Source organism: Faecalicatena contorta, assembly GCF_001404335.1.
Taxonomy (GTDB): Bacteria; Bacillota; Clostridia; order Lachnospirales; family Lachnospiraceae; genus Faecalicatena; species Faecalicatena contortus_B.
The window spans coordinates 114,689-212,275 of the sequence record NZ_CYZU01000001.1 but is presented as its reverse complement, the minus strand read 5'-3'; the positions used below and the strand labels follow the sequence as shown (position 1 = coordinate 212,275).

92 protein-coding genes, 7 tRNA genes and 6 pseudogenes (1 of these 105 running past the window's edge) are annotated in these 97,587 nt (G+C 46.6%); 43 read left to right on the top strand and 62 right to left on the bottom strand.

Annotated features, from left to right (window positions below; genetic code table 11):
* Nucleotides 1–205: 205 nt before the first annotated feature.
* The 3 genes from aph(2'')-IIa to ARB69_RS01100 all read left to right on the top strand — a co-directional run bounded on the left by aph(2'')-IIa (nt 206) and on the right by ARB69_RS01100 (nt 2,254).
* On the top strand, nt 206–1,105 hold the full coding sequence (gene aph(2'')-IIa, locus ARB69_RS01110; RefSeq protein WP_002592615.1) for an aminoglycoside O-phosphotransferase APH(2'')-IIa: 900 nt from the start codon (nt 206–208) through the stop codon (nt 1,103–1,105).
* A 43-nt stretch (nt 1,106–1,148) separates the two neighbouring features.
* Complete coding sequence (aac(6')-Im, locus tag ARB69_RS01105; RefSeq protein ID WP_002592614.1) at nt 1,149–1,685, top strand: aminoglycoside N-acetyltransferase AAC(6')-Im; 537 nt, start codon at nt 1,149–1,151, stop codon at nt 1,683–1,685.
* 131 nt (nt 1,686–1,816) lie between these two features.
* Complete coding sequence (locus ARB69_RS01100) at nt 1,817–2,254, top strand: bis(5'-nucleosyl)-tetraphosphatase (RefSeq protein ID WP_002592613.1); 438 nt, start codon at nt 1,817–1,819, stop codon at nt 2,252–2,254.
* A 199-nt stretch (nt 2,255–2,453) separates the two neighbouring features.
* Here ARB69_RS01100 and ARB69_RS01095 read toward each other — a convergent pair whose 3' ends face one another.
* A complete protein-coding gene (locus tag ARB69_RS01095) occupies nt 2,454–3,644 on the bottom strand; it encodes an IS256 family transposase (RefSeq protein ID WP_055150080.1) in 1,191 nt (396 codons plus the stop codon).
* Nucleotides 3,645–3,785: 141 nt separating this feature from the next.
* On the opposite strand from ARB69_RS01095, the pseudogene ARB69_RS01090 reads away from it, so the two are divergent.
* From ARB69_RS01090 to ARB69_RS00990, 20 genes and pseudogenes are all read left to right on the top strand, one after another.
* Nucleotides 3,786–4,664: pseudogene (locus tag ARB69_RS01090) on the top strand (VirD4-like conjugal transfer protein, CD1115 family); the annotation flags it as partial.
* A gap of 89 nt (nt 4,665–4,753) precedes the next feature.
* Nucleotides 4,754–4,969: a Maff2 family mobile element protein gene (locus tag ARB69_RS01085; protein WP_016306504.1), complete on the top strand. Its 216-nt coding sequence runs from the start codon at nt 4,754–4,756 to the stop codon at nt 4,967–4,969.
* A gap of 41 nt (nt 4,970–5,010) precedes the next feature.
* Nucleotides 5,011–5,877, top strand: a complete 867-nt coding sequence (locus ARB69_RS01080; RefSeq protein ID WP_005927637.1) for a VirB6/TrbL-like conjugal transfer protein, CD1112 family — start codon at nt 5,011–5,013, stop codon at nt 5,875–5,877.
* A gap of 41 nt (nt 5,878–5,918) precedes the next feature.
* Nucleotides 5,919–6,458, top strand: coding sequence for an MT-A70 family methyltransferase (locus ARB69_RS01075; RefSeq protein WP_023042361.1), 540 nt, complete (start codon nt 5,919–5,921; stop codon nt 6,456–6,458).
* 42 nt (nt 6,459–6,500) lie between these two features.
* The gene (locus tag ARB69_RS01070; protein ID WP_009901638.1) at nt 6,501–6,923 is read left to right on the top strand and encodes a SpoVG family protein; all 423 of its coding nucleotides are present in this window, start codon (nt 6,501–6,503) and stop codon (nt 6,921–6,923) included.
* 9 nt (nt 6,924–6,932) lie between these two features.
* Nucleotides 6,933–7,586 carry a DUF7007 domain-containing protein gene (locus tag ARB69_RS01065; RefSeq protein WP_055150069.1) on the top strand — a complete coding sequence of 218 codons (654 nt, stop codon included), beginning with the start codon at nt 6,933–6,935 and terminating at the stop codon, nt 7,584–7,586.
* Nucleotides 7,587–7,630: 44 nt separating this feature from the next.
* Nucleotides 7,631–8,017: a PrgI family protein gene (locus ARB69_RS01060; protein ID WP_023042364.1), complete on the top strand. Its 387-nt coding sequence runs from the start codon at nt 7,631–7,633 to the stop codon at nt 8,015–8,017.
* Nucleotides 7,935–10,364: a VirB4-like conjugal transfer ATPase, CD1110 family gene (locus ARB69_RS01055; RefSeq protein ID WP_412217347.1), complete on the top strand. Its 2,430-nt coding sequence runs from the start codon at nt 7,935–7,937 to the stop codon at nt 10,362–10,364. The genes ARB69_RS01060 and ARB69_RS01055 overlap by 83 nt, the downstream gene beginning before the upstream one ends.
* A 279-nt stretch (nt 10,365–10,643) precedes the next feature.
* Nucleotides 10,644–12,332: a C40 family peptidase gene (locus ARB69_RS01045; protein ID WP_055150062.1), complete on the top strand. Its 1,689-nt coding sequence runs from the start codon at nt 10,644–10,646 to the stop codon at nt 12,330–12,332.
* A 22-nt stretch (nt 12,333–12,354) separates the two neighbouring features.
* Nucleotides 12,355–12,621 (top strand): DUF4315 family protein, encoded by a 267-nt coding sequence (locus tag ARB69_RS01040; RefSeq protein WP_055150059.1) that lies wholly within the window; start codon nt 12,355–12,357, stop codon nt 12,619–12,621.
* Nucleotides 12,608–13,255, top strand: coding sequence for a DUF4366 domain-containing protein (locus ARB69_RS01035; protein WP_055150056.1), 648 nt, complete (start codon nt 12,608–12,610; stop codon nt 13,253–13,255). Before ARB69_RS01040 ends, ARB69_RS01035 begins: the two co-directional genes overlap by 14 nt.
* A complete protein-coding gene (locus ARB69_RS01030) occupies nt 13,252–13,449 on the top strand; it encodes a hypothetical protein (protein ID WP_005927616.1) in 198 nt (65 codons plus the stop codon). The genes ARB69_RS01035 and ARB69_RS01030 overlap by 4 nt, the downstream gene beginning before the upstream one ends.
* Nucleotides 13,450–13,851, top strand: a complete 402-nt coding sequence (locus ARB69_RS01025; protein ID WP_055150053.1) for a cysteine-rich VLP protein — start codon at nt 13,450–13,452, stop codon at nt 13,849–13,851. It abuts the gene before it with no gap.
* A 99-nt stretch (nt 13,852–13,950) separates the two neighbouring features.
* Nucleotides 13,951–14,574, top strand: coding sequence for a hypothetical protein (locus tag ARB69_RS01020; protein ID WP_055150050.1), 624 nt, complete (start codon nt 13,951–13,953; stop codon nt 14,572–14,574).
* Nucleotides 14,575–14,586: 12 nt separating this feature from the next.
* Nucleotides 14,587–14,769, top strand: a complete 183-nt coding sequence (locus tag ARB69_RS01015) for a DUF4316 domain-containing protein (protein WP_003500078.1) — start codon at nt 14,587–14,589, stop codon at nt 14,767–14,769.
* Entirely contained in the window at nt 14,769–15,110 is a 342-nt protein-coding gene (locus ARB69_RS01010) for a plasmid mobilization protein (protein WP_015564333.1), read from the top strand. The genes ARB69_RS01015 and ARB69_RS01010 overlap by 1 nt, the downstream gene beginning before the upstream one ends.
* Before the next feature lie 129 nt (nt 15,111–15,239).
* Entirely contained in the window at nt 15,240–16,376 is a 1,137-nt protein-coding gene (locus tag ARB69_RS01005) for a hypothetical protein (RefSeq protein WP_015552615.1), read from the top strand.
* Nucleotides 16,373–17,824 carry a hypothetical protein gene (locus ARB69_RS01000; RefSeq protein ID WP_055150047.1) on the top strand — a complete coding sequence of 484 codons (1,452 nt, stop codon included), beginning with the start codon at nt 16,373–16,375 and terminating at the stop codon, nt 17,822–17,824. Before ARB69_RS01005 ends, ARB69_RS01000 begins: the two co-directional genes overlap by 4 nt.
* Nucleotides 17,825–17,957: 133 nt before the next feature.
* Entirely contained in the window at nt 17,958–18,248 is a 291-nt protein-coding gene (locus tag ARB69_RS00995; protein ID WP_055150043.1) for a CD1845 family protein, read from the top strand.
* A 79-nt stretch (nt 18,249–18,327) separates the two neighbouring features.
* The gene (locus ARB69_RS00990) at nt 18,328–19,743 is read left to right on the top strand and encodes a relaxase/mobilization nuclease domain-containing protein (protein WP_055150040.1); all 1,416 of its coding nucleotides are present in this window, start codon (nt 18,328–18,330) and stop codon (nt 19,741–19,743) included.
* 169 nt (nt 19,744–19,912) lie between these two features.
* Here ARB69_RS00990 and ARB69_RS00985 read toward each other — a convergent pair whose 3' ends face one another.
* The 3 genes from ARB69_RS00985 to ARB69_RS00975 form a co-directional block, all read right to left on the bottom strand.
* Nucleotides 19,913–20,278, bottom strand: coding sequence for a helix-turn-helix transcriptional regulator (locus ARB69_RS00985; protein ID WP_005927604.1), 366 nt, complete (start codon nt 20,276–20,278; stop codon nt 19,913–19,915).
* A 102-nt stretch (nt 20,279–20,380) separates the two neighbouring features.
* The gene (locus ARB69_RS00980; protein ID WP_005927602.1) at nt 20,381–21,751 is read right to left on the bottom strand and encodes a sensor histidine kinase; all 1,371 of its coding nucleotides are present in this window, start codon (nt 21,749–21,751) and stop codon (nt 20,381–20,383) included.
* Nucleotides 21,748–22,443 (bottom strand): response regulator transcription factor, encoded by a 696-nt coding sequence (locus tag ARB69_RS00975; RefSeq protein WP_005927600.1) that lies wholly within the window; start codon nt 22,441–22,443, stop codon nt 21,748–21,750. The genes ARB69_RS00980 and ARB69_RS00975 overlap by 4 nt, the downstream gene beginning before the upstream one ends.
* A gap of 158 nt (nt 22,444–22,601) precedes the next feature.
* Between ARB69_RS00975 and ARB69_RS00970 the strand changes: the two genes are divergently transcribed.
* The 8 genes from ARB69_RS00970 to ARB69_RS00940 all read left to right on the top strand — a co-directional run bounded on the left by ARB69_RS00970 (nt 22,602) and on the right by ARB69_RS00940 (nt 28,999).
* Entirely contained in the window at nt 22,602–23,525 is a 924-nt protein-coding gene (locus ARB69_RS00970) for an ABC transporter ATP-binding protein (protein ID WP_055150037.1), read from the top strand.
* On the top strand, nt 23,518–24,321 hold the full coding sequence (locus tag ARB69_RS00965; protein WP_044960734.1) for an ABC transporter permease: 804 nt from the start codon (nt 23,518–23,520) through the stop codon (nt 24,319–24,321). Before ARB69_RS00970 ends, ARB69_RS00965 begins: the two co-directional genes overlap by 8 nt.
* A gap of 1 nt (nt 24,322) precedes the next feature.
* Nucleotides 24,323–25,093: an ABC transporter permease gene (locus ARB69_RS00960; RefSeq protein WP_005927592.1), complete on the top strand. Its 771-nt coding sequence runs from the start codon at nt 24,323–24,325 to the stop codon at nt 25,091–25,093.
* A 20-nt stretch (nt 25,094–25,113) separates the two neighbouring features.
* On the top strand, nt 25,114–25,461 hold the full coding sequence (locus ARB69_RS00955) for a YxeA family protein (protein ID WP_005927589.1): 348 nt from the start codon (nt 25,114–25,116) through the stop codon (nt 25,459–25,461).
* 496 nt (nt 25,462–25,957) lie between these two features.
* On the top strand, nt 25,958–26,380 hold the full coding sequence (locus ARB69_RS00950; RefSeq protein WP_027643547.1) for an RNA polymerase sigma factor: 423 nt from the start codon (nt 25,958–25,960) through the stop codon (nt 26,378–26,380).
* A 507-nt stretch (nt 26,381–26,887) separates the two neighbouring features.
* On the top strand, nt 26,888–27,091 hold the full coding sequence (locus ARB69_RS00945; RefSeq protein ID WP_117506436.1) for a hypothetical protein: 204 nt from the start codon (nt 26,888–26,890) through the stop codon (nt 27,089–27,091).
* Between the two features lie 133 nt (nt 27,092–27,224).
* Nucleotides 27,225–27,401 carry a hypothetical protein gene (locus tag ARB69_RS27055; RefSeq protein ID WP_005927581.1) on the top strand — a complete coding sequence of 59 codons (177 nt, stop codon included), beginning with the start codon at nt 27,225–27,227 and terminating at the stop codon, nt 27,399–27,401.
* An 89-nt stretch (nt 27,402–27,490) separates the two neighbouring features.
* On the top strand, nt 27,491–28,999 hold the full coding sequence (locus ARB69_RS00940) for a recombinase family protein (protein ID WP_055150034.1): 1,509 nt from the start codon (nt 27,491–27,493) through the stop codon (nt 28,997–28,999).
* 26 nt (nt 29,000–29,025) lie between these two features.
* Here ARB69_RS00940 and ARB69_RS00935 read toward each other — a convergent pair whose 3' ends face one another.
* The 4 genes from ARB69_RS00935 to ARB69_RS00920 all read right to left on the bottom strand — a co-directional run bounded on the left by ARB69_RS00935 (nt 29,026) and on the right by ARB69_RS00920 (nt 33,251).
* Nucleotides 29,026–29,412 (bottom strand): sugar-binding domain-containing protein, encoded by a 387-nt coding sequence (locus ARB69_RS00935; protein ID WP_055150031.1) that lies wholly within the window; start codon nt 29,410–29,412, stop codon nt 29,026–29,028.
* Between the two features lie 239 nt (nt 29,413–29,651).
* On the bottom strand, nt 29,652–31,394 hold the full coding sequence (locus tag ARB69_RS00930) for a S8 family peptidase (protein ID WP_055150028.1): 1,743 nt from the start codon (nt 31,392–31,394) through the stop codon (nt 29,652–29,654).
* Nucleotides 31,395–31,459: 65 nt separating this feature from the next.
* Nucleotides 31,460–32,065: a rubrerythrin gene (gene rbr, locus ARB69_RS00925; protein WP_050641724.1), complete on the bottom strand. Its 606-nt coding sequence runs from the start codon at nt 32,063–32,065 to the stop codon at nt 31,460–31,462.
* Nucleotides 32,066–32,234: 169 nt separating this feature from the next.
* The gene (locus tag ARB69_RS00920) at nt 32,235–33,251 is read right to left on the bottom strand and encodes a glycosyltransferase family 2 protein (RefSeq protein ID WP_050641725.1); all 1,017 of its coding nucleotides are present in this window, start codon (nt 33,249–33,251) and stop codon (nt 32,235–32,237) included.
* Nucleotides 33,252–33,450: 199 nt separating this feature from the next.
* Between ARB69_RS00920 and ARB69_RS00915 the strand changes: the two genes are divergently transcribed.
* Nucleotides 33,451–34,674 carry a 6-phosphofructokinase gene (locus ARB69_RS00915; protein ID WP_055150025.1) on the top strand — a complete coding sequence of 408 codons (1,224 nt, stop codon included), beginning with the start codon at nt 33,451–33,453 and terminating at the stop codon, nt 34,672–34,674.
* 816 nt (nt 34,675–35,490) lie between these two features.
* Here ARB69_RS00915 and ARB69_RS00910 read toward each other — a convergent pair.
* The 6 genes from ARB69_RS00910 to ARB69_RS00885 form a co-directional block, all read right to left on the bottom strand.
* Complete coding sequence (locus ARB69_RS00910; RefSeq protein ID WP_055150022.1) at nt 35,491–36,969, bottom strand: glycoside hydrolase family 32 protein; 1,479 nt, start codon at nt 36,967–36,969, stop codon at nt 35,491–35,493.
* A 21-nt stretch (nt 36,970–36,990) separates the two neighbouring features.
* On the bottom strand, nt 36,991–38,334 hold the full coding sequence (locus tag ARB69_RS00905; RefSeq protein ID WP_055150019.1) for a glycoside hydrolase family 172 protein: 1,344 nt from the start codon (nt 38,332–38,334) through the stop codon (nt 36,991–36,993).
* A 121-nt stretch (nt 38,335–38,455) separates the two neighbouring features.
* Nucleotides 38,456–39,286, bottom strand: a complete 831-nt coding sequence (locus ARB69_RS00900) for a carbohydrate ABC transporter permease (protein ID WP_050641729.1) — start codon at nt 39,284–39,286, stop codon at nt 38,456–38,458.
* A 7-nt stretch (nt 39,287–39,293) separates the two neighbouring features.
* Entirely contained in the window at nt 39,294–40,166 is an 873-nt protein-coding gene (locus ARB69_RS00895) for a carbohydrate ABC transporter permease (RefSeq protein ID WP_050641730.1), read from the bottom strand.
* Nucleotides 40,167–40,300: 134 nt separating this feature from the next.
* Complete coding sequence (locus tag ARB69_RS00890) at nt 40,301–41,629, bottom strand: ABC transporter substrate-binding protein (protein WP_055150016.1); 1,329 nt, start codon at nt 41,627–41,629, stop codon at nt 40,301–40,303.
* Between the two features lie 286 nt (nt 41,630–41,915).
* Nucleotides 41,916–42,896 (bottom strand): LacI family DNA-binding transcriptional regulator, encoded by a 981-nt coding sequence (locus ARB69_RS00885; protein WP_050641732.1) that lies wholly within the window; start codon nt 42,894–42,896, stop codon nt 41,916–41,918.
* Between the two features lie 277 nt (nt 42,897–43,173).
* On the opposite strand from ARB69_RS00885, the gene ARB69_RS26520 reads away from it, so the two are divergent.
* A complete protein-coding gene (locus ARB69_RS26520) occupies nt 43,174–43,338 on the top strand; it encodes a hypothetical protein (protein ID WP_154253258.1) in 165 nt (54 codons plus the stop codon).
* A 139-nt stretch (nt 43,339–43,477) separates the two neighbouring features.
* Here the strand turns inward: ARB69_RS26520 and ARB69_RS00880 are convergent, their stop codons facing one another.
* The 10 genes from ARB69_RS00880 to ARB69_RS00835 form a co-directional block, all read right to left on the bottom strand.
* On the bottom strand, nt 43,478–44,950 hold the full coding sequence (locus tag ARB69_RS00880) for a rhamnulokinase (RefSeq protein WP_055150013.1): 1,473 nt from the start codon (nt 44,948–44,950) through the stop codon (nt 43,478–43,480).
* 10 nt (nt 44,951–44,960) lie between these two features.
* Entirely contained in the window at nt 44,961–46,007 is a 1,047-nt protein-coding gene (locus ARB69_RS00875; protein WP_055150010.1) for a uroporphyrinogen decarboxylase family protein, read from the bottom strand.
* The gene (locus ARB69_RS00870; RefSeq protein WP_055150007.1) at nt 46,007–47,239 is read right to left on the bottom strand and encodes a TIM barrel protein; all 1,233 of its coding nucleotides are present in this window, start codon (nt 47,237–47,239) and stop codon (nt 46,007–46,009) included. Before ARB69_RS00870 ends, ARB69_RS00875 begins: the two co-directional genes overlap by 1 nt.
* A 112-nt stretch (nt 47,240–47,351) precedes the next feature.
* The gene (locus ARB69_RS00865; RefSeq protein ID WP_050641736.1) at nt 47,352–48,428 is read right to left on the bottom strand and encodes a uroporphyrinogen decarboxylase family protein; all 1,077 of its coding nucleotides are present in this window, start codon (nt 48,426–48,428) and stop codon (nt 47,352–47,354) included.
* A gap of 153 nt (nt 48,429–48,581) precedes the next feature.
* On the bottom strand, nt 48,582–49,679 hold the full coding sequence (locus tag ARB69_RS00860) for a substrate-binding domain-containing protein (protein WP_055150004.1): 1,098 nt from the start codon (nt 49,677–49,679) through the stop codon (nt 48,582–48,584).
* Between the two features lie 70 nt (nt 49,680–49,749).
* On the bottom strand, nt 49,750–50,712 hold the full coding sequence (locus ARB69_RS00855) for an ABC transporter permease (protein ID WP_055150001.1): 963 nt from the start codon (nt 50,710–50,712) through the stop codon (nt 49,750–49,752).
* A gap of 11 nt (nt 50,713–50,723) precedes the next feature.
* On the bottom strand, nt 50,724–51,704 hold the full coding sequence (locus ARB69_RS00850; RefSeq protein ID WP_050641739.1) for an ABC transporter permease: 981 nt from the start codon (nt 51,702–51,704) through the stop codon (nt 50,724–50,726).
* The gene (locus ARB69_RS00845; protein ID WP_055149998.1) at nt 51,701–53,206 is read right to left on the bottom strand and encodes a sugar ABC transporter ATP-binding protein; all 1,506 of its coding nucleotides are present in this window, start codon (nt 53,204–53,206) and stop codon (nt 51,701–51,703) included. The genes ARB69_RS00850 and ARB69_RS00845 overlap by 4 nt, the downstream gene beginning before the upstream one ends.
* Before the next feature lie 472 nt (nt 53,207–53,678).
* Nucleotides 53,679–54,689 carry a LacI family DNA-binding transcriptional regulator gene (locus ARB69_RS00840; protein WP_055149995.1) on the bottom strand — a complete coding sequence of 337 codons (1,011 nt, stop codon included), beginning with the start codon at nt 54,687–54,689 and terminating at the stop codon, nt 53,679–53,681.
* Nucleotides 54,690–54,903: 214 nt separating this feature from the next.
* Nucleotides 54,904–55,899, bottom strand: coding sequence for an SPL family radical SAM protein (locus ARB69_RS00835; RefSeq protein WP_055149993.1), 996 nt, complete (start codon nt 55,897–55,899; stop codon nt 54,904–54,906).
* A gap of 233 nt (nt 55,900–56,132) precedes the next feature.
* Here ARB69_RS00835 and ARB69_RS00830 point away from each other — a divergent pair, with 233 nt between their 5' ends.
* Complete coding sequence (locus ARB69_RS00830) at nt 56,133–57,101, top strand: Gfo/Idh/MocA family protein (protein ID WP_055149990.1); 969 nt, start codon at nt 56,133–56,135, stop codon at nt 57,099–57,101.
* Here the strand turns inward: ARB69_RS00830 and ARB69_RS27990 are convergent.
* The 6 genes and pseudogenes from ARB69_RS27990 to ARB69_RS00800 form a co-directional block, all read right to left on the bottom strand.
* Entirely contained in the window at nt 57,078–57,494 is a 417-nt protein-coding gene (locus ARB69_RS27990; RefSeq protein WP_055149987.1) for a hypothetical protein, read from the bottom strand. The two genes, ARB69_RS00830 and ARB69_RS27990, sit on opposite strands and share 24 nt — an antisense overlap.
* A 38-nt stretch (nt 57,495–57,532) precedes the next feature.
* Complete coding sequence (locus ARB69_RS27985; protein WP_055149983.1) at nt 57,533–58,150, bottom strand: recombinase family protein; 618 nt, start codon at nt 58,148–58,150, stop codon at nt 57,533–57,535.
* 236 nt (nt 58,151–58,386) lie between these two features.
* Nucleotides 58,387–58,614: pseudogene (locus ARB69_RS00815) on the bottom strand (DUF1697 domain-containing protein); the annotation flags it as partial.
* A 199-nt stretch (nt 58,615–58,813) separates the two neighbouring features.
* Entirely contained in the window at nt 58,814–59,254 is a 441-nt protein-coding gene (locus ARB69_RS00810; RefSeq protein ID WP_055149980.1) for a hypothetical protein, read from the bottom strand.
* A 150-nt stretch (nt 59,255–59,404) separates the two neighbouring features.
* On the bottom strand, nt 59,405–59,938 hold the full coding sequence (locus ARB69_RS00805) for a hypothetical protein (RefSeq protein WP_055149977.1): 534 nt from the start codon (nt 59,936–59,938) through the stop codon (nt 59,405–59,407).
* A gap of 20 nt (nt 59,939–59,958) precedes the next feature.
* Nucleotides 59,959–60,752 (bottom strand): annotated as a pseudogene (locus ARB69_RS00800) (helix-turn-helix domain-containing protein).
* A gap of 371 nt (nt 60,753–61,123) precedes the next feature.
* Here ARB69_RS00800 and ARB69_RS00795 point away from each other — a divergent pair.
* The 4 genes and pseudogenes from ARB69_RS00795 (at nt 61,124) to ARB69_RS27045 (ending at nt 63,493) form a co-directional block, all read left to right on the top strand.
* Nucleotides 61,124–61,536, top strand: a pseudogene (locus ARB69_RS00795) (cysteine-rich VLP domain-containing protein).
* A 111-nt stretch (nt 61,537–61,647) separates the two neighbouring features.
* Nucleotides 61,648–62,043, top strand: a pseudogene (locus ARB69_RS00790) (replication initiator protein A).
* Between the two features lie 184 nt (nt 62,044–62,227).
* Nucleotides 62,228–63,168, top strand: a pseudogene (gene mobV / locus ARB69_RS00785) (MobV family relaxase).
* 73 nt (nt 63,169–63,241) lie between these two features.
* Nucleotides 63,242–63,493 carry a hypothetical protein gene (locus ARB69_RS27045; RefSeq protein ID WP_167702476.1) on the top strand — a complete coding sequence of 84 codons (252 nt, stop codon included), beginning with the start codon at nt 63,242–63,244 and terminating at the stop codon, nt 63,491–63,493.
* On the opposite strand, the gene ARB69_RS00780 is transcribed toward ARB69_RS27045, so the two are convergent.
* The 25 genes from ARB69_RS00780 to ARB69_RS00660 form a co-directional block, all read right to left on the bottom strand.
* Complete coding sequence (locus tag ARB69_RS00780) at nt 63,459–64,229, bottom strand: hypothetical protein (protein WP_055149974.1); 771 nt, start codon at nt 64,227–64,229, stop codon at nt 63,459–63,461. The genes ARB69_RS27045 and ARB69_RS00780 overlap by 35 nt on opposite strands.
* Entirely contained in the window at nt 64,216–64,671 is a 456-nt protein-coding gene (locus ARB69_RS00775; protein WP_055149971.1) for a hypothetical protein, read from the bottom strand. Before ARB69_RS00775 ends, ARB69_RS00780 begins: the two co-directional genes overlap by 14 nt.
* 183 nt (nt 64,672–64,854) lie before the next feature.
* Nucleotides 64,855–64,936: transfer RNA gene (locus ARB69_RS00770), tRNA-Leu, on the bottom strand.
* 118 nt (nt 64,937–65,054) lie between these two features.
* Complete coding sequence (locus ARB69_RS00765; RefSeq protein WP_055149968.1) at nt 65,055–66,116, bottom strand: hypothetical protein; 1,062 nt, start codon at nt 66,114–66,116, stop codon at nt 65,055–65,057.
* Nucleotides 66,117–66,514: 398 nt separating this feature from the next.
* Nucleotides 66,515–66,730 (bottom strand): histidine phosphatase family protein, encoded by a 216-nt coding sequence (locus ARB69_RS27975; protein ID WP_055149965.1) that lies wholly within the window; start codon nt 66,728–66,730, stop codon nt 66,515–66,517.
* Between the two features lie 530 nt (nt 66,731–67,260).
* Nucleotides 67,261–67,333: transfer RNA gene (locus ARB69_RS00755), tRNA-Lys, on the bottom strand.
* A 38-nt stretch (nt 67,334–67,371) separates the two neighbouring features.
* Nucleotides 67,372–67,443: transfer RNA gene (locus tag ARB69_RS00750), tRNA-Gln, on the bottom strand.
* 47 nt (nt 67,444–67,490) lie between these two features.
* Nucleotides 67,491–67,564: transfer RNA gene (locus ARB69_RS00745), tRNA-His, on the bottom strand.
* Nucleotides 67,565–67,569: 5 nt separating this feature from the next.
* Nucleotides 67,570–67,643, bottom strand: a tRNA-Arg gene (locus ARB69_RS00740).
* A 51-nt stretch (nt 67,644–67,694) separates the two neighbouring features.
* Nucleotides 67,695–67,765, bottom strand: a tRNA-Gly gene (locus tag ARB69_RS00735).
* Between the two features lie 4 nt (nt 67,766–67,769).
* Nucleotides 67,770–67,844: transfer RNA gene (locus tag ARB69_RS00730), tRNA-Pro, on the bottom strand.
* A 143-nt stretch (nt 67,845–67,987) separates the two neighbouring features.
* Nucleotides 67,988–68,470 (bottom strand): metallophosphoesterase family protein, encoded by a 483-nt coding sequence (locus tag ARB69_RS00725; RefSeq protein WP_050641761.1) that lies wholly within the window; start codon nt 68,468–68,470, stop codon nt 67,988–67,990.
* A 200-nt stretch (nt 68,471–68,670) separates the two neighbouring features.
* Nucleotides 68,671–69,288 (bottom strand): XTP/dITP diphosphatase, encoded by a 618-nt coding sequence (locus ARB69_RS00720; RefSeq protein WP_055149962.1) that lies wholly within the window; start codon nt 69,286–69,288, stop codon nt 68,671–68,673.
* Nucleotides 69,289–69,300: 12 nt separating this feature from the next.
* Complete coding sequence (locus tag ARB69_RS00715) at nt 69,301–70,452, bottom strand: THUMP domain-containing class I SAM-dependent RNA methyltransferase (protein ID WP_055149959.1); 1,152 nt, start codon at nt 70,450–70,452, stop codon at nt 69,301–69,303.
* A 224-nt stretch (nt 70,453–70,676) separates the two neighbouring features.
* Nucleotides 70,677–71,423: a DeoR/GlpR family DNA-binding transcription regulator gene (locus tag ARB69_RS00710; protein ID WP_050641764.1), complete on the bottom strand. Its 747-nt coding sequence runs from the start codon at nt 71,421–71,423 to the stop codon at nt 70,677–70,679.
* A 96-nt stretch (nt 71,424–71,519) separates the two neighbouring features.
* Nucleotides 71,520–72,548, bottom strand: coding sequence for a uroporphyrinogen decarboxylase family protein (locus tag ARB69_RS00705; protein WP_055149956.1), 1,029 nt, complete (start codon nt 72,546–72,548; stop codon nt 71,520–71,522).
* A 102-nt stretch (nt 72,549–72,650) separates the two neighbouring features.
* Entirely contained in the window at nt 72,651–74,048 is a 1,398-nt protein-coding gene (locus ARB69_RS00700; protein ID WP_050641766.1) for a PTS fructose transporter subunit IIC, read from the bottom strand.
* Entirely contained in the window at nt 74,045–74,509 is a 465-nt protein-coding gene (locus ARB69_RS00695; RefSeq protein ID WP_157355568.1) for a PTS sugar transporter subunit IIA, read from the bottom strand. Before ARB69_RS00695 ends, ARB69_RS00700 begins: the two co-directional genes overlap by 4 nt.
* A gap of 11 nt (nt 74,510–74,520) precedes the next feature.
* Entirely contained in the window at nt 74,521–75,438 is a 918-nt protein-coding gene (gene pfkB, locus ARB69_RS00690) for a 1-phosphofructokinase (RefSeq protein WP_050641768.1), read from the bottom strand.
* A 962-nt stretch (nt 75,439–76,400) separates the two neighbouring features.
* Entirely contained in the window at nt 76,401–76,874 is a 474-nt protein-coding gene (locus ARB69_RS00685) for a DUF1700 domain-containing protein (RefSeq protein ID WP_050641769.1), read from the bottom strand.
* Between the two features lie 670 nt (nt 76,875–77,544).
* Entirely contained in the window at nt 77,545–78,972 is a 1,428-nt protein-coding gene (gene pepD / locus ARB69_RS00680; RefSeq protein WP_055149953.1) for a beta-Ala-His dipeptidase, read from the bottom strand.
* A 90-nt stretch (nt 78,973–79,062) separates the two neighbouring features.
* Nucleotides 79,063–80,127: a hypothetical protein gene (locus ARB69_RS00675; protein ID WP_050641771.1), complete on the bottom strand. Its 1,065-nt coding sequence runs from the start codon at nt 80,125–80,127 to the stop codon at nt 79,063–79,065.
* Between the two features lie 37 nt (nt 80,128–80,164).
* Nucleotides 80,165–81,232 carry an aminopeptidase gene (locus tag ARB69_RS00670; protein ID WP_050641772.1) on the bottom strand — a complete coding sequence of 356 codons (1,068 nt, stop codon included), beginning with the start codon at nt 81,230–81,232 and terminating at the stop codon, nt 80,165–80,167.
* A 30-nt stretch (nt 81,233–81,262) separates the two neighbouring features.
* The gene (locus tag ARB69_RS00665) at nt 81,263–82,573 is read right to left on the bottom strand and encodes a cytosine permease (RefSeq protein ID WP_050641773.1); all 1,311 of its coding nucleotides are present in this window, start codon (nt 82,571–82,573) and stop codon (nt 81,263–81,265) included.
* Between the two features lie 30 nt (nt 82,574–82,603).
* A complete protein-coding gene (locus ARB69_RS00660; RefSeq protein WP_055149950.1) occupies nt 82,604–83,389 on the bottom strand; it encodes a carbon-nitrogen hydrolase family protein in 786 nt (261 codons plus the stop codon).
* A 142-nt stretch (nt 83,390–83,531) separates the two neighbouring features.
* Here ARB69_RS00660 and ARB69_RS00655 point away from each other — a divergent pair, with 142 nt between their 5' ends.
* Nucleotides 83,532–84,464, top strand: a complete 933-nt coding sequence (locus ARB69_RS00655; protein WP_055149947.1) for a LysR family transcriptional regulator — start codon at nt 83,532–83,534, stop codon at nt 84,462–84,464.
* A gap of 41 nt (nt 84,465–84,505) precedes the next feature.
* Here the strand turns inward: ARB69_RS00655 and ARB69_RS00650 are convergent, their stop codons facing one another.
* Nucleotides 84,506–86,104, bottom strand: coding sequence for an OPT/YSL family transporter (locus ARB69_RS00650; protein WP_055149943.1), 1,599 nt, complete (start codon nt 86,102–86,104; stop codon nt 84,506–84,508).
* Nucleotides 86,105–86,153: 49 nt separating this feature from the next.
* Nucleotides 86,154–86,825 (bottom strand): AroM family protein, encoded by a 672-nt coding sequence (locus ARB69_RS00645; RefSeq protein WP_055149941.1) that lies wholly within the window; start codon nt 86,823–86,825, stop codon nt 86,154–86,156.
* Nucleotides 86,826–87,058: 233 nt separating this feature from the next.
* On the opposite strand from ARB69_RS00645, the gene ARB69_RS00640 reads away from it, so the two are divergent.
* Nucleotides 87,059–88,030, top strand: a complete 972-nt coding sequence (locus tag ARB69_RS00640; protein WP_055149938.1) for a LysR family transcriptional regulator — start codon at nt 87,059–87,061, stop codon at nt 88,028–88,030.
* A 20-nt stretch (nt 88,031–88,050) separates the two neighbouring features.
* On the opposite strand, the gene ARB69_RS00635 is transcribed toward ARB69_RS00640, so the two are convergent.
* Nucleotides 88,051–89,925: a PEP/pyruvate-binding domain-containing protein gene (locus ARB69_RS00635; RefSeq protein ID WP_055149937.1), complete on the bottom strand. Its 1,875-nt coding sequence runs from the start codon at nt 89,923–89,925 to the stop codon at nt 88,051–88,053.
* 142 nt (nt 89,926–90,067) lie between these two features.
* Nucleotides 90,068–91,036 (bottom strand): LysR family transcriptional regulator, encoded by a 969-nt coding sequence (locus ARB69_RS00630; RefSeq protein WP_055149933.1) that lies wholly within the window; start codon nt 91,034–91,036, stop codon nt 90,068–90,070.
* A 123-nt stretch (nt 91,037–91,159) separates the two neighbouring features.
* Between ARB69_RS00630 and ARB69_RS00625 the strand changes: the two genes are divergently transcribed.
* Nucleotides 91,160–92,443 carry an aminotransferase gene (locus ARB69_RS00625; RefSeq protein WP_050641781.1) on the top strand — a complete coding sequence of 428 codons (1,284 nt, stop codon included), beginning with the start codon at nt 91,160–91,162 and terminating at the stop codon, nt 92,441–92,443.
* A 28-nt stretch (nt 92,444–92,471) separates the two neighbouring features.
* Nucleotides 92,472–93,731, top strand: a complete 1,260-nt coding sequence (locus ARB69_RS00620; RefSeq protein WP_050641782.1) for a Glu/Leu/Phe/Val family dehydrogenase — start codon at nt 92,472–92,474, stop codon at nt 93,729–93,731.
* 303 nt (nt 93,732–94,034) lie between these two features.
* Here the strand turns inward: ARB69_RS00620 and ARB69_RS00610 are convergent, their stop codons facing one another.
* From ARB69_RS00610 to glf, 3 genes are all read right to left on the bottom strand, one after another.
* On the bottom strand, nt 94,035–94,754 hold the full coding sequence (locus tag ARB69_RS00610; RefSeq protein WP_055149930.1) for a hypothetical protein: 720 nt from the start codon (nt 94,752–94,754) through the stop codon (nt 94,035–94,037).
* Between the two features lie 156 nt (nt 94,755–94,910).
* Nucleotides 94,911–95,318, bottom strand: coding sequence for a GtrA family protein (locus ARB69_RS00605; protein WP_050641785.1), 408 nt, complete (start codon nt 95,316–95,318; stop codon nt 94,911–94,913).
* Between the two features lie 15 nt (nt 95,319–95,333).
* Nucleotides 95,334–96,431, bottom strand: coding sequence for a UDP-galactopyranose mutase (gene glf / locus ARB69_RS00600; RefSeq protein ID WP_055149926.1), 1,098 nt, complete (start codon nt 96,429–96,431; stop codon nt 95,334–95,336).
* 417 nt (nt 96,432–96,848) lie between these two features.
* Between glf and ARB69_RS00595 the strand changes: the two genes are divergently transcribed.
* Nucleotides 96,849–97,587: the 5' portion of a 6-phosphofructokinase gene (locus ARB69_RS00595; RefSeq protein WP_050641787.1), read on the top strand. The gene runs 494 nt beyond the window's last position; the window shows 739 of its 1,233 coding nt (coding positions 1–739); it begins with the start codon at nt 96,849–96,851; the stop codon falls past the right edge of the window.

The window sequence follows — 97,587 nt, the reverse complement described above, 5'->3', positions numbered from 1 at the left end:
AATCCAGAAAGACGAATTGCTGATGGCAAGTTAAGATGAGGAAAACCTCATTTTAACTTGTACTAAATCTTGACATAGGACCATATCATGATATAATTGATGGTGTTCGAGGAGAACGAAAATTTGAATTTTCAGGCTTACGGAGAACTTGAAAGTAAGCGATTATATGATGTTTCTGTTAATACCTTACGTGAGGAAAAATGAAATGATTGATTTGGACGTAGAAATATATCAGCATTTGAATGAACAGATAAAAATAAATAAACTCTGCTATTTGTCATCAGGCGATGATAGCGATACTTTTTTATGTAATGAACAATATGTTGTGAAAGTTCCAAAGCGAGATTCTGTTAGATTTGCTCAGAAACGAGAGTTTGAATTGTATCGGTTTTTAGAAAATTGTAATTTATCTTATCAGACCCCTGCGGTAGTATATCAAAGTGACCGATTTAATATTATGAAATATATTAAAGGGGAACGTATTACTTATGAGCAGTATCATAAGTTGAGTGAAAAGGAAAAGGATGCCCTTGCATATGATGAAGCTACGTTTTTGAAAGAGTTACATTCCATAGAGATTGATTGTTCTGTCAGTTTGTTTTCAGATGCTCTGGTGAATAAGAAAGATAAGTTTTTGCAAGATAAAAAATTACTTATAAGTATTCTGGAAAAGGAGCAGCTGTTAACTGATGAGATGTTGGAACATATCGAAACAATATATGAAAACATATTAAGCAATGCTGTTTTATTTAAATATACCCCTTGTTTGGTACATAATGATTTCAGTGCAAATAACATGATTTTTAGAAATAATAGACTGTTTGGAGTTATTGATTTTGGCGATTTTAATGTAGGTGACCCGGATAATGATTTTTTGTGCTTGCTGGATTGTAGTACAGATGATTTCGGGAAAGAATTTGGCAGGAAGGTATTAAAATACTATCAGCATAAGGCGCCGGAAGTAGCAGAAAGAAAAGCAGAGCTTAATGATGTGTATTGGTCGATAGACCAAATCATTTATGGTTATGAAAGAAAAGATAGGGAAATGTTGATTAAGGGTGTTTCTGAATTGCTACAGACACAAGCAGAGATGTTTATATTTTAGCAGGAAAAGATGATGCGAAATTATATCATGGAAGAGGTGAATTATGTTGGAAGAAAAGCGAGTTTCCTTTCGCCCGATGAGTGAGGATGATTTAGTTCTAATGTTAAAATGGCTGACAGATGACCGTGTTCTTGAATTTTACGACGGTAGAGATAAAAGGCATACACAGAAAACGATTCGTGAGCATTATACAGAGCAATGGGCGGATGAGATTTATCGAGTCATCATTGAATATGATACAATTCCCATCGGTTACGCACAAATATACAGAATTCAGGGGGAACTTTTCGACGAATATGATTACCATGAGACGGAAGAAAAGATTTATGCGATGGACCAATTTATCGGTGAGCCGGAATATTGGAATATGGGAATCGGTGCAGAATATTGCAGAGTAGTATGCCAATATCTACGAACGGAAATGGGTGCCGATGCGGTGATTCTTGACCCACGAAAAAATAATCCACGAGCGGTACGAGCATATCAGAAGGCGGGATTTGAAATTATTAAGGAGCTGCCCGAACATGAGCTACACGAAGGGAAGAAGGAAGATTGTGTGTTGATGGAATGGAGAGCGTAATGTTAATGAATTTTAATTTCTAAGGCTGCAAACTTTCAGTAAGTCGGCGCGTTTTACGGAAAGACGAATTTGATGGACGCTTAGATTTAGGGTATTTAACGTCTATGTTGTATATATAGGGGGAAAGAAATATGTCAGAAGAATTACTGTATGAAAAATCTTGTGGTGCTGTTGTATATTGTCAAAAGGACAACGACATAAAATACCTGCTTGTTTGCGAACATGGTGGATTTTGGGTCTTTCCGAAAGGGCATATGGAAGACGGAGAATCCGAACGTGAAACAGCCTTGAGAGAGGTTAAAGAAGAAACAGGTCTTGATGTTACATTCGTTGATGGCTTTCGGGTAAAAGATGAACACAACCTTGCGCGTGAAGGACGTCCCAACACCATAAAACAGACCATATACTTTCTTGCAAAATATGAGGAACAGGAATTTGGTCCACAAGAATCAGAGATATCCCAAATAGTGCTAATGGATTTTGAAACAGCTATGGCTACTTTACAGTTTGATAGTTTTAAACACATACTGACACAGGCACATAGTTTTCTCGAGCAGAAACACTGTTAGACGAGCAGACTCAACAATGAGGAAACTTTCAGTTTGGGCACGAGTTTGCCAGTAATCAAAAGTGAATAAAAATGACTTTAGAGCCATTGTAGAGAGATAAATCTACAGTGGCTTTTTTCGTGCAATAAAATGGCAGGGGTACTAAAGGTACTGTCAAGAATTATGCGCAAATTGGCTTGCAGACTCTGGCTGAATGAAGTCAGCCGGCAATAGAGGCGTCTTCCAGAGCCGCCTCCAAGTGCTTCATATTCATGTATTTCTTGTTGCCCCACTGGGTGCCAGCCACATGGCGCAGCCGGGCACAGACCAACATGAGGGCAGAGTTGCCGTCCGGGAAGGTTCCCACCACGCGTGTTCTGCGGCGGATCTCCCGGTTCAGCCGTTCAATTACATTATTGGTACGGATCCGCGTCCAGTGCTCATAGGGAAAATCACAGTAAGTCAGCGTTTCCTCAACACTGTCCTCCACCTTCTTGGCGGCCTCTTTCAGCTTCATTTCCCTCAGCTGGGCCACTACAGCTTTTGCTTTTTCGCGGGCGGCCTTCTTGCTTTCCTGAGCGTGGATCGCCTTAAGCATCTTGGCAACCAGTTTCACCTTGGAACGAGGAACGGCGGAAAACACATTCCGGTAAAAATGGACCGTGCAGCGCTGGTATTTGGCGTTGGGAAACACTTTTTCCACAGCTTCCAGCATTCCTAGACATTTATCGCCAACAATGAGTTTTACGCCGTCCAGTCCACGACCTTTGAGCCACTGAAAGAAATTCACCCAGCTGGCCTTGTCTTCTTTCATGCCCTCGGCAGCGCCCAGAACCTCACGGTATCCGTCCTCATTCACCGCGATTGCAACCAGAATTGCAACATTTTCATACTCTCCGCCCCAGTTGCGCCGCAGGTAGATGCCGTCCACATAGACGTACGGATATTTTCCGCCCTGCAAAGGACGGTTCCGCCAATCCTCGATGTGGACATAGGCTTTCTTGTTCAACTCACTGATGGTAGCCGGAGATACCTTGCTGCCCCACAGAGCCTCGGTAATATCCTCCACACGGCGCACAGAGACGCCGGCCAGGTACATTTCGATGAGAGCTTCTTCCACGCTGCTCTCACGGCGACGATACCGCTCGATGATGGCCGTTTCAAAAGAGACACCCTTGAGGCGAGGTACGTGAAGCGTCACGTCTCCGGAGGTGGTAGTAAGATTCCGGTCATAGTGACCGCTGCGGTAGCCCTGACGGGCCTCATTTCGCTCGTAGCGGGCAGCTTGGGTCAATTTCTCTGCTTCCTGCTCCAGCAGCTCGTTCAGCGTCTCTTCCACGCTGCCTCGGACTAATTCCTTGATCTGACCCTTGATTACTTCCTCGTTTAGCTGTACAATTTTCTCGGACATGGTTTACAGACTCCTTTTCCAGAATGGTGTGTCGCTACTTCATTCTACCAGAGTTCTGCAAACCATGTCTATTTTTATGCCTTTTTCATTTTGCGCAACTTATTGTACCTTATCGTACTAAAAAGTCCTTGACATTTCGTCTCAGGCAAGACAGCTAAGAGCATACTGATTAGCTGCGGAGCCAGACTTGCCCCCTTTGACATTCCCCAGCTTCGGGAGATCATGTCCTATGACGAGCTGGAGCTTGACCGGCTGGGGGATGAAAAATCGGCGCTGTTTTTCCTTATCAGCGATACGGACACCACCTATAACTTTCTTGTGGCACTCGCTTTCTCGCAGATGTTCAACCTTCTGTGTGAACGGGCCGACAACACCTATGGCGGACGCCTGCCCCATCATGTACGGGTGCTATGGGACGAGGCTGCCAACACCGGGCAGGTGCCGGGGCTGGAAAAGATTGTGGCCGTCATTCGTTCCCGGGAGATCAGCCTGACGCTCTTTTATCAGGCTATGAGCCAGTGCAAGGCATTGTACAAAGACCATTCCGAAACCATCATGGGAAACATGGACAGTATCGTGTTCCTCGGAGGCCGGGAGGCTTCCACCCTAAAGGATATTTCGGAAAACTGGCTGGGCAAGGCCACCATCTCTATGCAGACCGAGGGCCGAAGCCGGGGACAGTCTGAAAGTTACAGCCAGAATATGCAGCGGCTTGGCCGGGAACTGATGACCACCAGCGAGATCACCACCATGCCCGGGGATAAATGTATCTTGCAGCTTCGGGGGATCCCGCCCTTCCTGTCCCCGAAGTATGACTTGAAAAAGCACCCGAATTACAAGTACACAGCCGAATTTGATAAAAAGAAAAACGCCTTCCGCTTGGAAAGCCTGTTCTGCCACCGGCCATTGAGACTAAAGCCGGAGGACGAATACACGGTGTACGAAGTGGACGGCTCCGACACGGACGAAGAAGCTGACCTGTTGAATTTCGATGATCTGGACAGCGACGAGTTTGTGTAACTTCGGGCCATGATGACCCGAAGCGCCGCCGATGTGGGCGGCTTTTTTTGTACCCAAAACCATCAAACAAACAAAATGGAGGAACGTATATGGAATTTTTCAATCAGGCAATCGACATTCTTAAAATTCTGGTCATGGCTCTTGGCGCCGGTCTGGCGGTGTGGGGCGTCATCAACCTTCTGGAAGGTTACGGGTCGGACAACCCTGCGGCAAAATCACAGGGCATTAAGCAGCTCATGGCTGGCGGCGGTGTCGTTCTGATCGGCCTTCAGCTTATCCCTCTGCTGTCCGGCCTGTTCAGCTAAGTGTCACCCGTTGTCCCTTTTTCCAGAAAAGGAGCTGATGTATGGACTTTATCATCGACGCAATCGTTGAATGGCTGAAAGGTCTGCTCGTCGATGGTATTATGGGAAATCTGGACGGCCTTTTCGATAACGTCAATCAGAGCGTTGGCGAGATCGCCACACAGGTAGGCACGACCCCGGCGGACTGGAACGCCGGGGTCTTTTCCATGATACGACAGATCTCCGAAACTGCCATTCTGCCAATCGCCGGGGTCATCCTCACTTTTGTTATGACCTATGAACTGATACAGATGCTCATAGAACGCAACAACCTCCATGAAGTTGACACATGGATGTTTTTTAAGTGGGTGTTCAAAACCTTTGTGGCTGTGATGATCCTGACGAATACCTTCAATATCGTGCTGGCGGTCTTTGATGTGAGCCAGCATGTGATACAGCAGTCAGCGGGCATTATCCAGAACGGGACAGAGATCACGCCGGATGTGCTGGACAGTCTGCGGACAGAGCTTGAAGCGATGGAGTTAGGCCCTCTGTTCGGACTCTGGCTACAATCCTTCCTGATCCAGCTTACCATGATTGCCTTAAACATCGTGATCTTCGTCATCGTATATGGCCGTATGATTGAAATTTATTTACTCACAAGTTTAGCACCTATCCCGTTTGCCACAGTCCCCAACAGGGAAACCGGACACATGGGGCAGAACTATTTCCGCTCCCTCTTTGCGGTGGGCTTTCAAGGTCTGTTGATCTTAGTCTGTGTCGCCATCTATGCGGTGCTGATCCAGAGTATCGCCACCGACGGCGACCCCATCGGGGCGATCTGGGGCTGTGTGGGATATACGGTGCTGCTGTGTTTTACCTTATTCAAAACAGGCAGTCTTGCAAAATCCATCTTCGGCTGCCATTAAGAGACTTCGGGCCATGATGACCCGAAGCGGAAAGGAGGATCATGCCGAAAGAAAAATTTTCGATAATCTATGCAGATCCACCGTGGCGGTATGAGCAGAAAAACAGGCAGGGATCAGCAGAGCTTCATTATCCCACTATGAGTATTGAAGAAATCTGTTCCCTTCCAGTGGCCGACTTGGCTGCAAAAGACAGCGTTTTGTTTCTGTGGGCAACATTCCCACAACTGCCGGAAGCCTTAAAGGTCATTAAAGCATGGGGCTTTTCTTATCGTTCTGTGGCTTTTGTATGGATAAAGAGGAACCGGCGCTCCTACTCATGGTTTTACGGTCTGGGGTATTGGACAAGAGGCAATGCAGAAATTTGTCTTTTAGCAGTAAAAGGACATCCGAAGCGTAAGTCTGCCGGTGTTCATCAGCTTATTGTTTCCCCGATAGAGCGTCACAGTAAAAAGCCGGACGAGGCCAGGCGGAAAATTGTAGAACTGATGGGCGATATACCACGAGTGGAATTGTTCGCCAGAGAAAAAAAGCCCGGATGGGACGTGTGGGGAAACGAAGTTGAAAGCACTGTAAACTTGTAACAGCTTCGGGCCATGCTGACCCGAAGCGGAAAGGAGAAATCCATGCAGGAAAAAACTGCGGGCGGAACACCAGCCGCCCCTATAAAGCTGGATGTAAGCGTGCGGGTCATTGAACCTGTGAAAAACCTCATGGGCTTTGCCAGCGTGAAATTCAATGACTGCTTTGTGGTGGAAAATCTGAAAATCGTACAGGGCAGCAAGGGCCTCTTTCTTGGGATGCCCAGCCAGCCGGACGGCAAAGGCGGCTATCGGGATATGGCCTACCCTGTCACAAAGGAGTTCCGGGAACAGCTCAACACCGCTGTTCTGCAAGCCTATGAGGCAAAGCTGGAACAGATGGCGGAGCGCGGCTCTGTGGGGCGTGCGTCCATCAGCGACCAGCTCAAGGCCGGGAAAGCGGCTGCCGAACAGGCAAAGGCGGAACGGCCTCCGAAGGAAAAGCCCAGCCGTGGTGCAGAGCGTTGACCTCGGGCCATGCTGGCCCGAAGCAGAAAGGAGGCGGGAACCATGCCACGCAAACGGACGGGCTATGACGCGGCCTGCTATTACGACGGAAAACTGCTGGGCCGCTGTACCAAAGCGGACAGCGACGCCTATACCCTGTTGATGAACGCCTGCGGCGGGGAGGCCGCCCGTGTCCTTCGGGAATATGCCTATTTTTCCCCAGAACTGAAAGCCATCTTGGAAAAGGCGGCGCTCATGCAGGCGGACCGGAGCCGGACGGGCGGAATGTTCCATGCGCCGAAAAGCTCCCCGTGGGGCGAGGTGCAGAACTGTGAAACCCTCTGTCCGGGGGTGTTTCTGGTATCTACCGCCAGCCACGGCGGAACGATGGTGGCAAATGAGGTAGCCGCCGTCCTCTCCCCAGCGGCCAAAAAGTGCGGTTTCAAGGATAAGGGCTATATCTGCTATGAGGAGGACGCACAGGAAAGTGTGGTGCTCCGGGAGCTGCTGGACAAAAAACTGTGGAACATCCCTGACCGCATTAAGGACAAAGAGCAGTTTGAAGAAAACCTCAATCAGTCCATCCGGCAGTATAACCCCGAATACTGGCGGGCAAGGCAGAGCGGACGAGAAGCCGTCGAAGCTGCCCGCAGTACAGCCCCGGCCAAAGAGGCCGCAAGATAACCTCGGGTCATGTTGGCCCGAAGCAATTAAGGAGGTGTACTTAAATGGCCTATGTGCCAGTACCAAAAGACCTTTCCAAAATCAAGACAAAGCTGGCCTTCAATCTGACGAAGCGCCAGCTTGTTTGTTTTTCCGGTGCGGCGGCGGTGGGCCTCCCGGCTTACCTGTTTTCCCGTGGCAGTATCGGGAACAGTGCCGCCATGTTCCTGATGATCGGCCTCATGCTCCCGTTCTTCTTTCTGGCTATGTATGAGCGGGACGGCCTGCCGTTGGAAAAAGTGCTGAAAAACATCATCCGCACCCGGTTCCTCTATCCCCGTGTGCGGCCTTACAAAACCGAAAACTTCTATGCGCTGCTTAGCGCCAGAAAGGAGGCGCAGCCGATTGCGAAACAGCAGAAGGGCCGGAAAGCCCGCAGGCAGAAAGCCTGAAAAGCAGGGCCTTACCGGTCTGTTCACAAAAGGAAAGAATATTCCCACCACCGCCCAGCAGACCCTCCCTTACCGGGAAATGTACCGGGACGGGGTGTGCCGGGTAGCGGACCGCTATTACACCAAAACCATTGAATACGAAGACATCAACTACCAGCTCGCACAGTCCGAAGATCAGGCGGCCATCTTTGACGGGTGGAGCGCCTGCCTCAACTACTTTGACAGCAGCCTTCCGTTCCAGCTTTCCTTCCTCAACCACCGGAGCCGCCCGGGCAGCCGGTACAGCGTGAACATCCCCATGCAGGATGACGATTACAACAGCGTCCGGTGTGAGTATGTGGAAATGCTGGAAAACCAGATCGCCAAAAGCAACAACGGTATTGTCCGCACAAAGCTCCTGACCTTCGGCGTGAACGTGGACGACCTTCCCACCGCCAGGGCAAGGCTGGAACGTGTAGAGGCGGACATTTGCGGGAACTTCAAAAAGCTGGGCGTCAAGTGCCGCTCCCTTTCAGGGCTGGAACGGCTGGAGCTTCTTCACGGGCAGCTCCACCCCGGCAGCGGCTCCCCCTTCCGGTTTTCATGGGATATGATCCCAAAAACCGGGCTTTCCACCAAAGACTTTATCGCCCCGGACAGCTTCGATTTCCGTTTCAGCCGACTGTTCCGGGTGGGGACGACTTGGGGCGCTGCCTCCTACTTGCAGATTTTGGCCTCGGAGCTCTCGGACAAGCTGCTGGCGGAGCTTTTGGAAATGGATGCGGAAATGACCATCACCCTCCATATCCAGACTGTCGATCAGGCCTCCGCCGTAAAATCCATCAAGGCCAAAGTCTCCGACATTGACAAGATGAAGGTGGAGGAACAAAAGAAGGCAGCCCGGTCAGGGTACGACATGGACATACTTCCGCCCGACCTCGTAACATACAGCAACGACGCAAAGACCCTTCTGGAAGATTTACAGAGCCGGAATGAAAGAATGTTCCTGCTGACCTTCCTTGTGGTAAACATGGCCCCAACCCGCCGGGAGCTGGACAATGACCTGTTCACGGTGTCGGGTATCGTCCAGAAATACAACTGCACCTTGAAGCGGCTGGACTTCCAGCAGGAGGACGGTTTTCTTTCCAGCCTTCCGCTGGGCCATAACGGCATTGAGATCAAGCGCGGCATGACGACCAGCTCCACGGCCATTTTCGTTCCCTTTATGACGCAGGAGCTCCGCATGGATGGCGAAGCCGTCTATTACGGGCTCAACGCACTTTCCCATAACGTCATCATGGCAAACCGGAAAAAGCTCAAAAACCCCAACGGCCTGTTCCTCGGCGTGCCGGGCTCCGGCAAATCCTTTGCCGCAAAGCGAGAGCTTGTGAACGTGTTCCTTGCCACCCGTGACCGGATCATTGTGGTTGACCCGATGGGCGAATACTCGCCCCTTATCAAGCGGCTGGGCGGACAGGTCATCGAGATCGCCCCGGACAGCCCCCACCACATCAATCCGATGGACATTGATTTGAGCTTCGACGAGGAAAACCCGATGGCGCTGAAAGCCGACTTTATCCTGTCGCTGATGGAGCTGATCGTCGGCGGCAAGGACGGCTTACAGCCGGTGGAGCGTACCGTCATTGACCGATGTGTGCGCCAGATGTACCGGGAACACTTGCAAAACCCGGAAACAAGCAAAATGCCGACCCTCCAAACGCTATATGACCTGCTCTGTTCCCAGCCGGAGGGCGAGGCGGTGCGGCTGGCAACGGCCCTTGAAATTTATGTGTCGGGTTCCCTTAACGTGTTCAACCATGAAACCAATGTGGACTTAAACCGCCGTCTGGTATGCCTTGACTTAAAAAAGCTGGGGGCCGGGCTTCGGACGATTGCCATGCTCATTATGCAGGACTTGGTAAACTCGCGGGTGTCCATGAATTTCCTGCGCGGTATCGCTACATGGTGCTACTTCGACGAATTTCATGTGCTGCTCCGTGACCGTCTGACGGCAAGCTATTGTGTGGCGATCTGGAAAATGCTGCGGAAAAAAGGGTGCGTTCCCAGTGCTTTAACGCAGAACGTGAAGGATTTTCTGGCAAGCCCGGAGATCGAGAACATCTTTGAAAACTCGGACTTCCTTGTGCTGCTCTCGCAGGCACAGGGGGACCGGCAGATTTTAGCCAAACAGCTTGGGATCAGCCCCCACCAGCTTTCCTATGTGACCCATACCAATTCCGGCGAAGGGCTGCTGTTCTTCGGGAACACCACCATCCCGTTTGTTGACCGCTTCCCGCAGAACACAGAGCTGTACGCCATTATGACCACCCGCCCGGAGGACAAAAAACAGGAAATGAACCGGGCATAACACACTTCGGGCCATGATGGCCCGAGGTTTGGAAAGGAGGGATACATCATCGGAAAGAAACCTGACAAACGGAATTTTCAAAGGCCGGGGCCGACGGAGGATACCGGGGGCAATCGCCCCGGACCGGCTGAACGGGAAGGACCTTCCCCCGCACTGTCCCGACGCCTGCGGTTTGAGGACGAGGATACCGGACAGGACAGCCCTTCGGGCCATGATGGCCCGAAGTCCAAAAGCGGCAAGTTTCAAGAGGACAGCCGGAAAAGCCGTCCCTCTGACCGCATGAGGCAGGAGGATGAAGCGGGCGGGCCGCAGGATACCGGCAAGGCACAGGAGCCGGAGGGCCCCGCCGAGAAGGCCGGGAGCAAAAAGGACAAGTACCAGAAAGCACAGGCAAAAGCGGAATACGCCGGGGAAAAGCTGGGAAAGGCCCGGGAGAAACTGGACAAGACCGAGGCAAAACGGGCAGCGAAGAAACCGCCGGGGCTTGCGAAGAAACCGCCGGGGCTTGCGAAGAAAGCTGTCCGGGGAGCCCGCACCGAAGCATGGTTTTATCTCCACAACAAAATCCACGAAGTTGAGCATGAAAATGTGGGTGTGGAAGGAGCCCATAAGTCGGAACTTGTGGCCGAGGCCGGAGCCCGGAAACTGACTCGGTATGCCAAACGGAGATACCGGGAGCACCCGGCCCGGAAGGTGGCAAAATGGGAACGGAAGGACATAAAAGCCCGGGCCAATGTGGATTTTCAGAAGATGGCCTCCGAGCACCCGGAGCTTGCCAGCAATCCGCTTTCCCGTGTGCAGCAGAAATGGAAACTGAAACGCCGGTATTCCAAAGAAGCAAAGGCGGCTGCAAAACAGGGCGCAAAGGCCGCAAAGAAAACCGCTGCCGCTTCGGGAACTGCGACCCGTCGGGCGGCGCAGTTTGTGACCCATCATCCCGTGGCGGTGCTGGTCCTGCTCCTGCTGTTGCTGCTCTGTTTTCTTGTGTCGGCGGTAAGTTCCATTTTCCCCACGCTTGGTAGCGGCCTTGCCAATGCGTTATCCGGCACTTCCTACGCCTCGGAGGATACGGACCTGCTGGGCGTGGACGAGGACTACACGGCGCTGGAAAACGAGCTGGCGCAGACGGTAGCGAACATCGAAAGCACCCATCCCGGCTATGACGAGTACCGCTATTCCGTGGACGAGATCGGCCATAACCCCTATGAGCTGGCGTCCTATTTCTCTGCAAAGTACCATGTCTATTTCCGAGAACAGGTGCAGGACGAGCTGCGGGAGATTTTCGAGGCACAGTATGAACTGACCTTGACGGAGGAAGTCGAGATACGCTACCGCACCGAAACCAGCACCGACCCGGAGACCGGGGAAACCACCACCGAGGAAGTCCCCTATGAGTATTACATTCTCAATGTGACCCTCACAAACAAAACGCTGCCCGCCGTGATCCTGCCGAGGCTTAACGAACAGCAGCGGGAAATCTACACCGTTATGCAGCAGCTCAAGGGCAACAAACCCTATCTGTGGGAAGGGATTTACAACGGCGGCGAAGATACCGGCCCCAGCTATGAGATACCCGGCGAGGCGCTGGATGACCCGGCTTTTGCGGCGCTCATGGAAGAAGCCACAAAGTACATCGGCTGGCCCTATGTGTGGGGCGGCTCCAGCCCGTCCACCTCCTTTGACTGTTCGGGCTTTGTCTGCTGGGTGTACACGGCCAGCGGCGTCCACAACCTGCCCCGTACCACAGCACAGGGCATTTACAACCAGTGCGCTATCATTTCCCCCTCCGAGGCAAAGCCCGGCGACATTATCTTTTTCACGGGAACCTATGACAGCCCCGGCCCTGTGTCCCATGTGGGGATTTATGTGGGCGACGGGATGATGCTTCATTGTGGTTCGCCCATCCAATACGCAAACATCAATTCAAGCTACTGGCAGACACATTTCTATGCCTTCGGGCGTTTGTGAGCCAGAGGAAAGGAGTCCTTGCATGAACAAAATCGACAAGCTCGATAAGGAACTGGAAAAAGCCCGGGAGAAGGCTGCCGAGTGGCAGGCCAAAATCCGGGAGCTGGAAAAGCAGAAACAGGAGGAAGAAAACAGCCAGATCGTGCAGGCGGTGCGTTCTCTCAAACTGACCCCCGCCCAGCTTATGGCTTTTCTAAATGACCCCAAAAACAGCCTTGCAGCTTCGGACCACAATGGCCCGAAGCTGGAGGCACCCGAAAAGGAGGACACAGCCCATGAAGAAAACTAAATACCGCAGGCTGGCGGCGATGGCTGCCAGCCTTTTGTGTTGCCTGATCTTTACGGTCCCGGCCTATGCACAGAGCAGCGAGCCGCAGCCGGAGACAGCTCCCGCCCCGGCAGAAACCGAAGCGGAGCCGGAAACCCAGAACCCCTTTACCCCGGACGGGACGGGAACCGTGGTGGACAACGCCACCGACGAGGATGGAAAGGAGTTCTACACCATCACGACCGCAGACGAGAGCGTGTTTTATCTGGTGATCGACAAACAGAAAACCAGCGAGAACGTCTATTTCCTCAATACCGTTACCACAGACGACCTTCTGCCTCTTGCCGAACAGGGTAAGGAACCGCCCAAAGAAGTGACCCCTGAGCCAGAGCCAAAGCCCACCGAACCGGTGGAGGAAGTACCGGAACCCGAGCCGGAGAAAAAGGACAGCCCCCTTCTCTCTCTGCTCCTGATCGGTACGGTGGTGCTGGCCGGCGGTGGAATTGGTTACTATTTCAAGATTTACAAGCCGAAGCATGAGGCCCCGGATTTGGAGGATGATTACTGCGAATATGAGGACGGGGAGCTGGAGGAGATCGCAGAGGAACCCGAGGACGAAGATACCCCGCCGTGGGAGGAAGATACGGAGGAATGAGAATGAATTTTACAAGCAGCCCTTTTGAACGAATGATGAAGGAAGTACCGCACCCCGGCTGGGACAATGACGACCCTTGTAAGGGATGCCGTTACTACAAGGAGTGCAAAGGAAAGAAAAAACAGTGCCGGAAGAAGTTCCGGGCGCTGATCGTGGAGCCCCGCCCTTCGGGCCATCGTGGCCCGAAGTCTTAAATGGACGCCCGGGAGCTGACCCGTGACGAGAAGAAGAAAATCCGCACTCTGGTCACGGGGATGTGCGCCAACTATGACCGGGAAAGCGGCCTATGCCTTCCTCTTGACTGTGCCTGCTATATGCTGCACAAGTGCTGGACAGGGGCGTACTGCCGTTACTTCCGTGAGGCTGTCCTGCCCCTTAACCTGGAGCTTCAAGCGTCGCTGACAACGGAAGGCATCTCCCCGGAGCTGCGGGCCTGTGCGGTCTGCGGAAAGGCGTTTTTGCCCGAGGGGCGTCAAGCCTACTGTTCCGACGCTTGCAAGGCCGAAGGAAACCGCCGGAAAAGCCGGGAACGCATGAGGAAAATGCGGGAGAAAAGGCCGGGCGGCTGTTACGATTTGCCGCCTCCAAAGGCTTGACATTCCGGGCTTTTTTGAGGGTGTTTCCGGGGTGGGAATATCTTATTACATTCCTCCCCGGTCTGCCCTCTTATTTCGTAACATCCAGCACTTCGGGTCATGTTGGCCCGAGGCACAGAAAGGAGGGATCTCTTGGAGACAGTACAAGGATATGTGATTTTGAAAGCTGCCACCTTTGAAACCGGACACGGCTTTGCGTTGGGGCATAATCCGGGAGCGCCGAGCCCCTTTGTGACCTGGCAGTTTACCGAGGGGGAAAACGGCCATCGGGATTACTACTGGGGCCGCTATGGAACCAGTCAGGCGTGGGCGCAGCGGGACTTTGACCGCCGGATGGACGACTATCAGCAGCTTTACCATGCGGCGGTCAAGCATACCGAGCTGGGACCGGAGGGCGTTTACCGCTATTATTCCACCCAGCGCCCCGTGGACATAGGAACTTACCCGAAGCCGCCGGATAACCAGCCTCTTTCCATCGTCAACTACGATGACGACAGGCGGCGTCCTGTGGCGGATGGCAGGCTGATGGCATGGGGCGAACTGACCTACGCAAAGCCGCTGACCGAAAAGCAGATGGAGGATTATGAACTGAAACCAGCACCGGGCAATCCTGACCGGGTGCGCCCATCCATTACCGCCCGGCTCAAAGAAGGAACCAGAGGGCAGGAACCCCAAAAGGAGCCCGGCCAGAAGCGGAGCCATAAAAACCATGAGGAACGATAGAGGAGGATCGCCATGCACGAAAAAGACAACTATCTGAAAACCGCCGAGCTCTCCACAGAGCAGAACTGCAACATGATCGACGGCGTACCCAACAACACGCCCATCCCACCCACGCCCCCGGAGCTGGACGCAAAACCGCTTGATAAGGTAAAGGAACCCAAAGAGCGCCGGAAAGGCCGGGAGCTGGAACGCTGATGGAGAACCGCAAGCGGAATGTCCATCTGCATGTCATGGTAACGCCGGACGAGCTGGCAGCCATCCATGAGCGGATGGCCGAGGTGGGCATTTCCAACGCCGGGGCTTATGTACGGAAAATGGCTCTGAATGGGTATATCCTGCACATCGACCTTGCGCCCGTAAAAGAGCTGATCTCTCTGCAACGGCGCTGTTCTAACAATCTCAATCAGGTTGCCATACACGCACATACCTATGGCGTGTACCCGGAGGAAATCGACGGATTGAAGCGGGACTATGAAAAGCTGTGGGGCGAGGTGTCAAAGGTGCTGCGGGAGCTCTCCGAGCTGGTGGCAAAGTGAGACGAGGGCGGCAGGCTTCCGTTGTGGGGCTTGCCGCCCTCGTCTTTTTATTCTCACTGTATTGTATGATAGAAAAATTTACCGCAATATGGTAAAATGAAAATATCTATCGAAAGTTGGTGAGATTTGATGAGTGAATATTTAAATGAGGATATATGCCAGTTTAGTAATGATGCTTCTGCATCTTCTTTTGGTTGGAATTTTCAAGCAAATGCAGGCATTTTTCTTTTTTTAAAGTATATGCCAGATGCAGCAGATATTAAAATTGAATCCATATCTCAAGATATTGAAATTACTTTGATTGATGAACGAAAGGTTTTTGCACAGGCGAAATCTGCACAAGATAGCACAACCATCAAAGACCAAAAGGAAAAATTTAAAGATGCCATAATATCGTTAGCACGTAATCCGTATAAAGACAACCAATTGGTGTACATTTCTAATATACCTGATACATTTAAGTCGGCTCCAAATTTTTTTAACAATAGTATTATCCCGTACAATGATTGCTTAGCGGGAATACAGAAAGAGATTGACGATACCATCCTTTCAATCTCAAAAAACATTGCAAAAAAAATAAAAAAAGAAAAAGATCCTCTGAAAATCAGAAAATTGGAACAAATAAAAGAAAAAGTTGAGAATTTCCACAAAGAGAATTTATATATATCAACAATATATCCGTATTACGGTAACGAGAAAAACAGATATACCATTATTGGCGATTCCGTTTTAAGTTTTTTGACAGATACCATCGGATTAACAAGAGATGATGCCATTTCCATAAAACAAAAGTTATTGGAGCACTGGCAACTGAATTTTGAACACAACTCTACCATAAAAGATGAGAATAAAAACAAGAAGATTTTGAAAGAAGATTTTACTTGGCCAATTGTAGCTTTTCTGGTTGATGGGAATTTTCCGGATATTGATGATTGTTTATCGTTTTTGCCGGACCAGTCTATAAAAAAAGAGGTTGAACGCGTCATGAATGATCCGAAAAGTTTCTATCATGCACGTTACGAATTTACCAACAAAGTCTTGCAACGCTATGCGCAATTTAAAAATCAATCAATAGGGAAAGCAATTAAAAAACCAGAACTTGAATTTATTAAAGAACACGGCGATGAATTTAGAGACGAATTTGTAATGTTGAGTAATGGCGATAATGAACTAACAGAATATCTAACAAAAGTATTTTTATATAGAATACTTACAAGCAACAGAGTAGTCCAAAAGGTATGTAGCGCAGTCGGGGTGAAAGCATGATTATAGAGAAACTTCTATTACGAGAAGGTATGATAGAAAATTTAGACACTTTTTCAGAAAAGAGAAATCTGATTTATTCTAAGACCAACACAAAAGGAAAATCTACATTTGTTAGACTTCTATTTTATGCGTTGGGGTATCCAATTCCTAATATGCGTGGAATTAAATATGAAGATATTATTACGGAGATAACATTTTCTGAAAAAGGGCAAAAATATACTGCCACTCGGGAAAATAGTTTGCTTACACTTTTCTCCGAAAACAGTCGCATTGAGTTCACACTTCCCAGTCAACATATGAGTTTTTTGTCGTTTGTTTTTAAATATGAAAACATCAAAGTTTTAAAAAATTTATTGGGGTTTATGTATGTTGATCAAGACAAAGGATGGACACTTCTAAATCGTGGAACCGTCATTGGAAAGATAAAATTTAGCATTGAGGAATTACTTGCGGGCTTAAATGGAATTGATATAGATGATTTGATCGAAAAGAAAACCACACTCGAACTAAACAGAGACAAATATTTGGCAATGCTGAATATACAAGAATTGAGTGAGCAAGTTTATGAGCAAAACGGAGAAATATTCATTTCAGACATAGAAAAAGAACTCAACGAAAAAATAGCGTATTGTAACATCAAACTTGAAAATGAAAAAAATGCTTTAAAAGAAATTAACTCTGTTCTTCTTAAAGAAAAGCAATTCTTCGACTATATTGATTCAATGAATTTATCTGTGAAACAGGATGATGTTATAATTCCGGTAAACAGGACTACATTGCTGAATTCGACAGCAAATTATGAATATTTACGAGCGCACAGAAGCATTATAGTGACCAACATAGAAAAGTTAAAACGTGAACGTTCCTCTTATGACGTAAAACTAAGTGAATATCATGCCAAAAATGCACAAATAAGCATGTTTTCTGCTGAATCAAAAGATACCCTTGTTAATAAGCAACTTGCCAATTTTAATATTGATCAGACCGTAGTTGAACAGCTTTTAGATGAAACAAAGAGCGATTTGAAGCATGTTAAAGCCGAAATAAAACGAACGATTAAAAATCAAAATTCTTACATATCGAAAATTTATAAATATGTTTTAGAATATGCAACCCAGCTTAATGTTGATGATAAAATGGTAGCCAAAGAGGATTTCATCTTTACATCAGACTTAAAATCGCTTTCGGGTGCAGTTCTGCAAAAAATGGTATTTGCTTTCAAAGTGGCTTTTTTAAAGGTTATAGAAGAAAGCATGGACACAAAATTGTTTATCGTATTGGATTCTCCCAAGGGAAAAGAGTTAGATGATGACAATATGAAGCTAATTGAAAACTTAGTAAGCACCGAACTATGCGACAATCAAATCTTTTTTGCAAGCATTTATGATCTTGAACATGAAAAACTGATAGAAATTAAGAATCGTGCAATTGAAGGCCGAAACAACTAACAAACAGGGAGAGTACAATTTGTACTCTCCCTGTTTGTTAATTGAGGACAGGATTCACTAATCTTTCGCAACATTTATGTCCCCGGGTAGGCATGATAAAATAGAGATAGAAAGAATAAAGGAGGTTTTGATGATGAAGATACTGCTGAAAATATTGGTTGCTCCCTTTGCTTTAGCGTTGTCCCTTCTGGCGGCTCTGCTGGTGTTCCTGTTTGATATTTGTGCCGTCCTGCTGACGATTGCCTCTGTGATCCTGGCGGTGCTGGGTGTCGCTCTTTTTTTCACGCCGACGCCCATAGGAGGGATTGTATTTCTGTTCCTCGCCTTCCTCCTTTCGCCGTATGGGCTGCAAGCGGCGGCTGGTTCTCTGCTTTGGTCTCTGGACGGAGGCAAGTCTGCTCTGTATCGGTTTCTGGCAAGTTAAGCAGCCTCGGGCCATGTTGGCCCGAAGTCGGGGCGGTCTGGACAGGCCGCCCTTTTTTCATAGAAGGGAGGGCTGATTTCTGGCTACCACAACTTTGTTGCAGCGCCATGCGGGCGAAGGCGAAACGATTGCCGAGGCCATCCGGGATTGTCTGGACTATGGCAAAAATCCGGAAAAAACAGAAAGCGGAAAGTATATCTCCGCTTATGAGTGCGACCCCGTCACCGTGGCGGACGAGTTTCTTCTGACGAAGGCCAGCTATGCCGCCATGACGGGCCGGGAACAGAAAAAGGCCAATGATGTGCTGTGCTATCAGATACGGCAATCCTTTTATCCGGGAGAAATCACCCCGAGGGAGGCGAACCGTATCGGCTATGAGCTGGCTATGAGCTGGACGAAGGGGCGGCACGCTTTTATCGTTACCACACATACCGACAAGCAGCACATCCATTGTCACATCTATTACAACTCTACCACCCTTGACTGTACCCGGAAATTCCAAAACTTTTGGGGTTCCAGCTTCGCTCTCCGTCGGCTCTCCGACAGACTGTGCCTTGAAAACGGGCTGTCCATTGTAGAGAACCCGAAGCCCCGGAGCAAGGGTAAGTATCGGAATTATGGAGAATGGCAGAAAGAACGAAAAGGACCGCTTTCCTATCAGGACAGGCTGCGCCTCGCCATTGATACTGCGCTGGCGGAGCGTCCCGATGATCTGGATGAATTTCTCAATCTGATGAAGCGGGCCGGATATGAGGTCAAGAAGGTTCGGGGCGGCGGTATCAGCTTCCGGCTGACCGGGCAGGGACAGGAACGCTTTACCCGTCTGCGTGCCTCCACGCTGGGGGACGGCTACGACTTGCAAGATATTCTGACCGCCATTGAGGGCAAAGAAAAACGCCCCGGACACTCGGAGCGGAAAATCAGTCTGGCGGTGGATATTCAAGCGAAGCTGGCTGCCGGTAAGGGACCGGGATATGAGCGCTGGGCGAAGGTATTTAACATTAAGCAGATGGCTGCTGCCCTTGCCTATATACAGGACAATGGCCTGACCGATTATGAGCAGTTGGCACAGAAAGCCACCGAGGCAGCAGACCGTTTCCATGCCATTTCCGAGCAGATCAAGCAGACAGAACAGGCCATGAAAACCAATGCTGGGCTAAAAGCCGCAACGGTTCAGTATGCCAAAACCCGACCTGTCTTTGAGCAGTATAAGGCGACGAAGTACAGCCGGAAATTTCTTGCGGAGCATGAAGCCGACCTTGAACTGTACCGGGCTGCACAAGCGGAAATGCGCTCTCTGTTGGGCGGAGCGAAGCTCCCCAAAATGGATGTGCTGAAGGAAGAAGGCCGCAAGCTCACAGCAAAGAAAAAACAGCTCTATGGAGAATACCAGAAGGCACGACGGGATATGCAGGAGATCGTCACGATCAAGGCGAACATTGACACTTTGATGGGCTACACCGAGCCGGGAAGAAAGCAGGAAAAGGAGCGTTAAGGTTATGAAAATAAGGAGCAAAGCGACGCTGACACTTCGGGCCATGTTGGCCCGAAGATACGGGTTTGGGGCGAGCCCCAACAAGCCGCCTTTGTGCCACTTGTGGCCACAGAGGCATTGCTTGCCACTTAGCGGCAGCCCCTAAAATGGCGCAAAAAAACAGAGGCCCTTATTCTGGAACCTCCGTTTCTCTGGCTTTCTTAATGCCCTCGGCTGTGGCTTCTATTACGACAAGCTCTTTTTCATTCATGGAGTTTAGAAGCACATCAATGTGCTTTCTGCAAGAGCTTGACCTTGCCCCTCCATCCGCATGAATAAACTGGTCAACTGAGACGTCAAACATGGTAATGAGTTTAACAAAAAGGTCGAAGCTGGGATACTGCCCCTTGTTCTCAATATTCATAATGGTGCGGGAGTCACGGTCTACTAATTCCGCAACATAGGCTTGTGTCCAGCCCTTTTCTTCTCTGGCTCTTTTGAGCGCCAACCCGAGGCCGTGAAAGTCAAACCTTCTTTCATCTTGGTTCATTCTCATATCACCCTATATCATTGTACATTTCGGGTTGAATTATGAGAATGTAATGAAATTTGATGTAAGGTAGTATTTTATTTCTTGTTTTTGTCTGTCTATTATAAGTTAATATATTTCTATTGGAATAACAACTTCTACGCTTAATCCGTGCGGGGCAGTATCAGAAAATTGAATTGTGCCTTGATGTATTTTCACAATCTGCCGCACGATTTTAAGACCCAGCCCATGCTCGATTTCTCCCGTTTGCTTTTGCGTACTGGAAATATCTCTGTCGTTATTCAATGTGTTTAGTTGCGGCTCACTTATTCCACAGCCATTGTCTATTACAGAAAAGGTACACGTTCTATCACAGCTTCCTACTGATACTTGTATCCTACACCCGTTTGGATTATGGACAATACAATTCCTGATTAAATTGCATAACATCCGATTTAGTAAGGATTGATCGCCAGTAATAGTGATAGCTTTTCCGGGATTATCTTCTGATAGCTCTAATTCATATTTGTCTGATAGGCCATCATTCAAAACTTCACTTACGGCTTGCCTCGCCAATTCTACCGGGACAAGTGTTTGCTTTTGCATAGGCTGCATGGAATATTCCAGTTTTGTAGTCAAATTCAAATTCTCAACTAAATTCTTTAGTTTTTCGCTATGTTTGCGGATAATTTCCGCTTGCTTTCTGGTGGTTTCCGGCAAAGAAGAAGTTTCTTCAATTTCGCTGGCATACCCTAAAATCATAGAAAGCGGCGTGCGTATATCGTGAGAAATACCCCTGATCCATTCGGCGCGGGTGTTATCTTTTTTTAGTAAGTAATCACCGGCTTTATTCAAACCGGCATTGATTTCTGCTAACTCCCCGTTTTCTTCCAGATGAACGGGATGCCCGGATGAAAGATGTCGTATGCCATTCAAAATCGGCTCCATAGCTTTTTCAATCCGGTGGGCATTTCGGACAAATAGATACAACATTAACAAAACATTGATACAGACAGCGGCTAAAAATCCAAACGCTATCGGCCGAACATATTGAGTTTTGATGGAAGTGTAGTAATTCGTTACATATCCCTGCGGGAAACCAACAACTAAAAGGCTGCCTTGTCGATTCCAAATATTAACTGGATAACTGTTAAGATACCAACGGCTGAACATAGCAACGTCCGTTGTGGAATAGTGGCGCGGCAATTCTTCCGGCACATTCATTTCCCAAATTATGTTTCCATTTTCATCCAAAATCATGGCCCATGCGCAAGCATTGTTTAACATGTCCTCTGCCTGTATATCGGCATTGAATTGCCCGTTAGTTTCTGTGATATGATTTGAAAAATCTTCAATCGGGAAATTTGAGTTTTTTACATTCCCTAAATAGGCGGCTGCAAAGAAAGAGGCTACTAACAAAATATTGACGAATAGAAAGAGAATGATGATACTGACTATTGAAAATATATAGCGGCGAAAAAATCGCTCTGATTTGTTCATGTTTGCACCCCCTTAATATTCAGACGATACCCAATTCCTTTAATTGTTACAAGCGCAACTGGTTTTGAAGGATTTTCCTCGATTTTTTCTCTTAGATGTCGGATATGAGTTGCTAATGTACTTTCGTATCCTTGCCAGAAATCACCGCATATTGCTTGACATAATGCGCCTGTGGTAACGATCCTGCCTTGATTTTCATACAGTTTTTCAAAAAGTTGAAACTCTTTGGCTGTCAGCGAAATATTTTCTCCGCTTCTCTGGACGATTGCTTTTTCCAGATCAACCGTAGCAGCTTCAAAGAACACTTTCCGCTCTTTCTCCGGGTAAACGCGTTTCAATATAGCCTGTACTCGAAATAGTAATTCTTTTGGTAAGAATGGTTTTAACAGATAGTCGTCTGCACCATTTTCAAAGCCTACAAATTTATCTTCAGCCTCGCCACGAGCTGTTAGCATTAAGACAGGAATTTTGCTGGTCTTTCGTAGTTCTTTTAATGCAGCAAACCCATCCATACCAGGCATCATAACATCGAGTATCATCATATCTGGTTCTTGTTCCTCACACATTTTTAAGGCTGCCTCGCCAGACGAAGCCGTCAATATTTGTGTAAATCCTGCTCTTGTAAAAATAGATTTTACCATCTCCAACAAATCTGTTTCATCATCAACTACAAGGATTCTTTTATCGTTCATAAGGCACCACCTTTTATTTGTTGCTCTTATTATACCTCAAGATAGGTAAAATGCCTATTCTGACTTTGAAATCTCAAAGTAAACTCAAGGTTGGCTCAATGTTATCTCAAAGTTGATATGTTATGCTGAGTACACAAACAAAAAAGGAGGCATAAGTGATGAACGATTACATTATTGAAACACATAATCTGACAAAAAAGTATGGAAGTCAGACCAGTGTTTCCCATCTGAATATTCATGTGAAAAAGGGCCGTATCTACGGGCTATTGGGACGCAACGGTGCAGGTAAGACCACGACCATGCGGATGTTGCTAGGACTGACGGCTCCCACGTCTGGCGAGGTAACGATATTTGGAAAGCCCTTTCAGGGCAACGAAAAGAATATCCTGCCCCATATAGGCTGTCTGATTGAGTCGCCGGGCTTTTACCCCAATTTGACAGGAACGGAAAACCTAAAAATCTTTGCTGAACTTCGAGGATTAAGGAGCCCCAAATATATCAAAAATGCATTGGAACTTGTTAATCTACCTTACCGGGACAAGAAGTTGTTTTCCCAATATTCTCTTGGCATGAAGCAGCGGTTGGCGATTGCTCTGGCCGTCATGCATAACCCGGAACTTTTGATTTTGGACGAACCGATTAACGGCCTCGACCCCATCGGCATTGCGGAAGTGCGAGATTTTATCCGAGAATTGTGTGATACCAGCGGTAAAACCATTTTAATTTCCAGTCATATTCTTTCGGAAATCTCTCTGCTTGCAGACGATGTGGGAATTATTGACCACGGCAAGTTGCTAGAAGAAGAAAGTCTGAAAGAATTGGAGGCGAAAAACGCCAAGTTCATCCACTTCTGCGTATCGGATGCACAAAAAGCTGCGAAAATTATTGCTGCAACATTTCACAGCAAAGATTTTCGCCTTACAGATGCCAATAATCTGTATCTCTACGATATGACTCTGCCAGTGGAAAAGATTAACCGTTCTTTTGTCGAATCAGGAATTGAGATTCAAGAAGTCCATCTTTGTGAGGATACTTTAGAGGACTACTTCAAAAAGATAACAGGGGGTGAGGGGATTGCTTAACTTGATTCGGTGCGAGTTTTGGAAACTGAAAAGAAAAATGTTCGTGCAGTTGGTATTGGCGGCATCTTTTCTGTTTCCAATCCCGCTAACTGCCATTATCTATTATCTGAACACGGCGCAGAACAAATACGCTACAAAAGCAGCAGCTTTTGACGCCCTGTGGCAATCCGTAATCGGTTTTGGTATGTTGCTACTTCTTCCCTGCATTTTAGGAATTGTTGCAGCACTCCTCTTTTTTATGGAGCGAGATAACGACACCTTTAAAAACCTACGGACAATTCCGATAACAAGTTCACAGATGGTTATCGCAAAGTGCATTGTTTTATTATTGCTTAGTATTGCGTTTTGTATATCTTCGACTGTAGCCTCTATCCTTTGCGGTTTTGTCTTTTTCGGAGTGACCGATATTTTGTTTAAGGTATTGTTTTCCGCTATTTACGGATTATTGATTGCGATTAGTGCATTACCGCTGATATTGCTGATTATATTTTTCAGCAGATCCTATATTTTTTCCATTATGCTTTGTGTATTTTATAGTGTATTCAACCTGCTCTCAACATTTTCTATGACAGCACTTCCAAAATGGCTTGTACTTACTCTGCCTACACCGAGCATTATGTTGTGGGGAACCCAGCAAATGTCTTCTCGTACTGCTATAAACGACACAGAGGATTTGCAGAACTTCATTCAAATGGGATTGATACCTTCTACTCCTCAACTAATTATAACTTTGGGGGTAATTGGGGTTGTTTCACTTCTTCTGGCGGTCTATCTTTATAAGAAAAGGAGTGAGTGAAATGGTAACAATTATAAAAACCGAGTTTATGAAGCTGAAAAGATATTTTATTGTCTGGATTGGCGTGTCCCTCATGCTTCTTACAGTTCTGCTAACCTTGTTTACTACAATGGCCGATGACGGAATGGTATGGGACTACCAATTTCTTTTTGAACAGGTAGTTAAGCATTTTGTAACAATGATTTTCCCAATGTGTATCACGCTGATTAGTGGGTATATGATTTCCCGTGAATATACAGACGACACATTAAAAAATATTGAAACATTACCCATTTCATTTAGGAAACTTCTGGCAGGTAAATTGATTGTTTCTGCAATTCTGTCGCTTTTCTTAGGAATTGTGTGCTTTGTTTTCACAGTCATTGCAAATTTTATCATGGGATATGATGGATTTGCTTTGATTCCTGCGCTTACAGGATTGGTGCAAATGGCATTGTTAGGATTCTTCCTTTACTTGACAATGCTGCCCATTATTGTTCTGACAAGCAGATATAAAGGGAGTTTCCTTGTAGGGGTTATCGTCGCTTTTGTATATGGGTTTATAGGAATGTTTGCAAATGGGACTTTACAATCTATATATCCTGTCTCCGCTGCGCTTGGTTTAATCAATTATCGAGCTGGGGCAGAAGGAGTTATGTGGAATAAAGGACTGTGTTTTATTAGCATTCTGATTATGTGTGCTATTGGAATTGCTTTGATGTTTGTAAAACAGAAACCAGAAAAGAGAGAAGCTAAAAAAACACAGCACACAGCACCTAAAAAGGGCTGGTAAAAGAAAGAGAGGTAACCTTTATGAGTTCTAAGAAAAAAATAGGAATTGTGATTGTCGTTGCTGTACTAGCAATTACTTTTATGACTGTAGCTTTTCTCACTACGCAAACCAATACAGACTACTATACGCAGATTGATAACCGATGGGTAACAGATATTGCACCGCATGGTGCGATGAACTATAAATACACATTGGTTGCTTATGATGAAAGTGGTAATGCGAAAGACGTTACTTTTGAAACAAGCAAAGTTCTCACAGATGGTGCGTATCTGTGCTTGAAAGTGGCTCCCATCAGAGGGGTTGTAACATGGGCTGAAATGCAGTTTGATGAATTACCTTCTTCTGTTCAAGAAAAATATAAAGAATAACCCCGCAGGACAATAAAGGTGCCTGTAATGAAATATATTTAGATCAGCTGCCACACGACGGCAAAAGAAAAAAAAGCCGTCGTACAGCAGCCCTTTTGACACGCCCATACGACTAGCGGCGGCTTTGATTTTCAGAGCCGCCGTTTCTTTCGTTTATCCTAAACCAACGACGACCTAACACCGTGTAAATCCACGGCGGCATATAGGAGGATTGCCGCCGTGTCTATTTTTGTCTTTTTTCACAGTACCCATGACCTACATCAGTTAAAAAAAGCATAGCTCCCCCTCCGGGTTATTCCGGCTATGTATGCGAAATTTGTTGGAACCTTAACTATTATGTCATTTCATGCGTCCGTGTGGCTTCATGCCGCCCGGGCGCTTTTGTGTTCTTATGGGGCTGCTTCGGGTCATGTTGGCCCGAAGTCATTCCCCGGTGTCGCTCCCCGCCGCCTTCGTTTCGGTCACTCGTCAACCAACAACCGAAACGGAGGTCAATATGGCTATTATCAATTTGCGGGACTATTACCCATTCTATACATCAGATTGCTTCATGGAAGTATCGGAAGAAGTTGCAGAAATGTTCAAAGAATTTGATCGTAAAGAGGCTGCCTACCGGCTGCGTACATACCGCCACAAAGCCTACTATTCCCTTGATCGGGATGATGGGCTGGAGCATGAGGCTGTCTTTGTCGCACTTTCGCCCCATGAGCTGTACGAGCGAAAAGTTACCATGCAGGAACTTCACGCAGCGATTGCCAGTCTGCCGGACAAACAGGCAAAACGGATTTATGCTCATTTCATTCTCGGCATGACCAAACAGGACATTGCCCGGGCAGAGGGCGTCCATGAAAAAGTGGTTCGTGTCGCAATCGAGCGAGGTCTGCGGCGCTTAGAAAAAATTTTGAAAATTTCTTTGTAAGGCGTACCGATTTAGGCCGGAAAATGAAATGGCTTATGAGAGGTAAAACACTTCGGGTCACAATGGCCCGAGGTTCAGACAAGCCTCATGCAGATTGAAAATTGAATAAAAAGACACCCGGATACGAAGGGGAACGCGCTGTGTGACAGACCCGCCATGACCTCGGATTTCAGAGAATACAGTCTTTGTAAAACTGAGCGAGCGAACAGGTCCATGCCATAGGTGGGGCAAGGCTGGCTCCACCGGAACAGGTGCAGGCCCCGGATACTTGCGTTTAGTCACAGTCCGAGCGTTGAAGCGGCCTTGCAAGCCGTGAGCCGTCGCAGGCAATGAGAACGCCTTGCCATCAGAATGGGGAGAGTTGAAATACTATGGGGCATGAAGCCTATGTCCGTCCGGTGTGTCTGAAATGAAGTGAAAACCTATGGGGAGCCCCCGGCAATGCTGTCTGATGATAGGCCAACCGATCCGGCGCGGCTCCCCATCTTTTCAAAAAAGGAGCACTTTATGGGAAATGCGTTTGGAATGATCCCCGGCTTGGAACCGGACGAATGGAGCAATGACGCTTGCCGTGGTTATGTCATTATGGCAATGGAGAACTGCGGATTTTCAAAGAAGGATATACGGCGTGTTGTGGGGCAGCTTTATGAAGTATTTGACCTCAACAGCGTGGAGGACGCCAAAGAAAAGTACCATTCCAGTCCTTACTGACCTCGGGCCACATCGACCCGAAGTGGAGAAAACTCAAAGGGCGGCACCTGCCGGGTGCCGTCTTTTGACATTTCCCCACGGGACAAGTGGGAAAGGCTGGCATATACACGCACTTTCGCAAAGGAGGTTTTCAATGACGCAAGCTGTCACTTATGAACGAGAAACAAAGTCTGTCGCATTTCAAGGGAAGATCATTGTGCTGGAAAGCCTCACGCCGGTACTTCCCCCGAAGGAGAAAGCACAGCGCAAAAAAGAAATTGAGCGTTGTCTTTATGAGGTGTTCAGCAAATATGGGGACAGATTTCCCTAATCATTCGCAACATTGTTGTCCGGGGCTGCTGATGGTATAATATAGTTGTAAGGTTGGTAGCTCCATTCCAACAAGGAAAGGAGCCCAATATGGAATTTATCAGAGAAGATTGTATTTACGCAAGACAGTCAGTAGACCGCAAGGACAGTATCAGCATTGAAAGTCAGATCGACTTTTGCAAGTATGAATTGAAAGGTGGGAGCTGCCGGGTATTCAAGGACAAAGGCTATTCCGGTAAGAATACGGACAGGCCGGAGTTTCAAAAGCTACTGGGCGAGATCCGCAAGGGAAAGGTCCGGCGGGTCATCGTGTATAAGTTGGACCGTATAAGCCGCTCTATTCTGGACTTTGCAACGATGATGGAGCTGTTTCAAGAGTATGATGTGGAGTTTGTATCATCCACAGAAAAGTTTGATACTTCGACCCCGATGGGCCGGGCCATGCTGAATATCTGCATTGTATTTGCCCAGCTTGAACGTGAGACAATTCAGAAGCGTGTCACAGACGCCTACTATTCCCGGTGCCTGAAAGGCTTCCACATGAGCGGGCAGGCACCATACGGTTATCAGTTAGAGCCTACTGTGGTAGAGGGTATCCGCACAAAGAAAATGGTTGCCGACCCCATAGCCGCCGACCATGTACGGCTGATGTTTCAAATGTACGCCGAACCGGAAACCTCCTTCGGAGATATTACCCGATACTTCGAGGAACAGGGTATCAAGATTTACGAGAAGTCAATGGTTCGGAGTTTTCTTTCCCAGCTTTTGCGAAACCCCGTTTACGCACAGGCCGACTTGGAGCTGTACGAATTTTTCAAGAGTCAGGGTGCAGCGATTGTCAATGACGCTTCTGACTTTGCCGGAACAAACGGCTGCTATCTCTATCAGGGGCGGGATGTGAAAGAGGACAAGGACAGGTGCTTAAAAGACCAGATACTTGTTATCGCTCCCCACGAAGCACTCATTTCCTCTGACACATGGCTGAAATGCCGGAAAAAACTTATGGCAAATACCACCTTCCAGCAGGGACGGAAACCGAAGAACACTTGGCTGGCCGGAAAAATCAAATGCGGGCATTGTGGGTATGCGCTGAAAGCCACCCATGTACCCAACAGCACCGGATATTTCCGCTGTACCAAACGGACGGAAAACAAAGGCTGTCCGGGCTGCGGGAAAATCCGCAAAGAAGAATTTGAGCAATTCATTTTCTCGGCCATGCAGGAAAAATTCAAAGACTTTCAGATACTCCACGGCAGAGAGGAAAAAGTCAATCCGAAACTTACCGCCTATCAAGTGGAGCTGGCACAGGTAGAGGCAGAAATTGAAAAGCTGCTGGACACGCTGACCGGAGCCAATGCGACCTTGCTTGCCTACGCTAACAAAAAAATTGAAGAACTGGACACCCGACGCCAGACCATTTCAAAGGCAATCGCCGAATTGAGTGTTGAAACCATATCGCCCCAGCAGATAAAGAAGTTGTCCTATTATCTCGACAACTGGGAGAGCATAGATTTTGACGACAAAAGAAAAGCCGCCGATGGTTTGATCTCTACGATCAAGGCCACCAGCGACCGTGTTCAGATAGAGTGGAAAATCTGACATTTCCGCTCTATCGCCCCTCATTTCTATTTTATCTTGTTTGTACCCCTTGTACACCGATGTTTACATCCGTTCAGGTATATATCAGTTATGCCTGCAATTCCGTCAAAAACCAGGCTAAGTGAACGGTATTTGTCACATTCATCTAAACAGAATTTTTTGCGGTACCAGCCTTTGAGCCCCCTGCGGTATCCATGGTCTGCGGGGGCAGTAAGGTCAAGCTCCTGGCTGTGCTGCCAGTCATGGGGGAGATCCACTGTCTCCCAGATCGAATCATCAAATTCCAGAGCCGCAGCGCCTGTAATCCCGCCGGCTTTTGAAAAGCCATAGACGGCTCCATGCGACATGGATTCCGGTAAAATACCAAAGTCCCCCAGTGAAAATTTCCATTCTCTGTCAAAATTATATCTCATTTGTTGTCTCCTTATCTATTTTTACTGTACCTCTGGTTCGTTGTTTTGTCAGGTAAGTATGTTTCTGTGTCTGAAAATGATTCGATCTGAACATTCTCGTCTTGTAGTTGTGGTTTATTATATCATTGACGATTGTCCAATAGTTATTAATAACGCTCCCAAAAAGAGCATATTCGACCATTTATTTAGATGTCTATTTAAAAATCTGTTAAAACAACCTATTCGGCAGCATGTAAACCTTATACCGGAATACTATCCCGCACACAAAGCGCCCCATACCCCATCTGGTTATTCGGCCACCGATCAAATCCCGGAAGTTCTCTCGCCCCTCTCCGCAGATAGGCCTTCACCTTCTCCCCATACAAATAGGAGTCATTCCCTTTCACAATCCCCCACTCCATCAGCAGTGCCGCGCTTCCGGTCACAAAGGGCGCGGCAAATGAAGTTCCGGTGAACTGTGCATAGCCCCCGCCGGGCACCACAGTCGTTACGTTTACCCCCGGAGCCACAAGATCCGGCTTTGGCACCGCAGCATACTCATAGAGCGCCGCCGGCCCCCGGCCCGAAAAGTCTGCATAACTGAATGTCAGACTATTATATGCACCCACGGTTATCACCCGGAGTGCCGTAGAGGGTATGGTGAGCGTCGTATCACTCTTTGGAAATAAAAACCCGGTCCCTATATTCAGTGCGCTCTGACTGGGCAGCCACATCTCATATTCTCCTGTCACCACCCTGCGCGGCGATAGGATAATCTGCCATACGCCGCTGTCTATATAGGTCTGTCTGGGCAGGAAGTCAATAAATATTTCCTGCTTGACGCTGTACGGTTTCGGTTCCCCATAATATAGAAGTATCTCCGTATTACCCAGGATAAATCGCTGAGAGCCAAGGATCTCCTGAATCGGGCCCACCCGCACTCCCGATGGGCTGATCAGGGAAATATCCACTGTATCCACATAGGATTTCCAAAGCTGCACATTGACCGTGGGCTCGTTAGCCTGTACCCCCAGCTGCACACTTTCTTCCACATTCACTGTCAGCCTGCCGGAGGTGTGGCCGGCACTGGTTCCTTCATTTCCGCTGCCCACACAAACTGCACACTTCCAGTAATTAGAAATATCATCCAGAAAGCGCTCCAGCAGGGAAGTTCCGTCGTGGGAACCATATGTATTTCCAAAACTAATATTCACGGCCACAGGCATTTGGTACTCCAGAGCTTTGCGAACCGCATAATCTACCCCCATCATCAGTTCCGTTGTTCTGGGGAAGCCTTCATCCCGGGGAATTCCCAGCTTAACGACAAGCAAATCACTGGCCGACGCCACCCCCGCATACTGGCGGCCAGGACTCCCGGCGCCGTTGCCCGCTGCAATTCCTGCGACCGCGGTCCCATGGCCCGAAGTATCCCTGCTTGGCACAATTCGCTCCCGCGCCTCTCTGGAGTCCTGTGCAAGAGCCTCGTTGATCTGCTCCTGTGTATATTCCGTGCCGATGGCATAGCCTTCCGGCGGGCTGCCCGGAATCGTCTGATCCCACAGAGCCCGTATTCTGGTGGTTCCATCCGGATTTCTGAAGTCCTCGTTGGCATAATCAATTCCACTGTCTATTACGGCAGTCAGCACGCCGTTTCCGAACAAAGAAAAAGGAGTTCGCTGCACCGGATTGATGCAGGAAACTCTCTTTCCGTTCGCCACCTGAAAAAACAGCCTCTTTGGTTTTTCAATATACTCTATCTGGGGAATGGATGCCAGCCTGTCAATCACAGATTCCCGTACTGTGATAACAGCATACTCATTTGTCAGTTCCGTCACAGACGTTGCCAGCGCTCTCACCGGATCAAGGGAACCCGAATACTTAATCACCAGATCCCATTCTCTGTCAATCGGGTTATATCCCACCTCCAGCTCCAGTGACTTGACGCGTTCTTCTTCCGTAGCATCTAATGCAAGGTTCAGCAGATTCTCTACTTTCTGGCTCATATCCCGCTCCTTTTGACTATTCAGTTAACAGATGGTTCTTACCCGTTTGGGTATATCTTTTCTGGCTATCTTCCTTCTCCCTTATATGCAGCATATGCATATGGCAGAAAATACCCCTGCGCATGGCGGCAGACCGGACATACAGCCGGAGCCTGTTTTCCCTCGTGGATATATCCGCAGTTCGTACAGATCCATTTGCTCTCATTCTCACAAGCAAAGTATTGGTTGGTCTCCAACATGCCGGCTATTTCACCAAAACGAACCTGGTGGATGTGTTCAATCTCTGCGATCTGATAGAATGCAGACGCAGCCTCTAAAAAGCCTTCTTCCTTAGCCACATCACCAAATGCCTGGTAAACATCCTCATATTCCTCTTTTTCGTTGTGCTCCGCAGCTCTCAGAAGCTCAGCCAAAGTCGTCTGCTGATCTACCGGATAACCGCCGTCAATAAAGATTGTCTCACCGGACAGATCTTTAAGCAGCTCGTAATATCTCTCCGCATGGGCGCGCTCCTGATCAGCCGTATACAAAAAGATGTCGGCAATCGTATACATTTTCATCTCTCTTGCCTTATCTGCAGCGATCGTATATCTGTTTCTTGCCTGACTCTCCCCGGCAAATGCTCTCATCAGGTTTTCTTTTGTTTTACTTTCTGAAAAATTAACAGCCATAATACACACTCCTTTTTTTATTACTAGTATGTACCATGGCTGGTAAAATATTCTCTTTTCAGTTAAAATATTTTCTTTACGCACATGCGGCTGTGCAGATTCTGTTCCATAACTTTTGCCGGACCGTAAATCATAAAACGTTTCGTAATATCCAATCGTACCGTATCAGCTAATTAAACCCGATAAGCCTTCTTGCCACGCTGTAAGCCATGGAGGATACCTTTCGTCCGGACTTGCCGGGAAGATTGATCGTCTGGCCCAGGATTCCGTAACGAATCTTAAAGTAAGTGCCGTAATCCTTTTTCTTCAGATACTGCCACAGTTCCGCCTTCTTTTCCAGATTCGCCTTTTTCTTGGAACGGATACACAAAATCGAGGATACAGTCATCATAATTGCAAGGTAATTAATCATGTATTTACGCAGCTTTTTACTGGAAATCATCCGCAGTTCATACATATTTATCATGCACTTGTTTACGAATATCTGCTGGTCTATCCTGCTGATCATCACCTTTTCGTTAACGGATTGATCCTCTCGCCCGATAAAATACCTGTAGAAGTCAACATCCATATAGTAGATCGTACGCACATGCGGCAGGGGGTAATACACGTAAATGTTATCCACATAAAATGTATGCTTCGGCAGCCTGAGCTGGCATAACTTCAGCATTTCGGTCCGGTAGAGGACGGAATGCATCAGGATATACTGGTCCAGCCGGAAATGCCCGATATCGTCCCAATGGAATATCTGGTTCTGCGGCAGCACATTGCGGTAATGGATGACCTTCTTATGCTCAACCCCAACCTTTTCATACACATAATTTGAAACAATCATGTCCACTTCCGTCTCCGTCTGCACAAAGCCCCTGACTGCTTCCAGGATCTGCCTGAGGGCCTCCTCATCTACCCAGTCATCGCTGTCCACCACCTTAAAGTATCGACCTGTGGCATGAGCCAATCCCGCATTGACAGCATCGCCGTGTCCCCCGTTCTCCTTGTTTACCGCCTTAATAATCGTTGGATACAAATCTGCATAATGACGGGCAATCTCTTCTGTACCGTCCTTGGAGCCGTCATTCACAATGATGATCTCCACATCCTCCCCGCCCTTTAATATTGATTGTATCGCCTTTTCCATATACGCTTCAGAATTATAGCATGGAATTGCAAATGATATAAATTTCATAAGAACACCTCTTTACTCAGATACAGCAATTATACTGCACATTCACCAAATTTCCAACTGTTTTATCACAAAATCCGTTTTTGTACCTGTTACAGTTACTATCCACGGGGCCGCACATAGTAACCTATTGTAAAATATGTCTTTTTCCATTATAGTTATAGGTATGACAAAAACGAAAATAGCTTTGGAGGGATTATTTATGAAGAAAAATGTTATCGTGGGCCAGTCAGGCGGACCAACCGCAGTCATCAATGCCAGCCTTTACGGCGTTGTATATGAGGCATTGAACCGGGAAGATTCTTTTGGCGCTGTATATGGAATGATCAACGGAATCGAGGGCTTCCTCGCCGGGCATTACATGGATATGGAGCCTCTGGAACGCTCCGGCGAACTGGAATTGATCAAGACGACTCCCGGATCCTATCTGGGATCCTGCCGCTATAAACTTCCCGAGGATCTGGACGATCCGGTATATCCAGAGCTAATGGAAAAGCTTAATGCATTAAATATCGGATATTTTTTCTATATCGGTGGAAACGACTCCATGGATACCGTAAGCAAACTCTCCCGCTATGCCGCTAAAACCGGCAGCGATATCAAATTCATCGGGATTCCCAAGACAATCGACAACGATCTGGTGGAGACCGACCACACCCCGGGCTTCGGCAGCGCCGCCAAATTCATTGCATCTACGGTCAGAGAAATCACCCTGGACGCCTCCGTATATGACAATAAAAAATCCGTTACCATCGTAGAAATCATGGGACGCCATGCCGGCTGGCTGACCGCCGCCAGCGCTCTGGCCCGGAAGTTCGAGGGAGACAATCCGGTTCTGATCTATCTTCCTGAGGCTGCATTTGACCAGGAAGCATTCCTTCAAAAAGTGGAGGAAGCCCTGGAACAAACTCCCAACCTGGTTGTATGTATATCCGAAGGTATTCATGACAAAGACGGCACCTTCATCTGCGAGTTTGCCAGCGACGTAGGCGTAGACGCCTTTGGCCACAAGATGCTGGCCGGCTCGGGAAAATATCTGGAGAATCTGATCAAGGAACGGCTGGGCATCAAAGTCCGTTCCGTAGAACTAAACGTATCCCAGCGCTGCTCCAGCACCATGCTCTCCGGCACAGACCAAAAAGAGGCCATCGCCTCCGGCGCCTTTGGCGTAAAGTGTGCGCTGGAAGGCGAAACCGGAAAGATGATTGCTTTCAAAAGAATCCAGGACAAGCCCTATACAATTGATTACGTAACAACCGATGTCAACCATGTCTGCAACAGGGAAAAAACAGTTCCGGCAGAATGGATTACGAGAGAAGGCACGGATGTGGGCGATGCATTTATCGACTATGCAAAGCCTCTGATCCAGGGGGAAGTCCATGTTCCAATGGAGGACGGGGTACCCATGTTCGCATACAGGAAGTAGGTTTGTGGCTTACGAGTTTTAGGCTTGGGAGCGGATGAAAGGGGACGCCTGACGGGGAACGGGACGGGATGCAGACGTAAGCATATATCTGTCTGGAATACTGCCCGCTGCGCTAAGCAGCAGTAAGAGGAAACGGAAAAAATCAGCCGGCACCATACGCATTCACCGCCTGCTCTGATGAGCAGACGGCTCAGGCGTATTCAAAAGTTGATTCGGAATCAACTTTTGTCCGGCTGATTTTTTCCGTTTCCTCTAACTGCTGCTAAGCTCGCTCTATGTACTCCAGACAGATATATGCTTACGTCTGCATCCCGTCCCGTTCCCCGCCAGGCTGGTTCATCCGACCGGCAGTAAAGACTGGTTCCCCTGATTGGGGAACCAGACCGGGGAGGCGGATGGATATGTCTATGCGTGGCTTACATCTTCCTTAAATGTACTGAAATAGTTTTGTAACTATGCTTGAAATATCCGGCGCCCCCGTCCGTGCCCCAACAGGGAACTGTCTTTTGCCTGCCGGCCTGATGAACCAGCTTGCCGAGAGCCGGGACGTGCTGTGAAAAGCGCCTATCCTGTTGGAAATGCTTCAAGCGAGCGTAGCAGCAGTTAGAGGAAATCCGCGAAATCAGCCGGAGGAAAGTTGCTTCCGAAGCAACTTTCCAGAACACCTGAGCCGTTTAATCATCAGATTAAGCGGTGAATGTGTTCGGTTCCGGCTGATTTTGCGGATTTCCTCTTACTGCTGCTTGGCGCAGCGGCCAGTATTTCCAACAGGATAGGCGCTTTTCACAGCACGTCCCGGCTCTCGGCAAGCGTCCCCTACATCACGCCCTCCAAATCCCAAGTTTCCATAATCTCAATACTTAGTTCCCCCCCCTGTGCCGTTATGTAATTCCCGCACGCTGTTTCCGGGGCGAATATATTGCATGATATGTTATTCTGGTAATGATTGCTGAACATTTCTACTGAACTCTGGTCTGAGAATATATGGATATCCAAGTAGTCCTTTCCCAGCAGATTCAATGGACTTTTGGCAATGCCCTTGCTCCAGCCGTCTGCCTGACTTCTGTCAAAGCTGATCTCTGCTTTTTCAAAATCGAAGACTACCAGCGTTTTCTTTTCGTCTGAGGAGCGCAATTCCATACAGATCTTCTTTGCGGTTGATTCTTTTAGGTTAATTTTGAGCTTTGCCTCGTATACGCTGCCTTCCCGGAACAGGAGGGGGGTTTCCGCCTTTAATGTTACATTTCGCTGTATCTGCTCATCCCGTCTGAGCTGTTCCAGTTCTCTGACCGGCAAAAACTGCAGGGTATTGTCCTTGCAGAGCACGACCTCCCTCGGAAGATTGAAGAATCCGCACCACCCTTCCTTGTAGGTGGGCCCCCAGTCCTTCCAGAACGGCATCCAGTCCCAGGCATTGGCCCATCCGACGATGATCCGCCTGCCGTCCGGGGACAGGAATGACTGCGGGGCATAGTAGTCGAATCCCCAGTCGATTTCCCCGGATACGGTATAGTAGAATTTTCCGGTCTGATAGTCAAAATCACCTACCAGATATACACTGGTTCTTTCTTTTGCCCCCATAGGGGAGAACATCAGGACGTATTTGTCACCGATGGGGTAAAAATCCGGGCACTCCCACATATATCCCCACTCGCCCCGGCTTTCGGCCAGGATATTCACAAATTCCCAGTGAAACATGTCTTGTGACTTGTATAAAAGCGCCTGGGCCATACCGTCTTTGTTCGCCCCACAGACCACATAATAGGTGTCCTCGTGCTTCCAGAGCTTCGGGTCACGGAAGAAGTCTCCCGGAATCCCCTCAGGTGCGGTCAGAACCGGGTTTCCCTCGTATTTTTCAAAATGGATCCCATCCTCGCTGTATGCAATACACTGGGACTGCTCAAAGCCCTTCCCATTATTCGTTGTCCCCGTATACATCAGGAATAGTTTCCCGTCATGCTCGATCGCGCTTCCCGAGAAACATCCGCCCTGGTGATGGTCGTCATAGCTTTCACTTGGAGCCAGCGCAAGGGGCAGGTATTCCCAGTGTATCAGATCTCCGCTCACCGCATGTCCCCAGTGCATGCAGGACCAGAATCCCTCGTATGGGTTGTACTGGTAGAAAAAATGATATTTTCCCTTGTAGTAAATCAGCCCGTTCGGATCATTGAGCCAGCCGGTCTGCGGCATAAAGTGGTAGTGCTGGCGCATTTTGCCCTTTCTCACGCATTCCTTTTTCGCATCAATCTCCCTCTGGGCTTTCTCGATATTTTGCTGCATTAATTCCTTAGACATAAAACGCCTCCAGTTCTCCCATTACTTGTATTCTTCACGCAGTTTTTTTGCAAACTCCGTATTGAGCGCCGACTCACGGCGTGCTTTGTTCTCCTTGATTCTGAATTGCTCCTGCCTTGCCGGAGAGTACTCTTCCCAGCGTTTCTCGTAAGAATCCCTGGCCGCCTGCATTTCTTCTGTTAACTGTGGCATCTTCAGGTCTCTTTCGGGAAGCACAGGCACATTCGGCAGACGCTCCTCCACTGGAAGGATCGTAAGCGGCTTTGCGGTCGGCAGGGTCTGATACCAGTAAGCCGTAGAACTCCAGTCGTCCGACAAATGGTTTGCATGACCATGCTCAATCGTTACGCGAAGGCGCTTTTCAAATCTGACCGGATCTGTAATATGGAACCGGTAGGATACATGGAATCCGTCCGTATCCCCTTCGTGCACAATGGTTCCAAAGAATGGGAATGCGTTGCGCTGCATACCCCATGCATGGTTAAAGTAATCCTCCGTTCCGGTGCCATTGAGGCTTGGATACTCTTCCCCGTCAATAAAAAACATGTCGTTTCCTTCGCCCCACCAACTGCCCTGGTAATGCTTCACGGTCAGGTTGCATCCCACGTAATGGCCTGTTCCTTCCACGTCCAGGACGGTGTAATTGCCTTCCCCTTTCAAATTAGTAACATTATTGACCTCCGGTGAATTCACCTGAATATCCGGTCCCCATCCGTCGCACGGATTCTCTCTGTGCCAGCTTGTATGGAAATAAGCGGTATTTTCATCCAACGGTTTTTTATACATTTCATAGTCAATGTTAAAATATAAAATAAACGGCAGCTCATTTTCATTGATAATCTCAATCTTTGCCTCCTTATTAAATGGCATTGGGAAATAACAGGATACAGAACATGGTGCGCCGTAGCGTCCTGCCTCCTCCGGTTTCAGCGATACATTAAATGGAAGGGAGGAAAAATTCCCCGGATAGCAGTTCCCGATACAAAAGAAATCTCCGAAAGGCGCCAGAACGCTCGGCGTATCCTGGTCATCCCATGTAATTTTGATCAATGCCTTCCTATAATAAAACGGATCATAATCGTCCCAGATTACCCCCAGAGCCGGATGGATTTCCATCACCGGAGCTGCGGATGCATTCTGCACCGGATCCAGGATGCTGGGTGCCTTTACCCTTCGGCAGGATGAGGTCATCCAGATATGCGTAATACAGCCGGGGCCTTCAATCTCTCCCAGTGTTATGCTTTCTTTTGCAGGAATTTCCCAGTAGTCCTGGTTCTTGCCTCTCTGATCCCAACTCGCCAGCCTTCCGTTTCTGGCCTCTTTTATGGTTGTCAGATCCTGAAATAATCCTGATACTTTACTCATGATATCTCCTCCTAATTCTTTTACAATGTTATATTTATTCACAACAGTCCACACAGATCTGTCCGTTCTCAGTACAAAACGTGTGTATAAGTGCAGAAGCCTATAATTTAACGCTCCCGGCTTAGCCTTTTACGGCCCCGGCCGTCATACCCTCTACAATATTCTTCTGGAAGATGCCGTAGAAAATCAGTTCCGGTATGATAATCAGCACACTGGACGCTACAATCCCGCCATAATCCACCGTATAGGTTCCTTTAAAGAAGGACGCCCCCATGGAAAGCGTATAATCTGAGATGTCTCTCAACATAACAGATGCGAATGGGAATTCATTCCAGATATACAACACGTTAAAAATTACAATCGTTGCAATGACCGGTTTTGCCATGGGAAGAATCACCTTCAGCATCAGATCCCAGATGCTGCATCCGTCAATCACGGCGGCCTCATCAATCTCTGTAGGAAGCGCCTTCAGGTAGCCCACCAGCAGCAGCGTGTTGAAGGATATGGATGTTGCCACATATGGGAATATCAGCGCCAGCTTACCCCTTAATCCAAAGAATACATTGATTTTATACACCGGAAAGAGCAGAATAAAGGGTGAGATTGAAAGTCCCATAATCAGAAACCCATATATTAAGGAAACAATTTTCTTATTCTTAAACTCCATTCTGGAGATCACAAAGGAACTGAAAAAGGTAATAATTAATTCGATAACCAGTGATATCACACATACAAATAATGTATTTCCATACAGCTGCAGAAAATCCAAAGTTTTAAACGCATTGCTGTAGTTTTCCAGGTTCAGGCTTTTCGGCAGAGAAAGCGGTGCTGACAATATTTCCGAATTTGTTTTAAAGGAAAGCACCAGCATCCAGATAAACGGAAATACAACCATCAGCGTAATCAATACCATCAGGATATACATGGCTGTCTTCTTCTTTTTATTTATCATAATCCTGCTACCTCTCTTTCTCTCTGGTCAGGAATGAGTAAATCCCCGTAATCAAAAGCGACAGCAAAAAGGTAATCGTAGCCAAAGACATCCCATAGCCGTAATCACTGCTGGAGAATGTCATAGAGTAACTGTAGGTTACCAGTGTCTCTGACAGGTGGTTCGGGCCTCCGCCTGTTGTCTGCTGAACGATTTCAAAGATTTTGAATACGCCGGTAATAATCAGGACAGATACCGTCGAGATTGTCGTGCGCATCATGGGAATGATGACATAGCGTACCTTCTGCACACCGCTTGCTCCGTCAATTTTCACTGCCTCCAGCACATCTTCCGGAATCATTTTCAGTCCGGCAATAAAAATGGTCACCAGATATCCGAGCTGCTGCCAGAAATAAATGACTGCAATGCTGTATGGTGAAAATGTCTCCCCGCCGATCCATTTGTGCTTCAGCGCCGATGCTCCCACCGCGTCCAGAATATTATTAATAACGCCGATATTCGGATCCAAAATATATACCCATATAATACCTACAATAATGGGCGCAATAATTGCAGGGGAAAATATAAGTGCTTTCGAAAAATCGGTTCCTTTCAACCGGTTATTTAAAAGCAGTGCTATCAGAAATGATAATGTCAGCAGCAGGATAAATGCCAGTATGAAAATAATCATCGTATTCTTCAGTGAAATCCAAAACACATTATCCTGAAACAGCCTGATATAATTCTGAAATCCCTGGAACCTTGCCTTACCAATGCCGGAATACTTTGTAAAGCTGTATCCGACCGCAATCACAATCGGCAGGACGATGAACACGCTATAGACGAGCAGTGTCGGGATCAGAAGGCCTATTTTATATCTTCTTTTACTTAACCAGCGCATATCCTTCTCCAATCATAGAATCCGCAACAGCTCAGGCATGCCTGAACCATTACCAGTACATTGTCAACAATCCACCCGCAGCCCCTCCGCACTCACGGAGGGGACTCCGGCTTTCTGCGTATTAACCTGTCTCTTTACTTACTGTAGGACAGAGCCTCGTCAATCTTATCCAGAGCTTCGGACGGCTCATATGTTCCCTGCATCACGCCAAACATGGAATTGTAAAGTGCCTCCTGTACTGCGGATACCACAGTCAGATCCGGCGCTGCCTCCGGGCTCTCCCATCCTGCAGCCAGGGCTTCCAGCATCGCATTCATAGAATACTGTGTGTCCGTTGCTGCAACTTCGGAATAGTTTGTTGCCGGGAAAATAGAACCTTCATAGGAAATCTTTGCAGCATCTTCTCCGTAGTAGAATTTCAGGAATTCGTAAACTGCCTCTTTCACTGCGTCATCGTCTGCAACCTCTGCATTCACAACGATCGGTGCGGACGGAACCTTCATTGCAATATCCTGGTTGTAATTCGTATCTGTAAATTTAGGCCCCCACCAGAAACCTACCTTTTCGCCGATATTTTCATCAAATTCCGCACAGTCCCACTGGCCGGTGCCGAACATTGCCGCCTTGCCTTCGATAAAGAGCTGCTTCGCGTCGAAGTATTCAATCGTAGCCATATTTTCCGGGAATGCCCCTGCATCCGCAATTCCTTTTAATTTCTCAAAGCAGGCGTTCAGGTCTTCATTGTTGAATTTCTTTTCTCCTGAAAGAATGCTGTCGATATTCTCCGCCCATCCATATCTGGCAAGCGTCTCATTGAACTCCCACATTGCGTATGCACTGTTTTTGCTTCCGATTGACAGTGGAGTCACGCCGCTCTCTTTCAGCTTTTTGATCATCTCAATGAATTCTTCGTATGTAGTGTCGTTCGTAGGATACTCAATCCCTGCCTTATCAAACAGGTCTTTGTTGTAAAAGATTCCCTGGACATTACACTGGTATGGCAGACCGTACTGTCCGTTGTCATCCTGAAATGCATTTTCCATGCCGCCAAGTGCTGTCTGGATATCGGAATTTTCGGATAAGAAATCCGATAAGTCCATCAGTACGCCGGAGTCGCTGTATTCCGGAGCCTCGCTGGCATCCAGCCAGAAGATCTGCGGAAGTGTTCCGTCGGAAGCTTCCAGCTTCATATTCTTGGAATGGGACTCTTTATCGGAAGCCTCAAACTCCACCTTATATTTTCCGTCATACTTTTCGTTAAATGCCTGCACAATGTTGTATGTAACCGCTTCCTGCTCCTGGGGGTTTGCCACATGGATACCGAACTTAATCGTCGTTGCTCCTCCCTCTGACTCTGCTTTCGGCTCCGGCTCCTTGCCGCCTGAACATCCCGCTAGCAATCCCACAGCCATCGTACCGGCCATAACAGCTGACAACAGTTTTTTTAAAGTTCTTTTCTTCATAATGCTCCTCCTTGTATTACGAATACTGTTTTGTTGTTCCCAATGTGGAACCCGTTCCACATTGTTTAAAAAAAATACCTCAGCTTGTTCCGCGCCGCATCATGGAACCCGTTCCACAATGCGGCAAAAAAAATAAGTTTTCTAGGATGTACACCTGTTGATTACTTTAAGCCCATTATATAACTCCATTTAAAAAAGTCAACCTTATTTTTTAAATTTACTGCTTTTTTGTTTATAACTACAAAAGATTTTGATTTTATTTTGTACACCTTTCACAATGAACTGATTATAAAGTTGTCTTTCCTTTTTTAAGTTCCACCTCTAATAAGACCTGCTTGTTTTTGTAAGTCTTTCCATTTACCAGCCTTGCCATCAGGCGCACGGATTCCCTGGCCAACGCTTCCATAGGCTGTGCAACGGCCGTCACCTGTGGTTCTACGATTCCCGTCAGGTAGGTACCGTCATAAGCCACAATCTTCACATCCCCCGGTACCTTTTTATGCCTTCTGATCGCTTCATTCATATAACCGATCGCCAGCTGGTCAACCCCGAATACTCCGTCAAAATCTATTCCCATCTCAAAAACTGAATCCACCGCCTTTTTATAATATACGGCGTCAAAACGGTTCCATTCCAGTTCATAGGCATATGTCTTCACATGGTTCTTTTTCATAATCCTTTCAAATTCATAATGCCTGTCATGGTATGGTGACTCAACTTCCTGCGCTCCCCGAAAATGCAGTACGGACTTACAGCCGCTTCTGATCAGCTCCTCTGCCGCCAGTCTGCCGCCTCTTTTATGGTTCACTGCCACCACAGGGATATCTTCGCCCAGGTAGCGGTCAAGCGCCACAATCGGCTTGTGGATCTTAAGGTATTCTTCCACATCAAGTGAGTGTACGCCGGTGATCACGCCGTCTACAATATGACGGTTCAACATATCCAGATATTCGAGTTCTGCATTTTCTTCTTTCACGGTATTGCACAGCATGGTCTTGTAGCCGCAGTTATACAGCTCTGCTTCCACATATTCTACAAATTCAGCAAAAAACGGGTGTGCAACCGTGGGAACTAATACGGCGATGATCCCTGTTTTCTTGTGAAATAAATTGCGCGCCAGCTCGTTGGGCGTGTAGTCCAGTTCACGCATGGCTGCTTCAATCTTCTGGCGCGTCTCATCGGATACATAACCGCTGTTGTTCAGAACCCGTGAAACCGTTGTCGGACCTACGTTTGCCTTTTTTGCAACATCTCTGATACTTGCCATAATCAGACCTCCTTTCCTCGTATTTTAAGCTCTGCTTAATTCTAGTTGTAATATATTTTCGGACAAAAGTCAAACAATTTATGCTAAAGAGCAGAAGCGTAAGAAGGATATAATGTATGGCATGTCATACCCTTATAAAACTACTCAACATTCCAAAGTTTTAAATGTTTAAATACTGCTAAATTATGGATAACAATATTAACCCATTAATTTACAAAATACATTTACCTTTATGCGTAAGATATTAATAGAACTTAGATAGAGAGGGGGGATTACAATGTATAAAAAGTTTATTGCTGTACTATTGGCTGTAGCCTCCTACAAAGTATTGGAAGTCTATGGACTGGAAAATCTATACACCCCGGCTCAGTATAATGAAACTATGCAGTATAGTGCCTTAACAGGTAACTTATTCAGGATGGGGTATCCCGGCGTTGGATGAGATACTCTTTTACCTGCATTTTCCTAATTTAATAATGTTTATAGGAGCAGCACAGATGATGCACGTTATACTGCTCCTATATTAGTTTATCCCGCCCCAACTCTGTATATCCCCTTGAAAGTAAGAATATTCCTCATTTTTAAAAACAATACTTTGAGAAATTTTTATATGCCAGATTCCATTCCGCTTCATCTTCCGGCACATATTCCCTCACCTGGAAGGAATCTCTCACTATTCTGCGTATTTCTGTTAATGAGGAGGCGTGTCCGCAACCGTAAGCCTGCATCAGGAGATTGCCGGTTGCTGTGCATTCTTCCGGGCCTGCCGTTACTTTTTTGTGAAGCGCATTGGCTATAAACTGATTTAATAGTGTATTTTTTCCACCGCCTCCGGTTACGTGCACGACATCGATTTTTTTCTCTGCGGCATCTTCTATCTTCCCTAACACATATCTGTATTTCAGTGCAAGGCCCTCATAGATCAGCCTGCTGATTGCACCGATGTCATCTTCTTTGAGGTGGATCTGATTTGTTTTTTTCAGGTATTCGACGATCGCTTGGGGCATATTATCCGGTGCGAAAAAGCTGTTGTCGTCTACGTCTATAAACGCCATAAATTGGGGGGCTTTTTTTGCCTCTTCTACGATTCTGGAGTAGTCCAGTCCCGGATCTTTTCGATTCCATTGTTTCTTACATTGCTGAATAATCCAGAGTCCCATGATATTTTTTAGGAAAAGGGATTTTCCAAGTACTCCGCCAGAATTGGATATATTAAGTGCGAAGCTTTTTTCATTATTTACGGGCTGTTTCAGCTCCATTCCTGCCAGAGACCATGTACCGGAACTGATGAAGGCGAAGTTTTCACCTTCTGCGGGAGTCGCTACTACCGCGCTTGCCGTGTCATGTACGGCGGGCGTTATGATCGGAATCCCGCGTTTTAGTCCCGCTTGTTCTGCAATATCGTCCCGGAGGGTTCCTACTTTGTCCCCTGCAAACGAGATCTGGGACTGCAGTTCTACCGGGATGTTGTAGGCCTCGAAGATTTCATCATCCCATTTGCGGTTGACTGTATCTACCATCATGGAGATCGAGGCCGCCGTATATTCGCAGACGGGTTTGGCTCCAAGCAGATAATGCAGAATATCTCCCACAAACAGCAGCTCCCTGGCATGGTCAAGCTGTGTATCTTTCTGCTTCCTTGCTGCAATAAGCTGGTTCAAAGTATTAAACTCCAAAAATTGGATTCCTGTCTTTCGGTAAAGCATTTTTTTTCTTGGTTCCAGCAGGGCATCCGTGCCCTCAGTCCGTTTATCCCTGTATGTATATGGGATTCCCATCAGTGTCCCGTTTTTATCCAGCAGGCCAAAATCTACGCCCCAGGTGTCCACGCCGATGGAATCCAGTTTAGGGCCGTATTGGTCTGCATAGATCCGGAGTCCTTTTAATATTTCTTCATAAAAACGGTAAACATTCCATTTCCATTCTCCCCGGATTTTAAGTCCCTGTGTTGGAAACCTACACAGTTCATCCAGTTCTATGATGCCGTTTTCCAGGGTTCCTGCGATACAGCGACCGCTTTCCGCCCCCAGATCAACTGCAAAATATCTGCCCATTTGCACACCCCTATTCTGCGATTTGCTTTAATTTTTCAATATCTAAGGGATACGTCCCCAATTCCTTTAACGCATCCAAAAAGACCTTGTAATTCTGCGGATTTATTCCGCTGTGGATCGAGTTGGAGGAGGAGATAATGTGTCCGCCTCCCACGCTTCCCTGGAGCAGGCAGCGCGCCACTTCCCTGCGCACCTGGTCTTCTGTCTTATTTACAAGTGTTTCTACACAGTCCACATTTCCCTTGAATGCAATCCTGTCACCATACCTTGCCTTTAATGCGGCAAGATCCATATTTCCTCTGGCGTCTATCGGATCCAAACAGTCTATTCCTGTGTTTACCAGATCTTCTACTACGCTGTTTAAATCTCCGTCACTGTGTTTGATCACCTTGAGCCCTAGACTTTTCGCCTTCTTCACCAGTGCTTCAAAGTGAGGCAGTACCTGTTCCCTGTACATGTCGGGATTCATGAGAAGCGCCTGGTCGTTGGCAATATCATCGCCCACAACGATGACCTCGATCCCAAGCCCGGCAAGATTTTCGCAGATTCTGCCGGAGTATTCCACGCTCATCTCCATCAGCCGCTGAACCAGCTTTGGTTCTTCATAAAAGCCCGCCAGGAAATTTTCAAATCCCATCAGATCCCTGGGCTGTGAAAATACGTCCCGCACCCTGGCAATCACACATTTTTCCTGTCCAAAGAGATCCAATGCTTTTTTAATCTTATTGAAGCGGTACGGCGCATCGGGATCAGGCATTTCATAGGTATCCAGATCGGACAATTCCTGGATCGGAAATCCTACCGGATTCGGATATTCGTCATAGGAAACCCTGGTAATTCCCCATTCATCGATGAAATGCCGGTCGTCTATTACTGTATTTTTTGAATCCAGTCCAACGGCAATCCCGTCCAGATCCATTTTCTGTACGAATTCCATGTCACTTGCGGTATTGCAGATCTGCTCCATTACCTTTGGATTGAGCACCCACTCACAGGTGGGAACTCTGTCAGGCTCCTGCCGGTTTAAAGCTGCCAGAATTCTCTCTCTTCCATTCATCAGCATCCTCCTCCCAGTGTCAGTATTCCTTCCTCTCGGGTTTCAGCCGCATTTATATGATAACCGCTCTCCCGGTGGTTCCTCAGCGGATTGGTATCCGTGAGCCCCAGTTCCATGCGAACAACGGATAACAGCGGCTCCACATCCGTTTCAAATGCCTCCATGATGATCTGGTTACATCTTACTACATCATTTTCTGCCTGGGCAGCTTTCAGGGCCTTACGGTCAATCAGCAATGCCTTTGCATAGGCGGTCTGGATATTCATGACTGAGTAAATGATGCCTTCCAGGCTGTTTTCAATATTATGGGACTGATCCAGCATATAGGCAATCTGGTTATCAACGCCTTCCATCCCCGCATCGATGATTTCTTTGAAAATCAGGAAGATCTCCAGCGGGTTCACGGTTCCCAGAATCAGGTCATCATCCGCATACCGGTGGTTGTTAAAATGGAACCCTCCCAGTTTTCCTTCATCCAGCAAAGTGGATATAATATGCTCAATATTGGTCCCCGGCAGATGATGCCCCAGGTCCACCAGCGTCTTTGCCTGAGGCCCTAATTTGCTGCACATCAGATAGGAGGTGCCCCAGTCCTGCACGTCGGTTGTGTAATAGAACGGTTCAAAGGGTTTATATTCCAGCAGCAGAGTCATATCCGGATCCATCGCATCATACAGAACCTTCAGGCCCTCATACAGGCGGTGCTTCCGCTCCCTCAGGTTATCCTGCCCCGGATAGTTGGTTCCGTCCGCCACCCACATCCCGATTGTCCGGGACCCCATCTCCCGCGCCATTCTGACGCAGTCTTTAAAGTGTTCCTTCGTCTGTTCACGTACCCAGTCCAACGGCGAACACATGGAACCATACCTGAACTCCTGCCCGGAAAATGTATTCGGATGCACGGTACCGATTTTCATGCCTTTCTCCTCGGCATATTCCCTGACCGGGCCGAATCTTCCGTCCTCAGTCTTGTCCCAGCACACATGGCTAGCCATTACCGGCGTGATCCCTAAGCACCTCTGGATTTCCGCACAGTCGTCGATCTTATCCCAGATCGTAACGGCTGCCCCTTTATCTTTAAATGTACCATATCGGGTTCCCGAATTTCCCACTGCCCAGGAGGGCAGTTCAATGACTTGCGCCTTTAGTAAATTTTTAATTTTCTCCAGGTCAAAACCCTTTTCACCTAATTCTTCTTTTAAAATCTCATATCTCTTTTCATATCGCTTCATTGACTTCTCCTTTATTTGTATCTATTTTCCCCTTTATTCATAACTGTCTTCACCTTTATTCATAACGATCTTATATATCCGTAACTACCCTATTTATTCGTAACTGTCTTATTTATTCGTAATAGGAATGCCTCGCAGCGTCCACAAATGCCAATACGTTTTCCCACGGCACTTCCGGCTCCAGTATATGCGTAGGGGCCACCACAAGCGCGCCTCTTTTTCCTAAGATCTTTTGAACTTCCTTTACTTTTTCCCTCACCTCTTCCGGTGTTCCAAAAGGCATCGTACTTTGTGTCCCGATTCCGCCCCAGAATGCCAGTCTGTCCCCAAATCTATCATATATAAGCGTCAGGTCATTACACTCCGGCTGTACAGGATTCAGGATATCGATGCCCTCCTCGATAAAATCATCCACAATATCTTCCACCTTCCCGTCACAGTGCCGGAAATAAAGTACTTCCGGATTCACAGCCTTCCCTGCCTGAACGATTCTTTTCATACGTTCTTTTATCAAAGCGCCGTACATCTCACGGCTCATCAGCGGCCCTTTTTGTGTCGCTACGTCATCTCCCAGGCGGATGATATCAACACCCAGCTCTGCATATTTCTTCGCCTGCTTGATCCGCAATTCTTCCAGTTTATCGCATATAGCCATAGCCACTTCTTCGTTTTCATAGTAATCCATCAAAAAAGTTTCCATCCCACGCAGCATCCACGCGGTTTCGAAGATCGTCTGATACAGCTCTCCCATTACCACATAGCCCCGGGACTTATATTCTTCAATTTTTTCTTTCATGCCCTCAAAACGGTAATCCGCATCCACATCCGGCCACTCGTAGCCATATACATCCTCGGCGGTCTCACACCACGCGAGGGGATGATACTTGAATTCCAGAAAATGTTCCTGTGACCCGGGCACGGCCCCAACTCCCCACTCATCGAAGATCACGTTATCCGGAAGTTTCTCTTTGAAATATTTTGTAAAATCCGTTTTCTTGTTTGTTACGCCGATATTTACTGACCTGACGTCAAAGTCAAAGTATTCTTCCGGCGCTTCCTCTGTTTGTTCCTGCTCATGATAACATTGCATCAGTCTCGGGGTAAACGCGCCCCAACTGATCTCAAATGGCATCCGGTCGGGTTTCCCCTCCCCCTTTAAAGCCGCCAGTACCCTTTCTCTTGCATTCATATACGCGTACCTCCTCCTGCAGACTGTGCAGGTTCCCTTTTCAAAGGGGACTGTCCCTCTTGACAGAGGGGTCTGTCCCCCTTGGCAGAGGGGTCTGTTCTCCTTGCAGAAGGGACTGCCCCCTTACAGCACAGTCTATTTATTTTTTAGTGACTAATAATCATACTCTCCTGCATTCTCCTTAGTAAACTTCAGCGGATCGCCGGCCGGTACTAAGCAGACATCATTCGCCTTTACCGTCCCGTACTCACCCAGATCGATTTCCGCTCCTGCCTCCAGAGCGACTTCCCCTGTTGCAAGCTTAACGGAAAGTGTTCCTGCTACATTTCCGCAGAGCCTGGTATCCCAGAGAAATGCATTTGGCATGGTGCCATTTTCCAGGTATGTCTTGCACTGGGACGGGGTTCCGGTTCCGCTTACCATGATCTTGCCAGTCAGCCCTGCATTTTCCACTGCCTGAGCTGCGGCTACAATTCCTACAGTTGTCGGAGAAATAATGCCTTTCAGTTCCGGATACTTCTGGATGGCAGCCTCTGCCTCTGTCAGGCTCTTTGTAGCTTCATCGTCTCCATAAAGAACATCTACAAATTCCATTTTCGCGTATTTCTCGTCTTCCGCCATCATATCCCGGTATATCTGCATTTGATTCTCCTGGAACGGGGTGCCGGTCTTAGAGCTCAATGCAACAAATTTGCCCTCATAATTCATGCTCTCTGCAAACGCCTCGAAGTTCTCCTTTCCAAGCACATCATAATCCGTAGACATTACCGCACCGTCTCTTCTGTCTTCGTTTCCGGTGACGTCATCATTCACACAGAGAACGATAATTCCAGCGTCCCGCGCTTTATCAAAGGTAGCGCACAGAGCATCCGGATCACTTGGTGAAATACAGATCACATCGACCTTATCCTGGATGGCTGCCTCAATCAGCGGGATCTGAGCCGTCGCGTCGCTTGTATCCGGAGCCGTATCCTGGAATGTTGCCCCTGCCTTTTCCACGCTATCTTTCATCCCCTCAATGATCGGGTCAAAATAAGGAATCCCCTTTGTCAGGCAGATATAGCGGACTGTGACATCGGAAGCGCTTTTCGCACTGCCTTCTGCCTTATCGTCCGTACTTCCCTGCTCCTCTTCCTGTTTGCTGCTGTCACTTTTCGGGCTCTGCTCCACGCCCTTTTTCTCACATCCGCTTACCATCGCCGCAGCCAGTAAACAGATCCCCAATACCACTGATAATGTTCTTTTTTTCATAGCAATCCTCCTGATTTTTTTATTTATTTGTTTCTCATGGCTAATTATTTTTTTAATACTGCTGCACCTCCTATTCATATTTTTTAGCCATTTTTTCTAACCCGTTTGAAATAATTATTACAAGAATCAACAGCAGCCCCAATATCGCCATCTGTGCGTAATTGCTAAGAAGCGCCAGCCGCATGCCCGTTCTGATAAATACAATGATAAAAAATGCTGCCAGTGTTCCAAGGACACTCCCCCGGCCTCCCGCAAATGCGGTTCCACCCAGCAGGACCATGGTAATGACGTCCATCTGTCCGTCGCCCGCTATCGTATACTTCGCCATCTGCAGCCTGGACATTGTCATAATTCCTGCGATTGCACAAAATGTACCCTGAATTGTAAACAGCAGGACCTTTGTTTTTTCAACAGCAACGCCGGAATACAATGCTGTGCCGCGGTTCAGGCCAATGGCCGTTATCTTCCTGCCCCATACCGTCTTTTTCAGCAGAAAGGAGAAAATAAGGGCGATTACAATCAAGATAATCAGATTCAGTGGTATCAATCCCAAAATTGTGTATTGATCAAGGCCTATAAACCATTCCGGAAATCCCGAAATCGCCGCGTCACCAACCAGAACCTGTGAAAATCCCTGATAGACTGACATAATGCCGATTGTTATCACTAATGAGGGCAGCTTCGTTACCGTCACCAGAAGGCCGTTAAAAAATCCAAGCAGTGTCCCTGCCGCAATACCGATCACAATTAACACTGGCATACTCATCCCCGCCTGATACAGTACGGCCACCAGGCAGGCCACCAGACTCATGTTTGCCGCGATGGAAAGATCGATCTCCCCCGATGTCAGAAGGAGGGTAAACGGAATCGCCATCAGCCCGAGTTCGCAGTAGAATATCGTGGAACCAAGCAGAAATCTGATATCCAGAAAGTTTGGCGACAGCAGGACCCCGACCACAAGGCTTAAAATCATGAACACAAACACCGTCAGTTCCGGCCGGATCATCCGGTTCATTTTTAATTTATGCTTCATTATTGACCCCCTTATCTCGCTTCGCTGACTGCCAGCCTGTTTTTAATTAAGTTATCGATAATGACAGAGACTACGATGATAATTCCATAAATGGCCTCCTGCCAATATCCGGAAATGCCTGTTATTGAAATGGCATTCTGTATGACTCCCAGAAGCAGGCATCCCAGTACAGTCCCCGTCACTTTGCCGACTCCGCCGTTCATACTGGTCCCGCCGATCACAACCGCGGCAATAGCCGTGAATTCCAGGCCCCGCCCCGCGGCTCCCGGATCCATATAGCCGATTCTGGATATAAAGATCATCCCAGCCAGACCGCTTAACCCGCCGGCCAGTGTGAAGACAAACAACTGTACCCGATTGTTCGAAATCCCCCGCAGGCTTGCCGCCGCAGGGTTACATCCGATTTCATATATTTGCCGTCCTGCCCGGAAGTATTTTAAAAATAATGCAAGAAGAACTGCCGCCAGAAGCGCAATCAGTACAGAATATGGAATCCCGATGACGGACTGCTTTGGTTGGGAAAGCGCCATTAAGGACTGCGGTATCACCGAATTATCGATCTGTTTACCGCCCAGAATGAAAATCACGCCACGGTATACATTCATAGTTCCCAGTGTAACAATGACTGATGGAATCTGAAACTTAGTCACGATAAACCCATTGATCAGCCCCAGTACACATCCCAGTGCAATCGCCACGATAAAAACAACTGCGATAGGCAGGCCGCTGTATGTTTTAAAGAGCAGTCCCGCCGCATACCCGGAACACGCCAGGATCGCGCCCAATGACATGTCTACGTTTCTGCTCACTATCTCGATCATCTCCCCCAGGGATACAATCAGCAAAAATGGAAAAAACAGCAGGATGTTGACCAGCGAAGTGGTTGAAAAAAAACGGGGCTCTACGATGCATACGACTGCATAGATAATCACGATCATAGCAATCACGCCTAATTCACGAAATGAACTTAAATTCAGCTTTTTCTTTTTCATTGCGCCTCCTCCAGACAATCGTGCGCCGCGGACAGGATCTTAACGTCTGTGATCTCGTCCTTTCGCAGCATTCCCGTCTGTTTTCCTTCATACATAACCATGACCTTATCGCTCAGTGATATGATCTCACTCAATTCGGAGGAGATCATCATAATGCATTTTCCTTCCTCCGCCAATTTTCTAATCAGCCTGTAGACTTCTTCCTTAGCCCCCACGTCGATTCCCCTCGTGGGCTCGTCCAGAATCAGAATATCCGGGTTCGTACTGATCCACTTTGCCAGACTGACCTTCTGCTGGTTTCCGCCGGACAGGTCTCCCACTTTCTGCGTGACAGACCTGCATTTTGTTTTCAGACCCTCCACGTATTGTTCAGAGATCTTTTTCTCTTTCTTCGTATCAATGTAACCTAACTTCTTTTTCATACTGTCAATAATTGCAAATGTGGTATTAAAGGCAATTGGTTCCGAAACAAACAGTCCCAAGCCCTGCCGGTCTTCAGGCACCAGCGCAATTTTATTTTTGATAGCTGCCTCTGGGGACTCAATCTTTACTTCTTTTCCCCTGATTCTGATCCGCCCCGACTTCACCGGCGTAATCCCGAATATACCTCTGGCCACTTCTGTCCGCCCTGCCCCCATAAGGCCCGCAACCCCCATGATCTCACCCTTAGCAATCTGAAAGCTGACATGTTCAAAAATGCCGGGAATACTGATATCTTCTACCTCCAAAAATGGCTGCCCAAAGGTCTTGCTCTCTGACTCTCTGCCCCCTGCCCTGAATTCCCTGCCGATCATCTTCTGGATAATCTGGTCCTTGGTGATTTCTGAATTCAGATATGTACCTACGATCTCTCCATCCCGCAGAACCGTAATTCTGTCCGAAACTGCCTTAATCTCCTCAAGCCTGTGGCTGATATAGACGATCGTCTTTCCCTTTTTACGCAGGGTATCGATGAGCTCCAGCAGGTTATCCACCTCGGAAGGCGTGAGCGATGCGGTAGGCTCATCCATAAAAATGATCTTCGCATCCGAAGAAAGTGCGGAAGCAATCTCTATCAGCTGCTGCTCTGCAACGGAAAGGCCCTTCATCATCCTGCCCGGTGAAAACTCAAGCCCCACTTCCAGCATCGCCTCCGATGCCTTCCTGTTCAGGTCCTCCCATTTGATCTTCCGGGTATCAAAATGTCCGGTGAATATATTCTCCGCAATACTCAGATCCTCAAAGACGGAAGGTTCCTGGTGAATCATGGCAATACCGTGCCCGATGGCGTCCACGGGATGTTTCATCCGCACGGCCTTCCCTTCCAGATAAATCTCACCTGAGGTTGGCTGGTAAATTCCGAATAATATTTTCAGAAGCGTCGACTTTCCTGCTCCGTTCTCACCGATCAGCGCATGTACCTCCCCGGCTTCCAAATCAAAGTCTACAGACTTAAGAACATTATTTTTTCCAAAGGATTTACATATCTTCTGAGCGCTTAATAAACTATCTTTTTTCTCCAATATTTCTCTCCTTCCCTTCAGTATTGGGATTGATCCCACTTTATGCGGTAAAAAACAGCCGTTGTTTTCCGGCTTAATTGGGATTGATCCCATTTCTTATTTCATTTATAACATATACTAAAATTAATGTCAATAAACTTGTAAGTTTTTATATTTTTGCAATTCATTTTCGTTATTTTTACTATATTTTTATTTTTCATTTGTTCATATTTACTATATTTGGTTTTCTATAAAACTAAACAGCAAATTTTCTCTAATTCCTAAATCAGAACAAAGTGTGCAAGCCCCCCCTCACTCATGAGGGGCTTGCACACTTTGGCGCCGCCGCGATGCCGCTTTGCGGCTATATACCTTATCGCGGCGTGTGCATCCTCCCGGAGGGTTTTTATGATATAGGAAATTCCAGAGGAATTTCCTATATCATAAAAAAACATGTTCCAGAATCATTGTCCGAAACATGTTTCCATATATACTACGTGCTTTCTCTTTCTATAAAGGTGGTATTCATTTCAATGGTCTCATTAATCCCGTTGTTCTCCTCGATTTTCCGAAACAGCAGCTCTGCCGCTTCATTTCCCATCATACGTATGGGCTGGGAGATCGTCGACAATTTGGGACGGATAATGGAACTGATATCGATATTATCGTATCCGATCACCCGGATATCCCCGGGCACGCTGTATCCGTTTTCCTGTATCCAGGATATCGCGCCTATCGCCAGCATATCCGTAGCGGCAATCACGGCATCCACTTGTTTCCCTGACTGCATGATCTGAGAAATCCCTTCTGCTCCAAGCATAAAATGTGACATCCTGCACCAGTTATAAGGCGCCTGATATACCAGATCCCGGGAATACCGGATTTCATGATCCTTTAATCCCTGTTTATATCCCTCAAACCGGTACATAACTGCGCAGATCTCTTCCAGGCCGATAAAGGCAATATTCCGACAGCCCTTTTTATATAAATAATCAACATTCTCGCGCACCGCTTTTTTTCCATCTGTATAAACCACTGACACGGTAGGATCGCGCAGGTAGGGGTCATCGGTAAATACTACCGGAACCGTCTCCGACAATTCGAATACATCTTTGAACACCTCATCCTTGCGGTATACACAATAAATGATGCCGTCAATGTTACGCTCCTGAAGCTGCTCCAGATATACTTTTCCCTTTTGTGAATCATATTCCCCATTGCACAGCATAACAAAATAACCATATTTTCTGGCAATATCTTCTATTCCTGACAACAGCATGCTATAGAAAAGATTCGTGGAATCCGGAACGACTAAAGCGATCGTCTTGGACCTGCCCGTCTTAATCCCCTGTGCGAACAGGCTTGGGCGGTAGTTCAGTTCCTTCATGGCGGCTTCCACCTTAAGCCTTGTAGATTCTTTAATGGCCCCGTTTTTATTAATCACACGGGAAACCGTTGATTTCCCCACCCCGGCCAATTTTGCGACATCATAAATTGTACTCATTTGAACTCCTATTTTCACTCAGATCGTCTCAATACCTTATACCCAAAGGGCATGCATTACGGGATGCCCTTTGGGTATGCTTTCTCCCCGCATTGATACTCTGTATTCATATGGGTTATTTTAACATTCTTAGTGAAAATGTACAACCAAAGAAGTCTGATTCGTACGACTTTTCCTGCTCTGGACTAAGAAGTCACTGCCCTCAGCCTTACGGTCAGCTGATATAAAGGATCTGCACATCCCCCAGAATTCTTTTTATCTCCGCCCTCAGAAAATTTTCTGCCTCAGCCCGCGCTTCCGGGCGGTAGCAGTATCTTCCCCTGCCGCGCCCGGTCATCCTCTCCTGATCGTATAAGTCTTCCGCCCCCGGAAAGGCATCTTGATTAATGGCACGGTGGACATAGGAATAGGTCATCAAAATAATTTCCAGGAACATCTCTCTTTTCATTTTAACAGACAGACCGCTCTCCAGCTCTTCCAGAAGCCCCGTATACAGTTTCTTCCAGTCATCAACCAGAATCACCGGTGCAATCAGAAGGCCGCAGGGATACCCTGCTTCACACATCTCGTTCACAGCCTGGATCCGCTGCTTAAGACTGGACGTCCCCAATTCAATCCTGCTGATAATTGGCTGTGGGTTCACACTCATTCTGAAGATCACCCTGCCGCCGTGTTCCAGTCCCAGAAGCGGCTCCACCATATCAAATTTAGTTGGAAATGTTATCTTTCCTCTTCCCTCCGCTACAAAACGAGGAATGGTATAGAGCAGATTCTGCGTGATGGTGTTTTCTAATACAAGGTCACTGTTACTGCCGATCTCAAATGTCAGCGGCTGTTCGCTCTTCATGCTCTTTTTTATCAGACGGTCCAGCATCTGCTCGCGGTTCACAAATAATCTGAGATACGCGCATTTATTGTAATTGCACACAAGATAGCAGTACAGGCACATGGCCGTACAGCCGGAGGAGGTATAAGGCACCAGATAATCGGATACTTTATGATTCTCCACATATTTATGCGTCTTGCGTATCCCAATAATCAAATTCCTCTTCATTCGGCCAAATTCGGAATTGGGCTTTTCCTGCATCTCTTTGATGGAGTTGTGGCTCTCAATCGGTATCCAGGGGAGGCTGCCAAATTGTTCCTTCAGCTGCTCTCCTAATGTATAAGACAGAGAGTCCGGTTCATAGTAAACAGCATCAAATTTCATAATTATCTCTTTTCTTTTATTTTTTAAGGCTAACGGCCTGCATATAGTATGCGCTGCCGGGAAAATTTTATCATACTATAGTAAGAATACTCCATCTTCAGAATTCGCAAAACTCACAAATAGAGCGGATTCTTAAAATTTCAGAAGAATCTTCTTATATTCCCCTCCCATATGTTATAATAACTTTATTCCACAGTTATACTTCGGAAACACCTGAAAGGAGTTTACTATTTATGAAAAGAATACGTTGGGGCGTTCTCGGTACTGCCGGGATTGCCAAAGAACAGACTATTCCCGGAATGCAGATGGCAGAAAACTGCGAGCTGTATGCCATCGCGGGACGTTCATTGGAAAAGGCGGAACAATTCCGCGATGATTTTCATTTTCAAAAAGCATATGGAAGTTATGATGACCTGCTGGCGGATCCGGAAGTGGAGGCTGTCTACATACCGCTCCCTAATAACCTTCATAAAGAATGGGTGCTAAAGGCTGCTGCCCATAAAAAGCATGTATTGTGCGAAAAGCCGGCGAGCGGAAGCGCCGCAGATACGAAAGAAATGATACAGGCATGCGACGATGCGGGCGTCATTTTTATGGAGGCATTTGCCTACCTTCACTCTCCGGTCATGAGGGAGCTTATAAAGCAGATAGACAACGGCCTGATTGGAAATGTGAATATGATAGAATCTGTCTTCTTTACACCAGGCTACCAGGATGATATCCGCATCCGCCGGGATACTCTGGGAGGCTCCGTCTATGACCTTGGATGCTATACCATCAGCTTTGCTTCCTGCCTGTTTGGTTCAGCGCCGCTTTCCGGGCAAGCTGTATCACATATTACCGGGGAGAAAATTGATGACCTGACTACGGGATACCTGATGTATTCCGGCGGCAGGCGCGCGGTGTTCTCCTGCGGCATGTTCCCTTATCAGCGCGGGGATCGTTCCTTTATCTATGGAGATCGGGGAGTACTGGAAGTACCTGTCAGATTTAATGCGGAAGGAAAACAGAAGTGGTATCTGGTACAAGATGAAAAGCGCACCGAATTCTGTGTCGATGCTCCACAGAATTATATGTTGGAAGTAGAACAGCTCGGCGCCTGTATACTGAATGGGGAAGCGCCCCTTGTCAGTCATGAATTTTCAATTGGAGTGGCCGAAGCTATTGATATGGTACTGTCATCTTGTGGGTACCTGAAGTGATATGATAAAGCAAAAAGCGCCGGCCCCAGTAAAACAGGCGTCCGGCGCTTCTATAGATAATGCACCGAGTATGGATAAATCCGAACCCTCAACCTCCGCCAGCGTGATAGTCTTCGAACCGTCCTTATAGTTGAAAGTAAGGATTATCTTGTCCTCATAAAGATACACCGCATTTACAAAACTGTCAATCAGTCTCTGTCGCTGCTCCCGCTTTGTCACATCAAATTTGCGGAAACGGTAAATGAAAAATGCTATCTGTTCTCTTGTAAGCAAGGGCTTGTGCATTTCCTCCTGCAAAATGCTAACTTCAAGCTGGCTTTTGGTTTCCTCCAACTCGTCCAGTCTTTGCTTGGTGGACGGAGTAAAAATCCCGGCTTGAATGGCGTTGAGCATATTGTTAATACCTTTTTCCGTTTCTGCAAGCTGTTTTTTTAAAGGGGCAGGTCGGTGCTTTCTCTTTTCTGCAATTCCATAAGCGTATCAATCAGCCGTTCCATGACTTCATCATTCATAATCGCTTTCATGATGTAGCTGACAACTAAATCTTCAATCCAGTCTTTCTTGACCGCTTTCTTGTCGCAGAGCTTCTTTTTCTTGGTATTCACACAACGATAATAGCGATGTACTTTCATCGTGTGGCTTGTGCCGCTTTCCCCTACCATGAAAGAGCCGCATTTCCCGCAATACAGCTTCGTTGTCAACAAATAATCGTCCTCTGCTTTGTGACGGGCGGGAGCCTTTTTATTTTTCGCCAGACGCTCCTGCACCCGTTCAAATAATTCTTTCAGGACAATCGCCGGAATACCGTCCTCCTTGACTACATCACGATAGTTGTATTCCCCCACATAGCGGCGGTTCTTCAACAGGTGGTTCATAATATTCAGCGTAATTTTTCCGCCACGAATGGAGCACATCCCCCAGCTGTTAAGCAGATTGACAAGTTCCTGCATGGTCGCTCCCTCGCTGTATCTCGTAAACATTTCCAGCACCACCGGGGCGGTATTGGGGTCGATTTGATAACACTGCTGTTCATCAATATAATATCCCATCGGAACAATACCACCGTTGTATTTACATTTCAACGCATTGTCAGTCAAGCCCCGGATAACTTTCTCGGAGAGTTCGGCAGAGTAATATTCCGCATATCACTCAAGCATGGCTTCCAGTATAATCCCCTCGCTGCCCTCTGAGATATTTTCCCTTGCCAAAATAACCTTAACACCATTCTTATTCAAAAGGGTTTTATATCGTGCGCTGTCGTAACGGTTCCGGGCAAAACGGTCTAATTTCCCCACCAATCGGGAGCATTTTGTAAAATATCCTCAAGTTCATCTTTCGCAATGACAAAAACAGGAATATCTAAATCAAACTGACTCTTTATCATCATTACAATCTGTTTTGTGATACTTCCTATATCATTTTCATTACTCGAAAAAATCGCGTTGCCACTATTCAGATATGTCTTAACTTCTTCATACCCTAATCTTTCAATGTCTTTTTTCAGTTCAGCCATTGTCACCTTGTTTCTGCTGCTTATATTGACACCACGCAGAAAAGCAATGCAAGGCTAAACCGCCCGTTAAGGTCTTGTTTGCGCCAAAGTCTATGACTACCTCAAGCCCTAAAACTTTTTTTATAAATTACAACTGTTTTATCCATATCCGTTACAACCAACATGGTATTCATCATGTACCTCCACACTTTTATAATAATTAGAAAATTTTCAATATCTTTTCAATTTCTGCTATATCCTTTTCAATCAACGGGCGCATACTGTCTTTGTACTTTGATAAATCAGCGCCTTGCAAACAGGACAATATTCTTGGAATATACTGTGGTTTTGCTACTCCCACCTGTGCAAGAGCCTTTATGCACTGTCTGGCTGTAATCGGCTTTTCGTCTGTTATATGTGTGAGAAAATCAGATATAATTGAATCAAAATGATTTTCCTCATCCCACTGGGCATTTGCCGCAAGAATATACAACACCCGATTTCTCACTAATGATTTTGGGTGGTTAAGCAAGGAACCAAAATCATTAAAATATTCATACCATTCATCTGTCTCTTGACTTTCTGATATGATTTTGTCGGCAAGGGCGCAAGCATATTTATCATCTTTTGCCGTCAACTTTGCTACAATATTTTCTCTCATTTTCAGCCACCTCCAACCTTTAATTTGTCTATTTCTCTTGACCTTTTCATGGGCTATTATTCTTTACTTTCCCGCCTGTCCAATCATCCTCTTCAGCAACTGATGGAATTGTTTTGATATTACCAATATTAGTCCTTCTAAATCAGCTTATCAAAGATTTTTTTGTAGCATTTCTTGCAATGCGTAAGAAATTGTGCGAAGTTCTTTACCCTCTGTGGCTACTTTGCCATAAGGCATACTAACCCCAGCTTTTAAGTCAATCGTAAACTTATCCAAATATACCTTTTTTGCTCCAGAACGATATTCAATCGTAAATGTCACTTCTTTATCTATTTTTGCATAATCAAGTGTGCAAATTCTTGATTGTCCCGGGGCTAAGACTGCATTATTGAGTCCCTCCAAATAGTCTCTATCATTTCGGATTTTATAACAACCTTTGAAATCAAAATCATACTCAAATTTTGTAATGTAGGCAGGAGATTTCCCAAAGTTTTTAACAATTAAATAAAAAAACGGATTACCCGCATTGATTTCATCAGTATAAATAGAAATAACAGGTCTTGTTGATTCTTCAATCATTTTATTATTTTGCCGTAAAGTAATCACAACTGTGACTACGGATATGGCGGCTAAAATAAAAGACAAAACACAAAGAACAATATTTACAATAATTGATACATCCATATTTTAACCTCCAACTAAATCTACTTTCCCGCTTGCTCAATCATCTTTTTCATCAACTGCTGGAATTGTTCGCTGGTTTCCCTGTCTAGCGGCATGAGCTTTTCAATCTGCTCCGCAACCAACGCCGCCACATCATCAACGGTATGCAATTCCTGCTTCTGCTCCTGTGCGGCATTCTGGATATTTTGAAGCATGGCGGCGGTAGCAGTTTCTCCCGGCTGTTCCCCGCTGTCTATGTCCTTCTTAATGTCCCGCAGGATAGACATAAACACATTCTTGATTCTCTCAATCTCCGCTTCATGCTCCCCTATCTTCTGGGCGTTCAAAAACCGCCTGTCCTGTCCTGCCCCCGCCCGCTGTTCCGGGTGGTCTTTCATCAACAGGGAAGCCGTTGCCGTATCTATAAGCTGGTTCCTCGCCATAACGCCTCTTGCCGCCGTGTCCTCAAAATAAATCCGTATCAGACTTATCAACTGGGGGAAATTTTTATGCTCCAACAGGTGGTTGAGTATCTCCACATCTACCTCCCGCGTCACAAGCCCTTTGACTGCGCCACTGGACAAGCCCAGTTCGGAGATGTCATAGCTTTTTCGGACGCTCACGGTAGACAGTCCCAGTATGTAGTCGGTATATACCTTAAATTCCTTTGCTCCCCTATGGGAATATCGCTGCTGACCGTCTTGGTTTCTCCGCTGACGATCCGGCTTAGCTGGGAAGCGGAAACATCTATCTTCTTCGCCAGTTCCTTTTGTGTGATGTGGTTTCCGTTGCACAGGTCGGAAATCCTCTGTCCGGGTGTTCCGGGTAAAACCATAGACACGCGCCTCCTCCGCATACCTCCATTATACAGGGAAATTGCAAAAACGCAATTCTCAACGTGTAAACTTCATCAAAATGCAAATCTCGCAAAATTCCGAGGATTGCATTTTTTTCGTGTATACTTATCTTAGTTCATCGATGAGCCGCACCTTGAAAACAGAATGACCGTCCAAAAGAAATATGACCGGCAGGAGAAGTGAAGCAACGAGCCAGCTTCGGAACAAAATGTCCCGAAGTGCGGGAAGAGCACCAATGCCGGGACACGCCGCAGGAATGGGGCAACCGCAGGAATGGGGCAACCGCAGGAATGCGGCTTTTAGGAGAAAGAATTTTGGGGAGAACGGCAACAGGAAAACGGAGGGACGCATGAGAAATAACCCATACAAAGATTTGCCGCCGCTGGAGCGTAAGCCGGACGGTTCCCTGTACTGCATGAACCCGGCGCAGAGGAAACAGGCCAACGCCCTTATCCGGCGGGAGTGCTGTAACTGTGAAAATGGGGACTGTATCGCTTTTGACGACGGGGACACCCGCACCTGCCCGCAGATGATTTCTTTCTCGGTCTGCTGTAAATGGTTCCGCTGGTCGGTTTTGCCGCTGGCGGGGACGCTGGAAGCAGAGATATACCGGGGACGAGATTTGAAACGCTGTGCGGTCTGCGGCGGCGTGTTCGTTCCAAAGTCCAACCGGGGGAAATACTGCCCCGACTGTGCCGCCAGAGTTACAGGCGGCAGAAAGCAGAAAGTGAACGGAAAAGGAGGTCTGCTGTGGACAGTTAGGGCTTAAAAAGTCTTTGATTTTCAAGGCTTCCAGAGGGCGGAACCGGGGCAGGTGGTATCAAGTACCGTCTGTCCCCGGAAACGCCGCCCTAACCGTCCACAAAACACGATATGACAAGCATGATTTATATTCATCAGCCGGAGAAAGCGGTCAGCTTCACACGCTTACCCAACTTTCTCATTGAAGCCCCCACATTTACGCCCCTGTCCAACGAAGCGAAAATACTGTACGCCTTTATCCTGCGCCGGACGGAGTTATCCCGCAAGAACGGCTGGGCGGACGAATACGGGCGCATTTACCTGTATTATCCAATCTGCGATGTGGTCGCCCTGCTCCGCTGTGGGCGGCAGAAAGCGGTCAACACTCTGCGTGAGTTGTAGTATGCGGGGCTTGTGGAGATACAGAAACAGGGCTGTGGAAAACCCAACCGCATTTACCCAAAATCCTATGAAGCGGTATCAAACACCGACTTCAAGAAATCCGGTTATGGAACGCTGGAGGGCTGAAAGTCGCACTCATGGAGTACGATAATCTATCCTCTTGAAGTACGAAAACCGGAGGGAAGATAGAAATACAGAGATTAACAGATTTATTTATATCTTATCCATTCCAATACTATCAGAGATAATTCCGGCGGGATTTTTCCTGTGGAAAAGTCCCGGATAGGAAAGGAATGGGGAAAGGAGTTTAATGGCACAACACACAATCCTGCGATTTGAGAAGCATAAGGGCAACCCGGCAAGGCCGCTGGAAGCCCACTACGAAAGACAAAAGGAGCAGTACGCCAGCAATCCCGATATTGACTCCAGCAGGAGCAAGTACAATTTTCACATCGTCAAGCCGGGGGGACGTTACTACCATTTCATTCAGAGCAGCATTGAACAGGCGGGGTGCAGGACACGAAAGGACAGCACCCGCTTTGTCGATACGCTCATTACCGCCAGCCCGGAGTTTTTCAAGGGGAAGCCCCCAAAGGAGATACAGGCGTTTTTCCAGCGGGCGGCTGACTTCCTCATAGACCGGGTAAGACGGGAAAATATCGTGTCGGCGGTGGTACACATGGACGAGAAAACGCCCCACCTCCACCTGACCTTTGTTCCGCTGACAAAGGACAACCGCCTGTGCGCCAAAGAGATTATCGGGAACAGGGCTAATCTAACGAAGTGGCAGGACGATTTTCACGCCTACATGGTGGAGAAATACCCGGATTTGGAGCGTGGCGAAAGTGCCAGCAAGACAGGTCGGAAGTATATCCCCACCCGGCTGTTTAAACAGGCTGTCTCCCTCTCCAAACAGGCGAGGGCGATTGAAGCCACGCTGGACGGTATCAATCCGATCAACGCCGGGAAGAAGAAAGAGGAAGCCCTTGCCATGCTCAAGAAGTGGTTTCCGCAAATGAAAAACTTCTCCAGGCAGTTGAAAAAGTGCAAAGTGACGATTGCGGATTTACTGGAAGAAAACAAAAAGCTGGAAGCGAGAGCCAGAGCCAGCGAGAGTGGCAAGATGAAAGACCGCATGGAACGGGCGAAGCTGGAAAGCGAGTTACAGAACATTCAAAGGCTCGTTGACCGTATCCCGCCGGACGTGTTGGCGGAGTGAAGCGTCAACAGCGATACACAAAGGAAAGGTGATTGATTATAAGCAGAATTTCACGCCGCCCCTGTGCGGCATTGTACCTTGACAACTGAATAAGAAAGGTGATATATGGCAAAAAAGCAACCGGACATAAATATCCCTCAGCATGAGATAGAAGCCCTTGCCCGTTGTCTGCTTCCAGATATTCAGAAATTCTTTGAAAGCCCGGAGGGAAAAAAGAATTTGAAGAATGGAAAGCGCAGAGGGCAAAAGAAACAGAAAAGAAAAGGAGCATATGACAAAAGCGATATCATTCACGATACCGCCGCTTTTAACGATAATCCAATTATAAAACTGTTCCAAGAAATTGAACTAATGTAGCAATAGCTGCTCCGAATTGTGCAGTCCCATTGATAGCTTGTAATCCTTTCAGAGCTGTTTTAATGAACCCCTTTCGAGGACTTGCACTTTGTACCTCAGCTCGGATTACCTCAACACTGTCACTTATTTGTTCCTGTTCTTCTTGTGTAATATCAGTAGGCATGTGTTTCATAATATCAGAGATAATGTTTTCTAATTGAGAAACATCAATGCCATTGCTTTGAGTTGCATGAACTGTTGCGTTATCATTTGCTACATTTACTTGTGCCACGCCACCATTTACATTAATCATAAATTTTTTATCCTCATCATATCCCATCTGAATGCCTATTTCCGTAAGATACCCTTCAATATAGTTGACAAAAGGAAGTACTATTCGATTACAAAATTCTTTTACAGCATCATTCGCTTCCCTTGCATAACAAAAAGCCATATCATGGTAAAAGCTGTGATAATTCTCTACAGCATATTTCAAATACTGATATGTATAAGAGATTTCTTCTTGTTTTGTATCGCCCATTGAGGAGAAGCAAGTCCCTCTTTTAACCGGCTCAAAATCGTCTGGATTAACATATTGCTTTATGTACTCTGATATAATTTCGTTTTCGTCAATATAAGCCATAAATTTCTTCAATAAAGCCATTCCCGTCTGATGATTGCATGTAATCAAACGGTTAGCAATTATTCTAAATTCCATGGAAATTATTTTCAACTGTTTTTTATCAATGTTCTTCATACCTTCCCCCACAAAACGGGCAATAACTCCCGCACATTTTATAAATTGGTTTGATTTTTGCTTCCCGCTTGCAGCAAGGATATTCCTCAATTTCTAAAGCTTCTATTCCATACTTAATAGGATATTCTTCTTCATGCTGCGGCTTTTTACCTGCCTTGAACGAGATAAATGAACCTTTGGATTTCTTCTCCCACTTTTTCATCTCGTTATATATTAAATCATTTGCGTAATTCTTTGTCTTTTTTAAAGCAAGCTCTATCACGTCATCAGTAAAATAATTTTCCGCTTTTAAACCACAACTTGGACACCATATTTCAATAACATCTTCTGCATGATAATCCTCTGGTTTTATTTTAAAAAATTCCCCGCATAGAGGACATTGCATTAAAACAAATCCTTGATCGTCAGCAGGTATTGATACTTCACCAATTATAGTACTCATACATTACCTCCTGCCTATATCTTGTATTATAGCGAAACTTCTCATAAAAATCCACTCTTATTTTTGAGTAACAAAATCGGCGGTATCACTCACGATACCACCGATTTTGCTTTAGCACTCAAGATATACTAAAAATCCGAAGCCGTCCCCGATTGGAAGCGGGTTAGGATTATCATTATCTGATGCGGATAACAGGACTTGAACCTGCACGGGGTACCCCACTAGATCCTAAGTCTAGCGCGTCTGCCAATTCCGCCATATCCGCATACCAGCAAATGTATTTTAATACATCTGCCGTTTTTTGTCAAACAATATATCCTATCTATTGTACTTTCTATTATTTATTATAGATACTTAGAGAAACAGTAATGATCAGACAAAATTTAATTGTCCATCCGGCCATCTCCTCCACATACGCTGCAGTCATAATACCCTTGCCCGCCGCATCCGCTGCATCTTTCAAAAGTTGTAGCAGCCTTTGTCTTACGTCCGCCATAATACGGCCCATTTTGTATACGTTTCACCTGTCCGCCGCCTTTACAAACATCGCATTTACAGCGTCCTCCCTCACACTTATAATTCGTACATTTCCTCCCAAGTGTTCTGCCGGATGAACCATGCAAACTATCCGTATGGCCGCTATGATGTGCAACCGAAGGGGTATCTGCGCTGACGCCATTGCCATTACTGTCAAGCATACCATATCCTTCGCAAGTTTCACAAAGGTTTTTACCGGTATTGATACATTCCAGACAAATCTGCTGTGTCTTTTTATCATATCCTTTCCCGTCACAATTCAAGCATTTGCCTACCCGGCCTTCCCCCTCACAGTTGGGGCAGGGATGGATTCCTTCATCAGCAGCCGCAGCTGCAGTACCATCAGGCGGCGTGCTGTCAGGTGATGCACTGCCGGGTGCCGTATCTGCCGGTGCCGTTGAATTATTGTCTGGTCTGCTGCCCGATCCGCCACAGGTCTTACACAAGATTTTACCCTGACCGGTACAAGTGGCGCAGTCCTTATATCCCTTCCCCTGACAGTTGTCACAGTAGGCTTTCCCGCCACACATGCATTCTTTCTTCCCGGTTCCCTCACAATACGCACAGGTATCACGGCCGTCTCCGCCGCAAAAGCTGCATTCAGAACGCACACCGGTATACATGTCACCAAACACACCGCTTCCATTGCAGGCTGCACAGTCACTCTCTCCCATGCCATCACATGATGCACAGTTCAGTTCTCCTGCGCCGCCACAGAAATCACATATTGTACCGCCGTTTCCCTCACATTGCTGGCACTGCACCGAACCGGTTTCCCCACACGGTGGGCAGGGAATATATCCGGAACCTTTGCAGTCCGGACAATCCTTTTTCACTGAATCAGCCGTTTTTACCTCCTGCGCCGTGTCTGCAAGCTTGGAGCTTTCCTCTTTTTTCTCCTCCTGCATTATCTGCTTTTTGCTATCCTGTACCTTCTCCGCAGAGCCATCTGGTCTACCCGAACATGCATACAGACAAAGGGATTAACACAATATAATATGCCAGGGCTTTGATAAACATCGAACGAGAGTTTATCAAGGCCCTGGCATATTATATTGTCGTCTCTTATTTTAAGCAAGTACTTTATATGGATTTACAGAAAGGGTAGGGTCGTAATAAATACGATCATCAAATACTATTGAAGTATTTTGAGCTTCTACCTCCACTAGACTTACCGAGCAGTTGGGGGGGACTCCGTCTCTCCAGAAATTGGAAGCATCTTTGCAAATTTGATAGAATAATCCCCGTACAGAACAGCCATGGGCCGATAACAGGATGTTTTTCCCTTGATATGCCGGATTATGGATCAGTTCTGTCCAGAAGGCTTCGTTGCCAGGCGAGCTGTATCCAAAGCTCTGCACAACGGGCTGGTGAAGACTATATCAAAAGGAATATCTTTCAGGGCTTCACCGGTAATTGTAGCAAGCTTTTTCCCATTTTCATTGAGAGTGATATCCACATGTCCCTGAACATTTAGTACAGTTTCCCCATGGCGGATAATATAAATATTCATTTTATTCATTATAAAGTTTCTCCTTTAACTTATTTAGTACATGTAATATGCCCAGTTCCTCATTGCTCACTGTAAAATGGTCCGGGGCTAGCACCACTACAGTAAACACCGCAGTCAATAAGATCTTCAAATACCGGAAAACAGGCAGAATCCAGATATTTTGTTATTAGTTTTAAGAGCAGTTCCGTCTATTTCTGTAGCACTCAATCATGTCATGGGCAGTTTTATTTATGTACAATATTATGGTTCTATTTTAATTAATAGATAAAATAAAACAACTATGAAAATATTTTCATAGGGATAGTGTCCTGACAGCCCGTTGGCAAGCAGGACGGCAGGGGTGTTCTTCACCGCCCTGAGCATACCAGTTACAGTGACACCATATGTCGCGGCTCCATGTTAAAAATATCATATCTTCCTTCTTACACCATTTTTAAGCAACAAATACACGATGGATCACCTTGGGACAACGACGCTCGTCAGGCACACTAAAAATGCCGTACCCTCAGTTAATACTGAGTTTACGGCATTTTTTTCAATGAGCGTGCGGGGATTCGAACCCCGGACAACTTGATTAAAAGTCAAGTGCTCTACCACCTGAGCTACACGCCCTCATACTATTCAACTATTCCCGCCTGCACCCAGGCAAACTGGGCTAGCTGGATTCGAACCAGCGAATGCAGGAGTCAAAGTCCTGTGCCTTACCGCTTGGCGATAGCCCAATAAAGACTTATATCTGACACTGCGTTGCCAGTACTAATAAAACAAGGGTGGGTGATGGGACTCGAACCCACGATATCCAGAACCACAATCTGGCGCGCTAACCAACTGCACCACACCCACCACAACGAGCCTGGGGGGATTCGAACCCTCGACCTACGGCTTAGAAGGCCGTTGCTCTATCCAGCTGAGCTACAGACTCTTATGAAATTATCCCCTGTTTACGGCTCCTTACAACATGATGCTGTAAGAAAGCGGGTGATGGGAATCGAACCCACGTATCCAGCTTGGAAGGCTGGTGTTCTACCATTGAACTACACCCGCACTATCGGGGTGACAGGATTCGAACCTGCGACCTCCTGGTCCCAAACCAGGCGCTCTAGCCAAGCTGAGCCACACCCCGATGTAGTTGTGCTTGTCACTTTTTCCCGTGACGCAATAGTTATTATATAATAAGGCACAGCTTATGTCAACAATAATTTTTTATTTTTTTACATTTTTTTCGCAGGCAGCCAATTTGGCCAGTAAATGCCTGATTTCAAACCTTCAATCCAGATAATACTGATGGAAACAGGGCTTTTCATTCTCGTTCAGCTCCATGATCATGTAGCTCCCCTTCCTTCCCTCCTGTCTCGGATATGAGACACTGCCGGGATTCAGGACTGTAATCTCCTTCCCCTGATCCAGGTATGGACGGTGCGTATGTCCATACATCACAATATCAGCATTGCGGGCCTTTCCTTCTTCTTTTATATATTCCGGATCCAGCGATACATAGTAGCCGTGTCCGTGTGTGATAAAGACTTTATAATTCCCAATACTGAACTCTTCTTCTTTGGGAAGGTCAGAAAAAAAGTCGTTATTTCCCTTTACCATATGTTTTTCACAGTCCACTACCGCATCAAGATACTCCTCTCCGCCTTCTACATCGCCAAGGTGGATAAACATATCCACTGTACCGGCCTGATCCAGAATACGGTCCAGGTTATAGTGGTTTCCATGCGTATCGCTAACTATCAATACTTTCATTCCATTCATCCTTGTTCTTTTTTATATACTATTTACAGCTCCGCCGAAAATCTGCCGGCAGGATATGCAGCGGGACAACTCATGCGTATGTCTATAGCGAAGGCTGCGTTCCTGCTATTAAGGGCATACACTATGAGATGCCCTTTAATTATACCTTATTTTTTAGCTTTAGCTCAAAATCTGTCCCGCAGGGGCATACATTACGGGGTGTCCCTGCGGGTATACTTCTTTTTCATAATCTCACGCATCGCCCGCAGAGCGTTCCCTCTGTGGCTGAGCTCATTCTTCTTCTCCGGCTCCATCTGTGCTGTCGTACAGCCATATTCGGGTACGTAAAAGATAGGGTCATAGCCAAAACCATTGTCCCCTATGATCTCATGCCCGATGATGCCTTCTATAGTCCCTCTGACAGTCTCTGCAGTCCCATCCGGAAAGACAGCCGCTATGGCACAGACAAATCGCGCTGTGCGCTGCTCATCAGGCACATGCTCCAGCTGATCCAGAAGCATCTGGTTTTTGATGTCATAGGAAGTGTCAACTCCGGCATACCTTGCCGAATAAATCCCCGGCGCCTTGTCCAGATAATCAATCTCCAGTCCGGAATCATCTGCGAGGATCACATCATGCGGCAGTAGCTCCGAGATTGCTTTCGCCTTGATCATCGCATTTTCTTCAAAAGTCGTCCCGTCCTCCACGATATCAATATCTATCCCGGCTTCTTTCATGGAGTATACCGGAATCCCAATATCATCCAGGATCATTCGGATCTCTTCCATCTTATGCTCATTGCCTGTTGCGAAAATGATTCTCTTATCCATAACCGTATTCCTCTATTCTTTTGGTTTTGGCGGCTTCGGCCCCAAAAACTGATAAAAATATGTCTTGATCATTCCGTTGTATATCTTGCGGTTCTTATCCGCAGTACGTCCAAAATACCGCTCCGCATCCTCATAACTGGTGATCATATAGGCTGACCAACTGTCCAGATTGCGGAAGCTCTCGCCAAATTCGCTGTAAAGGGATGCCAATGCCTGTTTTTCTTCCAGTCTTTCTCCATATGGAGGGTTGGTAATGATAAATCCGTATTTCTTAGGATGTCTCAAATCCCTGACATCACGCTGCTGGAAATGAATCATGTGATCCACTCCGGCATCCTGCGCATTCTGTCTTGCCGCCTTCACCACGTCTGCATCTAAGTCATACCCCTGAATATCAACTTCCACGTCATCCTCAATCAAATCATTCGCCTCATCGACGGCCTCATACCAGGCATGACGGGATATCAGGTTTGTCCAGTCCTCCGCGAGAAACGACCGGTTCATGCCCGGCGCAATATTTGCAGCCATCATAGCCGCTTCTATAGGAAACGTGCCGCTGCCGCAGAATGGATCCACCAGGATCCGTTCCCTGCTCCAGGGTGTCAGCATAATCAGAGCTGCTGCCAGGGTTTCTGTAATAGGAGCCTTGCTGGACAGCTGGCGGTATCCTCTCTTATGAAGGGATACGCCCGATGTATCGATCCCCACTGTTACCATATCCTTCATCAAAAATACACGGACCGGATACGACGCGCCGTTCTCCTCAAACCATTTCATATGGTAATGCACTTTCATCCGCTCTACCATGGCTTTTTTCATAATCGACTGTATATCGGACGGGCTGAAAAGCTTGCTCTTGACAGAGGCCGCCTTAGCCACCCAGAACTTCCCATCCTTCGGGGTTAATGTCTCCCATGGAATCGCCTTCGTATTCTCAAACAATTCGTCAAATGTCTCTGCCTTGAAATACCCCACTTTCAACAAAATACGTTCCGCTGTACGCAAAAATATATTTGCCCTGCAGATCGCCTTCTCATCGCCATAAAAAGTTACTCTTCCGTCTTCCACCTGTGCAATCTCATACCCCAGATCCTGAATTTCTCTCTTCAGAACCGCCTCAAGGCCAAAATGGCAAGGTGCGATCAATTCAAGCTTATTATTCATCAAATCCTCCAATCGGACAATATCAATATATCTTTATTTTTCAATATATGTATACATATTACTATAAATTTGGGACGTAGTAAAGTTGAACTTTACTACGTCCCAAACCTGTTTATTGTCTATTTTAGATGAATTTTGCTTTATTATTCATTATTTATAAAATTATATCTTTGCCACGCCTTATCCGGAGTAATGAAAAATAAAATGAATTTTCATACGTCCTTTTAGCGAATAGCAATAAGATTACTTGAATTTTCATATATATTTTTAGGAACATAATTGGTCAATATAATGGCACTTGAAAATTCTCCAAATGTAACCGAACATACATTTCCAAATTTGGCCGCATCGCACAGCATATATTTCTTCTGTGATTTTTCCATCGCTTTTTGCTTAACCAGCGCCTCACTGACATCAGGGGTAGTATATCCGTTCTTTTTCGTAATCCCGTTTGCCCCAAAAAAGCCGATTGTAAAATGAAACTTCTCCAGGCTGTTCAGGGCTTCCCCTCCAACCACCGCTTCCGTAGACTCTTTCAGTTCACCGCCTATAATCATGGTTTTAAACCCCATGGCTGCAAGCCGCCGTGCATGGGAGACTCCATTGGTTACATAGGTAGCACTCCTCTCCTGGATATAGTCTATCATGTACCCGGTAGTTGTACCCGCATCCAAATATACAAAATCGTCTTTTTTTATCATAGAGGCGGCATACCTGGCAATCTTGATTTTCTCAGTCCGGTTAACCTCTTCTCTGTTGGAAACCTTCTCGTCCTTTGTATGGAACGTATCCCCAGCCAATACGGCGCCCCCAAAGACTTTAACCAGCTTCCCCTCTTTGTGCAGGGCAGTAAGATCCCGCCTGATCGTAGATTCAGATGCTGAAAACTCTTCCATTAGTTCCTGGAGGGTTACACTTTTTCTATTTTCCAACAGCCTTAATATCTCCTGATGCCTTTTTCTGAGCAGCATTCGGCTCCACCTCCTGCAAATTGCCTGCTTATCGCTTTCCACTTATTATACAATTAGGAATCTTCTAATTCAATCTTAAAGCATATATTTGCATAATTACTGCTTTGAGTATTCCTTTGCATACTCAAACATTCTGGCCACATTCTCCGGCGGTATATCTGATTGGATATGGTTACATGAACTCAGTATAAATCCTCCGTCCCTGCCCAATATATCAATCAGCCTTTTTACTTCATCCTCCACCTGTTCAACCGAACCTGTCATAGCTTTCTGCGTATCTACCGCTCCATGGAAACAAATCCTGTCCCCAAATTTATCTTTTAAGGTAACCGGATCCATTCCTGCAGCAGAGGTCTGAACGGGATTTAGTATATCAACACCACAGTCGATCAAATCTTCAATAATATCAGCAATAGCTCCGCAGCTGTGCAGATAAATCTTCGCCTGCGGCGCCTTCTGCCTGATTGCCTGATTCAGCTTCTTTCTGGCCGGGAAGATAAACTCCCTGTATGCATCCGGTGATATAAGCAGGCTTTGCTGGCTGCCGTAATCGTCTCCTGATTCTACAATATCAATATATTCCCCAACCTGATCCAGGAGATATCCATACCTCTCTATCTGGACTGTTAATATTTTTTCTATCAGGGCATGGGCAAATTCGGGATCTGTAATCGTATCTACCATGAAATTCTCCATCCCTCTCAGCCAACAGGCGATTTCAAATATACCGTTGCAGGGCATTCGAAGAGATATTGCATATTCGTTCTCCTCATGCAGCTTCTTTGCCCTCTCCTTCATTCCTGTTACATCCAGCATCTCTTCCGGCTGCGGCCATGGATAGGTATCCAAATCTTCCAGTTCCGCATCTTCCAGCGGGTTTTTTACGGTCTCTACATATAAACCGGTTTCCCTCTGAACAAGTCCCCATTCATTGGAAAAAGTACCGTCATCGTGATATTTGGGATATTCCTCCGACTGCTTTGCAAAAACTCTCCGGATATCAATATCAAATCTGTCCAGAATCCGTTCGTCATAATAACATACATTGGATCCTTTTCTGTACGGCTCAATCTCTCCTTCTATCTCCAAAAAGTCCTTGACCTTAAAGTAAGCCTTGTCTACCATGCTGCAGGCAGTCCCCCCCCAAATCCAGGGGGATCCTGTCCACAGGCTTATGATTCACCGCACATAATACTCTTTCTTTTGATGTCATAAAATTTTCCCTTCTTATTTTTTGTTTTTCTTAACCTTCATTCCTTTTAGGAAATTAACCATTAGCGCAGATATAACCATGCCAACCGCTGTACAGAGCAGGAATAAAAACGGTTTATTCACAAGCCCCATTACAAAGATACCGCCGTGAGGCGCCTGCAATGTAAGGTTGAATGCCATTGCCATGCCTCCTGCCACTGCAGAGCCGACCATCAGAGACGGGATAACCCGAAGCGGATCCGCACCGGCAAATGGAATTGCCCCTTCTGCTATAAATGATGCGCCTAAAAGCCATGCTGTCTTTCCACTCTCCCTTTCTGCCGGAGTATAGAGATTTTTGTTCAGGACAGTTGCCAGAGCCATCGCCAGAGATGGCACCATACCGGATGCCATACTTGCTGCCTGCGGGCCATATACACCTTCTGCAAGCAGCCCCACGCCAAACATGTACGCAACCTTATTCACCGGGCCGCCCAGGTCAAATGCCAGCATAGCTCCAATTACGGCCCCCAGTAATATGCCGCTGCTGTTTGACATATTGGTCAGCCAGTTTGTCATCGCGCTCTGAAGCATAACGCAAGGCGGTGCAACCACAAAATACATCAGTAAGCCTACGATAAAAGTGGAAAAAAGAGGAATAATTAAAACGGGTTTTAAACCTGCCAGCGCTTTAGGCATTTTAATCTTTTTAATTGCCCATGCTATGATACCCGCCAGCAGACCCCCGATGATGCCTCCGATAAATCCCGGGCTGGGATCCAGCTGCGTAACAATCAGGCCTGCTACCATACCCGGCGCAATACCCGGCCTGTCCGCCATGGAGTATGCAATAAACCCTGCCATAATCGGTATCATAACGCTGAATGCAATGCCGCCTATCTTATTCAGATAAAATGGAAGGGATCCCTCCACTCCGGATGCATCAATGCCGAACATAAACGAGATGGCAATCATGATTCCGCCCGCCGCAACAAAAGGAATCATGTAGGACACGCCCGTCATTAAATGCTTTGGTATCCTCTTGAGCAAGTTAAGAAACGTGTCTGCTTCCTGTTCTTCACTTGCCTTTTCTTTTGTGCCTCCCCCCGTATACAACGGGTAATTCTCGTCTTTCGCTGCTTCAATGGCCCTTTTAATTACGGTATCCGTATTATGTATCGTATCAGAAACTGTAGCCTCTACGATCTTTTTCCCGTTAAACATGGATTTATCAACCGAAACACCAACCCCCAGTATAACCACGTCTGCTTCTCTAATCTCCTGTTCCGTCAGTTTATTTTCTATTCCAACAGAACCTCTTGTCTCCACTTTGATGCCTATGGACATCTTTTTTGCTTCTTCCGCCAGCTTTTCTGCTGCCATATAGGTATGTGCAATACCTGTAGGGCAGGCTGTAACTCCTACAAATTTCATCCCAAATCCCCCATTTCTTCTATGATGTAATTATACAGTTCCATCTTGTCTTCAATCTTTAACAGCATCTCCATAAATTCCTGATGCACCAGTTTTCTTGATAGTTTTGCCAGCACCTGTAAATGGGTATTATTCTCATCGCCGGCAGGCATAATCAGGGCGATTGCCACCCTTACAGGCTGTCCATCCATAGACTTCCAGTCTATTCCATCCTCAAAGCGAAATACTGCAATCATAGGATTTTTTAATCTTTTTACTTTTGCATGTGGGATTGCTAACTGTTCGCCAAACCCCGTAGAATCCATCTTTTCTCTTTTTAAAAACATTTTTTTCAGTTCCGAGGCCCTTACCCCTGCATATTCACTGCATTTTTCACTTATTAGCTCTAATGCGGCGTCTAAGCTGGCTGACTTTGGCCTTTGGTTCACAAAAATGTAATCCGGTTTTAATAACTCTCTCATATGCGCCCCTTTCATAACTGCTTTTCATCAAATTGCTCTAACACTTTATATATTTCTTCCTTTGTTGCAAGATGCTCTGAAAATGCACTGGCACTTCCGGATGCTACTCCCATCCGAAAGGCTTTTTCATAATCGCCCGCTTCCAGCCAGCCAGCCAGGAACCCGGCGACCATAGAGTCTCCTGCCCCCACCCCATTTTTTAACTTGCCTTTTGGTGCAGGTGCATCATATATCCGGCCGTTTTCCGCTGCTAATATGGCTCCGTCTCCCGCCATGGATACAAGAACGTTACGGGCGCCCATTTGCTGCAGCAGTTTCGCATGTTTCATAATATCTTTTCTGTCATGGATATCTTTTCCGAATATTTCACCTAACTCAAAACTATTTGGCTTAATCAAAAACGGATGGTTTTCCAGGACATTTACCAACAAATCGTTGGATGCATCAACAACAATCAAGACCTTTTTATCGCTTAAACGGTTCATGATAACCTTGTAGATAGAATCCGGCACAGAATACGGCACGCTGCCTGCTAATACAAGAATGTCATTCTCGTTCAATGAGTCTAACTGTTTAAATAGTTTTTCTATGTACTCTGTAGAAATATATGGCCCCTGTCCGTTGATTTCTGTTCCTTCTATAGACTTTAACTTTATGTTAATTCTGGAAACTCCTGACGGCAGGAAAATGAAATCCTGCTGGCATCCCATCTCTATGACCCTCTTCCTGATCTCTTCACCTACAAATCCTGCGATAAATCCCAGCGCCTTGTTTTCAATTCCCAGTGACTGCAGAATCATGGAGACATTAATTCCCTTCCCTCCCGGAAGGATCATTTCTGAAGTGGTCCGATTGGTCACTCCCAGTTCAAAATTATGAACCGAAACAATATAGTCTAAAGAGGCACTTAATGTAACCGTATATATCATTCCTTCACCCCTTCCAATGAACTTAGCATCATTATACTTTCATAATCGTTCACAATCAATCTCCATTATTTACAATTTTCATATGTATTTTTCTACATTTCCGCTATTTTTGGCTGTTTTTTTAGCCAATGCATACAAATAATGACCGTTTGCGTCATTTCTTTCATTTCACTTTTCATTTCCAAATTCTTAAATACAATTTTGGGACGTAGTAAAGTTTAACTTTACCACGTCCCAAAATATTTCTTCCCTGTACCAAAATGAGTTTATAACTGTTCAGACCCGTGAACAGTCACATAAGTTTACAATTTGACCTGCATAAAGGAGCTCTAATTAGTAGTTGTTGCTCTGGCTGTTAGAATTCTTGTTGTTGTTATTCTTGTTGCTGTTAGAAGAAGAGTTGTTTGAAGAATTCTTGTTAGAATTCTTGTTCTTGCTCTGTTCATCAGAATAAGATGAATATGAATTGCTGTTTGTGTTCTTTGATGAGTTGTTTGAGTTGTTAGAGTTATTTGAGTTGTTTGTGTTACTGTAATTGTTTGACATGAGTATTCCTCCTGAGAAATTTATTTGGTACACACATATTGTTCCTGCCAAACTACTTTTTTATTCATATTTTACAAAATCGGATAAATCTTTTTATTTAATATTTTTTTTATTTTTGCTTGCTTTTTCCAGTTTTGTATATTATACTTATCAATGTAGAAAGGTTACTTTCTACAACCCCTTATTAATTATTTATACTCCCCTCAAAAGACCGATGGCTCCCCCATCGGTCTTTTACTTTTATAAGCAAAAAAACTCCCTGGCCCCAGCGCGAGAAGCCATCCATGCTTCTCGTGATGTGGCCAGGTTGCCCTGGTTTTTCTTCTATTTTACTCTACTCCGGCTTACAGACCATAACCCGTTTCCAGCCACTCCTGTCTTTCCGCATCCACAGGCGCCCCCATACCAGCCAAACCTCACCTTCGCCGCCCACTAATAAGCTGAATGATGATCAGAATAACGATGATCGGTATAAGTATCGGAGCCAGCAGCCGTACAAGACCGGTTACGATTGAAAATATAACAACAATTACCATAATGACTGCCAGAACTGCCAGCAGTTTCTTCCACCAGGTATCAAATCCAAAACCTCGCATCTTTTGTCCCCCATTCTCCTGTTGGGTGCTTCTCCCCTTCTCGAAGTCATCGTAAGTGCTTCCGCCGGCCTCATAAACTGTGGAACGGTCGGTTCCGTCCACGGCATCAATAACAGTTCTGGCCAGGATCCAGGGATCTCCCAGCATCTGAAGTACTTCTTCCTCGCTCTTTCCCTTTCTCACTTCATCCGATATATACTGATTATAAAAATCTACATTCTCCTGTACCACACTGCCGCTCAAATCGTTTTCAAGCGCCTGGCGCAGCTGCTGAAGGAATTCCATCCGTGTCATTATTGTCTATCTCCTCCTACTTATGCATGACATCTATCTGCATTTTTGTTTCAATCCGCGCTTCATGATTCATCCGCCCCCATACAGGTAATCGGATCCTCACTACCTTATCAAATAAACGCCTTTCACTTAGGATAACACAAACCTCTTTTCATTCCAAGTAGAAGAACCTTAAATTTTTCTAAGAAATTCCTAAGGGGCACTTCCCACATCCCATCCACTCTAATTAATCCGAAGGTAGTTTACAAGCTTCAGCCTTGTGAACGTATGGGGCGATCCTGTTCCCCCAAGCGAATCAATACGCTCCCCCCGTTTGGCGCCCCCTGACAAACGCCTCTCACCTTCCGATTGGATGCCCCCAGCGAAATGAAGGGATAGCCGCCAGCCTCCTAAGGGCACATATGCCGTTGTGAACTGCTAAAGCAGTCCTTAGAAATTCTTAGAAGGAGCCAGCCGCGAAAGTGGGGAGCATTTATGATTCCGAATCATAAATGCGGATGGCCCAGCGCGAGAAATCATCGGATTTCTTGTGCTGTGCCATCCCGTGCCCCACTTTCGCGGCTGGCTCCTTCTTAGAATTTCTTAGGTCTGTGTCCGCAATTCGCAACGGCATATGTGCCCTTAGGAGGCTGGCGGCTATCCCTTCATTTCGCGTCCCCTCCCCAAGATACTACGCCAATTCTTTCAGCAGCTCAGTCAGATAACTCCACATATGCGCGATTGATTCTTTTGATACTTTTTCTTTTGTGGAATGCACATCGTAAAGGTTTGGCCCCGTCGAGATAATATCCAGCCCCGGTTTTTTGTTATCCCAGTACCCGCACTCAAGCCCCGCATGGATTGCAGCCACCTCAGCTTTTTTATCAAACAATTTTTCGTACAGTGCAATTGCCTTCTCCCGAAGAGGTGACTCTTTCCTGTACTGCCAGCCCGGATAATCGTTCTCGAAGATACAGGTATCGCAGTACTCATCCGCTATAATCTGGATTTTATCCCTCAGCATATATTTCTGTGATTCCACGGAACTGCGCAGGGACATCAGCAGGGTAAGCCTTCCGTCTTCCATTGTCAGCGCCCCCATATTCATAGAAGTCTCTATAAGGCCTTCTATCGCAAAAGAATATCCTGCTACACCGTAGGGCAGAAGCATCAGGCTGTTCATAATCTTCTTTTGATACATTTCCGTATAGACAACAGCACCTTCCAGCAGACTTCCCTCATCTAATTGGAAGGAAATAGAATCCGTGTACTGAAGTTCTGCCTGGAATGTTTTTTCCGCTTCCCGTATTTTTGCTTTTACGGAATCCAGATCCTCCGGCTTTATATAGAAACATACCGCACCATTGCTGGCAATGGCGTTCGCCTTTCCGGGGGCATCCAGATCATTGATCCGTATCTGCATATCTCTGAGGGCATACAGGAGCCTTCCGAGCAGCACAATAGAATTCCCCAGCCCCATTCCGATATTGATGCCTGAATGGCCGCCCGCAAGACCCTGGAAGGCCACTTTGAGAGGCACTCTTGCCTCCTTTAGCGTTTCTGTCTCCACATCCCAGGCCATACGGCATCTCAGACCGCCTGCACAGCTAGTGTAGAATACGCCCTCCTCCTCAGAATCCAGATTAATAAACCGCGTCCCCTTCAGAGAAGAAATGTCAATCACATCAGCGCCGATCAAACCTACTTCTTCCTGTACAGTAAACACGACTTCCAGATCGGGATGCGCGATATCATCACTGTCGAGAAGAGCCAGGCAATACGCGATTGCAATGCCATTATCAGACCCAAGAGAAGTTCCGTCCGCATAAAAGTATTCGTCGTCTTCCTTCACCTCGATCCCGTCGGCGTATACATGGCCGCTGTCATTTTCCTTTACATATACCATATCCAGATGTCCCTGGAGAATCACGGGCTCCCCGGCATGGGATACTGTGGCAGGTTTCCGGATTATGATATTATAATGAGAGTCCTGTACTGCCTCCAGACCTCTCTCCCTTGCAAAATCAGCAATATAATCACTGATCGCCTTCTCATCTCCCGATGCTCTTGGTATCGAGCAGACTTTTTTAAAATAAGAAATTACTTTTTCTATGTCCATTCGCTGCGTTCCCTTCTTTTTTATATAACAGAAGGACACCCTGGCACAAGCCTGCCGGGTGTCCCCATTTACTTCAGACCTGTTTTACTTTTAGTAACCTGCCACTCCCATTTTTTTGCAGATTTCAGCAAGCTCAGGATCTACATATTTGCCGTTTTCTTCGATTGCAACTCCATCCAGAATAATGGATGGTTTGGAAACTACACCATCCGTGTGGGATGCAGCTGTCCAGTAACTTCCGCGTATCATCTTGCCCTGGCTTCCGATACCGAATTCCATGCAGCCAAAGATTCTTTCGTCTTCTACGATACGTCCCGTAGCCTTTGACACTCCCGGATTGAAACCAAGTGAATAGTGAGCCAGACGGAACATATTCGGATCGTCAAATGAGTGCAGCCATGAACTGAAACGCTCTGCGTCTTTGCCGCCTTCAATCTTTGTCACGATTCCATTTTCCAGTGTCAGCTCTACATTGTCTGACAAAATCCCCATATCTGTTGGCGGGAAGATAGCTGCGTCAAAGACCAGTTTGCCGTTGATTGTCTCTTCGATCGGGCACCAGCTGATCTGTCCGCACATCATGAACGGATATCCTTTAAATGTAGCCAGCTGGCCGGAATGGCGGACCTTTCTGCCTTCATTTCTGGCTGTAAGATAGGTTCCGTTTTCATCCTTGATGATGATTTCATTGCCCGCTTCCATCTTCGCCTTGAGCGCTTCCCCGAGTTCCACGACACGCGCCACATCCACTTTGCCGATACAGTTAACAATCATGGTTACATCCATACCAGTCAGGTTGATATAGCGGCATCCGAAATCGATTGCCTTTCTCCAGGACTCACACAGCATAATGGAGGAGTAAGATAACTCGATCCATACATCTGCCACTGCCACAGCATTGCCAAGCGGAGCAATTGGCTCTGCGTATGCATTCTCATTCGTCGGAACGTAAACAAGCACAGGATTAGCTCCTACAATATATGCTGCGTTCATAATCGCATCCAGCACTCTCTTATCCGTGGATGTATCACCCGTTACAACTACGTTCTCGCCGGGTTCAACCAGCATGACTTCTTTTACTAATTTATAAGCCGCTTTACTAACCTCATAAGATAAATACTCCGGCGCCATTTCGATTCCAATTGGATATTCCATATTATTTGTCCTCCTTTAAACTGAATACACGGGTTTTCTATTCATACTCTGCAATGCCAAGCTTTTTGCAGTATGATATACAGGTTTCTTCTTTGTATATGCCGTTCTCTTCAAGAACTTCCCCATCCAGGATGATGGTAGGCTTAGATACCACTCCGTCCGTGTGGGATGCTGCATCCCAGAATGCCCCCATCAGGCTGGCCCCCTGGCTTCCGATGCCGAATTCGATGCATCCAAAGATTCTCTCGTCTTCCACAATTCTTCCTGTGGCCTTGCGCACACCCGGGTTAAATCCGATTGAATAATGTGCCAGGCGGTACATATTCGGGTCGTTAAACGATGCCAGCCACTTCTTAAAAATCTCAGCCTGTGCACCGCCTGTAATCTCTGTCACGCGGCCTTCCTTGAATTCGAGCCTTACCGGATCTTTCAAAAGCCCAATCTCACTCGGCGGGAACAGCGCTGCGTCAAATACCAGCGTACCCTCGATCGTCTCCTCCACCGGGCACCAGCTTACCTGTCCGCCGAGCATCACAGGATAGCCCTTCTTTGTTGCGAGCTGTCCGGAATGTTTTACTTTTCTTCCCTGGTTATAAGCCTTCAGATTTGTTCCGTTTGCATCACGCACAATGATCTCGTTAGATGCCTGCACCTTCTGCGTCAGGTACTCGCCAAACTCAACCACTACATCGTATTTTACTCTACCTACAGTGTTTACCAGCATGATCGTATCCATACCGCAGAGACAGGTATACCTTGCCCCATTTGCTATAGCTTTCTGGAAGCACGGTGTATGCATAACACAATAATATGCAAACTCGATCCATACATCTGCTACAGCCACCGCATTCGCAATTGGCAGGAATGGCTCTTCAAACGCCTTGCCTGTTGTCGGGTATTTGATCATGACCGGATTGGCTCCGATGGTGTATGCTGCGCTCATCACCGCATCGACCACTCTCATATCAGTCGAAGTGTCCGCTGTAACCACGACGGATTCCCCCGCTTTTACAAGCATGACATCTTTCACAAGTTTCATGGCCGCACGCTGCACCTCATAAGACTGATACGAATCTGTCATTTCAACGCCGATTGGATATTCCATTTCCATCACTCCTTCTTTTAAATTGTTTTTTTACTCAAACATACCCTCGGTAAATTTATCCGGAGCAGTTTTTGCCTTAATTTTCATTGCCGCATAGTAAACAATACCGGTGATCAGCAGGGACTGAAGCGGCGGAATGCCGATCTTCACTACATAAGTTGTCACATAACCCACTGCCGTTCCAACCACCATAGCCAATGTGGCCATAAAGTTCCATCCAAGTTTGTCTACCCAGTTTTGTTTTCTTGCAAAGAAATCCACAAACATAACTCCTGCAATTCCCGGATACAGCAGTGCTGCCAGGCTCAGCAGGTCCTGGAAGTGCTCCAGGATTCCCCACAGAGAGAGGATAATTGATAATACGGTACCGACCAGTGTTACAGTCGCTCTTCCTTTATTAGACGTCACATTTAAAATGTTTGAAAAAGAAAGACCCATTGTATAGTTGTTCACCAGCTGGCTGGTCCATGATGCAAGCCACAGCACGATGAATCCCCATACCGGGAATCCCAGATTCTGCATGACTGCCACGATATCGGCAGTTCCGTTTCCTGCTGCCATAATAGCGCCGATAAATACAAGCGGGATGCCGATTGCAATAATTCCGAGAGGAATCAGGATGTTGTCTTTCCACTTTGGTTTTGCATATCTGGTATAGTCCGCTGCGATTACAAACTGGGAAACATTCATGCCCAGCAACATAGTAACACCTGCCGCAAAAGAAATATCCCCGCTGCCCTGATAGTTCATAATGTTGGACCAGCCCACATTCTTCAGTGCCAGATAAATACCTGCCACGCATAACAGCAATCCACAGGGTACTGCGAGATAATCCGTCCATTTCATGGAAGAATATCCGATAATAGACGGTATAGCAAACAGAAATCCAACGATAATCGTAACAATCGCCCATGCAATTCTGTTCGTTGTATAATCTATCCCCAGTATAACACAGAGTGCATTTCCTGTAACCGATGTCTGGATCGCCCACCAGCCCATGCTGATGACTCCGATTACAAGCGCTATGATGAATTTCGCCTGCTTGTCACCAAATCCCTGTCGTGCAATTACAGAAGAAGACAGCCCTGTCTTTGCTCCTATGTACCCGCTCAATGTATTGCCGCCCCAAGTAAGTATTAAAAATGTAAACAGTACAACCGGAACCATACCCTTGATTCCAAACGCCCCGATCAGCGTTGCACCAATCATCAGAATCGGAACACAGAACTCGAGTCCGCCGAATATAACCGCCGGTGTAACCCAGTTCTGCCGCTGATCCAGCGGCACAGGTGTCATCGGCTCGTCCACGATTGCTGCCTTATCTTCTTTTTTCTTGCCCATATTCTAGTATCCTCCTAAGTCCCTCATTCTTTATAGTTTGCTGTAAACTTCATACCTCTTCATATTCCTCCAGGGAATACCTTTCCTTGCCTGCTCAAGTTTTTCTTTTTCCAAAACGACCCTCGCATAAGCCTCATCAGTGGTACAAAGCCTCATCAGTGTACTCCCGTCCGGATTGGACACGGTCGAATTGCCGCAGTACTGTGCATCTCCCGATGCCCGGTTCAAAGAAACTGTATATACCTGATTCTCCGCTGCCCTCATCTTGCTGCACGTGGTAAATAAATCTTCCCACCCAACGCCCCATGCGCTCGGATAAATTATGACATCCGCATCTTCCTTCTGCGCCAGCGGTGTGGAAACCTCCGGAAATCCCTGATCCGCACAGATCAGCAGACCGATATTCCAGCCCTTGAACGGCACTGTAACAAGCTCATCCCCTTTCTCAAAAAAGTCATTTTCTGTGTCCCAGAGGTGGATCTTGCGGTATTCTCCCAGCAGTTCTCCCTTTTCATTCCAGATGCAGGCTGTATCATAATGTTTATCGCCCTCCGGCACATGGATTCCCGCCAAAATCGCAATTCCATACTCTGCTGCAAGTTCCGAAAAAAATGCTGCCTCTCTGTCAGACAATACAGCGCTTTCGAAATCATAACCACTGATGCACAGTTCCGGGAAACAGAGCAGGTCAATATCCCCGGCCGCATGGCTTTCTACAGCCTTTCTAATCTTTCTGCGGTTATCTTCAACCTTTCCCTCCAAAACTGCCATCTGCACAATCCCCAGTTTCAGCAATATCTCACTTCCTTTCCCCATCTTAAAATATTTTTTACGATGGCTTTCATTTGTATTGATATTACCACAATTTTTGTATAAAATGAAATCACATAATTTTATGACCTAATAAGTTCCGATTATATGGTTAATTACCAGAAAATTCAGAAAGGATTTATGCAAAATGTTAGATCAAAAACTGGACACATTCCTCATCCTGTGCGAGACCAGGAACTATACTCAGACGGCAAACAGGCTGAATATTACACAGCCCGCTGTCACTCAGCACATTAAATTTCTGGAAGGATATTACAAGACCAAACTTCTGTATTACGATGAAAAGCGCCTGCTCCACCTGACCGAGCATGGGAAACTGCTCCGCTCCTACGCCCAGACGATCAAATCAGACTCCCGGATTATAGAACGAAAGCTCAAAAATCAGCCCGAACAGCCTGATGAACTCAAACTTGGAACACTGACCACGACCGGGGAATCCCTTGTTCCGCATATGGTTGCCCAATACCTGAAAAAGTACCCTGACAAAAAGGTCAGCATGTATCTGGGGGAGGCGGATGCACTTCTGCAGCAGCTCAAATCGGGCCGCATTCAGTTCTGTATTATAGACACCTATTGTCCGCCTCTGGAATATGAGAGCTGCGAACTATTTGAAGCCGACACAATCTGTGTCTGTTCACCGGAGCACCCGCTTGCCGGCAAGACCGTCGATTTCAAGGATCTCAATAGTTACCGGCTGATTTTCCGAGAAAATGACACCAACTCCCACCGGAACCTGATGAAGATTCTCCATGCACACAACCAGGATATCGACAGCTTCCGTTCTTATGTTGAGATCGGCACGATCAATACTGTGCAGAAAATGGTCATGGAAAACGTTGGAATCTCTTTTATCTACCGCTTTGTCGTGCAGGAGAACCTGGAAAAAGGCCTTCTAAGCCAGATACATATACGCAACTTTTCGTCACATTCCATGTTCAACTTTGCATGGATGAAAAACAGCTTTTTTACCCCCGGAAACATGCAATTCCTGGAAGTATGCAGAGAAGTCCTGAATTCATCCATTTTTCAAAATAACGGTCAGTTTTCTTCGCCCTCCTGAAGAAAACTGACCGTTTCTTTTTCACGCCGTCTGTCTGCCGGCTATTTTTTCGCTTTTCCCAGCTGCAGGGTGGACGTAAAGAAACTATATAGGGCTGAACCTGCAATGGAACCTGCACCAAGAATGTACAGGATACTCTGTCCTTCTTCCCCCTTCATCTTAACAACGATGATTCTGAAGATCAGGGCTACGATAACCGTGATACCCGTAATTTTGGTACCAACAAGAAGACCTGTTGCAAACAGGACACCCAGCTGCTTCTTCGGACCGCCGATAAACTGGATAATCGCACCCGGTATCGCAAAGATCAGCAGCCATTTCGCAATCTCAGGACTGGAACCGGCATCAATTGTTGTTACGAAGGTACGGGAAACCGGTGCAAACATGTCCTGTTCGAAGTATGTATTAAACATCGCAAGAACAACAACAAACGCTACACAGAATGAAATAATTTCCGCGATATACTGCTGTTTTCTTCCCGCACGCTCAAACTCAGGATCCGCACCGTTTCCACGGAGAATATATCCGCACTTTAAGTCATACGCCATATCAGAGAATGCCGGTCCTGTGGCCGCCGTATAACCTGCCAGTATTCCCAGCGGAATCTTCGGAAATCCTATCATCATACCCACAAGCAGGAAGATCAGGGCCGTGGCAAATCCGGGGAACCATCCCGAATGCATCGCCGACATCCCTACGATCAATTCTGATGCGATTGCAGAGAACGCTGCGAATATTACCCAGATAATCAGTTTCGGAACAGACATCTCAGCATACATGCCAGATACCACCGCAAGACCGATCGCAACTACAACATATGCAATATAGCCTTTGGCAAGAGCCCCTCTCATATCGGCAATACTGCTTGTAAACCTGCCGGCAACGCTATTCTTGCCATCTTCCTTTTTGAACAGCATAATCCCAACCTGGATCAAAGCTACAAGGCCTGCACCGATCATGATGCCGTGAGGCACATAGTATTGGGACATATTAAACTGATTGTCGTTACTGATACCTATTACAAGAGCACCCACTCCAAATGCACCAAGCGCCCACATATCACCGATCCATGTAACGCCGAGAAGGTCGGTCGGAATTCCCAGTGCTTTTCCGACAATACCGATGCCCATACCTACAATAAGCAGCATTGCTTTTTTGCCCTTATTGACTACCGCCAGAATGGTCTCTGCAGCCGCAATTCCAGGCGGCCATGGCTCATCTGCAGGGAACATCGGAGTATCAAAGGTCTTATAAAGTATGGTTGCATCAATAATGGTTGCTAAAAGCACACCCACCAGCATAGGAACCACCAGCTGCATTTCCCCCATCAGGTATGGAATACCAATGGGAAGGATCAGGCTGTTAGCCGCAGAAAAAGTTGCACCTGAAATCGATGTCTGCACCAGGTTCTGCGCATGGATATTCTTATACTTTTTAAATATTGCAAGCGGTATCCTGGAGAGGATAATTGCAAAAAGTGCACCTACGATGGACGTATTCGTGCTGATACCGACACGTACGATCAGCTCCATCCCGATGATCGCACCCAGAACTGCAAGTATAATGTTCAGGATCAAGATCGCCGGACTTAACGCTAACGGATGCTTCTGTCCCTGTGTCCCGTTATTTTGTTCGTTCATTAAAACGCCTCCTTTGTGTTAAACTCTGTTAGTTGTAAACCTGTGTTGCTTAAATGTCTAACATTTCGCTGACGGTCCTTGCCAGAGTTGTCCTGCAGAGCAGAACAGGCTTCTTCGCGATGGATAAAACAATGCTTTTCGCCTCTTTTGTAAAACCAATACAATCCATCACAATCAGATCCGCGTCAATATCCCTTGCTTTTTCCGCAGCTTTCCGCACTTCAGCCATATCTCCATAGGGGTTTGCCGGTATGGGAGTAACTTTCTCCATGATCGGCCCCCACTGGTCATATGCCTGCTGCACCTGTTGTTCATCAGGTGTTATCACTATGATGTTGGAGTTTTTGCTCAATGCCCGAGCCAAACCATTCAAAATCTTTGCCGGATACACAAGCGGTACCTTTGCTTCAAATATGTCCGGAAAAGTTCCTGCACAAAACAGCATGATGAGAACCGCCCCCTGCTCTTCCAGCCTTGAGATGCAGGTCTGCATCCTTTCCAGTATAAAACTTTCTCCGAATTTGGCAAACGTACCATCATTTAAACGTGAAACAAGAACATAATCTGTTTCCAGAGGTGCCATAGACCGGATCTGTTCCTTTGTCAGCCCGTCCAGTGCACCTGCCTGCAGCAATTCCACCCCCTCGCCGAATATCGGCAGGATATCAGGTGTTACATCCACCCTAGGTGATTGCCCGATTGTAACCGCTCCAATCTTCATCAACCCACCTCCTTTTTCTTTACATCCTCCTTCCCTCAGACACCATAGCAATTATTATACAAAAAGGGACTTATCCTATGTTTGTAAGATAAGCCTCCTTGCTGTATGCTCTTATGTAGTTAGTACCTTGATTTTATCACATAAAAATACTAAAATGAAATTAGATTATTTTATACCCCGATAAGTTAAGATTATAGAGCTTCTTGATATACCGCCCAGAAAGGACTTTCACTATGTTAGATTTAAAACTTGATACCTTTCTTGTCCTTTGCGAGACAAGAAATTATACACAGACAGCAAACGTACTAAACATTACACAGCCCGCAGTGTCCCAGCACATAAAGCATCTGGAAACGCATTATCAGGCCAAACTGCTTTATTACGATGAAAAGCGCCGCCTGCACCTCACAGAACACGGAAAACTTTTGCGCGCCTTTGCGCAGACGGTCAAATCCGATTCTCAGCAGATCGCCGACCGCCTGAAGGCAGAGCCGCAGGAACCGCAAGAGATCAAAATCGGCACGATTACGACAACAGGGGAATCCCTGGTTCCTCACATGGTAGCCGAATATCTCAAACGCTTTCCCAATAAAAAAGTCAGCATGTATCTCGGCGAAGCCGATGCACTGCTGACACAGCTGCAGAGCGGACGTATCCACTTCTGCTTTACGGATATCTACTGCCCCCCAGACGAATATGAAAGCGCAGAGCTCTTTGAGTCAGAGACAATCTGCGTCTGTTCCCCCAGGCATCCCCTTGCCGGAAAAACGGTGCAGTTCGAAGAACTCAACAAATACCGACTGGTATTCCGTGAAAATGACACCTACTCCCACCGCAACCTGATCAAAATTCTGCATGCGCATAACCAGGACATCAATACCTTCCGCTCCTATGTGGAGATCGGAACCATCAATGCTGTCAAAAAACTGATCATGGAGGACATTGGAATCTCATTTATCTACCGTTTTGTCGTACAGGATGATATCGATGCCGGGCGGCTCAGCCAGATACATATTCATAATTTTTCATCCTTCCATCTCTTCAACTTCGCCTGGATGAAAAACAGTTTTTTTGCCCCCAGCAGCCGGCAGTTCCTCGCCGTCTGTCAGGAAAACATGGATCATCTCAAGGGCGGTGTTTCCCCGGTCAGACACACAGCGGAAGGGCCGGAACCGGGGAGCGCCGCAAGAGAGCCCTCCCGTTGACTGCCGCACCTCTCCGGCCGTTATCTGCTGTTTTTACCAAGCCGGCAGACTGCCCTGCCTTCTTTTGCATCCAAAAGCAGGCTGGTGCCGGTTCCCGATACATCATACACTTTTATAATATGCGACAGCTCCTCTTCCTTTGGCCAAAGCTTAGAAAATACATTTGGGAAATGATTCAGTAATTCCGGCTGGTACAGCCTGGTTTTGCTGTTCTCGTTAATTGCCCCATAATAAACGTCCGCCTCCACCAGGTCCTGGAACATATGGCTTCCATAGGAAAGCTCCGGCCGGTAGCCCGCCTTACTGTATGCCACTTCGCATATGGCAATGAACTGGCTGATATCTGCATAGACAACCGGCACACCCAGTTCCGGGGATGAGGTTCCGATCCGGCCAGGCACAAGAAGCATAAGCTTTTTATCTTCCTCCTCGTAATGCTGGTTAATGCAGCTGATCATTCTTCCCACATCGGGCTTTTTCGTATAAGGATACTCATAATATGCCTGCGGATCCACCCAGACAATGCAGTCCAGCGCCTCTTTCTTCGAGCGCCTCATAGAAGTCCGGCGCACATCAAATAATAGTTCATCGTCAAGCCCTTCCGGTATCTCAACCTGCTCGGACGCAGCAACCTGCAGCGGACGGCACTGTAGAAGATTCACCTTCCAGATCCCCTCCCCGGGACTTCTGACGGCAAATTCCACATCCACCGGCCTCTCATATTCTGTCTCCAGCATCTTCAGAATCTTCCTCATCATCTTTATAAAATCATTATTCTCAACCAGACCCTGGCAGTCTGCAAAGTATACCTTTCTGAACTGCCGCCTCTGGGACAATATATATTCCGCATCGCTGTCCCTGCTTAAGACCAGCTTCTTCTGCCAGTCTGTCAGACTGGGAATGACCGCTTCCAGCATTTTCGTACACAGTCCCTCCCCGGAGAGATCCAGTACATCTACCTGGCGCTGGGAAAACTTGTGCCGGTCTGCAATCGTTGTCCGGATATTCGCCTGCGCCCGGTCCATGCCCACAAGACGAGGGTAATCCCCCGGCGTCCTTTCCACCGCTCTGGTTCCAAGCCCCATCACGATGCGCAGCATTCCCGCATCCGGATTCATATGTTCCATCCATTTATAAGGGTTGTAGGAACATCCCATCCCCGCAGCCACCGGAAAATACAGATCGCCATACCTTTCTCCTTCTACCTTCTGAACCAGGAGGGCCATCTGCTCATCCACATCGAGCAGCTTCCGCTTTCTTCTATATTCAATCGCGGACGGATTCATTGTGCTGGCATACACCTGGCGCACCGCATTCTCCAGTTCCTCAAGACGCGCCTCTTCGCAGCCCTGATTCATGCAGAAAATAGATTCATATTTTCCGGAAAAGGCATTCCCATAGCCGTCCTCCAAAAAACTGCTGGAACGCACAATGATCGGTGTAGTTCCGTAATGCTGCAGGACTTTCTTCAGTTCTTCCCGTATTGCTTCCGGAAATACACCGTTTAACAGCCTTTTTTTCAGCTCCTCAGCCTCCTGAAAATGTTCTTTCTCCCGGCGGTGCTTTTCCCGGAGTTCCATGCAGTCATTCAGTTCCAGATACTTGCAGAACACATCCGAACCTATAAAAAAAGAATTGTGCGGTTCTATGTAGTCTTTGAATTCGGGCAGACGCACTTTGATCAGCTTCCGTGCCACTAAAAGCCCGCATGCCTTCCCTCCGATCAGCCCCTCTCCGATTCTGCGCTCCCACACCTTTCTGAAATCCTCTGTAGAAAAATGTTTTAATATCAGCCGTTCCATCCGCGCTTCCTTTGTCATAAGGCTGTTGCATACCGTTTTCTTCTCTTCCTCTGTCATCTCTTCCCTGCCAAGCAGTTCTTTCCATATATTCATATTAAGAACTCCCCCTTTCCGCGATGCTCTGTGCTTCCTTGTTTACCGGCACATCAATTCTTGTCTTAAACTAAGTGTAAATTATACCGGACAAAATAGCAAATCATTTCAGATTATAGCAGGTATAAGCAAATGGTTATAATTATTCTGCAGCCTGCTCCGCCCCGATCTTTATCCCCGGCAGCGCCATTTTCATGAATTCAGTCATGCATCTTGTCAGATATTTATTCTTGCGGTAATACAGATAGACCTCCCGGACTGCTTCCGGATCATCTATTTTATAATAGATGATGTCCGCGTCCGGCGGCAGGCTCTTTACAACCGTATCGCTGACAAAAGAGGCGCCCATTCCAAATTCCGTCAGATGGTAGGTGGTCAGAAGCTGGTTCAGCTTTAAGGAATAGTTCAGCTGCACTCCCGCCCTCCGGCAGATAGCCTCCACCCGCTCTCTTGTATCATTGTGGGCCCGCAGTACGATAAAGGGATCATCCTTGAATTTTTTCAGCGGAACGCCGGGAAACTGCGGCTGCAGATGGACATTTCCCCTCACATCATCCACGCTCAGCCGGTATTTTGTCGCCCTTTTATTACTGTCAAAAGAAGCCGGGACCGCCAGCAGCAGGTGCTCTTCCATGAAGATTTTCTTTTCATAAATAGATTCATCCAACAGATAGTTATCAATAATAATATCCAGTTCCCCTGCAAAAAGCTTCTGCTCCAGAAGCGGCGTGTGCCCCTCGAAAAGGCTTACCTTTACATTGGGATAAGTATCACGGAATCTGGAGATAATAGGTGGAAATATAAATGAGGAGAATAGGTATGTACCTCCCACAGAAAGATGCCCGGTCTTGAGTTCGTGCAGATTTCCCACATAGTAGGCGAACTCATCTTCCAGATCCATGATTTTTTCAGCCGTTTTTATGTACCGTTTCCCGCAGTCTGTCAGCTGGATCGGGTTGGTGCTCCTGTCAAAAAGAGGCATTCCCACTTTGTTTTCCACCTTTTTAATCATGGCGCTGAGTGCCGGCTGGGATATATACAGGTTCTCCGCAGCCTTTGAAAAGCTTCTTTCTTTATATACTTCATACACATAGTTCATTCCGCTGAACATACCATTCCCCCATCCTCATAAGCATTTAGTTATATTAACTATATAAATATAAATATTTGTTTTTATTCTATGCTATTTCTATAATAAAATCAAGAAAAGAAACACCGCACAAGGAGGACATTAATGAAAGCAATCACAGACTATTCAAGCGAAGACCTGAACGCTTTACTGAAGGACCTGCAGATTCAGTATCAGGAAGCCCGGGCGCAGAACCTGAATCTGAACATGGCGAGAGGCAAGCCTGCAGCCGCCCAGCTGGACCTGAGCAATGAACTGCTTAACAAAATGGAAAACTATACCCTGGCCGACGGTACCGATGCCAGAAATTACGGTATCTTAGAAGGGATTCCTGAGTGCAGACAGCTCTTTGGAGAGCTGCTTGGCCTGAACCCTGATCAGATGATAATCGGTGGAAATGCCAGCCTCAACCTGATGTTTGATACACTCAGCTTCCTGTGTCTGTTCGGAACCGGCGGCTGCAAACCCTGGGTCTGGCAGAAATATAATGGCACTCCGGTGAAATTTCTCTGCCCGGTTCCCGGTTATGACCGCCACTTCAAGATCTGTGAGGAGCTAGATATCGAGATGATATCCGTACCGTTGAAAGAAGACGGGCCGGACATGGACATTGTGATGGATCTGGTACGCAAAGATGCCTCCATCAAAGGAATCTGGTGTGTGCCGCTCCACTCGAATCCACAGGGCGTTTGCTACAGCGATCACGTTGTAGATCAGCTTGCTTCTATGGAAACTGCAGCAGATGACTTCCGGATTTTCTGGGACAACGCTTATGGCATACATCATATTTATGAAGAAGTCCCCTTGAAAGATATATTAAAAGCTTGTAAGGATGCCGGACACCCGGAAAGAGCGTACTATTTCTTCTCCACCTCCAAAATCAGCTTCCCCGGCGCAGGAATCTCACTAATCGCTTCCGGCCCGGAAAACATAAAAGAACTAAAAGAGCATATGTCGGCACAGACCATCGGACATGATAAACTAAACCAGCTGCGGCATGTCCGGTTTTTCAAAACACCCGAAAATATTAAAATCCATATGAAAAAGCTGGCGGAAGAATTAAGGCCCAAATTTGATATGGTGCTGGATAAGCTGGATCAGAACCTGTCAGGAACCGGCCTTGCATCCTGGAGCACGCCAAAAGGAGGGTACTTTGTATCCCTGGATACACTCCCGGGCTGTGCCAAACGCACGGTAGAACTGGCCAGGGCTGCAGGCGTTACACTGACAGGAGCAGGGGCCACATATCCGTACGGAAAGGATCCGAAGGACAGCAACATCCGTATTGCCCCAACCTATCCTGTCATTGAGGAGCTGGAAAAAGCAATGGACATCTTCACCATCTGCGTAAAGATTGCCGGAATCGAAAAAATAATGAAACCAGATTAAATTTTAGTTCATGAAAAGGAGAATCATTATGGGACAGTATAATCCTTATGACAACGTATTAAAAGTAGTAAAAGAAGCGGCCGACATTCTGGGATATTCAGACAGCGACATCGAAGCAATCAAATATCCCGAAAGAGAGTTAAAGGTAGCCATTCCGGTACGGATGGATGACGGAACCACACATGTTTTTGAGGGCTACCGCATCCAGCACTCTACTTCCAGAGGACCTGCCAAAGGCGGAATCCGTTTTCATCCGGCCGTAAACCTGGATGAAGTAAAAGCACTGGCAGCCTGGATGACTTTCAAATGTGCTGTTGTCAACATCCCATACGGCGGCGGAAAGGGCGGAGTTGTCTGTGACCCGAACAAGTTATCCGAAAATGAAATCCGTGCCATCACGAGAAGATTTACCGCCGCTATCGCCCCGCTGATCGGACCGGAACAGGACATTCCTGCTCCGGATGTAGGAACTAACGCAGCCGTTATGGGCTGGATGATGGACACCTACAGCATGTTAAAGGGACACTGTGTACACGGCGTTGTCACCGGAAAGCCAATCGAGCTCGGCGGTGCGCTTGGGCGTAACGAGGCGACAGGGCGCGGCGTAATGTTCACCACCAAAAACATTCTCAAAAAGCTGGGCCAGGATCCAAACGGAGCCACCGCGGCGATCCAGGGAATGGGGAATGTGGGAAGCATAACCGCAAAACTACTTTACAAGGAAGGCATGAAAATAGTGGCTGTCAGCGACGTATCCGGCGGAATCTACAAGGAGGACGGCCTGAATGTCCCGGCTATCCTCGAGTACCTGTCCAAAGACCGCAGAAATCTGCTGAAAGATTACAATGAAGAAGGAATGAGCCGCATTACCAACGAAGAACTGCTTGAACTGGATGTCAAAGTTCTGATACCGGCTGCACTGGAGAACCAGATCAACGCCTCTAATGCAGACCGGATCAAAGCAAACATCATCGTAGAGGCGGCCAACGGGCCAATCGCCGCGGAAGCAGACGAAACATTGAATGCCAAAGGGATTGTCATTGTTCCGGATATCCTCGCAAACGCCGGCGGTGTTGTAGTTTCTTACTTTGAATGGGTACAGAATATCCAGTCCGTAAGCTGGACAGAAGAAACGGTTAACGAGAAGCTGAAAAACATTATGGATCCCGCATTTGAAGCCGTATGGAATATCGCAGAACAGCAGCATACAACGCTTCGCACAGGCGCTTACCTGATTGCAGTAAAACGTGTAGTAGATGCGAAAAAGGCAAGAGCAATCTGGCCGTAAAAATTCCTAATAGAACTAAGACCGGGGCAGAATCACAACTGCCCCTTCTGTTTGTTCATAGTTTGTTCATTTATCATTAAAAAAACTTTCATTTTCTACTCATGCTTTCTTCATTTCTTTTGAATATACTAAATATATCAAATGAAGAACAAAACATTTGATACTGACATTCGACAACAGGTGCAATACTATTTGAATAAACTTTTTCATAATACATGCCGGGAGCCGCAAAAGCGACTACCCGGCATCCTCCCTTTTTAAGGAGACTTTTCTGATATATCTGTTTTACCACCACTTTCCCCCTTACCTATATATCGGCTCTTCTATAGCCTCCCTTCCGGATTCTTCCACAGTATCTTTACATGCAAGCGCTTTGCCAGCCCATACTGCCGTCAAAAGCACTACAATGGCTGCTATAATAAGCACACTTTTTTTCTGCTTTTTTTGTATCTCATATTTTTTACTGCTCACTTTGGGTAATTCTTTCAGAACTTCTTTCAGATTAACATATTTTTTCTTCGGGTTTTCGCCGAGACATTTTTCAATGATTCCAGACAGAAGGTATTCTTCCCTTCTTGAAAGAGTGATCACCGGCTCTGCGCGGGCCAGTATAAACTGCATGGTTTTTCCCAGACTATACAGATCCATAGAAAGCCTGGTATTCTCTTTGATATGGATGACCGGTTTTACAAAATGCTCACGCATAGCCGGCTTCTGCATATTCTGCAGGACAAATCCATTGCTTTCCGCACTCAGGTCCAGCAGAAAAATTTTATTTTCAGCTGTTACAAGGACGCTGTATGGATTCAGATACCGGTAGCACTGATCCCTTTTGCTTCTGTGGTACTTTTCCAGTTCCCCTGCCAGCATTCCAAACCATCTGAATACCTCATCCTTTGCAGGCCCGTCTGTATCCTGCATCCTATATACCAACAGCCTGCCAGGAATGCAGTCCATGACAATGCGGCATTTTCCGTTATGCTCTACAAACTTGATAACCTCATATTTTCTTTCTTTAATCAATCATACTCCTTTCTGCAGCTTTTTCTTGATTGAGATACTTATCAGAACCGATGGTGAAACAAACTTTGAAATGTAAAATCAGACCTATCAGAATACTAGTATCTTACTTGATCTGCACAAAAAATGCAAGCACTATTGTGCCTGCATTTTTACCCTCTACTCTTCTTTTCCGTTCTCCAGAAATATCTTTCTGGTGATAAAATTATATACCATTACAATAGCAGTTGCGCCGATCTTGGAAATCATATAGAATATCCCCAGTTTATCAACACAGATCCACATGATTAACTGATTTATCCCCAGCCCGACTATACTCAGGATGATAAATACCACAAAATCCTGCTTTTGGCTTCTGTTTCCTGTGACATTGAATACCCAGTGGACACTCAGCAGATAATTGTAGATCACAGAGATCGTAAACGATACCGCACTGGAAATCAGATAATTAATCCCGCACAGTTCCGTCAATAAAATCATAATCCCGTAATCGATGAGAAACGCGCTTCCCCCGACCACCGCAAATCTGGTAATCTGCTGCCACAGGCTTGTCTTCTTATCATTCATCTTATCCGCCTGCCCTTACATTTCTTCTAGTCTGTTTAAGGCCGCTTCCACAACCTTGTCCATGTCATAATACTTGTAATCTCCAAGCCGCCCTCCGAATATCACATTCTTCTCCCGGGCCGCCAGCTCTTTGTACTGTTCAAACAGACTGTTATTCTTTTCGTCATTAACCGGATAATAAGGATCCATTCCTACAGACCATTCTGAGGAGTACTCTCTGGAGATCACAGTCTTTTCCTGTTTGCCGAATTCAAAATGCTTGTGTTCTATGATTCTGGTATAGGGAACTTCCCGCTCTGTATAATTCACCACCGCATTGCCCTGGTAGTTGTCACAGTCCAGCACCTCTGTCTCAAAACGCACAGAACGGTATTCCAGCGCCCCGAGTCTGTACTCAAAATATTCATCTATCATACCGGTAAAAATAATGGTCTTAGCAATATCCGGGTTTTCTTTTCTAAAAGTAAAAAAGTCTGTGCCTGTCCTGACTTCAATTCCTTCCAGCATCTTCTCAACAACTGCCGTATAGCCCCCCATCGGAATCCCCTGGTACCTGTCGTTGAAATAATTATTATCATAGGTGTATCGAAACGGCAGTCTTTTGATAATAAATGCCGGAAGATCCCGGCAGTCTCTCCCCCACTGCTTTTCCGTATATCCCTTGATCAGCTTCTCATAGACATCGCGCCCGCCCAGAGACAAGGCCTGCTCCTCCAGATTCCGGGGTTCTGTAATATTTGTCTCCGCAACCTGCTTTGCGATCATGTCTTTCGCTTCCTGCGGAGTCCGGATCCCCCACATCTTGCTGAATGTGTTCATGTTAAAAGGCAGGTTGTACAGCTCATCTTTGTAAACTGCAATGGGAGAGTTAATATAATGATTAAATTCCGCAAACTGGTTCATATATTCCCACACTTTTTTATTGGATGTGTGGAAAATATGTGCTCCATATTTGTGTACGTGAATCCCTTCTATGTCTTCGCAGTAAATATTTCCTGCTATGTGGTCACGTCTGTCAATCACAAGGCACTTCTTTCCGCTTTTATTCAGTTCGTGGGCCATCACAGCGCCGTACAGACCTGCCCCCACTACCAGATAGTCATACTGATGCATTTGTTATCCTCCTAAATATAAGTCCTTTTTATGCGGACTTTTCTCACTTTGTCCAATATTATAGCATTTTCAGGGCATTCTGTACATAGAATGACTTGATAAATCCGGACATTCCACAATCCGCAGTCCTAATCTTCATAATTATTTGAACAGTTCAGACAAATCTGAACAGTTACGCATCCAGCACATTGAAATTCGCCTGCGTCGAAGAGCTGGATGCCTGCGACCACCATGTTTTCGTACGGTCTGCGCAGTAAATGCGCAGACCTGTCTGAACCGTTACATTATTTTGCACATTTCCACAACTTATTATATTTTTTCGTTTACAAATTAGTCATTATGCACTAAAATGGATATAAATCGTTTTCTTTATCAGGAAACGAAAACTACTATAATCGAGAGACGGAGGTAACAGACATGAAAGGAAATGTAATCGTCGGCCAGTCCGGCGGACCAACAGCAGCAATTAATTCTAGCCTCGCAGGAGTATACCGCACGGCCAAGGACCGCGGAGCCAAAAAAGTATTCGGAATGCTGCACGGGATTCAAGGCCTGCTGCAGGAAAGATATATAGATATGGCGGATTTTATTCAAACAGAACTGGATGCGGAATTACTCAAGAGAACTCCCGCAGCCTTTCTCGGTTCCTGCCGTTATAAACTCCCGGAGATTCACGAAAACATGGAAGTGTACGACAAGATTTTTCAGATTCTGGATAAACTCGAAATCGAAGCTTTCATCTACATCGGCGGAAATGATTCCATGGATACTATTAAAAAGTTATCCGACTACGCCATTGTCACAGGACATCCCACCCGCTTTGTGGGCTGCCCCAAAACGATTGATAATGACCTGGCGCTCACCGACCACACCCCGGGCTATGGAAGCGCCGCCAAATATATCGGCACATCCGTGAAAGAAATCATCCGCGACAGCTTCTGCCTGGAATATGAAAAGGGACTCGTATCTATCGTAGAGATCATGGGACGCAACGCCGGCTGGCTGACAGGCGCTTCTGCGCTTGCAAAAGGCGAGGACTGCGCAGGTCCGGATCTGATCTATCTCCCGGAGCTGCCTTTTGACATTGAGACATTCGGCGCCAAGGTCCGTGAACTGCTCGCCAAGAAACCCTCTGTTGTCATTGCCGTTTCCGAAG

Coding starts and splice junctions, on each gene's coding strand:
- ARB69_RS01100 (WP_002592613.1), top strand. CDS start 1,817: ATGTCAGAAGAATTACTGTATGAAAAATCTTGTGGTGCTGTTGTATAT.
- ARB69_RS01095 (WP_055150080.1), bottom strand. CDS start 3,644: ATGTCCGAGAAAATTGTACAGCTAAACGAGGAAGTAATCAAGGGTCAG.
- ARB69_RS01085 (WP_016306504.1), top strand. CDS start 4,754: ATGGAATTTTTCAATCAGGCAATCGACATTCTTAAAATTCTGGTCATG.
- ARB69_RS01080 (WP_005927637.1), top strand. CDS start 5,011: ATGGACTTTATCATCGACGCAATCGTTGAATGGCTGAAAGGTCTGCTC.
- ARB69_RS01075 (WP_023042361.1), top strand. CDS start 5,919: ATGCCGAAAGAAAAATTTTCGATAATCTATGCAGATCCACCGTGGCGG.
- ARB69_RS01070 (WP_009901638.1), top strand. CDS start 6,501: ATGCAGGAAAAAACTGCGGGCGGAACACCAGCCGCCCCTATAAAGCTG.
- ARB69_RS01065 (WP_055150069.1), top strand. CDS start 6,933: ATGCTGGCCCGAAGCAGAAAGGAGGCGGGAACCATGCCACGCAAACGG.
- ARB69_RS01060 (WP_023042364.1), top strand. CDS start 7,631: ATGGCCTATGTGCCAGTACCAAAAGACCTTTCCAAAATCAAGACAAAG.
- ARB69_RS01055 (WP_412217347.1), top strand. CDS start 7,935: ATGCGCTGCTTAGCGCCAGAAAGGAGGCGCAGCCGATTGCGAAACAGC.
- ARB69_RS01045 (WP_055150062.1), top strand. CDS start 10,644: ATGAGGCAGGAGGATGAAGCGGGCGGGCCGCAGGATACCGGCAAGGCA.
- ARB69_RS01040 (WP_055150059.1), top strand. CDS start 12,355: ATGAACAAAATCGACAAGCTCGATAAGGAACTGGAAAAAGCCCGGGAG.
- ARB69_RS01035 (WP_055150056.1), top strand. CDS start 12,608: ATGAAGAAAACTAAATACCGCAGGCTGGCGGCGATGGCTGCCAGCCTT.
- ARB69_RS01030 (WP_005927616.1), top strand. CDS start 13,252: ATGAGAATGAATTTTACAAGCAGCCCTTTTGAACGAATGATGAAGGAA.
- ARB69_RS01025 (WP_055150053.1), top strand. CDS start 13,450: ATGGACGCCCGGGAGCTGACCCGTGACGAGAAGAAGAAAATCCGCACT.
- ARB69_RS01020 (WP_055150050.1), top strand. CDS start 13,951: ATGTTGGCCCGAGGCACAGAAAGGAGGGATCTCTTGGAGACAGTACAA.
- ARB69_RS01015 (WP_003500078.1), top strand. CDS start 14,587: ATGCACGAAAAAGACAACTATCTGAAAACCGCCGAGCTCTCCACAGAG.
- ARB69_RS01010 (WP_015564333.1), top strand. CDS start 14,769: ATGGAGAACCGCAAGCGGAATGTCCATCTGCATGTCATGGTAACGCCG.
- ARB69_RS01005 (WP_015552615.1), top strand. CDS start 15,240: ATGAGTGAATATTTAAATGAGGATATATGCCAGTTTAGTAATGATGCT.
- ARB69_RS01000 (WP_055150047.1), top strand. CDS start 16,373: ATGATTATAGAGAAACTTCTATTACGAGAAGGTATGATAGAAAATTTA.
- ARB69_RS00995 (WP_055150043.1), top strand. CDS start 17,958: ATGAAGATACTGCTGAAAATATTGGTTGCTCCCTTTGCTTTAGCGTTG.
- ARB69_RS00985 (WP_005927604.1), bottom strand. CDS start 20,278: ATGAGAATGAACCAAGATGAAAGAAGGTTTGACTTTCACGGCCTCGGG.
- ARB69_RS00980 (WP_005927602.1), bottom strand. CDS start 21,751: ATGAACAAATCAGAGCGATTTTTTCGCCGCTATATATTTTCAATAGTC.
- ARB69_RS00975 (WP_005927600.1), bottom strand. CDS start 22,443: ATGAACGATAAAAGAATCCTTGTAGTTGATGATGAAACAGATTTGTTG.
- ARB69_RS00970 (WP_055150037.1), top strand. CDS start 22,602: ATGAACGATTACATTATTGAAACACATAATCTGACAAAAAAGTATGGA.
- ARB69_RS00960 (WP_005927592.1), top strand. CDS start 24,323: ATGGTAACAATTATAAAAACCGAGTTTATGAAGCTGAAAAGATATTTT.
- ARB69_RS00955 (WP_005927589.1), top strand. CDS start 25,114: ATGAGTTCTAAGAAAAAAATAGGAATTGTGATTGTCGTTGCTGTACTA.
- ARB69_RS00950 (WP_027643547.1), top strand. CDS start 25,958: ATGGCTATTATCAATTTGCGGGACTATTACCCATTCTATACATCAGAT.
- ARB69_RS00945 (WP_117506436.1), top strand. CDS start 26,888: ATGGGAAATGCGTTTGGAATGATCCCCGGCTTGGAACCGGACGAATGG.
- ARB69_RS27055 (WP_005927581.1), top strand. CDS start 27,225: ATGACGCAAGCTGTCACTTATGAACGAGAAACAAAGTCTGTCGCATTT.
- ARB69_RS00940 (WP_055150034.1), top strand. CDS start 27,491: ATGGAATTTATCAGAGAAGATTGTATTTACGCAAGACAGTCAGTAGAC.
- ARB69_RS00935 (WP_055150031.1), bottom strand. CDS start 29,412: ATGAGATATAATTTTGACAGAGAATGGAAATTTTCACTGGGGGACTTT.
- ARB69_RS00930 (WP_055150028.1), bottom strand. CDS start 31,394: ATGAGCCAGAAAGTAGAGAATCTGCTGAACCTTGCATTAGATGCTACG.
- rbr (WP_050641724.1), bottom strand. CDS start 32,065: ATGGCTGTTAATTTTTCAGAAAGTAAAACAAAAGAAAACCTGATGAGA.
- ARB69_RS00920 (WP_050641725.1), bottom strand. CDS start 33,251: ATGAAATTTATATCATTTGCAATTCCATGCTATAATTCTGAAGCGTAT.
- ARB69_RS00915 (WP_055150025.1), top strand. CDS start 33,451: ATGAAGAAAAATGTTATCGTGGGCCAGTCAGGCGGACCAACCGCAGTC.
- ARB69_RS00910 (WP_055150022.1), bottom strand. CDS start 36,969: ATGTCTAAGGAATTAATGCAGCAAAATATCGAGAAAGCCCAGAGGGAG.
- ARB69_RS00905 (WP_055150019.1), bottom strand. CDS start 38,334: ATGAGTAAAGTATCAGGATTATTTCAGGATCTGACAACCATAAAAGAG.
- ARB69_RS00900 (WP_050641729.1), bottom strand. CDS start 39,286: ATGATAAATAAAAAGAAGAAGACAGCCATGTATATCCTGATGGTATTG.
- ARB69_RS00895 (WP_050641730.1), bottom strand. CDS start 40,166: ATGCGCTGGTTAAGTAAAAGAAGATATAAAATAGGCCTTCTGATCCCG.
- ARB69_RS00890 (WP_055150016.1), bottom strand. CDS start 41,629: ATGAAGAAAAGAACTTTAAAAAAACTGTTGTCAGCTGTTATGGCCGGT.
- ARB69_RS00885 (WP_050641732.1), bottom strand. CDS start 42,896: ATGGCAAGTATCAGAGATGTTGCAAAAAAGGCAAACGTAGGTCCGACA.
- ARB69_RS26520 (WP_154253258.1), top strand. CDS start 43,174: ATGTATAAAAAGTTTATTGCTGTACTATTGGCTGTAGCCTCCTACAAA.
- ARB69_RS00880 (WP_055150013.1), bottom strand. CDS start 44,950: ATGGGCAGATATTTTGCAGTTGATCTGGGGGCGGAAAGCGGTCGCTGT.
- ARB69_RS00875 (WP_055150010.1), bottom strand. CDS start 46,007: ATGAATGGAAGAGAGAGAATTCTGGCAGCTTTAAACCGGCAGGAGCCT.
- ARB69_RS00870 (WP_055150007.1), bottom strand. CDS start 47,239: ATGAAGCGATATGAAAAGAGATATGAGATTTTAAAAGAAGAATTAGGT.
- ARB69_RS00865 (WP_050641736.1), bottom strand. CDS start 48,428: ATGAATGCAAGAGAAAGGGTACTGGCGGCTTTAAAGGGGGAGGGGAAA.
- ARB69_RS00860 (WP_055150004.1), bottom strand. CDS start 49,679: ATGAAAAAAAGAACATTATCAGTGGTATTGGGGATCTGTTTACTGGCT.
- ARB69_RS00855 (WP_055150001.1), bottom strand. CDS start 50,712: ATGAAGCATAAATTAAAAATGAACCGGATGATCCGGCCGGAACTGACG.
- ARB69_RS00850 (WP_050641739.1), bottom strand. CDS start 51,704: ATGAAAAAGAAAAAGCTGAATTTAAGTTCATTTCGTGAATTAGGCGTG.
- ARB69_RS00840 (WP_055149995.1), bottom strand. CDS start 54,689: ATGAGTACAATTTATGATGTCGCAAAATTGGCCGGGGTGGGGAAATCA.
- ARB69_RS00835 (WP_055149993.1), bottom strand. CDS start 55,899: ATGAAATTTGATGCTGTTTACTATGAACCGGACTCTCTGTCTTATACA.
- ARB69_RS00830 (WP_055149990.1), top strand. CDS start 56,133: ATGAAAAGAATACGTTGGGGCGTTCTCGGTACTGCCGGGATTGCCAAA.
- ARB69_RS27990 (WP_055149987.1), bottom strand. CDS start 57,494: ATGCTCAACGCCATTCAAGCCGGGATTTTTACTCCGTCCACCAAGCAA.
- ARB69_RS27985 (WP_055149983.1), bottom strand. CDS start 58,150: ATGGGATATTATATTGATGAACAGCAGTGTTATCAAATCGACCCCAAT.
- ARB69_RS00810 (WP_055149980.1), bottom strand. CDS start 59,254: ATGAGAGAAAATATTGTAGCAAAGTTGACGGCAAAAGATGATAAATAT.
- ARB69_RS00805 (WP_055149977.1), bottom strand. CDS start 59,938: ATGGATGTATCAATTATTGTAAATATTGTTCTTTGTGTTTTGTCTTTT.
- ARB69_RS27045 (WP_167702476.1), top strand. CDS start 63,242: ATGGCAAAAAAGCAACCGGACATAAATATCCCTCAGCATGAGATAGAA.
- ARB69_RS00780 (WP_055149974.1), bottom strand. CDS start 64,229: ATGAAGAACATTGATAAAAAACAGTTGAAAATAATTTCCATGGAATTT.
- ARB69_RS00775 (WP_055149971.1), bottom strand. CDS start 64,671: ATGAGTACTATAATTGGTGAAGTATCAATACCTGCTGACGATCAAGGA.
- ARB69_RS00765 (WP_055149968.1), bottom strand. CDS start 66,116: ATGCAGGAGGAGAAAAAAGAGGAAAGCTCCAAGCTTGCAGACACGGCG.
- ARB69_RS27975 (WP_055149965.1), bottom strand. CDS start 66,730: ATGAATAAAATGAATATTTATATTATCCGCCATGGGGAAACTGTACTA.
- ARB69_RS00725 (WP_050641761.1), bottom strand. CDS start 68,470: ATGAAAGTATTGATAGTTAGCGATACGCATGGAAACCACTATAACCTG.
- ARB69_RS00720 (WP_055149962.1), bottom strand. CDS start 69,288: ATGGATAAGAGAATCATTTTCGCAACAGGCAATGAGCATAAGATGGAA.
- ARB69_RS00715 (WP_055149959.1), bottom strand. CDS start 70,452: ATGAATAATAAGCTTGAATTGATCGCACCTTGCCATTTTGGCCTTGAG.
- ARB69_RS00710 (WP_050641764.1), bottom strand. CDS start 71,423: ATGCTGCTCAGAAAAAGGCATCAGGAGATATTAAGGCTGTTGGAAAAT.
- ARB69_RS00705 (WP_055149956.1), bottom strand. CDS start 72,548: ATGGTAGACAAGGCTTACTTTAAGGTCAAGGACTTTTTGGAGATAGAA.
- ARB69_RS00700 (WP_050641766.1), bottom strand. CDS start 74,048: ATGAAATTTGTAGGAGTTACAGCCTGCCCTACAGGTATTGCACATACC.
- ARB69_RS00695 (WP_157355568.1), bottom strand. CDS start 74,509: ATGAGAGAGTTATTAAAACCGGATTACATTTTTGTGAACCAAAGGCCA.
- pfkB (WP_050641768.1), bottom strand. CDS start 75,438: ATGATATATACGGTTACATTAAGTGCCTCTTTAGACTATATTGTTTCG.
- ARB69_RS00685 (WP_050641769.1), bottom strand. CDS start 76,874: ATGACACGGATGGAATTCCTTCAGCAGCTGCGCCAGGCGCTTGAAAAC.
- pepD (WP_055149953.1), bottom strand. CDS start 78,972: ATGGACATAGAAAAAGTAATTTCTTATTTTAAAAAAGTCTGCTCGATA.
- ARB69_RS00675 (WP_050641771.1), bottom strand. CDS start 80,127: ATGGAATATCCAATTGGAATCGAAATGGCGCCGGAGTATTTATCTTAT.
- ARB69_RS00670 (WP_050641772.1), bottom strand. CDS start 81,232: ATGGAATATCCAATCGGCGTTGAAATGACAGATTCGTATCAGTCTTAT.
- ARB69_RS00665 (WP_050641773.1), bottom strand. CDS start 82,573: ATGGGCAAGAAAAAAGAAGATAAGGCAGCAATCGTGGACGAGCCGATG.
- ARB69_RS00660 (WP_055149950.1), bottom strand. CDS start 83,389: ATGGGGAAAGGAAGTGAGATATTGCTGAAACTGGGGATTGTGCAGATG.
- ARB69_RS00655 (WP_055149947.1), top strand. CDS start 83,532: ATGTTAGATCAAAAACTGGACACATTCCTCATCCTGTGCGAGACCAGG.
- ARB69_RS00650 (WP_055149943.1), bottom strand. CDS start 86,104: ATGAACGAACAAAATAACGGGACACAGGGACAGAAGCATCCGTTAGCG.
- ARB69_RS00645 (WP_055149941.1), bottom strand. CDS start 86,825: ATGAAGATTGGAGCGGTTACAATCGGGCAATCACCTAGGGTGGATGTA.
- ARB69_RS00640 (WP_055149938.1), top strand. CDS start 87,059: ATGTTAGATTTAAAACTTGATACCTTTCTTGTCCTTTGCGAGACAAGA.
- ARB69_RS00635 (WP_055149937.1), bottom strand. CDS start 89,925: ATGAATATATGGAAAGAACTGCTTGGCAGGGAAGAGATGACAGAGGAA.
- ARB69_RS00630 (WP_055149933.1), bottom strand. CDS start 91,036: ATGTTCAGCGGAATGAACTATGTGTATGAAGTATATAAAGAAAGAAGC.
- ARB69_RS00625 (WP_050641781.1), top strand. CDS start 91,160: ATGAAAGCAATCACAGACTATTCAAGCGAAGACCTGAACGCTTTACTG.
- ARB69_RS00620 (WP_050641782.1), top strand. CDS start 92,472: ATGGGACAGTATAATCCTTATGACAACGTATTAAAAGTAGTAAAAGAA.
- ARB69_RS00605 (WP_050641785.1), bottom strand. CDS start 95,318: ATGAATGATAAGAAGACAAGCCTGTGGCAGCAGATTACCAGATTTGCG.
- glf (WP_055149926.1), bottom strand. CDS start 96,431: ATGCATCAGTATGACTATCTGGTAGTGGGGGCAGGTCTGTACGGCGCT.